Consider the following 115,343-nt stretch of genomic DNA (forward strand, 5'->3'; position numbering starts at 1 on the left):
GGAATCACAAACTCAACGGGTTTAGTAGGTTCCCACGCCAAAGCGGGGCTAGCAGCAAAGCCAGCCATGCCAACAACAATGGCAGTGGACAGTGCGGTGCGTTTAATCGAATGCTTCATGAATGCTCCTCCGGAAGAATGGTTTACCAATTGTGAATCTGGTTTTTTTATATGCAACAACACAGACAGGATTTTTAAACAATTCATCCGGGTAAGTCTTGATTACCATCAATAAATAAGAAAATCTCACTAAGGACTTACGCTATCTACTCGATAGCCTTCAGAAGTACTAGTAGAAACCCGTAGTGTTCGCGAACTATTGCGCTGCAATGTGGTGCCGGAAAGAGGAATCGAACCTCCGACCTTCGCATTACGAATGCGCTGCTCTACCAACTGAGCTATTCCGGCGAGATTCTTATTTTAAAGCATGCTTCTCGGGTGATGCATTGAAGGCAAAGTTGCTTATAAAAAACGATCCAATAGTTTGCGGCTTTGTTTATTTAATTGACTTGAATCGCGTACCAAATACTGCACGCCATTGGCATCCGATATCAGCAAGGTATTGCCAGCAACGCGGCGAATGTTTTCCTCACCATTGAGGCGCAGTCGCGTCTCACCGCGGTCCGTCTGCACTACCCAAATACTCGGAGTAGCGTAGCTTGATACGCTGCTAATTTGCTCTATTACAGGCATGAACTCACGAGCAGCCAGTTCCTCCAACAGCAGCGCACGATCTTCTTCGGGTATCGCTGCAAGGGATGCAAACCAAAACAGCTCTTTGCCAGCTGAATCCATCAGCGAGATACCGGCGTTCGGAGCGGTAATCGGGAAAGCGCGAACTGCATGAACATCGATATGCTCTATGCCGGCATCATCGATAAAGACAAGGCGTCCGAGCGAATCACGAATCAAGCTAGGCTTTTTCAAGTGTCTCTCCAATCGCGCCGCCCTCAACTAATTCGGTAGCGTGGCGAATTTGTGCCTGATACAACTGGTAATAGGCGCCTTGCGCCTCCATCAGATCATCGTGCGAACCAATCTCCACAATCTCGCCTTTATCTAATACCACCAAGCGATCCGCTTTACGTAAGGTAGAGAGGCGGTGGGCGATGGCAATCGTCGTGCGACCCTTGACCAAATTATCCAAAGCCCGCTGGATTTCTTTTTCGGTGGTGGTATCAACCGATGAGGTCGCCTCATCCAAAATCAGAATGCTGGGGTTAATCAATAGGGCACGTGCAATCGAAATGCGTTGGCGCTCGCCGCCCGAGAGGGACTGGCCGCGCTCACCCACGAGCGAGTCATAACCTAGGGGCAAACGCAAAATAAACTCATGAGCGTGCGCCGCCCTCGCCGCCTCAATGATTTCCTCACGCGATGCGTCGGGCTTGCCATAGGCAATGTTATCGGCGATGGTCCCAAAAAATAAGAAAGGCTCTTGCAGCACAAGGCCAATGCACTTGCGGTAATCGGCGATGCCAATGCTGCGAACATCACGCCCATCCAATGTAATGGAGCCTTCACTCACATCATAGAATCGGCAAATTAAATTAACTAAGGTACTTTTTCCGGAGCCACTATGCCCCACTAAGCCAATCATTTCGCCAGGCGCAATGTGCAAGTCAATGCCTTTGGTAACCGCGCGATTGCCGTAGCGAAAGCCAACGCCACGTAAATCAATTTTTCCTTGAATCGGGCCGAGTGGTGCCGGATTGACGGGCTCCGGTACGCTGGAGACGTGATCCAAGATATCAAAAATTCGCTTCGTACCAGCAGCCGCCTTTTGCGTATGAGAAACGATACGACTCATGGTATCGAGGCGAATGTAAAAGCGGCCGATATAGGCCAAAAAGGCAACCAATACACCGACCGAGACATTGTTATTGGCAACCTGCCAAATACCAAACGCCCATACCACCAATAGACCAACCTCGGTTAACAAGGTCACGGTGGGCGTAAACAAACTCCAGACGCGATTGACGCGGTCATTGATTTGTAAGTTATGGTGATTGGAATCCACAAAGCGTTTGAGTTCACGCTTTTCTTGGGCGAAGGCCTTCACTACCCGAATACCTGGAATGGTGTCGGTCAGCACATTGGTGACCTCTCCCCAAATGCGGTCGATCTTTTCAAAGCCGTAACGTAATTTATCGCGCACTACGTGAATCATCCACGCAATGAATGGTAGCGGCGCTAAGGTCACCAAGGCGAGCAGCGGATCAATTGACGCCAAAATAGCGGCAGTCATGATGATCATGATCAGATCGGTTATAAAATCAAGCAGGTAGAGCGACAGAAAAACACAAATCCGATCCGTTTCTGTGCCGATGCGTGCAATCAAATCGCCAGTTCGTTTACCGCCAAAATACTCCAGCGATAGTTTTAATAGATGCTCAAAAGTGGTATTGCGCAGATCCGCACCAATGCGCTCGCTCACCAAGGCCAGTAAGTACGTGCGCCACCAGCCCAAACCCCATGCCAGCAAAGCAGCTGCCAGCAGCGCGCCCAAGTACAAGCGCGCGAGATCAAAATCGATGGGCTGACCGCGCTCATACGGAATCAAGATGTTATCCATCAGCGGCATCGTCAGGTATGGGGGCACTAGGGTTGCGCCTGTTGACGCTAAGGTCAGAATTAATCCAAAAAACAACTCTTTTTTATATGGCTTCGCAAAACGCCACAACTTAAATAAGGTCCAGGTGGAAGGTGGCTTATCGTCTAAGAGATCGTCATCGCTAAGGAAGCCCACTGGCATTTGTGATGCGTGTTGCTCATTCTGAAAGGCAGCCTGCAAGCGAAGCACTTGGGGATTAACGGCGAGGGTGTAGTGCCATAGCGCAAGCAAGGTATCGCTCTGCTGTAAACGCAAGCAACCTACGCCAGCATGGTCTGAATGACTTAAATCCAGTCCGGCTTGAATGGGCCATGTTTGACACTGCGTGCCATTAACCCACACCAGAAAATCGCCATTAATTAGCAGGAGCGATTTATTAAAACGTAGGCCTGCATCCAGATCGAGCTCGATCCAGGCTCGGGGCGACAAGGGCTGTAATGCTGGGAGCGATTGGGCCGCCAAGCTATCTTGCCAATGCGCTGGAAGCGGCGGCGAAAGTGCGGAAAAATCGGGTTCCATGGGTAGTCAAAGTATAGTGGAGCGCAGATCTTTTCAATTTATTGAATTTGTCAACTTATGGAGCTGATGCGGCGTTTAAGCATGAATCTGTCATTCTTTTCACTTCTAACCCTTTTTCCTTTGGCCATCGCCCTGAATCAAGCCCCACTCTCTGCCCATCCGATGCTGCGAAGCGCAACCTAGCCCGAAGTGAAAATATCCCGTTTTTATGCCCCAATTACTCGATAAAACCATTGAGATCCTGAGCGTCAAGCATCTCCGTGGCCCCAATATGTGGACCTACCACCCGGTGATCGAGGTTTGGGTCGACATTGGCGATTTAGAAGACTACCCATCCAACCTCATCCCCGGGTTTTATGAGCGGCTAGTGGCGTGCATGCCCGCCTTAGTGGAGCACCGCTGTAGCTATGGCGAGCATGGTGGGTTTTTAAAACGGATTCAGGAAGGCACTTGGCCTGCCCACATCCTCGAGCACCTTACCCTGGAGCTGCAAAACATGGCCGGCATCCCTGGCGGCTTTGGTAAAGCCCGCGATGGTGATCGCCGTGGCGTCTATAAGGTGATTGTCAGCGCAATCAATGAAAAAGTAACCTTGACTGCCTTGGAGTACGCGCGCGACCTCTACTTAGCGCTAGCGCAAGATACGCAGGATGCTTCGATTCTTTTAAAGCAATTGGTTGAGCAGTTACGTGACGTCGGCGACGACCTCTTACTTGGCCCGAGCACAGCGAGCATTGTTTATGCCGCAGAGGAAAAAGGTGTTCCATGGATTCGTTTATCGAGCGGCAACCTGGTTCAGCTGGGTTACGGCGCAAAACAGCGCCGCATTTGGACAGCAGAAACTGATCGCACTAGCGCCATCGCAGAAAGTGTATCGCGCGATAAAGACCTCACCAAAAGTTTATTGAATAGCGCAGGATTACCTACACCCGAAGGGCGCATTGTCGCGACCGCACTAGACGCCTGGGATGCAGCAGAAGACATTGGCTTACCGGTGGTAGTCAAGCCGATTGATGGCAATCATGGCCGGGGCGTCTTCATTAATCTCTACACCCAAGAGGAAGTGGAAGCAGCCTACGCCGTTGCGGTGCAGGAAGGTAGCGCCGTATTAGTCGAGCGCCATATTTTGGGTGATGAGCATCGTCTTCTCGTAGTAGGCAATCAGGTCGTTGCTGCAGCCAAAGGGGAAACCGTTTGGATTGTGGGCGACGGCAAGCACACTGTCATTGAGCTAATCAACCTGCAGATCAATTCAGATCCACGGCGCGGTACTGCAGAAGAATGTCCATTAAATCCGGTACGCGTTGACTCTGCTGTTGAGCTTGAACTGACTCGGCAAAAACTCAGCGCAAAGGCGATTCCGGCGGAAGGCCAGCGGGTATTTATTCAGAGTAATGGCAACGTTGCTTTTGACGTCACCGATCAGGTACACCCCGAAGTGGCGCGGCAAGTTGCATTGGCAGCACGGGTAGTTGGGCTTGAAATTGCGGGTGTCGACTTAGTAGCGCAAGACATTAGTAAGCCGTTTGAGGAACAAGGGGCTGCCATTGTCGAAGTGAATGCCGGTCCTGGCCTCTTAATGCACTTAAAGCCAGCCAGCGGAACCCCTCAGCCGGTTGGCAAGGCGATTGCCGATCACCTCTTCCCAGCCAATGTCGATTTCAGAATTCCACTCGTTGGCATCGCCGGATCCAAAGGCAAAACCCTGGTCGCTGAAATGGTTGGCCACTTCCTCAGGCTGACAAACCAGTATGTTGGTGTGTCGTGTGGCACTCAACTCTATTTTGGCAACCGCATCATTAAAAAAGAGAAGCCATCGGATTGGGAGAACGCCCGTCGCACACTTCTCAATCGCGCGGTTGAGGCAGCGGTAATCGAAAATAATCATTTGTCGATGCTGATTGAAGGCCTCGCTTATGACCGCTGTCAGGTTGGCGTCGTTCTCAACATCGATTCGAGCACCCGCTTTCCAGAATATGCGATCTACGATGAAGATCAACTCTACAGCATCGTGCGCACCCAAGTGGATGTGGTGTTGCCCAATGGTGCCGCCGTTCTTAATGCAGATGATCCCTTAGTGGCCAAGATGGCTGAGTTATGTGATGGTGAAGTGATTTTCTTCTCCAGCAATGAGGCCAGCCCTTTAATCGAAGATCATTTGAAACAAGGCGGTCGTGCCGTGCTGGTGCGTGACCAAGAGATTGTTTTAAAAACGGCACGACGGGAAGAGCAAGTGCTACGCTTACCCAAAAATCCAAAGAGCACTCCCGATAGCGCGCAATGGAAGTCTATCAATCTCGCTGCGGCGATAGCTACAGCATGGGCCTTAGGCATTCCTTTTAACATTATTCTTGCTGGTACAGAAACGTTTTATTCTGCCAGCGCATCCCAGACAGAGGTGTAATTGAAAGTATCTCGGATTCGCATGTTGCGTGGGCCCAATTTGTGGAGCAGGCACACTGCCCTGGAGGCGATTGTTGATTGTGATCCCTCGGAGCGTGCCATTGATCAGCTACCCGCTTTTGAAGTCAAGCTGCGAGAGCGTTTTCCCCAACTTGGTTTTATGCGCTTTAGTGGCAAAACCGAGGTAGTCTCTCTGGCGCACGTGATTGAACATGCTGCACTAGACCTACAGGCGCAAGCAGGTTGTCCCGTCACGTTCAGTCGCACCATTCCAACATCCGATGCGGGTGTTTACCAGGTAGTGGTCGAGTACACCGAAGAAGCAGTTGGTCGAATGGCGTTTGACTTTGCTCTCGCCTTAATACAGGCCGCTCGGGATGAGGCGCCGTTTGATCTCGCAACCGCCTTGCATGAGTTAGCTTCCTTGTATGAAGAAGTTCGTTTGGGACCAAGCACTGGCTCAATCGTTGATGCCGCCATCGCGCACCAAATTCCATATCGGCGTATGACTGAAGGGAGTATGGTTCAGTTTGGTTGGGGCAGTAAACAAAAACGCATTCAAGCTGCTGAGACCAGCGATACCAGCGCGATTGCTGAATCCATTGCGCAAGACAAGGAGCTCACTAAAAACTTGCTGCATGCTGCCGGAGTGTCCGTTCCCCACGGCGAAGTAGTGACCAGTGCCGATGAGGCCTGGCGCGCAGCCCAAGCGATTGATGGGCCAGTCGTATTAAAGCCCAAAGACGGCAATCAAGGTAAAGGTGTGGTTGCCAACATTCGCAGCGAAGAGCAAGTGCGCGCTGCTTTTGAGGGAACCCAAGCGTATGGCAGCCAAACCATTGTTGAGCGCTACTTACCGGGCCAAGATTACCGCTTGCTGGTGGTAGGCAATCAGCTGGTTGCAGCGGCAAGGCGTGAGCCGGCCCAAGTGATTGGTGATGGCATTCATACGATTGAGCAATTGGTTGCCCTCGAAAACAAAAACCCCTTACGCGGGGATGGTCACGCTACTGCATTAACTAAGATTCGTTTAGATGCGATTGCAATTGCGACATTGGCTGCAGTGAATTTAGATATTGCCTACATACCTAAAATAGGTGAGCGCATTCTGTTACGCAATAACGCCAATTTAAGTACGGGCGGTACCGCAACCGATGTCACCGAAGATGTCCACCCCGATGTGGCAGCGAGCGCGGTCGCTGCGGCACAGATGATTGGACTCGATATTGCCGGCGTGGATATTCTGTGCGAGGCAATTTATAAGCCCTTAGAGGCTCAAGGTGGCGGCATTGTTGAAGTGAATGCAGCACCGGGCTTACGGATGCATTTGCAACCATCTTATGGCAAAGGTCGCCCCGTCGGCGAGCACATTATCAACATGATGTTCCCGGGCGGTGACAATGGTCGCATTCCAACGGTGGCAGTAACTGGCACCAACGGAAAAACCACTACGGTTCGTTTGATTGCCCACCTAATTCATGAGACTGGTCTGCGTATTGGCATGACCACCACCGATGGTGTTTATATCGAAGGCCGACGAATTGATACGGGTGATTGCAGCGGCCCCAAGAGCGCCCGCAATGTCTTAATGCATCCCGATGTCGACGCAGCTGTGCTTGAAACTGCGCGTGGCGGTATTTTGCGTGAAGGATTAGGGTTTGATCGTTGCGACGTAGCGGTAGTAACCAATATTGGTGAAGGCGATCACTTAGGAATGAATTTTATTCACAGTGTTGATGACTTAGCGACTGTGAAGCGAGTGATTGTGCAAAATGTTTCCGCTACCGGGGTTGCGGTTCTCAATGCAATGGACCCATATGTAGTGAAAATGCGGGAGAGCTGCCCGGGCGACATTACCTTCTTCTCCTATGACCCAACCCACCCCGTGATCGTGGCACACCGCGCTCAAGATAAACGCGTTGTATTTTTTGACGGGACCGACATTGTTGCCGCCAAAGGGACCGAGGAAATCCACCGTATTCCAGTCAAACGTATTCCAATGACTAATCATGGCTTACTCCCCTTCCAGATTGACAATGCCATGGCCTCAGTAGGCGCTGTCTGGGCCCTTGGATTGCCCTGGAGCGCCGTGAGTTCTGGACTGGCAACGTTTGATTCGAACGCAAATTCTGCACCAGGTCGTTTTAATCTATTTCAACACCGCGGCGCAACCGTGGTGGCCGACTATGGGCACAACCCGGATGCCATGCGCGCCTTAGTCGATGGCATTCATGCCATGAAACCTAAGCGCAGCCATGTCGTGATCAGTGGCGCAGGCGATCGCCGTGATGATGACATCCGCGCCTTGACCAAAATCCTAGGCAATGCGTTTGATCACGTTATCTTGTATCAAGACCAATGCCAGCGTGGCCGCGAAGATGGTGAAGTGCTAAAGCTCTTGCAAGAAGGCCTGATTGGCACTACCAAAGCAAAACACGTTCAAGAGATTCGGGGGGAGTTCTTAGCCATCGACACCGCACTCGAGCAACTTGAGCCCGGCGATGTATGCCTGATTTTGATTGACCAGGTTGAGGAGGCGTTAGCTTACCTCTCCAGCAAGGTCAAAGCCTAAACTGTTTTACTTTGCGGAGTGATACTGGCGCAGTAAATTCACTTCCTCTTTCGAGCCCAGCATTACGGATACGCGCTCGTGCAAGCCCTGCGGCTGTAAATCCAAGATGGTATCCACGCCATTAATCACGGCGCCGCCAGCCTGCTCTACTAAAAAACCCATTGGGTTGGCTTCGTACATCAAACGCAGCTTTCCTGGTTTCTTCGGATCACGCTGATCCCAGGGATACATAAACACCCCGCCGCGCGAGAGTACTCGATGCACATCAGCAACCATCGATGCAATCCAGCGCATATTAAAGTCTTTCTTGCGGGTGCCGCCACTGCCCTCCAAACATTCATCGACATAGCGTTTTACTGGGGCAGCCCAATGCCGCATATTCGACATATTGATGGCAAATTCACTAGTCGATTCCGAAATTCGCACACCCTGCTTAATCAATAAGAATTCACCCGAGACCGCATCCAGCGTGAATAAATCCACACCCTCACCCAAACTAATCGCTAGGGTTATTTGGGGGCCATAGACGACATAGCCGGCAGCCACTTGGGTTCGACCTGCCTGTAAAAAATCGGCGGTCGTCAGCGGCGCATTGGGATTGGGTTTTTTTAGAATCGAAAAAATAGTGCCGATCGATACGTTGACATCAATATTGGAGGAGCCATCCAAGGGATCAAAGAGCAATAGGTAGTCGCCTACCCCCTTGCCCACTGGCAACGGATCCTCAATTTCTTCCGAAGCAATGCCAGCTAGAGATTGGCAGGATTGCACGCCTTCGATCAATAAGTCATTGGCGATCACGTCTAATTTTTGCTGCACCTCGCCCTGGACATTGCCCGTTCCGGCAGAACCTAATATGCCAATGAGTGCACCTTGCGCAACCTCATCGCTTAATGTCCTGCACGTATTGGTCAGTGCCACCAATAAATCCTGCAGCCCCGGCGGAACTGATGTACCGCGCAATTGCAACTGGCTAAGGTACTGACGAAAAGGTGTCTTTAATGGAATGGGGGTGATCAATACATTCTCCAAATAGGGTCTTGCAATCCGAATGGCTTTATTTTGCCTGTTTCAAAATCAAGCACGGTTTTTTTACTTTGCGCGTCCTACGCTTCGGCACTACCTAAGGCCTTCACAATCACCTCGCGCACATCAGCCGATAGCGTCTTGGAAGCGGCAACCACCTCCAAGGCAGCATGCATTTGCTCCTGGTAAGGCTCTGCAAAAACAGTCCAGCGGTCGAGCGCCCGGGCAAGCCGCGCAGCAATTTGCGGATTAATCGCATCCAGCTTCTGCACCATCTCCGCCCAAAACTGATAACCGCGCCCATCCCGCATATGAAATCCGGCGGGGTTACCCATACAGTAGGAGTGAATCACGCTACGCACCCGATTGGGGTTCGTGAATGAAAACGCCGGGTGCGCGAGCAACGCAGTAACGCGCTCAAGACTTGCGGCAGGATTATCTGGTGTGGGTGGGCAGGTGGCTTGCAGTCCGAACCATTTATCAACGACCAATGGGTCATCGGCAAAGCGCTCATAAAAATCAGCTAAACAGGCGATGCTTTCCGGCACATTGTTTTGAACCAAATGAGCTAACGCGGCGTAGCGATCCGTCATATTGTTTGCCAGACTGTATTGCTGCTGGGCTGGGCCGGCCCACGCCTCTGGATTAGCAATCAAGAGCATTCCTAAGGCGAGGTTCTTTAAGCCGCGCTTACCTGCACTCACTGCATCTGGCTCAAACGTACCAGGCGTTTGCATTGCTGCATACAAGTGCTGCCATTGTGGCAGTAACTGCTGCGCAAGCGCCTCCCGATATGCCTTGCGATTAGCATAGATCATTTGTGGATCAACACTAGCGCACTGCTCATATAAATAGGTCTCGGCTGGCAGTGTCAGAGCCAATTCTTTAAATGCTGGATCTAACTTAGGATCTTGCAAAATCAACCGGTAGGTTTGGAGCAAGGCCTCGTCTGGAGTACGTCCAGCCAATATCACTTGCATGGCTAACTTCTGCCCCGCTTCCCAGCGATTGAAAGCATCGTCGTCGTTGGCAAAGAGAGTTAACAAGTCTGCTTCGCTTTGATCAAACTCCAGCACAATCGGCGCCGAGAATCCACGATTAATCGACAGTACGGGCTCGCTGGGTACGTGATCAAACACCCAAGTCTGGGTGACATCAGTTAGCTCCAATAAATGCTCAGTACGCAGTGACGAATCCACGGATTCGCTATTGGCAAAGACAAGCTGGGTTCGCAGTGGAATGTGAAACGGCTTTTTATCCTTCTGGCCTGGGGTATCTGGGCAGGACTGACTTAAGGTCAGCGTATATCGCTGGAGCTTGTCGTCGAAATGGGTTTGCACCCGAACCCGCGGTGTACCTGCCTGGCTATACCAATGCTGAAATTGACTCAGGTCTCTGCCATTGGCATCGGCCATCGCCATTCGAAAATCATCGCAGGTGACTGCCTGACCATCGTGGCGTGCAAAGTACAAATCCATCCCCTTGCGAAAGCCCTCGACTCCCAAAAGGGTTTGATACATGCGTACTACCTCAGCACCTTTTTCATAGACGGTGACGGTGTAAAAATTATTAATCTCTTGATAGGCATCGGGGCGAATCGGATGGGCCATCGGACCCGCATCTTCCGGAAACTGCAACTGGCGTAACAAACGCACGTCCTCAATCCGCTTCACTGCCCTGCCCGATTCACTGCCCATCTGATCGGCTGAAAATTCTTGATCCCGAAAAACCGTCAAGCCCTCTTTGAGCGAAAGCTGAAACCAATCGCGACACGTAACCCGATTACCGGTCCAATTGTGGAAGTACTCGTGTGCAACAACACTTTCGATATTGGCAAAATCAGTATCGGTTGCCGTCTCGGGCTGAGCGAGCACGTACTTGGTATTAAAGATATTGAGGCCCTTGTTCTCCATCGCCCCCATATTGAAATCACTCACGGCAACAATCATGAAGCGATCCAAATCGAGCTCCAAGCCATAGCGTGCCTCATCCCAGCGGATCGAATGAATCAAGGAATCCATGGCATGCCGGGTTTTGGGCAAGTCCCGTGGCTCGACCCATATCTGCAATAACTTCGAGGCTCCGCTACCCGTTGTAATGCTCTCCTCAATGCAGGCCAATTTCCCTGCAACCAAAGCAAACAAATACGATGGCTTCGGAAACGGATCTTCCCATACCGCGCTATGCCAGCCGTTGGGTAATTCTTCTGTAGCAACCAGGTTACCGTTCGCCAGCAATACAGGAAAGTCCACCTTGATCGCACGCAACGTAACGCGGTAACGCGCCATGACATCGGGGCGATCTAAAAAATAGGTGATCTTTCGAAAACCTTCTGCCTCGCATTGGGTAAAAAAATTGCCATTCGATACATACAAACCCATCAGGGAAGTATTTTTTTCGGGCACGCAGATCGAAATCACTTCCAGAATAAATGGCTCGGTCCCATCCCCAGGTAGCGAATGAATCGTCAGCGTCTCGGGCGTTAATTCAAAATGGCGGTGCGGCGTGCCATTGATGCGCAAACTCATGAACTCGAGATCAATTCCCTGCAAGATTAGGGAAGAGGCTTGCGCCAAGGGATTGGCGGGATTTGGTAAGACCTCAATGCGACTTTTCACAATCGTCTTGGCGGGATCAAGGGCGATGTCTAAATCCACCTGCCCAAATAAAAATGGGGGCGGGCAATACGCAAGGCGCTGAAAGGAATGGGCGAGGTCGGTTTTCATGTTCTGATTTTATGCCCTTGTGGCGCAGTGCATTAACCGTAGAGCAGCGTCAAAATGCCAATCGCGATAAAGACAACTGCAGCAACGGTATGCACCCATTTGATTGGAATGCGCTTGGTAAATTTAGTACCAATCCAGACGGCGGGGGCATTGGCAAGCATCATCCCCAGGGTGGTGCCAATAGTGACGGCAATGACGTCGTCGTAACGCGCACCAAGTGCAATGGTGGCAATTTGGGTCTTATCACCCATCTCCGCCATAAAAAATAAACTCGTAGTCAACAAAAAAACGGGCCAGGCTGCATTTTTAACCCGGGTACCCCCCGCATCATCCAGGCGATCCGGAATTATCAGCCAGAAGCCAATCGCCAAAAAGCCCACACCCAAAATCCAGCGCATAGCATCGGGGCTTAAAAAAGCGGCAATTAAATGCCCGAAATAAGCCGCGCAGGCATGATTGGCCAATGTGGCCGCGAGAATCCCAGCAATAATCGGCAAGGCTTGGCGGGGGTAGCGTGCCGCGAGCATTAAGGATAAAAGCTGGGTTTTATCCCCCATTTCAGCAAGTGCAACCACCCCGGTAGAGAGAAATACAGCAGAAAAGTCCATTCAGTCCAATTATTTAGTTAAATTCTATCGATAACCTTAATTAATACAATTTGGCTATTGAGCAACAAGCCCCTAAACTAAGGGTAATCCCAAATACCAGCGGTAAGCATAGCAACTTACCAGTAAGACCAATCAATATAAATGAGGAAGTAAATGAGTACACGCGAAGGTAGTTTAGAGGCCCCAACCCGGCACCCCTTGGACTGGAAAAATCCAGAGTTTTATGACCGCGAGAACCTCGAGGCCGAAATGGAGCGGGTATTCGATTTATGCCATGGCTGCCGTCGTTGCTTAAGCTTGTGCGGATCCTTCCCTACTCTCTTTGACCTGATCGACGCCACTGAAGATGGCGAAGTTGAGCAAGTGCAAAAGGCAGACTACCAGGCAGTTGTCGACCAATGTTATTTATGCGACGTCTGCTACATGACCAAGTGCCCCTACGTCCCACCACACCCTTGGAACTTGGATTTTCCACACATGATGTTGCGCGCCAAAGCCGTTGCCTTCAAAGAAGATAAAACCACCTTCCGCGATAAGCTCTTGTCATCCACGGACAAGCTGGGTCACTTTGCTGGCATTCCGATCGTCACGCAAGCCGTCAATGCCGTGAACCAAACCGGGGTTGCCCGTTTGGTGATGGAAGGTGCACTGGGTGTGGACAAGAAGGCATGGATTCCAGAATATGCACCAAAGACCTTCCCGCAACTGGCCGAGAAATCCACTGCATTCCCCGTCAAAGATGGCAACAAGACGCCAGGCAAAGTGGCAATTTATGCAACCTGCTATGTGAACTACAACGAGCCGGGCATTGGTCAAGACTTGATCAAAATTCTGCAACACAACCAAATTCCGTATGAGCTGGTCGATAAAGAAGCCTGCTGCGGTATGCCGAAATTGGAATTAGGTGACTTGGAGTCGGTTGAAGAAAACAAGAACAAGAACATTCCGAAGTTGGCTAAATTAGCAAAAGAAGGGTATGCCATCTTGACCCCAATTCCATCGTGCACCTTGATGTTCAAGCAAGAGTTGCCACTGATGTTCCCGGATGATGCGGATGTTCAGTTGGTCAAGCAAGCCATGTGGGATCCATTTGAGTATTTAGTTGCACGTAACTCCGATGGTTTACTCAAGACCGATTACAAAACTGAATTAGGTCATGTGAGCTACCACGTTGCCTGCCACTCGCGCGTACAAAACGTCGGGCAAAAGACCGCTGAAGCACTTAAGATGATTCCGGGCACCGAAGTGAATGTGGTCGAGCGTTGCTCAGGTCACTCGGGCACCTGGGGCGTGAAGAAAGAGTTCCATGCGATGGCCATGAAGATTGGCAAGCCTGTATTTAAGGGCATGGCCGAGAATGAGCCTGATTACATCAGCTCCGATTGCCAGCTCGCTGGTCACCACATTGCGCAAGGCATGGAGGAGCTAGGCCTGCCCAAGTCAGCGATGGCGCATCCCCTCACCTTAATGGCAAAAGCCTACGGTCTCTAAACCGATCGATTGAATACATACTGAATATAGGAATACAAGTACCATGGCAAAAATTACCCGCGATAGCCTCTTAAGTTTGGAGGCGTACCACAAGGATCGCCCAGAAATTCGGGAGAAGGCAATTCAAGAACGCCGTATTCGCACCGTCCATTTGGGCGAGCACCTCACCATGATTTTTGAAAACGAATTCTTAATGCGTTATCAGATTCAAGAGATGCTACGTGTTGAGAAAACCTTTGAAGAAGAAGGCATTCAAGATGAACTCGATGCCTACAATCCACTCGTACCGGATGGCACCAACTTCAAAGCCACCATGATGCTCGAGTACCCCAATGAAGGTGATCGCAAGGTTGCCTTAGCGAAGCTAGTTGGTATTGAAGACAAGATCTTTATCGAAGTTGAAGGTCAGCCGCGCGTTTACGCCTTAGCCGATGAGGATCTGGAGCGCTCGACTGCGGAAAAAACATCGGCAGTGCATTTCATGCGCTTTGAGCTTACGCCCGACATGATTAAAGCCCTCAAAGCAGGTGCGCAAATGATGGTGGGTTGCGATCACAAAGAGTACCCCATGCACGTTAAAACCTTGCCACACGAGACATTGGCTTCGCTTATTACTGACCTGAGCTAAGCCGCTGTCTTCGCGTTACTAATTACTCTGTATTACGCCGCTAATAACTCAACTGCTGGAACAAAATCCAGCTGTTGAGCACTGGCAACTGGCTCTGAAGCCAACTGGCCACGATGCACATTCAGGCCATTGCGCAAATGCACATCGTGGTTCAGTGCAGCGACTAACCCCCTGTTTGCTAAAGCCTCTACAAACGGATAAGTTGCATTGGTTAAACCAAAGGTCGACGTACGAGCTACCGCACCTGGCATATTGGCGACACAGTAATGAATTACGCCATCGACCAAATAACTCGGATCACTATGCGTCGTTGGTCGTGATGTTTCAAAGCAGCCGCCCTGATCAATTGCAACATCCACCACAACCGCTCCTGGCTTCATCTTGGCCACCATACTGGCACTGACCAATTTCGGCGCCGCACCGCCTGGTAGGAGTACTGCACCAATCACGACATCAGCTGCATACACCTCACGCTCGATCGACAACGGATCGGAATAGTAGGTGCGCACGCGATTGCCATAAGCAGCATCGATTTGACGCAAACGATCGAGGTCTTTATCGATGATGCAGACATCTGCGCCAATACCAACCGCCATCTGCAATGCGTTTCGACCCACTACCCCCGCGCCGAGAATAACTACCTTCGCTGCTGCCACCCCCGGAATGCCAGCTAGCAAGATGCCAGGTCCACCATGGCTCTTTTCCATCTGGGCAGCGGCTGCTTGAATCGACATCCGCCCCGCCACTTCGCTCATCGGCGCCAATAAAGGCAAGGTGCCAGCGCGCGAGGTGACGGTTTCATACGCAATACAACTAGAGCCGGAACTGAGTAGCGCTTTAGTTTGCAATGGATCCGGCGCAAGGTGAAGGTAGGTAAAGAGAATTTGATCTTCCCGCAGCATGGCGCATTCTTGTGGCTGCGGCTCTTTTACTTTTACAACCAATTGGGATTTTGCATACACTTCGGTTGCGCTCTCGACTAAAGAGGCGCCAGCAGAGCGATAGAGTTCATCCGTCAGACCAATCTGCTGACCTGCGCCACGCTGAATCAACACAGCATGACCCTGGGCCACTAAGCTACTGACATTGCCTGGGGTCAAGCCGACCCGAAATTCGTTGTCTTTTACTTCGGTTGGTACGCCAATAATCATGTGATGCTCCTTATTTCAGTTTGTTTTTACGATGCAGGCCTAAGACGTAATACATAGCGACATAGACCACCAATAAGCACGGACCCAAAATCAAGGCGGCGCGTGCATCCTCATGAAGCCCCATCAAGACAATGACGAGTGCAATGAAGGCTAGAGCAAACCAGGAGGAGTAAGGCCACCATGGCGTGCGATAACTAAGACTCTCAGCTTGCGCTGAAGTAAGCGATTTTCTGAAACGCATTTGGGTATACAGAATGGCAATCCAAACCATCAGTCCGATAAAGGTCACTGCTGCCATCACATACTGGAATGCCTTATCGGGTACAAAGTAGTTCAATACAACGCCAACCATCGGCACCATGACAGCGGCCATCACAGCACGGTGCGGCACGCCATTCTCGGAAAGATGGGCAAACTTTTCGGGGGCATAGCCATTGATGGACAGCGAATATAGCAAACGTCCGCCACTAAAAATGCCAGCATTGCATGAAGACAGCGCTGCCGTAATCACTACAAAGTTCACAATGCCAGCGGCTTCGCGCAAACCCAAGCGCTCAAACATCACCACAAATGGACTTCCCTGTTGGCCTACCTCATTCCACGGGAAGATCGCCAAAATAACCAAGATGGCGCCCATGTAAAAGATCAAGATTCGCCATGCGAGCGAGTCAATTGCCATCGGAATGGTTTTCTTGGGATTCTCTGCTTCGCCAGCGGAGAGGCCAATCATTTCAATCCCAACGTAGGCAAAGAGGACCATCTGCAAGGACATCAACAGACCGCCAATTCCATTCGGAAAGAAGCCGCCATGAATCCACAAGTTATCAAAACCCAGTGGCACCCAGTCATTGGTAAAACCAAAGAACACAACTGCGGCTCCCATCGCAATCAAGGCAATGATGGCGACGACTTTAATTAAAGAGAACCAAAACTCAAATTCCCCAAACAGCCGAACCGCAATCATGTTGATGAGTCCCATCAAAATAATCGATGAAAGCGCCCAGACCCATTGCGGCATATCCGGAAACCAAATACCCATGTAAATGCCGACGGCAGTCACCTCTGCAATACTCACCACAATCCAATAGGTCCAATAGCCCCAGCCCACCATGTATCCCGCAAGGGGTCCTACATAAGAATTTGCATAGGCAGCGAAGGAGCCAGCAACGGGCTCATGTACTGCCATCTCACCCAGGGTGCGCAGCACAATGAAGGCCACAATCCCGGCCAATAAATACCCCAAGAGAATCGAAGGGCCTGCGAGTTGAATCGCGCTAGCGGAGCCCAGAAAAAGTCCAACGCCAATGGTTGAACCCAATGCCATGAGGCGAATGTGCCGTACTTTCAGATGGCGTTTTAAGCCCGTTTGTTCTGTCTGCAAGAGAAACCTCCTTTTCGTTTTGATGTTGGTCATGTACCAACGCAACGAAGTCTAGGCAGGAGTTGGGCGCAGCACTAGCCCTTAAAAATTCATTAAATATGCAAAGCTAAAAAAATGTCAAAGGAATAAAAAGGGAGGGCCCTGAAATCAGGAGATGGATAGCAAAATAAATATTGCTTCCTACAACAAAATACGAAATTTCTTACAGGGCATTCCCTAGGCTTGTTTGCGCTCTTTGGGAATGAAATGAAATTGATTTAGCCGGAGACGCTATGCTGCATCCGAATCAAAGAGAGAACTTCAGCAGCAGCAACCAAACCGGCTGCTGCTGTAACGGTTACCGCAGAGCCATAGCCAGAGCACGCCAAACCCCCGGTAGCAGCACCGGCGCGGGGTTCTTTTGAATACACCGCCCGAATGCCCATCTTCTTTTTTAAATCCCGCGAGAAGCCATGATCGGTTCGCAGCCCAACACGCACCTTAGCAAGAAGTGCATCTTGCTCTGTTTTTGATAAATCAGCGCAGCGCAGTTGGGTCGGGTCTGCTTTACCGCCAGAGGCTCCGCACATCACGAGTAAACGTTGATTCGCCACACTCCACGCAGCAAGCGCAATTTTGACTGGCACTGAATCGGTTGCATCTAGCACGATGGCGCCCCTTGGTATCAATTCATCGAGCGTATCGGGCTCTAAAAAAGCATCGTGGCAGGTCAGTTGGATTTGGGGATTGATTTGGGTAATACGCTGCGCCATCGCATCCACTTTGGCCTTGCCATACTCACCATCAAGGGCGTGCAACTGGCGATTGGTATTACTTTCGGCGATGTGGTCAAAATCAATTAAGACTAAATGGCCAATTGCGGATCGTGCGAGGGCTTCAGCAGCCCAGGAACCAACGCCGCCCAAACCTGCAACCACAACCGTAGCCTGCTGGAACTGGGCCAAAGCAGCGTCACCATACAAACGGGCGACCCCACCAAAACGGCGATCTGGTGATCCCAGCTCCTGATCCGGCGGCGGTATTTGAAAGTTTTCCATCGTCATTGCATCTCTTTATACTTAAAACATGGAATCCATTGCTGAATTACGTAAAAACTACACCCGCGGCGAACTGTCTGAGCAAGACGTACCGCAGGAACCGTTCGGCCTTTTTCAGACTTGGTTCGAGCAAGCAGTCCAGGCACAATGCCCCGAGCCCAATGCAATGGCATTGGCAACCGCAAATCAAGCCGGCATTCCATCTGTCCGTATTGTCCTATTAAAAGCAGCCGACCACGGTAGTTTTACCTTCTTCACCAATTACGAAAGCCAAAAAGGCAAGGAGCTGGCTGCGCAGCCCCATGCATCCTTACTCTTTCATTGGCATGAGCTGGAGCGGCAGGTGCGCATTAACGGTACCGTTGAGCGCGTGAGCGCCGCTGAAAGCGATAGCTACTTTCATTCTAGGCCTCCAGCTTCACGCATTGGTGCATGGGCATCGCCGCAAAGCGCGGCCATTCCGAGTCGTGCGTTTCTAGAAGAGCAGGAGCGGCAATTTAAAGTGGAGCACGGTGATAACCCGCCTCGCCCACCGCATTGGGGCGGCTACCGCCTGACTCCAAATCAAATTGAATTTTGGCAAGGCAGGCCTTCGCGCTTACACGACCGCATTTGCTATAGCCGCAGCGATAGCGGCTGGTCGATTGCACGACTAGCACCTTAGTTAAAAGCAGGATTGATCAGGCTTTTTAAGGTAGCGCGGAACTTAGCGAGTTTTGGCGCAACAACCGCCATGCAATACCCTTGTCCCGGGTGCTGAACAAAATAATTCTGGTGGTAATCCTCGGCTGGATAAAAAATTGGGGCTGGGGCAATGATGGTGACAATCGGTCTTGGAAAGATTTTTTCATCGCCCAATTCTGCGACCATCGCTTGTGCCGTTGCCATTTGTGCATCGGATTGCGTGAAGATAACCGAGCGGTAACGCGCGCCCAAATCATGACCCTGGTAATTGAGGGTGGTGGGGTCGTGAATCACAAAAAAGATGGTGAGGATTTCCCGATAAGAAACGATCGCCGGATCAAACTGGATTTGCACAACTTCGGCATGGCCAGTAGTTTCCGAGCATACGGCTTCATAGTTTGGGTTTGTGTCGTGACCACCTGCATAGCCAGAAACAACCGAATGTACTCCGCGCACCTGCTGATAAACCGCCTCTAGGCACCAAAAGCAGCCGCCGCCCAGGGTTGCTGTCTCAAAAGTCATTTGTTTTTCGTTCATGGCTTTATCCTAATGCCTTATTGCTATATTTGCACAAACCCACTTAGACCCGTCAAACTGATATTGCCCTCTATGAATCGCCTGACCATCCAGCTTGATGAAATCCGCGCAGCCTATGCAGCGGAACCACACTCCACGATGGAGAAGCGCCTGGAGCGAATTGGCCGCGTAGAGGCAATGCTGCGCGCCAATGAAGAAAAGATTTGCAAAGCGGTTGCTGCTGACTTTGGTCACCGCCATCCGATGGAAACCCAACTGGCAGAACTCAGTCAAATTTATCAGGCCTGCCGCTATACCAAAAAACACCTCAAAGAATGGCTCAAACCCATTCATTTAGAGACGCCAGCCTACCTATCAAGCTCGACCGCTTGGATGCAAGCTCAGCCCAAGGGCATTGTGGGCATCATGAGTCCCTGGAACTACCCCATCTTGTTGGCGCTTGCGCCGGCCATTGCCGCATTGGCTGCAGGTAATCGGGTTTGGCTCAAACCATCGGAGCGCAGTAGCCGTACCTCGGGTTTTTTGGCGACCCTGATTCAGGAGTATTTTCATTTCACTGAATTTAATGTGACGACGGGTGATGCCAACACCGCAGCCGATTTTGCTGCCCTCCCCTTCGATCACCTGTTCTTTAGTGGCAGCACAGCCATCGGCAAAAAAGTGATGCGCGCCGCTGCCGACAATCTGGTGCCGGTGACTTTAGAGCTAGGTGGCAAGTCTCCTGCGCTCGTGGATACCTCAGCCAATTTACGTGATGCCGCGAGCAGTATTGTCTATGGCAAATTACTCAATAGCGGGCAGACCTGTATTGCACCAGACTATGTTTTAGTAGGAGAGAAACAACACGATGCGCTCCTTGCTGAAATCGTGAAGGCTGCACAAGCTCAATTTGGTAAACCCGAAATGCTCACGGGCCCAATTGATCCGGAGCAAACGGCGCGCTGGCATTTTTTAATCGACGATGCGATTGCCCATGGTGCAATAGCGACGCCTTTACTAGAAGCTAGTAGCGAGTCAGGGCGGGTTTTTGAACCGGTTGCACTGAGCAAGGTTTCTCCGGAATCTGCAGTGATGCAAGAAGAAATTTTCGGCCCCATTCTGCCGATCATCACAGTAAGTGATGGTGCGGCAAGCACAACGGCGATGATTGATTTCATCAACGCAGGAAGTTCACCTACGCCACTGGCACTCTACTGGTTTGGAAAAAATAAGGTGAATCTCAATCGCGTGATTGCCGATACCCGCTCTGGTGGTATCACCGTCAATGATGTGCTGTTGCATGCCGCATGCGATGGGATTCCCTTTGGTGGCATTGGGTCTAGCGGTATGGGCGCTTACCACGGCAAAGCCGGATTTGATGCCCTCAGTCACTACAAGCCAGTGCTTCAGGTGCGTGGTTTGTTTGGACTCAATTGGTTGCGCGGCACTAGCGCAGTCCATCCGCCCTATGGAAAAAAAGTAGCGCGTTTATTAAAGCAACTCAAGAAGTAAACGCAGACTAAAGGCAATAAAGAGTACTCCGGTTGCCAGCCATAGGCTGGCTGCAATCCGGGGATGCGCCTTTGCCAAGCCCAAGCAATGCTGACCCGCCGCAATCAGAGTGGCCAAATACGCCATGCTGATCAATTGGGTGACAACTGCAAGATAGAAAAAACCGAGCGCCGGCTGATGAAAGTCGGGATCAACGAATTGCGTAAAAAAAGAAATGAAAAAGAAAATGGCCTTGGGGTTCGTCAGCGCCAGAAGCAGTGCCGCTAAAAAAGGATGGAGGCGCAGGATTGCCTCGGCTTGTGGCAGGCTAGATGTGTTTGCAGTCGCTCCCTCAGCCTGCAAGCGTGCTAACCCGACTCGGATAATGCCAAGACCCAACCACGCTAAATAACCTGCGCCGAGGAGGCGAAGCATGGTGTAGATAAGGGGTGAGGATGCGAGTACGGTTGCTGCGCCCAAGGCAACACTGAGCATGATGATGGCATCGCCCACCACAATCCCAGCCGCTGCATAGATTCCTTTGCGCCACCCTTTTTCTGCGGATAAGGCTAAAACGTAGAGCGAATTGGGGCCTGGCAGCAAGATAATGAGGATCGCCCCCAGCAGATAACTGGGGAAGTGAATGATGCCGAAGTCTGATGAATGCAGTAAAAAGCCCATGAAACGATGATAATCAGATTAAACACCCTAGGGATTGCCCTTAGGGTGGAACCATGCCATAATGGAGGGCTTTTTGAAACATCGTCCCCAGCAATTTACATATTCAGCGAATCAGTTTAGTAGCAATAAACACACCGCTGCCGCTTGTCTGATGGTCGATGCCCTAGACCATCGCGCCCTTTAAAACACTGAGGCGCACAACCGGAGACATCCCCGATGGGGATGTGATTTGCATGACTTTTTTAAATGAAAACCACACTGGGTCAACTGACTCGCATTCCGATGTTCCTGCAGGCGAAAAAGTAACGGTATCTGTCGTTACTTCCAGCGCTAATGCATTTGCATCGTTTGGCTTAGCAGCCCCTCTCTTACAAAACGTTGCTGAATTGGGTTTTACCCAAGCCACTCCAGTACAAGCACAGGTTATTCCTGCAGCCTTGGCTGGCGGCGACCTCTTGGTCAGCAGCCAAACCGGTAGCGGCAAAACCGCTGCCTTTTTGCTTCCTTTATTGAATCAATTGCTGGCGAGCAACCCAAGCAATTCGCCTGTTCCTGGCCGCGCACAACCCAAAGTATTGGTACTGTGCCCAACCCGTGAACTAGCCCAACAAGTCGCTGCCGATGCCATTAACTTAGCCCGCGGCTTTAAAGGCATTCGGATTGCAACCGTGATGGGCGGTATGCCTTACGGCAAACAGATCCAAGCACTCAAAGGTGCATTGCTCGTCGTTGCAACCCCAGGTCGTTTACTCGACCTGAGCGACAGCCGTGCAATTCGCCTGGATGACGTCAAGCAACTCGTAATTGATGAAGCCGACCGCATGTTAGACATGGGTTTTGCAGATGACCTCGAGGCCATTGATGAGCGTTGCAAACAGCGCACTCAAACCCTGATGTTCTCAGCGACCTTTGCGCCTAAAGTGATGTCCTTGGCTACCCAATTGACCAATGATGCAAAGCGCATTGAACTGGCGCAAGCTGGTGATGTGCACTCCAACATTGAGCAAAAAATGCATTGGGCTGACAACATGGCGCACAAGCACCGCTTGTTAGAGCACCTCTTAACCGATCCTACTGTGGATCAAGCAGTGGTATTTGCAAGCACCCAAGTGGAAAGCGAAAAGATTGCTGACACCTTGCGTGCCAATGGTTACGAAGCAACTGCACTGCACGGCGCAATGCCACAAGCGGTTCGCATGCGTCGCCTCGAATCCCTGCGCAAAGGCCACACCAAGATTTTGGTTGCCACTGACGTTGCTGCGCGCGGCATTGATGTACCCCGCATCAGCCACGTGATTAACTTTGGCTTGCCAATGAAGCCAGAAGACTACACACACCGCATCGGTCGTACGGGTCGTGCTGGTCGTAACGGCATTGCTATTACCTTAGTTGAGCACCGTGATCGTGCCAAGATTCGGAACATCGAACGCTTTACCCAGCAAGACATTGTTGCTTCCGTGATTCCAGGTCTTGAGCCACAAGCCAAGCCTAGCTTTGGTGGTGGCGGTGGACGTCCTGGTAGCCGCTCGGGTGGCCGTCCTGGCGCACGCTCTGACTCGCGTCCTGGTAATCGCTCAGGTGGCCGTTTTGAATCCCGTTCGGGTGGCAGTCATTTTGAACAGCGCAGTGGCGGCGATTCCCGTCCAGCGCCACGCTTTGATTCCAAGCCAGCCGGTTTCTCAGGTGATTCCCGTCCAGCCAATCGTTTTGATTCCAAGCCAGCAGGTGCTCGCTCGGGCGATTCACGTCCTACCGATCGTTTTGATTCCAAGCCAGCAGGTGCTCGCTCCGGCGATTCACGCCCAACGGGTCCTCGCTTTGGCAAACCAAAAGCAGCGGGAAGCCAACGGAGATCCTTCGGCGGTAACTAAGCATGCTCCACCGCAATCGCCTCCGTTCTGTTTGGAATCGAGTCGGTTCCGGTGGAATTCACCTTGCCCCGCGACAGTGGCAAACGTGGCTTAGTGACACTGGTTCTTTAACGCGTAAACTCGAAGCGGCTTTTCAAAGTCGCATCGAGGTAAAAGTTTTAGCGGACTGTCTTCAAACCATCCATAGCGACGAAAGTCGCTTTTTTCATGGGCGCACCAAACGCTGTCGTGTACGGGAAGTGCTCTTACTCATCAATCAAGAGCCAGTTGTCATCGCCCGCAGCATCATCCCAATACTTACTGCAAGCGGTAGTAATCACGCCATCCTAAAGTTAGGTAAAAAGCCGCTGGGCGCTGTTTTATTTCAAGGCCGTAACCGCAATCGCAATCGACTTAGAACCCATCGTGAGATTACCCAATTGGATCGTCGCCATACCTTGTGGAAAGACTGTCAGCGTCGCTATTCGGAAATGCCGACCGGTTCATGGGCCAGAAGAACCCTTTACCACCTCAAGGGCCACCCCTTATTGGTTAATGAGGTTTTTTTGACTCTGCCTCCAGCCAAGTAATTGCAGCGCTAACTAAAGCAGCATCACCCGAGTGGCACTCTAGTACAACCCCAAAACCAATCTCGTGTGCGCTACGAGCGATGTTGTGATGCGGGCATAGTGCGCTTGCACTCGCTAAATAATCTTGACGGCACTGCTGTTTTAAAACTGCACCTAAATGCCGCACTGCTTCAGACGAAGTGAGGATCCAAAGCGCGCTATCCGTATCTGCATTGAGGACCTTCTCCCATTGGGGGCTAGATTCACTTAGCGGTATGCGCGAATACACCGCAATTGCCTCAACCTGCGCCCCAACCGATTGCAATTGGTCTGCTAGCCACTCGCGACCACCATCACCCCGAAATACCACGACCCGTCGGCCTGCCCAGCTCGGAAAGCGATTTTGAATCTCCTTCCATAGCCCTTCGGAATCCCACTGCGCGGGATTGCCTGGCATCCAGATGGGGGTGGGTAGATTGACTTCTCTGCCGATGCCATGACGCTCAAGTGCGTGGTAACTACTTTGGCCCACCACTCCAATCGGAATGGGGCGCTGTGCGATCGACTGCCAATCATCGCCCAACAATCGCATGGTGCACTCAATCGCATTCGGACTCACAAACACAGCCAAGTCGGCAGTCTGCATTGCAGTACGGATTGCAGCTGCAACATTCGGATCAGATTTGGGAACAATGGTTAAAAGCGGCAAGGCAAGAATCTGCGGCGCTTGCCAGCCCTGCTCAGGGTGTGAAGCCGCTATGCTTGCGATTGCTGTTTGGAGCGCCTCGGTTAGGGCGCTTGCTTGACCACTTGGCCGAGTGACAACCAGCGTAGTGGATTTCATGATGATTACGGCAGTAAGTCGCTCGCACCTTGGGCCATCAGGTCCTGCGCCACGGAGAGCCCCAGCGCTTCTGCATCGGCAACCGTTTTAATCGTGGCAGCAGCGCTAGCCAAACAAATCTGCGTGCCATCGACGCTCGCCACAAAGGAACGAATGCCTAACTGTGAGCCATTCCACTCGCCATGGGCTGCCAGAGGTACCTCGCATGAACCACCCAACTGGCGCGACACCATCCGCTCTGCCGAAACGGCAAGCAAAGTAGGCAGGTCATTCAGGGGGGCAAGCCAGGCCTGCATATCTGCCCGATTGCTGAGGGTTTCAATCCCGAGGGCGCCCTGACCTGCTGCGGGTGTGTAGGGATCAAGCGGCAAGAAGGCTTTAATACGACTCGCTAGGCCCAGGCGCTTTAAGCCAGCGGCAGCCAAAATAATCGCCTGATACTCACCACGGTCCAATTTACCCATGCGGGTGTCTAAGTTACCGCGCAAGGGTTGGATCTGCAGGTGGGGGAAATGCTTGCGCAGGATAGCCTCACGGCGCAGGCTGGAGGTACCGACAACGGCGCCATGTGGCAACTCATCCAGTGAAGCGTAATCGTTCGAAACAAAGGCATCGCGCGCATCTTCACGGCTCATCACGCACGTTAAAGCAAAGCCGTCCGGCATATCCATCGGCATGTCTTTGAGGGAATGGACCGCCAAATCGGCTCTTCCATCGGCTAAAGCAGTCTCAAGCTCTTTTACAAATAGGCCTTTACCGCCCACTTTAGAGAGCGCACGGTCCAAAATTTGGTCACCACGGGTGGTCATTCCTAAAATCTCGACCTGGCAGTCGGGATAAAGGCTTTTTAGGCAATCGCGCAGGTGCTCAGCCTGCCACATGGCTAGGCGACTCTCTCGGGAGGCAATCACTAAACGCGCTGGGGCGAGGGGGAAAGGGGCAGAATTCGGGTGTTGGGACATAACATTTAAAATAGAGATGACTGACACCAATATACTGCCTTTATGAGCTCCTCTAAAAATTCCCTGGCCAACAAGGCCCAAGCGTGGTCGGCGCGCTTTGCCGAACCGGTCGACGAACTGGTCCAGCGCTATACCGCCTCCATTGGGTTTGACCACCGCTTTGCCCTGGTCGATATCGAGGGCTCCTTGGCCCACGCCGAAATGCTGGCCACCCAAAAAATCATCAGCGCCGCCGATTTAGCGGACATTCAAAAGGGAATGGCCCAAATCAAAGGAGAAATCGAAGCCGGGCAGTTTGAGTGGCAGCTGGCCCTAGAGGATGTTCACCTCAATATCGAGGCCCGCCTGACCGCCCTCATTGGCGATGCGGGTAAGCGCCTGCATACCGGACGTTCACGTAATGACCAAGTGGCGACCGATTTGCGTTTATGGCTACGGAGCAACATCGATGAGATTCAGGTTTCCCTAACAGCATTACGTTCCGCTTTACTGAATCTGGCAGAGACGCATGCAGCCACCATCATGCCGGGCCACACCCATTTACAGGTTGCTCAGCCAATCACCTTTGGCCATCACCTCATGGCCTATTTTGAGATGTTTAGTCGCGATGCCAGCCGCCTAGCCGATTGCCGCAAGCGCATGAATCGCCTACCGCTGGGGGCAGCCGCCTTAGCCGGAACCAGCTACCCAATTGATCGTGAGTGGGTGGCACAGAAGCTGGGCTTTGATGGTATCTGCACCAACTCCTTGGATGCCGTATCGGATCGGGATTTTGCGATTGAGTTTTGCGCCTTTTCGGCAACGCTGATGATGCACGTCTCGCGCCTATCGGAAGAGCTCATCCTATGGCTCAGCCCACGCTTTGGTTTTATTGATTTGCCCGATCGGTTCTGTACGGGTAGCTCAATCATGCCGCAAAAGAAAAATCCCGACGTGCCTGAACTGGCCCGCGGCAAAACCGGTCGTGTGTATGGCGATTTGATTGCCTTGCTGACCCTCATGAAAAGCCAGCCCTTGGCTTACAACAAAGATAATCAAGAAGACAAAGAACCCTTGTTTGATGCGGTCGATACCGTGCAAGATACCTTGCGTATTTTTGCCGACATGATTCCGCACATCGTGGTTCAAAAGGCAGTGATGCAAGCAGCAGCAGAAGAAGGCTTTGCTACCGCCACTGATTTAGCCGACTATTTGGTCAAAAAGGGCTTAGCGTTTCGGGACGCGCATGAGGCTGTGGCTCATGCCGTTAAAGCCTGCGTTGGTCGCAAATGTAACCTAACGGACCTGAGCTTATCCGAGCTCCGCTTTGCCTGCGGCTTGGATACCAGAGCCGATCTGATTGGCGAGGATGTGTTCCCCTTATTGACCGTCACTGGATCAGTACAGTCGCGCCAGCATCCGGGTGGTACTGCGCCACAACAAGTCTTGGCGGCCGTTCAGCGTGGCCGCGCCGAACTCAAACTCTAGTTACCGCTTTTTTCAGTAACGGTGATGGCTTTTTGGCAGCGCATCTCCTCTAGCATCGATAGTGTCAATGCCTGGCTTGGGAAGGCTGCGAGTATCTTCATTTTGCTTTCCTGTGTGATTTCAGCAGGCAATGCAATCATGCGCTACGGCTTTGATCTCAGCGATAACTGGCCCTTGGAATTGCAATGGTATTTGTTTGCCGCAGCGGTGATGCTCGGTGCCTCCTATACCTTAAAGCGCAATGAGCATGTCCGTGTCGATTTGATTTACGCTCGCCTCTCAGATCGCGGCCGCATCTGGGTCGATCTATTTGGCCTGAGCTTCTTTTTAATGCCAGCCTGCATCTTGTTTACCTGGCTATCCTGGACCTCCTTGTTCTACCCCTCACTGTTATCTCTTGAGCATTCGATTAATTCGGGTGGGCTCTTGCGCTACCCGATTAAGTTTGTCGTGCCGATGGGGTTTTTCATGCTGTGCTTACAGGGCCTGTCTGAAATCATCAAGCGCATTGCTTTACTGCAAGGTAATACACTGGGCGCCCCTGCCCTTACTGCTTACGAGAAGCCAAAACAATGATCTCCGTAGAGTGGATGCCGCCCCTGATGTTTGCTGGCCTGATTGTCTTTATGTTGATCGGCTTTCCAGTGGCGTTTTCCTTGATGGCTGCCGGACTTTTCTTTGGTGTCATTGCGATCAGCCAAGGCTTTTTTGATCTCGTCTTTTTACAAGCCATACCGCAGCGTATTTTTGGTGGCGTACTAGCCAACGACTTATTGCTAGCGATCCCATTCTTCACCTTTATGGGGGCCATTCTGGAGCGCTGCGGCCTTGCAGAAGAAATGCTCGAGTCCATGAGTCAATTGTTTGGACGGATACGCGGCGGACTAGGATATTCGGTCATCATCGTGGGCTTTGTGCTGGGCGCAATCACGGGCACAGTCGCGGCCCAAGTCATTGCGATGGCCATGATCTCCTTGCCCATCATGATCCGCTATGGCTACAACATGCGCTATGCCACTGGCGTATTAGCAGCCTCTGGCACGATTACCCAATTGGTACCGCCATCCCTTGTATTGATTGTGCTCGCCGATCAACTCAAAACGCAAACCGGCAGTGCCGATGTCGGCAACATGTACTTGGGAGCCTGGGGTCCATCCTTGATTCAGATTGGGCTTTTCGCGCTCTACACCTTTGCGCTCACACGCCTTAAACCAGATTGGCTACCGGCAGCACCATTAAGTGATGTGCAAACCAACGGCTGGGTGCTGTGGAAAAAATGCCTGCTCGGCATTATTCCATCTGCCGTTTTAATCTTTTTAGTCTTAGGCACCATTTTGCTCGGTATCGCCACTCCCACGGAGTCCGGTGCAATGGGTGCAATGGGGGCTCTGTTACTCGCCTGGCTACGGCGCAGCAAAATTGCTAATCTCAAAAAACAAATTACCGAGTCCTATCAAAACACCATGCGCCTGACCTCGATGGTGATCTTTATTTTGATTGGATCCACCTGCTTCTCAGTGGTATTTCAGGGAGTGGATGGCGGCGTGTGGGTGGAGCACCTCTTTGCCAATATTCCCGGCGGCTGGATTGGATTTTTGATTGTGGTGAACATCCTGGTCTTTTTCTTGGCCTTCTTTTTAGACTTCTTTGAGATTGCCTTCATCATCGTCCCCTTGCTAGCGCCCGTCGCCGAAAAAATGCTTGCGCCGGTTTTACTCGGCGCCATGGATGGCAATCTGCAAGCTGCCGGCAATGCGGCCCTCGTGTGGTTTGGCGTCATGCTCTGCGTCAATATGCAGACATCCTTTATGCACCCGCCCTTTGGCTTTGCCCTATTTTATCTTCGTGGAGTTGCGCCTAAAGAGGTCAAAAGCAGTGACATCTACTGGGGCGCTCTACCGTGGGTTGGTTTGCAACTCATCATGGTTGGCCTCGTGATTGCATTTCCGGCACTGGTCACTACGTTCTTGGATAAACCGCCTCCCGTCGCAATCAATTCAGAGTTTGACTTTACGAGCGGGCAAAGTGGTGAGGGAGATAAGGCCTCCCCCAAAGCAGATGAGAATGCGCCAGTCCGCTTTGAGCTTGAAAAACCCAGCCGATAATCTTATTTTTCTAAACGCACGCAATCGACATAGTATTCGCTGCGACCATCCACCTCGGTTTTTACGAGACCATGGATATCGGTCTCAAAACCAGGAAACTGCGCATTAAAGTCGCGCGCAAAGTACAGATAGTCGACGATGCGTTTATTAAAGCGCTCGCCCGGAATCAGCAAGGGAATGCCAGGTGGATAGGGCGTAACCAACATCGCGGTAACGCGCCCTTCAAGCTGATCTAAAGGTACGCGATCGACTTTTTTGTGCGCCATTTGCGCCCATGCATCCGAGGGCATCATTGCCGGTACCATGTCGGAGGTATACATCTCGGTCGTCATGCGCGCAACATCACGGCCTTTATAGAAGGCATGAATTTGCTGGCAAATGTCATTTAGGCCAACCCGCTCATAGCGTGGGTGCTTAGCCACAAACTCCGGCAATACTTTCCAGAGTGGCGCATTTTTATCAAAGTGATCTTTAAATTGCTGTAGCTCGGTTACCAAGGTATTCCAGCGACCCTTGGTAATGCCAATGGTAAACATAATGAAGAAGGAATACAGCCCGCATTTCTCAACAATAATGCCGTGCTCAGCCAGATACTTGGTGACGATGCTCGCGGGTATACCAGTTGTGCCAAAGTTGCCTTCAATATCAAGGCCAGGGGTAACGATGGTAGCCTTGATGGGGTCCAGCATATTGAAGTCGTTCGCCAACTTACCAAAATCATGCCAGCTAGCGTTGGGCTCTAAAACCCAGTCACTGCGCTCACCAATCCCATCTTCGGCCAAATGATCAGGGCCCCAGACCTTAAACCACCAGTCAGCACCAAATTGCTCATCGACCTCCCGCATGGCTCTGCGGAAATCCATCGCCTCCGCAATCGATTCTTCCACTAAGGTGGTTCCGCCGGGGGCTTCCATCATCGCAGCCGACACATCGCACGAGGCAATGATGGCGTACTGTGGACTGGTGGAGGTGTGCATCAAATACGCTTCATTAAAGCAATCGCGATCCAATTTATGCTCATCCGCATCTTGCACCAAGACTTGCGATGCTTGCGATAAGCCAGCCAACAGTTTGTGGGTTGATTGGGTTGCGAACATCAAGCTTTTCTTAGTTCGCTTGCGGTCTGCGCCAATCGCATGCATGTCTTTATAGAATGGATGGAAGGCCGCATGCGGTAACCATGCCTCATCGAAATGCAAGGAATCCACCTTGCCGTCGAGCATCTCTTTAATCATCTCGACGTTATAAATAATGCCGTCATAGGTACTTTGCGTGAGGGTCATCACGCGGGGTATGGCGTTTTTGTCTTGAATAAAAGGGTTGGCATCGATTTTCTTTTTAATGTTCGCCCATTCAAACTCTTCCTTCGGAATCGGGCCAATGATGCCAAGATGGTTACGCGTTGGCATCAGGAAAATCGGAATCGCGCCCATCATCGTGATCGAATGAATCACCGATTTATGGCAATTGCGATCAACTAAAACAATGTCACCCGGGGCAACGGTCGAGTGCCAAACAATCTTGTTGGACGTGGACGTGCCATTGGTGACAAAAAACAAGTGATCGGCATTGAAAATTCGCGCGGCATTGTGTTCGCTGGCTAGAACTGGGCCGGTGTGGTCAAGCAACTGACCTAATTCTTCAACGGCATTACATACGTCGGCGCGCAGCATATTCTCACCAAAGAATTGATGAAACATGCGGCCCACTGGACTTTTAAGGAAAGCAACACCGCCCGAGTGGCCGGGGCAATGCCAGGAATACGAGCCTTCAGACGCGTAATGTGTCAGGGCACGGAAGAAGGGAGGCGCTAATGAGTCGAGGTAGACCTTCGCTTCGCGGATGATGTGGCGCGCCACAAATTCTGGCGTGTCTTCATTCATATGAATGAAGCCATGCAACTCACGCAAAATATCATTGGGCATGTGGCGTGAGGTACGGGTCTCGCCATACAAGAAAATTGGAATGTCTTCATTGCGCTTACGCACTTCGGCAACAAAGGCGCGCAGGTTATTCAAAGCGGGCAAATCATTGTCTTCGGTATCGCTGATGAACTCCTCATCATCAATCGATAAAACAAAACAGGAGGCGCGCGAGGCTTGCTGTGCGAATGACGTTAAGTCCCCATAACTCGTTAGGCCAATCACTTCGATGCCCTCGCCTTCGATGGCTAAAGCCAGGTCGCGAATACCGGAACCTGAAATATTTTCAGAGCGAAAGTCCTCATCAATAATGATGATTGGGAAACGAAATTTCATGTGTGCCTTTGGAAAATTGCCTAATGCAATTAGGTCTTCGGTAGCGTAACGCCCTGCTGCCCTTGGTACTTGCCGCCGCGGTCCTTGTACGAGGTCCCGCAAACTTCATCGCTTTCAAAAAAGAGGACTTGAGCACACCCCTCGCCCGCATAGATTTTTGCTGGCAGTGGCGTGGTGTTTGAAAACTCGAGGGTGACATACCCTTCCCACTCAGGCTCAAATGGAGTGACGTTCACAATAATGCCGCAGCGTGCATACGTGCTCTTACCAACGCAGATCGTCAGAACGCTGCGTGGGATTTTGAAGTATTCGACCGTACGGGCCAGAGCAAAGGAGTTGGGCGGAATAATGCACACATCTCCTTGAAAATCCACAAAGGATTTTTCATCGAAATGCTTTGGGTCCACAATCGTGCTGTTGATGTTGGTGAAGATCTTGAATTCATTTGCACAACGAATGTCGTAACCGTAGCTCGAGGTACCGTAGCTCACGATTTTTTGTCCAGCGGCGTCTTGGCGGATTTGGCCAGGCTCAAACGGGCTGATCATGCCCTCTTCGGCCATACGGCGAATCCAGTGGTCGGATTTAATAGTCATGGCGGAATTGTAAAACCAACCTGACCCCGAAGACCATCTATTTACTGCTTGGGCGGACTAAAAACAACCCGCTCAGGGGCGTTGTAAATCTCAAAATGGGTTCCAGAGCAACGTGACAGAAGCGTCAGGTGGGTCTTTCGGGCAAGCTCAAGGCCCATCTGGGTTACACCGGAACGCGTCAGTAGAAAGGGGATGCCCATCTGCGCACCCTTAATGACCATCTCCGAGGTTAAGCGCCCGGTCGTAAAAAACACCAAATCCCGACCCGCCTTGTCAGCCAGCCACATCAGCCCAGAAATCGAGTCCACTGCATTGTGGCGGCCCACGTCCTCAATAAAGTGGAGCAATTCCACCTGATCCTCGCCCTTGCGCTCAAATACAGCGCAGGCATGCACTGAGCCGGATTTCTTGTAGATGGTGTCATGCTGGCGAATTTGGTCGATGAGGTCCACAATCGCCGCCTGATTCAAGGTGGGGCCATCCGCCAGGCGGATTTGCTCCATTTCCTCGATTAAGCCGCCAAACATCGTGCCCTGTCCGCAGCCGGTGGTCACAATGCGCTTACTGGTCATTTGATCGATATCGACGGTGCTGCGCCGGGTTTTGACTGCGGCTGAATCCGTTTCCCAGTCAACCTGAATGCTTTCGATGTCATCCGGCGATTCCACCAAACGCTGGTTACGCAAATAGCCCAGCACCAAGGCCTCAGGGGCGCTACCGAGGGTCATGAGGGTGACAAGCTCACGCTTGTCCAAATAAATCGTTAGCGAGCGCTCACCCGGTACATGGACGGTTTTATGACGGCCGGCCTCATCGATGATCTGGACCTCATGGATGAGAGGGACAGAAGCATTGGACATCGCAATTCGGGGATTTACTGCCATACACGTCTTCCTTGATTCATTCTTGTCATTTTAAATGCGAGCTTTACTTTAACCGCAGTCTAAAATCCATGCTCTAGCAGCATAATTCACCCGATAAGCCTAATTTTGCCTTTTTACCCAAACCGTACCCCGCCTACAGTATGAGTCGTTCGCCACGCCGCCTTTTAGTTACCTCTGCCCTGCCTTATGCCAATGGGCAGATTCACATTGGCCATTTGGTGGAATACATTCAAACCGATATTTGGGTTCGCTATCAACGGATGCAGGGTCACGAAGTGCATTACATGGGAGCAGATGACACCCATGGCACCCCCATCATGCTGCGCGCCGAGAAAGAGGGACTGACCCCCAAAGAGTTAATTGCTAAGGTCTGGCAAGAACATAAGCGCGACTTTGATGCATTTTTAATCTCCTTCGATCACTACTACACCACCGATAGCCCAGAAAATGAAAAGTTGGCAGGAGATATTTACCTCAAGCTTCGTGACGCAGGTCTGATTGAAAAGCGCGCCATCGAGCAGGCCTACGATCCCGTAAAAGAAATGTTCCTCCCGGATCGCTTTATTAAAGGCAAGTGTCCTAAATGCAAAGCGCCCGATCAATATGGCGACTCCTGTGAAAAATGCGGCGCCACCTACGCGCCTACCGATTTAATTGATCCCTTCTCGGTCGTCAGTGGCGCGACACCGATTCGCAAAGTATCTGATCACTACTTCTTCAAGTTATCCGATCCCCGCTGTGAAACCTTCTTGCGCGACTGGACTCAGGTCCGCACACCACTGCAATCCGAAGCCCGCAACAAAATGAAAGAGTGGGTTGGGCAAGCTGGTGACAGTAAATTAGGTGATTGGGATATTTCGCGCGATGCCCCCTACTTTGGCTTTGAAATCCCCGATGCCCCTGGCAAGTATTTTTATGTCTGGCTCGATGCGCCCATTGGCTATTACGCCAGTTTCTTAAAATACTGCACTGACAAAGGTCTGGATTTTAATGAGTGGGTAAGAGCGGACAGCACAACTGAGCAGTACCACTTTATTGGCAAAGACATTTTGTATTTCCACACCTTGTTTTGGCCTGCTACCTTGCATTTCGCTGGCTACCGCACCCCCACCAACGTATTCGCGCACGGCTTTCTGACGGTCGACGGTGAAAAGATGAGTAAGTCACGTGGCACTCTGATCTCAGCCAACAGTGTCATTGAGTCGGGCTTTAATCCTGAGTGGTTCCGCTACTACTTTGCGACCAAGCTCAACGACAGCATGGAGGATCTTGACCTCAATCTGAGCGACTTCGTTGCACGGGTCAATAGTGACTTGATTGGCAAGTACATCAATATTGCGAGTCGCAGCGCTGGCTTTTTGGTGAAGCGTTTTGGTGGTGTGGTTGTGGACGATGCCATGCAACATCCCTTGCTGATGTCGATTCGATCAGCCAATACCAAGATTGCTGAACTGTATGAAGGACGCGAGTTTGCGAAAGCCGTTCGCGCCATTATGGAATTGGCAGATCAAGTCAACGCCTTTGTCGATGAAAACAAACCATGGGACATCGCCAAAGATCCCGAGCGCACAGCCGATCTTCAGGCAATTTGCAGCGTGACCTTGGAAGCATTTCGGTGTTTAAGTCTGTACCTCAAACCAGTATTGCCGCAGGTTGCTGCCGGTGTTGAACGTTTTTTATGTGTAGCGCCGATGGCCTGGAGCGACATCAATACACCCCTCTCTAGCCAGCAGCCCATCCTGCCCTATACCCATCTCATGAGCCGCGTTGAGCCGGCTCAAATTGACGCTCTATTAGCAGCCAATAGCTAAAAACGGGATGTCGACACAAATCTGACTTAGGCCATACAAAATCGTTAATAATGAGGGTTGCCCAGTTCCCTGGGATTTTATAAGTTATTGAATTTATTGAGAATTAAGTATCGATATGCGTAAATACCAATCTGACGTCACCGTATTTCTTGAAAAACTCAAAGCGGCTAAACCCACCTTGGAGCAAGAACAGCAAGCTGGGCGCGCCCTCCTTTGGGACAAAGAACCAGTCAGCCTTGATGAGCAGCGCCGCCTAAAGGCCGCCAAAGTGAAACAACGGGCCTACGTTTATTCCAATGAATGACCCCCTGGTTCAGCCGGTAGAGAGTTTGTTTGACAGCACGCCCTCGGTTACCGATGGCATGTCAGAGGCTTTTGCCAAGCTGTATGGCGAGCCCCTGTTTAAGCTCCCGACTGACCTGTATATTCCGCCCGATGCGCTCGAGGTTTTTCTAGAGGCGTTTGAAGGCCCACTCGATTTACTGCTCTACCTGATTCGCAAACAGAACTTCAATGTGCTGGACATTCCGATGGCACAGGTTACATCCCAGTACCTGACCTACATTGATCAAATTCGCCATACCAATTTAGAACTGGCTGCAGAGTATCTGCTGATGGCAGCCATGTTGATTGAAATCAAATCGCGCATGCTTCTGCCCATGAAAAAGGCTGATAGCGAAGAAGAGGTGGAAGATCCACGTGCCGAGTTGGTGCGCCGACTGCTTGAATACGAGCGTATGAAATTAGCGGCACAAGAGTTAGACCAGATTCCGCAGCAAGGGCGTGACTTCCAAATCGCCCACGGCTATGTCGATACAACGGTAGCAGTGACATGGCCCGAAGTTAATTTAGAAGACTTGCAAATGGCTTGGCGTGATGTATTGCACCGAGCAAAATTAAATCAGCACCACACCATCACCCGTGAAACCCTATCGGTGCGTGATTTTATGACGCGCATTTTGCGTCGCCTGCAAAGCACGCGCTTTGTTGAGTTCAGTGAATTGTTTGAAGATGCGATTGCATCTGGCAACGGCGTGCCTGTGGTGATTGTGAATTTCATTGCCATGCTCGAACTCTCACGGGAAGCCTTGGTAGAGATTACCCAAGCAGAGCCCTATGCACCCATTTACGTGCGCCTGGCCTACACCCCCAGCGCATGAAAATAATTAGCGATATCAATGAGTTACGTGATCATTTGCGGGGTCAAAATCGCGCCTCGTTTGTACCCACCATGGGCAATTTGCACGAAGGTCATTTATCGTTAATGCGCTTGGCGCGCCAACATGGCGATCCGGTAGTAGCGAGTATTTTTGTCAACCGCTTGCAATTTGGTCCGAACGAAGATTTTGATAGTTACCCTCGAACCATGCAGGCTGACATCGACAAGCTTGAAAAAGAAGGGGTCTACATTTTATTTGCCCCGACTGAAAAAGACCTCTATCCACAACCCCAAGAATACCGCGTCGATCCACCCCAACAACTTGGGGATATTCTTGAAGGTGAGTTCAGGCCCGGCTTTTTTAAGGGTGTCTGTACGGTTGTTTTAAAACTCTTTTCCTGTGTGCAGCCCCGAGTTGCGGTCTTTGGAAAAAAGGATTACCAGCAGCTGATGATCGTTCGGCAGATGGCGAGTCAATTTGCCTTACCGGTTGATATTGTCCCAGCTGAAACCGTTCGTGCTGAAGATGGATTAGCCCTGTCTTCGCGCAACATCTATCTTTCGGCAAGCGAGCGCGCCGAAGCCCCTGCACTGCAACGCCAGTTAAGTATGATGCGGGAACAAGTCCTTGGTCTCAAGGAAAAGACAGTAAGTGCGCTCATGGATATCGAGGCGAACGCCTTGACGCAAATGCAGGTGCGGGGATGGCAGCCGGACTACATGGCGATTCGCCAACAGCGGGATTTGGCCAAACCAACGCAAGCCGATTTGGATGGCGGTCAACCGCTCGTGATTGTGACCGCTGCTAAGCTTGGCAAAACCCGCCTGATTGATAACTTAGAAATCTAAGCCTAATACTCCGGGCCTATTTCGCTTTTCCTAGGCAGTAAAAAATTGCTCTACCGCTAAGCCAAGGCTTTTAGCTAACTCTGCACCGCTGACTTTACCAGCAGGTCCTTTGGCTTTTAATACCTCAATCTGACCACCATGGCAGGCCACAAAAAAGGATTCGGAACCAATCGCCGTGATTTGCCCAGGCTTACCTTTGACGGCGCCGTAGGTCGCCGTGACGTGTTTCTTGACGTCATAAATCTGTACTTTTTGTTCGCCAACCATGGTCCAAGCGCCAGGCGCCGGATTGCAGGCCCGAATCAAGTTATGGATCTGCGTAATGTGGTTTGACCAATGGATGCGAGCGGCCGCCTGATCGAACCAGCCTTCGTAATTAGCAAGGGCCTCGTCTTGCACAACCTCTTGGTGCTTGCCTGCAGCAACCAGATCAGCAGCCTCTAATAGCGCCTGCACCCCAAGCGGAAATAGGTGATCAAAGTAAACCGATCCCAAGGTATCGTTCGCGCCAATGGCGACCTCTTTTTGCAAAATCACTTCGCCCTCATCCAGACCATCGGATGGCCGGAAAATGGTAAGGCCTGTCTTGGTCTCGCCTAAAGCAATAGCCCAGTTAATGGCGCTGGGACCACGGTACTTTGGCAGCAATGAGGGATGGTATTGAATCGTGCCCAAGCGCGGTATCTTGGCGAGCTCTTGGGGGACAAATTGCAACACATAGGCCATCACGCAAATGTCTGCGCCGCTGTTGCGCATTGCCTCAGCCGCCTCTGGCCCCTTGAGCGAGGCAAATTGCAAGGGCACGAGGCCTTTCGCAAGAGTTGCCTCTTTCAAAATCTCAGGCTTGGTGGCTTTGGGATTGTCCGGAGGACAAAACACCGCAACCACCTCGTCACCACGCTCTAAAAAGGCCTCTAAAGCAGCCTTACCAAAATCTTGACTGCCGATTAGAGCAACTTTCATCTAGATCACTTTCCGATGGCGTAAATCGATCAGATCGTCGATGTTAAATCCGAGCTCTTGCAAGATCTCATCGGTATGTTCACCAAGCAATGGTGAACGCGTGACGTCAGTTTCGCTATCGGACAACTTGATGGGGTTGCCCACGGTTAAGTACTTGCCCCGAATCGGGTGATCGACTTCAACAATCGTGCCGGTAGCGCGCAAGGCTGGCTCTTCGGCGATTTCTTTCATCGACAGAATTGGGCCGCATGGCACATCATATTTATTCAATGTATCCATCACCTCAAACTTGGTTTTGGTCATGGTCCATTTTTCGATCTCACCAAAGATTTGCATGAGCCTTGGCAAGCGCGCCATGGGAGAAGAGAAGTCATGGTCAGTAATCCACTCTTCTTTGCCAATCACCTTACAAATCGCTTCCCATACGGCAGCCTGAACGACGACATAAATGTAGGAGTTGGGGTCGGTTTCCCAGCCTTTGCATTTCAGAATCCAGCCGGGCTGTCCACCACCAGACGCATTGCCGGCACGAGGCACTGCTTCACCGAAATGGCCATTCGGGAACTGCGGATACTCTTGCATGGTGCCATTGCGCTCGAGGCGCTGCTGGTCGCGCAACTTCACGCGGCACAAGTTCAATACGGCGTCTTGCATCGCAGCCTGCACACGTTGACCACGACCCGAGTGGGTGCGCTGATACAAAGCTGTAACGATACCTAAGGCCAAATGCAAACCGGTTCCACTATCGCCAATCTGCGCGCCCGTTACCATTGGCGGGCCATCATCAAAACCAGTAGTGGATGCTGAGCCGCCTGCGCACTGCGCTACGTTTTCGTATACCTTGCAGTCTTCATAAGGTCCTGGACCAAAGCCTTTGATCGATGCCATGATCATGCGTGGATTGAGATGCTGTATGTGCTCCCAAGTAAAGCCCATGCGATCCAAAGCACCTGGAGCAAAGTTTTCCACTAAGACATCGCACTCTTTAATCAAGCGCTCGAGAATATCCTTGCCCTCAGGAGTTTTGGTATTGACTGTAATCGAGCGTTTATTGTGATTCAGCATGGTGAAATACAAACTATCCGCATCGGGTATATCGCGTAATTGACCGCGGGTAGCATCACCCTCACCCGAGCGCTCCACCTTAATTACATCCGCGCCAAACCAAGCCAATAATTGGGTACAAGTTGGCCCCGATTGAACGTGCGTGAAATCGAGGATTTTCACCCCCTCAAGTGCTTTTGCCATAACAGTAGTCCTAATAAGAATTGAAATTTTGAATTAATCAAATTCTACCAGTCGGCACTACCCTGAATTCCAGGTGCGCCACAGGCCCTGTATCCCCTAGTTATCAAGCCCTGAAACTGGATTTCGCATTGTGCGATTTAGCCTGATTCTGGGTAAATTAAGCAATAAAAAAGGCGCCCACATGGAGCGCCTTAAAGGATCAAACTAATTTATTGTTATTAAACTGCTTTTGCCGCGTGCAGCTTGGCAATATCGTCTTTTCCGTAGCCAAGGTCAGCCAAAACCTCATCGGTGTGCTCGCCTAAAACTGGGGATGGCTTCACTTCGATCTTCAAATCAGAGAACTTGATTGGGCTACCAATCGTCAGATACTTACCGCGTACCTTGTGATCGACTTCCACAATCGAACCACTTGCACGCAAGTCTGGTGATGCGGCTAGTTCTTTCATCGATAGTACAGGGGCGCATGGAATATCAAACTTACGCAAGATATCGACTGCTTCGTACTTGGTCTTATCTTTGAGCCAATCTTCAATGGTTGCGAAGATGTCAAAAATCTTGTCTTGACGCGCTTCTGCAGTCATGTAAGCAGGGTCGGTTGCCCACTCTGGACGACCTAAAGCCTTGGTAATTGGCTCCCAAGCGTGACCTTGAATGGTGAAATAAATGTAGGCGTTAGGATCAGTTTCCCAGCCCTTACACTTTAAAACCCAACCTGGCTGACCGCCGCCGCCAGCATTACCGCCGCGGGGTACAACGTCGGAGAATGTGCCATGGGGATACTGTGGGTACTCTTCCAAGTAACCAACGCGATCCAAACGCTGCTGATCGCGCAACTTCACGCGGCACAGGTTTAATACTGCGTCTTGCATCGAGCAAGCAACCTTCTGTCCACGGCCAGTCTTCTCACGGTGCATCAGCGCGGTCAAAATACCAATCGCCAAGTGCATACCAGTGTTGCTATCGCCCAAAGCAGCAGCAGATACGGTAGGAGGACCATCCCAGAAACCGGTGGTGGAGGCTGCGCCGCCAGCACACTGAGCTACGTTCTCATACACTTTTAAATCTTCGTATGAGTGGCCATCGCTGAAGCCCTTTACCGACGCCATAATCATGCGTGGGTTCAGTTCCATGATGCGTTCCCAAGAGAAGCCCATGCGATCTAAGGCGCCTGGACCAAAGTTCTCGACCATGACGTCAGAAACCTTAATCAACTTCTCCAATACTTCCTTACCTTCTGCGGTCTTGGTATCCAATGTCAACGAACGCTTGTTACCGTTGAGCATGGTGAAATACAAGGCGTCAGCATCTGGAATATCGCGTAATTGGCTACGGGTTACGTCGCCAGATCCAGGACGCTCTACTTTGATTACGTCCGCGCCATACCATGCCAACAACTGGGTACATGCAGGGCCTGCTTGTACGTGTGTGAAATCGATGATGCGGATTCCGTCTAATGGCTTGCTCATATTAAATCTCCTTAGGGTTGCGTATGACTTAGCTCGTCAATTACTTCTTTGTAGCAGTACTTGCTGGGTTGAGATTCGTCAGGCGGCCACTTTCGGTGCCTGCTGTTTCATCAATGACAGCATTGATTAGTGCTGGCTTGCCTGCGGCTATTGCCTCAGTCAATGCCTTCTCTAATTCCTGCGGGGTGGTGACGTTGTAACCGATCCCACCAAACGCTTCCATCATCTTGTCATAGCGTGCGTTTTTCACGAATACGGTTGGGGCAACATCAGCGCCGCCGGTTGGGTTTACATCGGTACCACGGTAAACACCATTGTTATTGAAAATCACAGTGGTGATTGGTAAGTTGTAACGGCAGATGGTCTCGAGTTCCATGCCGCTGAAACCAAAGGCGCTATCACCTTCCACTGCGATAACAGGCAAGCCACTGGTAACTGCTGCACCAATCGCATAGCCCATACCAATACCCATAATGCCCCATGTACCGGAGTCAAAGCGCTTACGTGGCTTGTACATATCGACAATCGAACGGCAATAGTCGAGGGTATTCGCACCTTCGTTAACGAGGTTGACATCGGGGTTTTTCTTCACAACATCACGAATCACACGCAATGCACCATGGAAGTTCATTGGCGATGCTTCTTTGGCAAGTGTTTCTGCCATCTTCGCCATGTTCTTGTCTTTCTTCTCATTAATTGCGCTAATCCACTCTGCGCTTGGCTTAGGTACCGATGCGATACCTTTCAAGAGTTCGCCTACGCATGAGCCAATATCACCAATCAATGGAGCGTCGATTTGAACGTTGCTATCGACTTCGTTTGCCTGAATATCAATTTGGATAAATTGCTTACGCTCTTTACCCCAAGTCTTGCCTTTGCCGTGAGCAAGCAACCAGTTCAAGCGGGCGCCAACTAACAACACTGCATCGGCCTCGGCCAAAACGTATGAGCGGGCTGCAGAAGCAGATTGGGGATGGTTATCAGGCAACAAGCCTTTGGCCATCGACATTGGCAAGTAAGGGATGCCGGATTTTTCGATCAAGGCCTTGATGTCTGCGTCAGCCTGTGCATATGCAGCGCCTTTGCCCAGGAGAATCAATGGACGCTTTGCGCCCTTCAATATGTTTAATGCGCGCGCTACTGCATCAGGCGCTGGAATCTGACGAGGCACTGGATCGATTACCTTGAAGATCGATTTCTTGGCTTCAGCAACCGACAAGGTCTGCGATAAGAGTTGTGCCGGCAAGTCCAAGTAAACGCCGCCTGGACGACCCGATACCGCAGCACGAATCGCACGTGCAATACCAATGCCGATATCTTCTGCGTGATTAATACGGTAAGCAGCTTTGGCATATGGCTTGGCTGCATTGAGCTGATCCATTTCTTCGTAATCGCCCTGCTGCAAGTCAACGATCTCGCGTTCGCTTGAGCCGCTAATCAGAATCATTGGGAAGCAGTTCACAGTTGCGTTGGCTAAGGCAGTTAAACCATTCAAAAAACCAGGCGCAGAAACGGTCATGCAGATACCAGGCTTCTGTGTCATATAGCCGGCAATGGCTGCGGCATTTCCTGCGTGCTGCTCATGGCGGAAACCAATAAAGCGCAAGCCTTCAGCTTGAGCTAAGCGGCACAAGTCAGTAATAGGAATGCCCACCAATCCATAAATGGTGTCAATGTCATTTGCCTTAAGGGCGTCGATAACGAGATGGAATCCGTCAGTGAGTTCTTGGTTTTGATTGTCGTTTGTCATAAAAGTTGTATTGGTTAGATTGCTTCACTCCGTTGGCAAGGCAATTTAGCTTCTGTCTTGTGTCTCCGATTAAAAATGCACCTAAACCCAGGGAATTAACAAACTGCATTTAGGTGGATGCATCTTAGGCTTGGGGGTGTAGATCAGCATTGACTTGCGTCAATTTCCTTTTAATTCCAATAAAAACAAGGCTTAGAGCCTGCTGGAGGCAAAGCCAAATCCATATAAAAACTAGACAAATAGATCTTTGTGCTTTGTTTTTAGGCGACTTAGGGTCTCGGGGGACAAATTCAAATAGGCTGCAAGCTCTTTTTTGGGTAAAAGTCCAAAAAGGCTCTCGTACTTACGCAGAAAGCGCTCCACGCGGCCTGGTGCATCGAGCATATGCAAGGTAATGGTGTGGGCCATGATTTCACTCATCAGGCGCATTACCTCAAACTCAAAACTCTCTTTGAGGGGAACATGATTCTCTAGGAACTCAGTCCACTTTTTCATGGGCATGCGCGCAACCCTAGCCTTGGTAACGCAAGCAATACTGTAAGGGGCAGACTTCTTGAGGCGCCATGCGGCATAGCTGGTTTCGATGTCTTTTTCGATCGAAAAACGCAAGATCATTTCTTTTGCATCCGAACTTGAAACGATGCGCTTCAAAATACCATCCAAAATAAAGTACTGCTCCATTTGATGGTCGCCCTGGTGCAACAAAATCTCTGATTTTTTTAGGTCAGAAATCACCAGATGGCGCTCTAGTTCGGCCATGCTTGCTGGATCCAGATGCTGCAAGACGATGTTTTGACTCAGCTGCAAGCGAATCAGGTTTTTTTCGAGGTGTTTGTCTAGTACTGTCATGTTTATTATTGTTTTTACTATGCCATTGTAGGCTCAGTTAGTAAAAACCCCAATATTTGGAGGTCTTAAATGCAGTAGAATTGAAATGTTATGGTGCTTTATTGCATTGCAATAAAGTTAAACGGGAAACACTACTCAAACGTGTGCTGCCCCCGCAACGGTAAGCAAATGTGCCTTGTAGCGAGGTACGGAGAACTTGGATATAGCCACTGTGCGCGTCAATCGCATGGGAAGGTCAAGTTCTTAAATTTGCCAGCCCGGATACCGGCCAAAACAGGTGGAATTTTGCGGACGGGGATCCTTCGCGCGCCGATAGAAGCGTTCGTACGGATTCCGTGCGCCGCACATATTGACGTTCTGGACTCACGCCCATGAAGTTCTGTTCGACTCGGCTAACGGGGAAGTTGGCCTGGTGATTCGACGGCAGAAGGTTCATCATGAAACAGCAGTTCAGAAATACCCAGTGCAGATTTGCGCTGTTAGCAACGCTTTTATCGAGTGCTATTCCATTTCAAAACGCAGCAGCACAAGCATCATCGGTATCGGTATCCAATTCAGCAGACCCGCTCAATCCAATTGTTGTCACGGCAACACGAACACCCACTAAGGCAAGTGATGTTCTTGCAGACAATATCTACATTGGCCCAGAGGAAATTGCACAGGCAGGACAAACTAGCCTAGTGGAATTACTTCAGAGGCAACGGGGCGTCGAGATTACTGGTGGCACGGGTAGCGGGGGTAGCGGCACGAGCGTTTTCTTAAGGGGTACCAGCAACCAACAAACCTTACTCTTGATTGACGGCGTTCGCGTTGAGGCAGGCTTTTTGGGTGGGCCATCATGGTCCGCCATTCCCCTTGCAATCATTGACCACATTGAAATTGTTTTTGGGCCACAAAGCAGTCTTTATGGTTCAGATGCCATCGGCGGCGTCATTCAAATCTTTACAAAAACAGGGGATGGGCCCTTTCAGGCAAGCGCATCGACTGGATACGGCACCTATGGAACAACCATCTCAGAGGCTGGGCTATATGGCCGCGGGGGTGAAGATGGAAAGATAAAGTATTCCATCAGCGCTACTCAAGAAGTTTCATCGGGCTTTAATCTAATTGCAAAAAATAATCCATTTCGCTCAAGCTCCAACACTAGCCAAAATATGGGCTATACAAGGGATGGCGGCACAGGAAAAATTAGTTACGAGCTTGGCAAAGGCCAGGAAGTCGGATTGCAATTTTTTGCCAGCCGACTGAAATCCCAGGCTTCAGCAGATCCAACCACGCTTGCAGAGTCGATAGGTAGTGTCAGTAGTTTTTCAGTTTTCTCTAGAAATCAGATTACAGATATTTGGAAGAGTTATCTACAGGCATCTCAGTCATATGACTCTGGCCAAAATTTGTTTTATAACTCCCTTTACAACACCAAGCAAAATATTTACACATGGCAAAACGATATTCAAATTGGGAAAGATATTCTTCAGCTATTAGCTGAGCGAAGAACGCAAAATGTTTTCTCTGATGATGTCAATTACAACACCTCCTTCCAGCAGGAGCAGTTTTCGCAAACACGAAATACCAATTCGCTCGCCGGCCTATATCAACTAAATCGAGGGCCGCATTTAGCGAATCTTTCGTTTAGGAATGATGGCATTACAGGCTATGGCTCTCAAAATACCGGCGGAGTTTCTTATGGATACTTCTTTACGAAACAGCTGAGAATAAATGTCAATTATGGAACCGGCTTTCGAGCCCCAACATTCAACGACCTCTACTACCCAGGGTACGGCAACACCAATATTCAAGCAGAAAAAAGTAAAAATACCGAGGCGGGTATTCACTATGAGTCCCGTACATATGATGCCCGAATCGTTGCCTATAACAACACGATTACCAATTTAATTCAATCGTCTGGTAGCAATACCAGCGCCTGCGCCCCAGGTGTTTATGGCACCTCTGGATGCGCGACCAATGTTGGGGCTGCCAAAATTACAGGCCTCTCGATTGGCGGGGCTTTAAGAACAGGAAATTTCAGTCTCAGAGGCTCATTCGATCAACAAAACCCAATTAATGAAACATCGGGCGAGGTATTAGCAAGGCGAGCAAAGCAATTTGGAAATGCGGGAATTGACTACCAAAAAGGCTTGATCAAAGCTGGAGTGGAAGGAAGCTTTGTAGGAACACGCTATGACAGCTATCCTGCCGGCGCAGCAATGGGAGGGTATGCAGTATTTAATCTCTATGGAGATTATCAATTAATGCGGGATTTATCTCTTTTTGCTCGCTGGAATAATGTATTCAACAAAGACTATCAATTGAGTTATGGATATAACACGCCAGGTTCAAATATCTTCGTTGGCCTACGTTATGCGATGAAGTAATTTTTGCACATGAATATCACACGACAAAAGCGGAGCAAGAATTTACTGCTTAGTATTGCAGTGTGCTTTTTATTTGTCAGCACTTACACATCAGCAAGCATTGCTATCAATGATGATCGGGGAAGTGAGATTCGTCTGGCGAGCCCCGCCCAGCGCGTAGTCAGCATGCTGCCCTCTCTGACTGAGTCTGTTTGCTCTCTGGGTAAGTGTTCGGTTTTGGTTGGAGTCGATCGATTCTCCAATTGGCCCAAGTCCGTTGATGCTTTGCCACGCTTGGGCGGTATTGCCGATGCAAACATTGAGGGGATTGTTCGCCTAAAGCCAGACTTAGTCTTGGTTGAAAAATCATCCCCTCTGATTGCGCGCTTGCAGTCTTTGGGTGTTTCAGTAATGGCATTTGATGTCCAGTCGATGGCCGATGTGCAGCGCACCTTACGGAAGTTGGATGTGGTTTTAGGCTCTACTGAATCAGGCGCTGTATGGGAACGCATCCAACTGGATATTGCTCGGGCGAGTCGCGCCTTATCGCCTTCGCAAAAAGCTGCGCGCGTTTATTTTGAAGTAAACCCGGCGCCATTTGCCGCCGGCAAAACGTCCTTCATTGGCGAATTACTCGATCGACTGGGTATGCAAAACATTGCTACGGAAAAGATGGGGGCGTTTCCGAAGATCAATCCAGAGTTTGTAGTTCAGTCCAGGCCCGATTTGATTATGACGACTGAAGCTTCGGCGAAACAATTGGCACAGCGGCCCGGCTGGAAATCCATTCCAGCGATTCAGAGCAATCGGATCTGCTTCTTTTCGGCAGCACAAAGTGACGTACTGGTTCGCCCTGGCCCGCGCATGGGTGAAGCGGCAAGCCTTATCGCGGATTGCGCGATGAAGTCACTGCCCAAGTGATAGTCTGCGGTATGCGCCCTACTTTATTGCCCCGTGTTCTGGCCTTGCTGGTGATCAGCATTGCATTGCTATGCTTGGGTGCATTACTGGGTAGTGGTGGATTTGCCTGGAGTACTGACGCTGCAATTGTTTTTGACATCCGTGTGCCGCGCTCAGCCGGGGCATGGCTGGCAGGTGCACTACTAGGCTTAGCCGGTGCGATTGCGCAAGGTGTATTTCGTAATCCCTTGGCTGATCCGTATTTGCTTGGTAGTGCGTCTGGAGCCTTAATGGGGGTTGCGCTTGTTTTAGGTTTTTCTCAGGCGATGACGGATTCTGGGATTGATTTGATTGGACTGAACAGCGGTGCTTTTATTGGTGCACTCGTGGGCGTTGTTGCGGCGCTGATTCTGGCTGGTGGTTATCGCAGTTCCTTGCGACTTTTACTATCGGGTGTCGTAATTAGCGTCATCCTTGGCGCCGGCAATGCACTCTTTACCTTTGTTCGCCCCGACCTCTATCAGCGCTTTCAGGCATTCATGCTCGGCAACACTAGTCTGCTGGATTGGTATGGCGTCTTGCTCATGCTCTTGGTTTGGCTTGCGTGTATCGCAATCGCATTACTCTTGAGTGCGGCATTAAATGCCCTGAGTCTTGGAGAAAGTACTGCTAAAACGCTTGGCCTTCCGATTGATCAAATGCGCCTGGGTTTAATTGCTGTTCTTGCGCTGGCTACAGGTGCGGCCGTTGCGCAAACTGGGCTGATTGCATTCATCGGCCTTGCAGCACCCCACTTGGTTCGGCGCTTTGCCAATGGCTCGCAGCGCATGCATCTGCTGATGTCTAGCTTGGCAGGTGGCATCCTATTGCTGGCCTCCGATTTACTAGCGCGTACGGTCTTAGCCCCCCTGGAACTTCCCGTTGGAATAGTTACTGCAGTACTGGGAGGCTCTTATTTGCTGTTATTACTTCGGCGTCAGACTTTAGGGATGAGCACATGAGCCAAATAGAGCTACGCAATGTGTCTTTATCCCGAAATAACACCGTTATTTTGCAAAACATGAATTTGATCATCCCCGGGGGTGAGTGGACTAGCATTGTTGGTCCAAATGGAGCAGGCAAATCCACCCTCGCTCAGGCCCTTGCTGGACTCTTGCAATATGAGGGCTCGATTCAGATTGGGGGAGCAGAGCTGCATTCGATTACAAACAAGGCACGCGCGCAACAGATTGCATGGCTTGAGCAAGCAATGGCAACACCGGATAGCCTTGATTTTGGTCTGCGGGTATACGACATTCCGATGCTAGGTCGGTTACCCCATCAAAACTGGCTTTCTATTCCAAGTGCTGAAGATCACCTTGTGGTGGAAGAAGTGATGCGTCAAACGGCCGTGTGGGATTTGCGCGAGCGCTTTTTTAGTCAGCTCTCGGGGGGCGAGCGCCAGCGTGTTTTACTAGCTAGGCTCTTTGCTACTCAAGCCAGCATTCTCCTGATGGATGAGCCGATTGCCAACCTAGATCCGCCGCATCAAGCCGATTGGCTGCAATGGCAAACTACGCTCTCCGGTCAGGGCAAAACCAGCATCACCGTTTTGCATGAAATTCAGTTTGCCTTACAGGCCGAAAACCTGATTCTTGTGGGCAATAAAGGGGTCTATCACCAAGGCAAAAGTGATGATCCACTAACCCATCAGGCTTTAATTGACCTATTTGACGGCCGCATTGAGCTAAGTAAGCTAGGCAATCGCTGGGTTGCCCTGGCTCGCTAGTCAAGCTGGCATTTGAGCAATGCTCATGGCCAAATTCAGGGGCTACAATGGAGTTATGAGCGATGCATTCCAGTCCGCCGAGTCCTCCTTGGGTAATTTAAACCAAGCGATAGCTCGCCTAAAAGACAAACTTACTTTGGCTACAAAAGCCATAGAAGAGGCACGCCAAGATCGCGCGCGACTCGAAACCAAGATAGCCGATGCGCAAAATCGCATTCAACACATTTTGAGCCGACTGCCCGAGCAAAACGATACGCGGCAACTGAACTTGCTAGCAACGGACGAACCTAACCCCACCATTTCAGGCGATGATCATGAGCCAACAACGCATTGAAGTCACGCTCGCCGGTCAAAAAATCACGCTTGCCACTACCACTGAGCATGAGCCCCTATTGCGCGAGGCCTGCACCTTGGTTGACGAACAAATTCAGCTAGCGATTACAGGTGGTAACCGCAGCATCGAGCGTGCCACCATGATGGCTGCCCTGAAGCTTGCCGGTGATCTGATTTCAAGTAAACGTCTGGCCGCAGATACTGCTGCGCAGCTATCAATGCAATCCGCTGCAATCCATCCAGATGAGGTAGCTCGGCTCGAAGCGGAAATCAAAGGCCTCGAGTTACAAGTGGATGCATTGCTGCAAACCCTTTCCCTGCCTGGCTCGCCAAGGCCAATAGATCTTTGAACCGATGCGCAAGCATACGGAGCGATCTTTGCAATGTGGGCGTGAGCGTTTCGCAACCGTACAGTGGCAGCCTCGAGCTGTTCACTCCCTGCGCTGCTTAGTGCACCCGAAGCATGGCGGCCGCTCCACCTTGAACCCGAGGGTTCAGGATAAGGGCCTAGCGGCTAAGGCGGGGAATTCAGTTTGGAATTAATCGACATTCTTATTTTGCTTGCATGTGGCGCAGTGTCTGGCGTATTGGCTGGCATGCTCGGCATTGGTGGGGGGATGATTCTTGTACCCTTCATGATTATTGTCTTTAATCACCAGCAATTTGATCAGAGCATTATTGTTCATATGGCCATTGCTACTGGCATGGCAACCATTCTCTTCACATCGCTTTCCGCGATTCGGGCACACCACAAACATGGCACCATCGATTGGAAACTGGTGACCGCTTTGGCACCCGGCATTATTGCGGGCGGCCTCATTGGCGGCAGTGAATTGTTTGATGCTTTTCCAACCAGCTGGCTCTCCTTGTTTTTCGCGCTCTTTATTGTCTACACCTCAATCCAGATGTTTATCAATAAAAAACCAAAACCAGGGCGTCAACTGCCGGGAAAGCTTGGTCTCTTTTCGTTTGGCGCTTTTACGGGAGCATTGTCCAGTCTTTTAGGCGCGGGTGGCGCATTTGTCACAGTGCCCTTCATGATTTGGTGCAACGTGAGTACGCATACAGCGATGGCATCCGCTTCGGGCCTAGGCTTTCCAATCGCAGTCGCAGCTACCATTGGTTACGTGGTGGGCAGCTGGAACCACCCGGGGTTACCGGCAGGCTCTATCGGCTACATCTACTTGCCTGCTGTTGCCTGCATTGTTGCAGCAAGTATTTTTACCGCACCGCTTGGCGCCAAAATGGCGCGGAGCATGAATACCGTAAACCTCAAGCGGGTGTTTGGCGTCATGCTGTTTTTCCTTGCGGCCTTCATGTTTAATGAAAGTCGCAAGGCCTTTGGCATGTAATTGACTTACGTGGTGTATTGCTGACGCAGAATATTTTTTTGTACTTTGCCCATCGCATTGCGCGGCAGATCTGAAACGATTTCAATGCGCTTGGGCACTTTGAAGTTGGCAATTTGCCCCTTTAGTGCATCAATCATGGCTTTCGAATCCAGCTTAGCGCCTGGCTTAGCAACTACGATGGCCATAACTGCCTCACCAAAATCCGGATGCGGCACACCAATCACCGCACTCTCATCGACGCCATCCATGTCATCAATAAAACTTTCAATTTCTTTTGGATAGACGTTGTAGCCGCCTGAAATGATTAAGTCCTTGCTACGACCGACGATGCACAAATAATTGTCTGGCACTTTGGCGCCGTTGGCTATGCCGCCGAAACGACCAACGTCGCCGGTTTTAAACCAGCCATCGGCAGTAAATTCTTCGGCTGTTTTTTCTGGCATGCGCCAGTAGCCCTTAAATACATTCGGTCCTTTAACCTGAATGCTGCCAATCTCGTTGACTGCACATGGCTTATTGTTTTCATTCACCACACGGACTTTCACGCCTGTGAGGGGCAAACCTACCGAGCCGCCAACGCGCGCGCCTTTGTATGGATTCGAAACCAACATAACGGTTTCACTCATGCCATAACGCTCAAGAATGGTTTCACCGGTCAACTCTTTAAAGGTATTGAACGTCTCGGTGAGGAGCGGCGCTGATCCAGAGACAAAGAGGCGCATATTACGGCATACCGCCTTGGTAAAGTTTTTGTCGGCCAAGAGGCGAACATAGAAGGTGGGCACGCCCATCATCACGGTCGAGCGCGGCATGTTCTGAATCAATGCCGCGGTATCGAGGCGAGGGAGCCAAATCATTTTGCTGCCGTTGATTAAGGCACCATGGGCTGCAACAAACAATCCATGCACATGAAAGATCGGTAAGGCATGCAACAACACGTCGCCTTTTTTCCAGCCCCAAAACTTCTGCAAGACGAGGGCATTGCTGCTCAAGTTCTTGTGCGTGAGCATAGCGCCTTTACTGCGGCCAGTCGTGCCGGAGGTATACAGAATCGCAGCCAGATCATCGTCACCACAGGCGACGGTTTTAAAACGATCGCTTTGTACGGCAGCCCGGTCTAACAGGGTTCCGGTGCGGTTGTCATCGAGCGTAAAGACGTGGTGGGTGCCTGACTTAAAGGCAATCTTCGATACCCACGAAAAATTCTTGCTGCTGCAAACCATCACTGCGGGCTCGGCATTTTGTATAAAGTATTCGATCTCGGCAGCTTGGTAGGCGGTGTTCAGGGGCAGGTAAACATAGCCGGCTTTGATAGTGGCCAAATATAAAAATAGGGCCTCAGGTGATTTTTCAACCTGAACCGCAACGCGCGAGCCCTTCGGTATGCCCAGTCCCTGGAGTAAGTTGGCCATCATCGCGGTGGCACGCTCCAGATCGCTCCAGGAGTAATACAAACCATCGTGCGTCTCTAAGGCGCAGGCCTGACGATCTTTTGGAAACCCTTTTTCTAATACCGAATACAAATTCATGACTACCCCACAGCAAACAATTGATTGGCACAACGCCAGAACCCAGGGAGTTCTGGGTGACTAAAGTTCCATTTTACGGTCTAGCAGGTATGGATGGGCTAAACGCTCATGAGCTTGGCTACCGCCCTGGAATACATGATTTCGCCGTTCACAAAGCGCTCATGGTTATCTTCCACGCTCGAGAGGTCATATAGGTAATTGACCATAATGCCGGCAGATTGACGCAAGCCCTTGCGTGATAAATCACCAGCCCAATTAATCAGATGTAACTTAGCGCCATTACCTAAATGAAACTTCGCCACCGGATTACCCTCGCGCCCAGTAGAGGCAAGTCCCAAGTAAATAGCCGTAAGGCAGAGCAATGCCTCCTTCTCCTTTGCTGAGGCATTGTCAGGATGCCAGCCACTGCTTAAACGCTCGGCCCAGGATTGTGCATTCAGGCCCAAGGCCTGCAAAGCACTGTCTCGCTTGCTCTTTAAGGCAGGCTTGAGGCGATCAGGCGGTACACCATCACCTAAGTGAGCACCCGCAGCAATCCATTCGATTAAACCAGGCACGGGTGAGAGCGTAATAAAGGTTTTTAAGCTTGGGAACTCCTGGTGCAGCTGCTCAGCAACCCGCTTAATTAAAAAGTTACCCATCGAGACGCCGCGCAAACCAGGCTCACAGTTGCTGATGGAATAAAACACCGCCACCTTGTACTGCTGCGCCTGAGTTACTGTCTCGGCTTTTTTATCCACCAAGGGCGCAATCGCCAGTGGCACCTCCGGCAGCAAAGCAACCTCCACAAAGATCAATGGCTCATTAGGTAGCTGGGGATGAAAGAATGCAAAGCAGCGCCGGTCGGGCTGTAAACGGCGACGCAAATCATCCCAGCCATCAATGGCATGCACCGCCTCATGTTGGATTAGCTTTTCCAAAACCTCGGCAGGCGACTTCCAATCAACCCGGTGCATTTTTAAAAAACCGGGATTAAACCAAGAGGACAGTAGATGGCGCATATCAAAATCCACGGCAGCCAGTTCCGGTTTTTTGTCCAAGAGTTGCAATAAATCGCGGCGCATTTCGACAACGGCAGCCGTGCCATTAAGACCCCGGTTCAAACGACGCATAAATTCTTGGCGGGGTGACTCCGATACTTTTTGCAAACGAATGTAATTGCGGGCATTGGCTTCTGCTGCAAAGGCTTGCGATGCTGCCATCACTTCCGCTGGATTGGGGCTGAGTTTATCAATCAGGGCAGTAAAAAATTTAACGTGCTGGTCTTTGGTGAGCTTGCGGTAGTTCTCAATCACGTCGTTGGCCATGCTCACCGCATTGGATTCTCCGCGCTCAGAAGTTAAACGCTGCACCGCACTCAGTGCTTTGGATAAATGGCGGGTTTTGGTAATTAACTCCAACATAAAGCATCCTTAGGTTGCACAAGGTCAAAAAAATGGATTTTTCGGGTCAATTCACTTCAATAGAAGGTATTTAAGTAAAATAAGCGACTTTCTGTGATCTTAGCAACAAATGATCTAAAAAAAGATATTTTTAGATGCAGTTAATGAAAATTATCGACTTATTTGCGTTTCAGCAAGTAAATACCGAATAAAATCATAGGGATAGATAGCCATTGGCCCATTGAAAGACCTAGTCCGAGTAGGCCTAAGAAGGCATCGGGCTCGCGCGCAAACTCAACCAAGAAGCGGCAAATGCCGTAACCCAGTAAAAATAGGCCCGAAACCTGACCCAGGCGACGCGGCTTTCGCGCATAGATCCACAAGACCAAACCAAGCAGGAGGCCTTCGAAGAGCAATTGATAAATTTGCGATGGATGACGCGGTATGGCATCGACTAATGGAAAAACCATGGCCCAAGGCAAATCGGTTGGCCTTCCCCACAATTCGCCATTGATAAAGTTGCCAAGGCGCCCAAAAGCCAAACCAAATGGCACCAAAGGGGCGACCAAATCACTGACGGTCCAAAAAGAAGTCTTCTTGCGACGTGCAAACCAAACCATCGCCAAAATCACCCCTAGCAGACCGCCATGAAAGGACATACCGCCTTCCCATACTTTCAAGATGCTGAGCGGATTGGCCAAATAGAATTCGGGCATGTAAAACAGGGAATAGCCAATCCGTCCACCCAGCACCACGCCGAGTACGCCCGCAAAGAGCAGATCCTCTAAATCTTTAGCGGTCCACCCCAAGGCAACATAAAAAGGTCGCTTAATGCAGAGACGGCCCAAAATAACAAATTGGGCAAAGGCCAGCAAATACATTAGCCCATACCAGTGGATTCCAAAGGATCCAATCTGAATAGCTACTGGATCGATTTGTGGATGAATCAGCATGGCGGTTTAGCTTTTTGCTTGGTCAAAATTATGGAGCTCATGACCTAGGTCGCGGTAGGCTTTGTAACGCTCCCGTCCTGCAAGGCGCTCCGCCTCATTCACCGTAACCACCTCAACAATTCGCGGAAATCGGCCTACCAAGGCTGGGACATCGCTTGGCATCCGCATACCCAAATGAATCAGCACATCGGCATGCGGCAAGTTTGCCAAAGCTGGAGCAGCAGTATCGTCGAGGAGAACAATCGGGGTTTCAAACGCCGCTTCATGGTCGCCATAGCAGTGGGGCAAAAAATCGGTCTTACTAAAAGTCCACAGCAATTCATCAAGGCGCTTGAGGTCGGCTTTTTCCGCCACCATCACAATGTTGCGCACAGGCTCACCTTCAGTAGTTGTACTCCAAATCTTGCGCGTTAGCCTGCAGGCATATTCCAGCTTGTCACTCACGTTACTGTGAAAGTCGATGCGTGCCATGCCAACTTAGGACTGCGCAAGCAAGTAGTTCACCAAGAGGGGAACTGGTCTACCAGTAGAACCCTTTGCTGCACCACCCTTCCATGCCGTACCGGCAATATCCAAATGTGCCCAAGGATACTTTTCAGTAAAGCGCTTTAAGAAGCAGGCGGCTGTCACGCTACCAGCAGGGCGCCCGCCGATATTGGCCATATCAGCAAAGTTTGATTTGAGCTGCTCTTGATAGGCAGCATCGAGCGGCATGCGCCACACTGTATCAAGGGAGTCATGACCGGCTTGGGTTAAATCCGCCAGCAAGTGACTATCGTCCGAGAACATACCGCTATGAACCGCACCGAGCGCAATCACGCAGGCGCCCGTTAAGGTCGCAATATCAATCACCGCCTTAGGCTTGAAGCGCTCTACATAGGTGAGTGCATCACACAGAATCAGGCGGCCTTCGGCATCGGTATTTAAGATCTCAATGGTCTGGCCTGACATGCTTTTCACAATGTCACCTGGTCGGGTTGCTTTGCCTGAGGGCATGTTTTCGCAGGTCGGAATGACTCCGATCACATTCTGCTTCAGACCTAGCAATGCCGTTGAGAGCATCGTGCCGACAACAGATGCAGCGCCGCACATGTCGTACTTCATCTCATCCATTGCCTCGCCGGGCTTCAGGGAGATACCGCCAGTATCAAAGGTGATGCCCTTGCCTACCAATACTGTTGGAGCTTCGCTCGCTTTGCCACCGTTGTGACGCATGATGATGAATTGCGGTGGAGTCTCTGAGCCCTGTGCCACAGAAAGAAAAGAGCCCATGCCCAATGCTTCCATTTGCTTTTTGGTCAGCAATTCAACCTTGAGCTTGGTTTTCTTCATTAAGCCCTGTGCTGTTTTTGCAAGGTAGGTTGGAGTGCAGACATTGGGCGGCAAATTACCCAAGTCTTTGGCCAGGTTCATGCCTTCGACTAAGGCTTCGCCCTGATGCACTGCTACTTGAACCGCCTTAGCACCATCCTTGCAAACCACAAAACGAAGTTCTTGAAACGGATCAACATACTCCACTGCCTTGAACTTCATGGCAGGCTGACGAACACCAAATCGATAGGTTTGCTCACCCGCCAGTTGTGCCGTTAAGCGAACTTGCTTTAGGACTGTATCGGCATCCGCACTAGACCCAAAGCTCGGCACAAACCACACTGCTGACTCAATGGCGCCACCACTTAATGTCTTGAGGGTGGCCTTAGCTAACTTGGCATAGGACTGCAAGGACAAACTCTCTTTTGCGCTCAGATCACCTAAGCCAACCAGTAAGACCCGCTTGGCCTTTACGCCCGCCTTTGACCAGCTCACCTCCGCCCTTAATAGACACTGACTGGCCTCTTTTCCGCTCAGATCGCCGGCAAGCTTTGCCCGAGCAACCGAGCCACCCAAGACGGCATCCAACTCAAGCAAAAGGCTGCCAGGCGTTTTTTTGTTTAAATCGGCTTTGCTGTAGCCCAAAATAAGGCAATCGGTGGCGAGGGCCACAAGACTAGCAATCGCCGGCTTTACCTGCTTTGCAGAATCAAAGTCGGCTTGGGGCAATGTTTTCGTGCTAAATTGAATTTGCATAGGGAAGTCATTTGTAGTGGTTTTTTCCATTATCCTCCGAGCTGTAGGTTTCCCTCCGATTCGTGCCGCATTTCCCTACTAAACTAGACTTTTCTGCCAACGCCCTTGCATAGAACGCATGATTTTTGACCAAGCCCTCCGCCGCGAACTGAGCTTAACCACTGGGGGGGTATTTTTGGTGTTGGTGACCATCATGGTCACCACCTTAGTCATCCGAATTTTGGGCTTTGCCGCGAATGGCGTCGTCAATCCAGAGGACGCGCTGGTATTGATCGCCTTGGCAACAATCGGCTACTTGGCTGTCCTGCTGACGGTTTCTCTTTTTATTGCGGTTCTGATCGTCTTGGTGCGCTGGTACAAAGACTCGGAAATGATTGTATGGTTTGCCAGCGGTCTGAGCATCATGAGTTTAATTCGGCCTATTCTGCGGTTTGCTATTCCACTCATCATCATCATTGCCCTGCTTGCCCTGTTTGCTTGGCCTTGGGCCAATCGCGAATCCGCCCTGATCAGCCAACGTTTTCAGCAACGCGATGATGTGTCGATGGTCACAGCCGGTCAGTTTCGAGAGTCAGCCAAAGCCGAACGGGTTTTCTTTATTGAGGAACTGAATGTCGATAATCGCGAAGTCAAAAATATCTTCGTTGCCGATTCCAGAAATCAACGGCTGAGCATTGCGGTAGCAGCAACTGGATTTATTGAAAATACCCCGACGGGCGAAAAGAACATCATTCTCAAAGACGGTCGGCGCTACGAGGGTCTGCCTACCCAGCCCGACTTTCGCATTCTGGAGTTTGATGAGTACGAAACCAAATTGCGTAATAAAGAGCTAACCGAGCCACCACCACGCGACCGCGAACGCAGTGTTCAGGAACTTCTAAAAGACCCCTCACCCTCCAACCGCGGCGAGCTGCTCTGGCGTATAGGCTTGCCACTGATGGCTTTAGGCTTAGTCTTTATTGCGATTCCATTGGCCTACGTTAATCCGCGCCTAGGCAATTACACCGCTATGTTTTATGCCGTACTGATCTATTTGATTTACAGCAACCTGCTTAATTTGGCACAAAATTTTGTTTCGCAAAATCGCTTTGATTTTTTTGTGGCCATCTGGCCAATTCATCTGCTTGCTTTACTCATAGCCGCAGTGTTGATTCGCAACCGGATTAATCCATCCCTTAAATGGTGGAAGCGGCAGTTGCCCGCTTTTCTGACGCGCCCATGAATTTTCTCTTTCCTTACATCTATGAGCGCTACCTAGCAAAGCAAATCTATGCTGCGTTTGGCTTTATTCTTTTCGCGCTCGTTGCCCTCTTTTTATTTTTTGATGTTTTGGCCGAGCTGGGCTCGGTCAATCAGCAATACACCCTCTTGCTTGCCCTAGGCCATGTTCTACTGAAGGCGCCGAGTCGCATTGTTGAAATTATTCCGATTGCCGGATTAATTAGCAGTATTTATGTATTTGCAATGCTGGCTAGCCAATCGGAATTCACCATCCTGCGTATTGCTGGCCTCGATATCCGCCGCGGTCTTCTGATGCTGGGGAAAATCTCCTTGCCCATTGTGGCAGTCACTCTACTGATGAGTGAGTGGCTAGGCCCAATGGCGGAGTCCTTCTCTGAGCGCATGAAATTGAAAGCCATGGGCTCGAGCTTTTCATCGCAATTTCGTACAGGGGTATGGGTCAAAGACCAGCTTCGCGATGAGGAGGGCGTTGGATCCGTTCGCCCGGGTGTGCGCTATATCAATATTGGAAAGATTGAACCAGACAAGCAAGTGAGGCAGGTTCGCATGTATGAGTTCGATGATGCCTACCGCTTGCTATCGATCCGTAATGCCGAGTCAGGTCGCTTTAATGAGGCCGGCTCATGGGAACTGAATAATGTGACCGAGACTCGCTTCAAGGAGGCGCAAACCAAGAGTGCCTTAGATCCCGTGTACTCAGCCAACACCTCCATCAAGCCATCGATGACCTTGGCATCCAAAGTCACCCCAGAAATTCTGGGCGTGTTACTCGTCAACCCGGAGCGCATGTCGATCTTTAGTCTGGGGCAATTCATTGCCCACCTAAACGAGAACAAACAGGATGTACAGCGCCACGCGATTGCATTCTGGAAAAAGCTCATCTATCCCTTCATCGTCTTTGTCATGCTGGCGCTTGCCTTGCCGTTTGCGTATCTAAAGGCACGCGCAGGTGGTATTGGCATTAAGATTTTTGGCGGCATCATGCTCGGCATGAGCTTTCAGTTATTCAACGCTCTTTTTTCCAACGTTGGCCTGCTGGGGGCATGGCCCGCCTACCTCACCGCCCTAACCCCGCCCCTGGCGTATTTTCTACTTGCCCTGATTGGCCTGAAATGGGTATCGCGGTCTTAAATACCTAAAGATAATTTAGAATCGAGTTCCTATATCGATCAAGATATATAAGGAAGGCTTTTCATGAATTTGCATCAATTTCGCTTTGTCCGCGAGGCGGTTCGCCAGCAATTTAACCTAACCTCCGCTGCAAAAGCCTTATTCACATCCCAGCCTGGGGTTTCTAAGGCGATTATCGAACTGGAAGATGAGTTGGGTGTTGAGATCTTTCGTCGCCACGGTAAACGCATCCGCTCTCTCACTGAGCCTGGCAAACGCATCCTGCTCTCGATTGAGCGCATCCTGGATGAAGTCGAAACCTTAAAACGGGTTGGCCAGGATTTTGCAACGCAGGATCAAGGCAACTTTGTAATTGCGACCACCCACACGCAAGCCCGCTATGCCCTACCCAAAGTCTTGACGGAATTTACCAAACGCTTCCCGAAAGTCCGCGTCAGCATTGCCCAAGGCAGCCCTTCACAAATCGCCGATATGCTTTTGCACGATTCAGCGGATATTGCAATTGCAACCGAAGGTATTGCCAATTGTGAAGGCGTTATCGCACTCCCTGGTTATCAATGGCAGCATCTCTTGATTGTGCCGGTTAATCACCCCTTACTCAGTTCACGCTCGATTACGATCGAGGACCTTGGCAAGTACCCATTGATTACCTATGACAAAGCATTTGCAGGGCGCAACAAAATTGATGCCGCGTTTGCGCAGCGCAATGTGCAAGCAGACATCATTCTGGAGGCGATTGATGCCGACGTCATTAAGACTTATGTCGAAGTTGGTATGGGCATTGGTATTGTTGCAGGGGTTGCATTTGATGCAGAGCGTGATCGCAATCTGCGCGCCATCCCCGTGGGGCATTTGTTTGGCAATAACGTCACCCACTTGGGAGTGAAACAAGGCGCTTACTTACGCTCGTTTGTCTTTACCTTCATTGAATTATTCTCGCCCACCTTGACGAAAAAGATCGTTGAGCAGGCAATGTCAAATACGCCAGAGAATTATCAGATCTAAGTTCAAATTTCTGGATTTGATAATCACTTATTCATTTGCTTACTGACACCATTACTTTGGAGAATACGTGATGATGCAGTTCACTCCTTACTTTATTAAGCTACTTTTCCTTGCAATCGTGTTGCAAACTTATCCAGCTAGCGCCCAAGATGGCGCAACTCAGACTGTGAGCCTAAATGAGGAAATAGTATCGGTTGATTTAAGTGGCGATAGAAAACAAGTCGGGGTTTATACAACCAGCTCTAGTTCCAAAAACCCAACGCGGTTAGCGGTTTTACTTCCAGGGTATCCCTCCGTAGTGCGGCCCGTTGTTGAGAACGGCGTGATGACTAACTCCAGATTGTCAGGTAATTTTTTAATCCGATCGCGGCAGTTCTTAGTGGATGAGATGATTGCTAGTCTTATTGTGGACTGCCAATCGGATAGTGGCGACCTTTGTTCGAGCACTTATCAAGCATCTCAGCAAAGGCAGGAAGATGTAGATAAATTAATTGCCGAAGTCAAAAGACGGACACCATCCATTTCTGAAGTGTGGCTCATAGGTACCAGCATGGGGACGATTTCATCCTCATTTATGCCGATCCATAATCCCAGCGGGTATGCCGGCGCTATTCATACGGCCTCTATCACCGAGCCCTATGCCAGAAATTCGTACCGTGAGTTAGGTGGCTTTGACTATAAAAAAACAACGGTCCCACAGTACTTTGTTCATCACGCTGCGGATCCCTGTTTTTTAACTACCTATGCTGGCGCTAAGTCGATAACCGATAAATACAAAATTCCGTTGATTACAGTTACAGGTGGCAGTGACTTTAAAGGGGATGCATGCAAAGCATTTACCGAGCATGGATTTCGCGGCAAGGAAAAAGACGTGATGCGCAATATTGGAGTGATTATCAAGACTGGTAGAGCTGACCAGCTTGTTATCAATTAAATCACAGCGCGCAGACCAGCTTGAATCAATACGTTCATAACGCATGCGCTTAAACATACACATCGATTTCAAACGATGGTGCCTCGGGTCGGACTCGAACCGACACGCCTTGCGGCACCGGATTTTGAGTCCGGCACGTCTACCAATTCCATCACCGAGGCAGGTGAACTCAGCAGCATAGAACCGCTGAGAGGTGAGAGTGTAACAAATACTGCGCTGCTATCCGATTATGGCAACAGAATGGTCGATCCCGTGGTTTTACGGCCTTCCAGGTCACGATGGGCCTCTACTGCATCTTTCAGGGCATAGCGCTGCTTGATCTCAATCTTGACCTTGCCCGAACTGACTTTATCGAATAAATCCGCTGCCATTGGCTCGAGCAGGCTGCGATTAAGTACATAGGTGGCTACTGTAGGTCTGGTGACCTTGAGCGAGCCCTTGCTGGCAAGAATGCCGAGATCGAGCAAGGGAGGCGAGCCTGAAGCGCCGCCAAAGGAAACCGCCATACCGCGCGGTGAGACGCAATCTAAGGTTTGCATGAAGGTGTCTTTGCCTACCGCGTCATAGGCCACGGGGACGCCTTTACCGTTGGTAATTTCCTTGACGCGTTTTACAAAGTCTTCCTCGCGGTACAAGATCACGTGGTCGCAACCATACGCTTTGGCAATCTCGGCTTTTTCGGGGCTGCCAACCGTACCAATCACGGTGGCACCAATCGCTTTGAGCCACTGGCACGCAATCAGACCAACGCCGCCGGCAATCGCATGAAACAACACGGTGTCGCCCTTTTGCACCTTGTAGCTATCGTTCAACAGATATTGAACGGTCAGGCCTTGCAACATCATGGCCGCGCCCTGCTCAAAGGAGATCGAATCGGGTAACTTAACCAAGATATCGGCAGGCATGATGCGGGCTTCTGCATAAGCGCCAGTAGGGCGACCTGCATACGCCACCCGATCGCCCACCTTAACGTGGGTAACATCAGGTCCGACTTTTTCAATCACGCCAGCGCCTTCCATGCCAATCCCACCGGGCAAGGGCTGGGCATAGTAACCCGAGCGAAAGTACACATCGATGTAGTTCAGGCCACATGCATGGTGACGGATCAATACCTCGCCGGGGCCGGGCTCGCCAAGCTCCACGTCGACCCATTTCATGACCTCGGGGGCGCCTGTTTCGGTAATGCGGATTGCTTTGACGATTTCCTTGCTCATATTGATTCCTAATGTTGTGTGTTGTCTTGGTGGTCCAATGCCCCATTGTGTGGGGTCGTTTTTTTCGTTCTAAAGCGCGCTACCGGGCTTGCAAGTACTAAATCCATAAAATTAATTGTACTTTTTGGCTTTAGACCCCGTATTTTGCCTAAAATTAGGGTCTGTAGGCAAAATTACTCAAAAAGGATCAATCCGCATGGCCGGTCACTCAAAATGGGCCAATATTCAGCATCGCAAGGGTCGTCAGGACGAAAAGCGCGGCAAGATTTGGACCAAACTCATCAAAGAAATTACCGTCGCCGCTAAATTGGGTGGCGGAGACCTGGCCACGAATCCCCGCTTGCGTTTAGCAATTGATAAAGCCAAAGACTCCAATATGCCCAATGACAACGTGCAACGCGCTATCCAGCGCGGTACTGGCTCGCTTGAAGGGGTGAACTACGAGGAGATTCGTTATGAGGGCTACGGCATCAATGGCGCTGCAGTCATCGTCGATTGCATGACCGATAACCGCACCCGTACGGTTGCGGAAGTGCGCCACGCCTTTACTAAGCACGGCGGCAATATGGGCACCGAAGGATCGGTGGCTTTTTTGTTTCAGCACTGCGGTCAGTTGCTGTTTGCCCCCGGCACCAATGAAGATCAATTAATGGAATGCGCGCTCGATGCGGGAGCGAATGACGTGATCACCCATGACGATGGCGCGATTGAAGTATTAACGTCGGTACCTGATTTTTCTAAGGTACAAGACGCCTTGCGCGCAGCAGGCTTTCAGGCAGAACTGGCCACGGTCACGATGCGGCCTGAGACTGATATTAGTCTCGAGGGTGATCAAGCCGAGAGCATGCAAAAGTTACTCGACGTTTTAGAAAATCTTGACGACGTTCAGGAAGTATTTACGAATGCTTCCATCCAATAAACATACCCACTCCATTTAAAAAAATAATCCCATGAAGATTCTCCTTATTGGCTCCGGTGGCCGCGAACATGCCCTGGCATGGAAGTTAGCTCAATCTCCGCAGGTTCAAAAAGTCTATGTCGCGCCCGGTAATGGCGGCACCGCTAGCGCAAAGCAAACCGATGCCGGTATTGAAAATCTTCCGATCGGCGATTTGCAAGGGCTTGCTGATTTTGCCAAGCGCGAACAGATTCATTTGACAGTAGTGGGTCCAGAGGCGCCGCTGGCTGCAGGCATCGTCGATGTCTTTCGCAATGCCGGCTTACGCATTTTTGGACCAACCCAATTAGCCGCGCAACTCGAATCATCCAAAGACTTTTCAAAAGCCTTCATGAAGCGCCACGGCATTCCGACTGCGGATTACCAAACCTTTTCCAATGCCCAAGAGGCACACGCTTACATTGATCTCAAGGGTGCGCCGATTGTGATCAAAGCCGATGGCCTCGCAGCTGGCAAAGGAGTTGTTGTTGCAATGGCCTTAGATGAGGCCCACGCTGCCGTCGACATGATGCTGGCCGACAATAAATTGGGTAATGCCGGTGCGCGCGTTGTGATTGAAGAATTTTTGACCGGCGAAGAAGCGAGTTTCATTGTCTTGGTGGACGGTAAAAATGCTTTAGCGCTCGCCACCAGCCAAGACCACAAACGTTTACTCGATGGGGATCAAGGTCCCAATACCGGCGGTATGGGCGCCTACTCCCCAGCGCCCGTAGTTACCCCTGAAATCCATGCCAAAGCCATGCGTGAAGTCATCATGCCGACCATTCAGGGCATGAAAGCCGATGGCATCCCCTACACTGGCTTTTTGTATGCCGGCCTCATGATTAGCCCCGAGGGTCAAATCAAAACCCTGGAGTTCAACTGCCGCATGGGCGACCCCGAGACGCAGCCGATTATGGCGCGCCTGCGCAGCGACTTGGTTCACGCTTTGGATAAAGCGGTAGATGGCAAGCTCAATGAAGTGGAGTTGGAATGGGATCGCCGTACCGCCCTAGGGGTTGTACTAGCAGCACACCTATATCCAGATACTCCTCGCAAAGGTGATGCTATTACTGGCATTCCCGAAGATACTGCTAGCGCTATTACCTTCCACGCCGGCACCACCTTGGCAGACGGTGTGTTGCGCACCAACGGCGGCCGAGTACTCTGCGTTGTTGGCCTTGCCGATACCGTGCGGGGAGCCCAAAAAGAGGCTTACCAGGTAATTGAGCAAATCCATTTTGATGGCATGCAATATCGGCAGGATATTGGCCATCGCGCTCTAAAATAAGTTTGGCATTCATTTCCCCACCAGTGAGCTCCATTTTGCAAATCGACACACAAGCACTTAAAGACTACTTCCTTGGCCTGCAGGACCGCATTGTTTCCGCTACTAGCGCATTGGATGGCAAGGCATTTGTTGCGGATCACTGGCAAAAACCAGAGGACAGTCCGTTACGTGGATCAGGGCGAACCTGCATATTGGAAAATGGCAACATCCTTGAAAAAGGCGGCGTTGGCTTTTCGCATGTACGTGGCGACAAAATGCCAAGCACTGCCACCCAAAATCGTCCCGAGATGGCAGGCCGTAGTTTTGAGGCCATGGGTGTTTCATTAGTGTTTCATCCGCGTAACCCAAAAGCACCCACCGCCCATATGAATGTGCGCTGTTTTATTGCACAGGCCCCAGATAAAGATCCGGTATGGTGGTTTGGTGGCGGCTTTGATCTCACTCCCTACTATGGCGTTGATGAGGACTGCAAACACTTTCACCAAACGGCGAAGAATGCGCTTGACCCCTTTGGCAGCGATCTGCATCCTAGATTTAAAAAATGGTGTGATGAGTATTTTTATTTAAAGCACCGCGATGAGCCACGGGGCATTGGCGGCGTCTTTTTTGATGACTTTAATGAGCTTGGGTTTGAGCGTAGTTTTGCCATGACCCAGGCCGTGGGCAATGCATTCATCGAAGCCTATTTGCCGATTTTAGAACGTCGCTACCAAGAGCCATACACTCAGGCTGAGCGGGATTTTCAGGAATACCGTCGTGGCCGTTATGTTGAATACAATCTTATTTTTGACCGTGGCACGATTTTTGGCCTGCAGTCAGGCGGTCGCTCGGAATCAATTCTGATGTCAATGCCGCCCGTGGTAACGTGGCGCTACAACTGGACGCCCGAACCCAACACACCCGAAGCAAAACTCTACGATTACTACTTAAAGCCCCGCGACTGGTTGGCCTAATTGACTGCACCAGAAAAAATTGGCATCTTAGGCGGCACCTTTGATCCACCCCATTGGGCGCACTTGCGGGTTGCGGCGCACTTTGCAACCTTGTTTCAATTGGATCGCTTGCTATTGATCCCGAGTGGCAATCCATGGCAAAAATCCGCTTTTATTACCCCACCAGAAACACGCTATCAGTTAACGCAAGCGGCTGCCATTGCACTGCACCGATTATTGGGTGAGGCGGGTATGCAGATCCCGATCGAAGTGGATCGCATTGAGCTCGATCGCCAAGGACCAAGCTACACCATCGATACAGCGATTGCCCTGCGTCAGCGTTACAGCAGTAACACGTGCCTCATTTGGCTGATGGGCGCCGACAGCTTGATGCAAATCGATACCTGGCAAGATTGGCAGCATTTACTAAAAGAAGTCCATTTGGCCGTGGCGCGGCGCCCTGAATTCACCCTCAGCATTGACCCCGCTTCTGAGCTGGGTGGCTTTATCGCGGAGCATCAAACCAGCGATGCGCATGCACTTGAGCTATCGCCCTGCGGCTCGATTTACTTAGACCAAAAGCTAGACATGTACCTCTCATCGATTGCCATCCGCAAACAACTGGCTGCAGGCAGTATTAACCCAAATACGCCTTTGGCAGAACAAATTCCCGACGAAGTATTGGATCTAATTAAGAAGTTAGGCCTTTATTCCCAATCACGATAAGATCATCCCCTATTCTTTAAAAGACACTATGGACCTACGTAAATTACAACGCACCATTATTGATGCCCTGGAAGATGTCAAGGCACAGGACATTCGTGTCTATGACACCACCAAACTGAGTGAATTATTCGACCGCGTCATTATTGCAACGGGCTCCAGCAATCGCCAAACCCGCTCGCTGGCGATGTCGGTAAAAGAAGAAGTCAATAGCAAAGGTGGTGAGGTGATTTCCATTGAAGGCCTTGAAACAGGTGAATGGGTCTTGGTCGATTGTGGCGATATCGTGGTGCATATTTTGCAGCCCATGCTGCGCTCCTACTACCAGCTGGAAGGCATGTGGGGTGCTAAACCGGTCCGCGTTAAATTAGCGGGCGCTAAAGGCCTTGCCAAGGCCAGTGAGTTTTCCGATGAGGATGAGGACTAAGTCAGCCTGCCTGGCTACATCGTCGTCCTCTAGTCACGCATGCGGCTCATCATCATTGCGGTAGGCCATAAGATGCCCGACTGGGTATCGAGCGCTTGCAACGACTACCTCAAGCGCATGCCATCCGATTGCAGCATCGAACTTAAAGAAATCAAACCCGACCTCTCCCCCGCCAAAGAGGCCATCAAGATCACTGCGGCCATACCCAAAGGAGTACGTCTGATTGCACTCGATGAGCGGGGTAAGGACCTGAGCACGCAAGGTGTTGCTGAGCAATTAGCCCAATGGCGCCAAGATGGGGGTGATGTGGCTTTTCTGATTGGCGGTGCCGATGGCTTAGACGCCAGCATCAAACAAAAGGCGGATGCCATTTGGCGTTTATCCAGCCTCACCTTGCCGCATGCAATGGCGCGGGTCTTATTGACTGAACAACTCTACCGGGCATGGACGATTTTGCAAGGCCACCCCTACCACCGTGAATAAGTAACTTCTTTTAGCAATGCATTCTTTTCTCTACCTCGCATCCCAAAGCCCCCGCCGCCAGGAATTACTGACGCAACTGGGTGTGCGTTTTGAATTGCTTTTACCCGATAGCAATGAGAATGCCGAGGCAATCGAAGTGCCACTCGCCAATGAAAATGCCAGAGCCTATGTTGAGCGCGTGACGCTCGCGAAATGTGCTGCTGCGGCACAGCGCTGGGCAAAGCGAGACCTACCTTGGGCGCCGATTTTATGTGCCGACACCACCGTGAGCCTTCCCAATAGTGATATCGCCCAGATCCTCGGTAAGCCTTCGGATGCGGCCGATGCCGAGCGCATCTTACGCTTGCTCAGCGGCCAAACCCATCAAGTACTAACGGCGATTGCACTACTTCCCCAGCAATCGACAAAACCCATTAGCTTGGTACAGGTATCGGAAGTGGAATTTATGCCGCTCAGCGATACGCTGATTAAGGCCTATATTGACAGCCAAGAACCCTATGGCAAAGCTGGCGCCTACGGCATTCAAGGCCTGGGAAGTGCCTTTATCCGCAGAATTGTGGGGAGTTACAGCGGCATCATGGGGCTACCCCTATTTGAAATGGCTACCCTACTGCAACAGGCTGGCGTATCCTTTACGCTCACGCCAGAAATTGCAAACCAAGCCTAATATGAACGAAGAAATTCTGATCAACATTACCCCCCAAGAAACACGGGTGGCATTGATTCAACAAGCAGCGGTACAAGAGCTGCAAATTGAGCGCACCCGCCAGCGGGGAATTGTGGGCAATATTTACCTAGCTAAAGTAGTTCGGGTTCTGCCTGGTATGCAATCGGCTTTTATTGAAATGGGTCTCGAGCGCACAGCATTCATGCATGTCGCTGATATTGCGCAACAGAACCAGCAGACTCAAATTGAAAAAGTCCTCTACGAAGGCCAAACCTTAATTGTGCAAGTCTTAAAAGACCCGCTTGGCACGAAAGGTGCACGCCTTACAACCCAGATCAGTATTGCAGGTCGCAACCTAGTCTATTTGCCACAATCACAAAAAGAATCTGGCAATGAGCCCTACATCGGCATCTCACAACGCATCGAAAATCCAGATGAGCGCGAAGCTATCAAGGCCCGCATCACTGGACTACTACCTAGCAATCAAACGGGCGGCATTATTGTGCGCACGATTGCACAAGATGCTACAGACGCCGAACTAACGCTCGATCTCCTCTACCTCAAAACAACCTGGGAAACCATTTTGGCTTCGGTGAATCAGAAATCGGCGCCCGCTCTTCTTTTTCAGGATTTGAGTTTGGCAGAGCGGGTATTGCGGGATCTGGCTAGTGATAAGACCATGCAAATCCGAGTCGACTCGGCAGAAAACTTTGAGCGCTTAAATCGCTTTGCGGAGATCTATACGCCCAACCTCGTTGGCAAATTAACCCTGCATCGCGGCGAGCGCGCCCTGTTTGATTTATTTGATGTCGATGCCGAAATCAATAAGGCCTTGGGCCGGCGCGTCGACCTCAAATCGGGCGGGTACCTGATGATCGATCAGACCGAGTCGATGACTACCATTGATGTCAATACCGGCAGTTATGTTGGCGCGCGTAATTTGGATGACACGGTCTTTAAGACCAATCTAGAAGCTGCGCAGGCCATCGCACGGCAGCTGCGTTTGCGCAATTTGGGCGGCATCATCATTATCGATTTCATTGATATGCTCAACCGCGAACACCAAGACGCTGTATTGAGTGAACTCAAACGTAACCTAGAGCGGGATCATGCCCGCAGCACGGTCAGCCAGTTCTCAGCCCTTGGTCTCGTAGAGATGACCCGAAAGCGCACACGCGAGTCCTTAGCGCATATTTTGTGTGAGCCATGCGCAACCTGTAGCGGTAAAGGTGAAATCAAAACAGCCCAAACCATTTGCTATGAAATCCTGCGGGAAATCGTCCGCGAACATCGCCAGTTCAATCCGAGGGAGTTCCGTATTGTGGCGGCACCCGACGTCATTGATCTCTTCTTGGAGGAAGAGAATCAGTTCTTAGCCATGCTAGGGGATTTTGTTGCCAAGCCCATTCGTTTGCAGGCAGAGGGCTCCTTCAGACAAGAGCAATACGATATTGTCTTGAATTAAGCCTTGAAATAAGGCTCTATCTTGTACTTATGCATTGGCAAACTGCAGCCGATGCAGATTGCTATACAAACCGCCTTTAGCAATTAACTCGGCGTGCGAGCCATTCTCCACCACCTGCCCATGCTCTAAGACCACAATGCGGCTGGCATGCTCAATCGTCGATAGGCGGTGCGCAATCACCAAAGTGGTACGACCGGCCATCAGGCGATCTAATGCTTCTTGCACTTGACGCTCGGATTCTGAATCGAGGGCTGATGTGGCCTCATCCAAGATTAAGATCGGTGCATCTTTATAAATGGCCCTGGCAATCGCCAAGCGCTGCCGTTGCCCACCAGAGAGTCGGTTGCCGTTATCGCCAATCAAGGTGTCGATTCCTTGCGGTAGCTCACTTAGTAGATTGGTGAGATTAGCCGCCTCCAGCGCCTCAATCACACGTCCCCGATCGATTCCGTTAACCGCATCGGTACCGTAAGCGACGTTTGCAGCGATTGAGTCGTTAAACAGGATGACGTCTTGGCTAACAAATGCAATTTGGCGTCGCAAATCGGATAAAGAGAGTTCCTCTAGATTGATGCCATCAAGCTCAATCGCGCCCAAAGTGGGCCTAAAAAAGCGTGGCAACAGACTCACTAGTGTCGACTTACCGCCGCCCGACGGCCCCACAAAGGCAACCACCTCGCCTGCCTGAATCGACAAACTGACGTGCTTCAGAGCATCTTGCCGATCGGCATCTTGTTGATACGAAAAAGATACGTCTTTAAAAGTGATGGCGCCCTTTGCTTTTTCTATTCGCTGTACGCCCGCTTTACGCGAATCGTCTTCCTCGATCGGCTGATCCATCAAACCAAAAATCATTTCGGCTGCAGTGAGACCACGCTGCAATGGCTGATTGATATCAGCCAGATGCTTAATCGGCGAAATGATCAACATCATGGCCGTGATAAACGCAGCGAAGCCGCCCACAGTAGTTCCTTCGGTGGAAGACTGTAAGAGCGCAATCACGAGCACAACGGAGAGCGCCATGGAGGCAATGAGTTGGGTAATCGGTTGATTTAAGCCGCCCACTACCGCCGTCTTGAGCGCAAAGCGTCTCAAGCGATCCGCCTTTTCGATAAAGCGGCTCATCTCATAGGCTTCACCGCCATGGACCTTAACAATCTTATGCCCCGAGACGGATTCTTCAACGATGTAAGCAAGCTCGCTAGTCATAGCCTGTTGCTCGCGATTGAGACCACGCAAGCGGCGATTAATCAGACTCATGATGTAGGCAATGATCGGGAAAATAATCAAGACAACCAGGGTCAATTTCCAGTTGAGGTAAATCAGGTAGCCCAATAAACCCAGCACCGTTAACGAGTCGCGCACCAAACTAATCAGCATCGTACCCATGATGCTCAGGACATTATTGACCTCAAACACAACCGCATTAATGAGGCTCGATGCAGAACTCTTTTGATAAAACTCGGTCTTGGCATGCAATAAGGTTTGGAACATCTGTTCACGCAGTCTTAGCAGCACTGCATTGATGACCCTCGATAACAAATAATTCGACAGAAATTGAGCGCCGCCGCGGATAAATGCAAGCCCAACCAAAAAGATCGGAACGAGCCATAACCTGCCATCGAGCTCACCGGTAAAACCACGGTCCAATAGCGGCTTCATTAAGGCCGGTATCGATGTTTCTGCCCCAGCCACCAGTGCCATAGCCAAAATCGACCCAATAATCGTCTTGGTATGGGGTTTTAAATACTGGATTAGGCGGTTTAGGGCAATTCTGTCGTCGGCATTCATATAATGAATTATGCCCACCTTATCCGTCATACTCATCACTCGCAATGAAGAGGCCAATCTTCGGGACTGCCTTGCCTCCCTAGAAGGGCTTGCCCAGCAGGTGGTCGTGGTCGATACGGCCAGTACCGACGGAACCATTGCGATCGCCCAGGAGTTTGGCGCCACCATCGCCCAGCCAGCCGATTGGCCTGGTTTTGGCCCTCAAAAGAACCGGGCGCTGGACCTTGCCACGGGCGATTGGGTCCTCTCCCTGGATGCCGACGAGCGACTGACCCCAGAGCTTCGGTCGGAGATTTGTGCAGTACTAGCCAATCCGGGTCATACCACCTGTTTTGCCATTCCCAGGCTATCTTGGTATTGCGGGCGCTTCATCCGCCACTCAGGCTGGAATCCCGACTACGTAGACCGCTTATTTCAGCGCAGTACCGCTCGGTTTTCGAATGACCTCGTGCATGAGCGGCTTATTCCAAGCGGTTCTGTTGTGAAGCTGAAAAACCACATGCTGCACTACAGCTTTATGAACTACTCACAGGTACTGCAAAAAATTGATCGCTACTCCAGCGCCTCAGCCGAGCAAGCCTTTGCCAAAGGCAAGCGAAGCAGTCCGCTAGCAGCGATTGGCCATGGGGCTTGGTCTTTTTTTAGAACCTACTTTATTCGCTTGGGTTTTCTGGATGGGCCTCAAGGCTTTTCACTGGCACTCGCCAATGCCCAAGGATCGTATTACCGTTATATGAAAATCTGCGAACTAGCTAGAGCATCTCGCATGGAGCAAAAACCATGAGCATGATTTCGGTGATTGTGGCAACGTACAACTGGCCGCAAGCCTTGCGACTATCGCTTGAGTCCTTAAAGACGCAAACCGATCGCAATTTTGAGGTCATCATCGCTGATGATGGCTCACGCCCCGATACCCGTGAGTTGATTGATGGGATGCGTGCTGATTTTCCTGTGCCCATGGAGCACGTTTGGATTGAAGACGATGGTTGCCGCAAGACCGTGGTTGGCAACTTAGCGATTGCAGCATCAAAAGGCAATTACCTTATTTTTATAGACGGTGACTGCATTGTGCAGCCCGATTTTATTGCCCAGCATCGAAAGCTAGCAGAGCCTGGCCACATGGTAACGGGCAGTCGTATTCTGTCAAACAAAGCGCTCGCCCAAGAAATGCTGTCATGGCCGCATTGGAGTTTTGAGCGCTTCAAGCAGCATGCCCTTCGCTATCGCTTACGCGGCGGCCTCAATAAATTACTGCCCTTGTTAATCAAGTTTGGTGATCACTCACGCAGGCTGTACAGCACGTTTGTTTGGCGGCGCATTAAGGGTTGCAATATGGCCTGCTGGCGTAGCGACGCCCTCGCGATTGGCGGGTTTGATGAAACGCTGCTTGGCTGGGGACATGAAGATGCCGACTTTGTATTTAGACTACAAGCCCATGGTGTGATTCGTAAATCCGGCGCCTGGGCAACCGAAGTCATTCATATTTTTCATAAAGTGCGCGATCAATCAAATGACAAAAGCAGCAGAGAGCGCCTTAATGAAAAAATTCGTGCGCATGCGGCCTTAAAAGCAGCGCAATAAATCCAGTATTTTTTACGCGTACTGCACCGTCACCGGATCTGCCTGTGTTGTTGCAAGCAATTGATGCAGGCTATGCAGACAAGCATCATCCGGATAGAGCCGTAACTCATCCGGAAACTGCACTAAGCAAGCACTGCCACTCGTAGTGACTACCGCAGTCAGCGGCAATCCCTTAAAGCCATCTAATGGGCTAGGTGCCATATTTGAGGGCATACCTGGCTTTGCCTGTTGCTGGCGATTGCTGATTAAGTAAGGGTTGATTTGACTGCGGAAGAGTTTCAGATCAACCCCGGAATCCATCCGCACATGCACATTACGGCCAAAGCGCAAACGCGCACCCGCGATATCCATCACAGCCTCTGCCACGATCCGAGTGCCACCGGAAAACTTATCAGGCGTGACATTCACTTTTGCGATAACCAGCTCATCTTCTTTTAACCAGGATCGATTGGGTTCGTACACCTCGCTATAGAGCATGACTTCGATTGCCGCTGTACCGTCGTCAATCGTGGCAACCATCATTCGCCCACGTTGCCCAGTCAGCATGCGTGCTGACGTAATAATGCCGGCCAGCAATTGGTCTTTTCCTTCGGCTACCTTGACCAAAGGTTGCCGTACAAAATGCGCTACCTCATTGCGGTATGCATCAAACAAATGGCCGGTAAGGCATAAGCCAAGCGCGGTTTTTTCTTCTTGCAGTCGTTTCTTTTCAGGCCAAGGCGGCTCACTCACGAGCTCAGGCAAGTGGCGATCGGATTCACCTGCAGTCTCAAACAAACTCACCTGATGAATCGATGCCTCGGCCTGCTCTGCTGCCTCAATCGCCCGCGCCAATGAAGCGAGTAAGGTAGAGCGAATATCGTAGGGCTTGCCTTTTTGATTGGGTCCTGCGGCATACAAACTATCAAAGGCGCCAGCGCGCATCAATGCCTCAATTGCACGGCGATTGACTTGGCGGCGATCGACACGCGCACAGAAATCAAACAGATCAGTAAAGGGGCCGCCGGTTTCGCGCGCTTTAACAATTGCCTCAATCGCTGCTTCGCCGGTGCCGCGTACCGCACCTAAGCCGTAGCGTATATCGGTCAAGGACTGCTCTAATGGCGCCCCTTGCGTGCGCAGGGGAGTAAATTCATAGGTGCCGGTATTGATATCCGGCGGCAATACCCGTAAGCGATTTTGCAGGCAATCGTCGTACAGAATTTTGACCTTATCGGTGTCGTCCATGGCGAGCGATAAGTTGCCCGCCATAAATTCAGCAGGGTAATGGGCCTTGAGCCATGCGGTTTGATAAGCGAGTAAGGCATATGCAGCAGCATGGGATTTATTAAATCCATAACCCGCAAAGCGCTCCATCAGGTCATAAATCTCATTGGCTTTGGCTTCAGTAATGCCGCCTTTTTTGGCGCCCTCACTAAAGATCTTGCGGTGCTGCGCCATCTCTTCTGGCTTTTTCTTGCCCATCGCCCGGCGTAATAAATCAGCGCCGCCCAACGAGTAGCCCCCAATCATTTGGGCCATCTGCATCACCTGCTCTTGATAAACCATGATGCCGTAGGTTTCGCGCAGAACCGGCTCAATACGGGGATCGGGGTATTCAACCTGTTGGCGGCCGTGTTTACGCGCAATAAAGTCCGGAATCAGATCCATTGGGCCAGGACGATAAAGCGCTACGAGAGCGATGATGTCTTCAAAGCGATCGGGCTTGGCATCGCGCAGCATGCCCTGCATGCCGCGGCTTTCCAGCTGGAAGACTGCAACGGTATTAGCGGATTTCAGAACTTCAAATGCAGCAGGATCTTCCAAGGTGATGTCGCCGATAGTCCAGTCTTTGCGATCGGCATGCAATGCTTTAATCCATCTCTCTGCTGCAGCCAAGATGGTCAGCGTGGTTAAGCCCAAGAAGTCGAACTTGACGAGGCCAATCGCCTCTACGTCATCTTTATCGTACTGACTGATGACCGAGCTGCTGTCTTGGTCTTTGGAGTCTTGCGTATACAGCGGACAAAAATCCGTTAGCTTTCCCGGGGCAATGAGTACGCCGCCGGCATGCATGCCCACGTTACGGGTCATGCCCTCGAGTTGCTGTGCAAGCGCCAAGAGTTGCCGCACTTCATCCTCATTACGCTCCCGCTCAGCCAATTGCTTTTCTTCTTTTTTGGCCATCTCAATCGTGACCAGTTGACCGGGCTTAAATGGCACGAGCTTTGCGATGCTATCGACAAAGCCATAGCCCTGCTCCAAGACCCGGCCCACATCCCGAATAGCTGCTTTCGCTGCCATGGTGCCAAAGGTGGCAATTTGACTCACGGCATCTTTGCCGTATTTGTCTTTGACATACTGAATTACACGATCGCGCCCGTGCTGGCAAAAGTCGATATCAAAGTCGGGCATCGATACCCGCTCTGGATTTAAAAATCGCTCAAACAGCAGGTTGTATTTAAGGGGATCCAGATCCGTAATCCCAAGTGAATAAGCTACTAAGGAGCCGGCACCCGAGCCGCGGCCAGGACCCACGGGTACGCCATTGTTCTTTGCCCAGTTAATAAAGTCGGCAACGATTAAAAAGTAACCCGGGAATCCCATTTGCTCAATAGTCTTCACTTCAAACGTCAAACGCTCGCGATAACGGGGCTCTTCTGCAGCGCGCTGCTCTGGATCGGGAAAGTTACGTGCCATATGCCGAACCAACCCGACCTCGGCCTGCTTAAATAAATAATCGCCGAGCGAGATGCCGGCCGGAATCGGAAACTCCGGCAAACGAGGCTGACCCAATACCAAGGAGAGGTTGCAGCGTTTGGCAATCTCAACCGAGTTAGCGAGCGCGCTTGGTAAATCAGCAAAGCGCTTTTCCATCTCGGCTTGGCTTAAAAAGTATTGCTCGGGATTGAATTTTTTCTGGCGACGTGGATTGCCGAGTAACTCGCCCTCTGCGATACACACCCGCGCTTCATGGGCATTGAAATCATCCCGATGCATAAACTGGACGGCATGGGTCGCAACTACCGGTATAGCAAGGGTGCTCGCAAGCTGGCAAGCTAGCTGCAGGTGTTGTTCATCTTGCGGATGCCCGGCACGCTGCACTTCAATAAAGTAAGCGCCCGGAAAAAGGGTTTTCCAGCGCTCGGCAGCGGCTCTCGCCTGCTCTTCCTGGCCCGCCAATAGCGCGGTACCCACATCACCCAAATGCGCGCCCGATAAGGCAATCAATCCATAGGACAGAGTTCGGCCAACCGCCTGATCTTCTTTTTTTGCAGCCGGCTCACTAAACCACCGAGGATCTACTTCTGCGCGCCCCCGCGATTGGTTATCCAGCGATGCCCGGCTGAGCAGCTGGCATAAATTGAGGTAGCCGGAGTGGTTTTGCACCAGCAGAAGCATCCGGTAGGGCTGATCAGGATCTTGTAGATTCGAGAGCCACACATCGGCGCCGGCAATCGGCTTGACTCCGCCTTCACGGGCAGCCATGTAAAACTTCACTAGACCAAATAGGTTGCTGAGGTCGGTAATGGCCAAGGCACCCATGCCATCACTGCTTGCTGCAGCAACCGCATCATCAATGCGCACGACTCCATCCGTAATTGAAAACTCGGAATGAACGCGCAGATGAACAAAACGGGGTACGGCCATGAGATGATTTTAGCTGTGTCTAGCTTAAAACCACCCCATCCACGCTACCGTGGGCGCTTTGCGCCCTCACCGACCGGGCCTTTGCATGCCGGCTCCCTAGCCAGCGCCCTGGGAAGCTGGCTGGATGCCCGCTCCAATCAAGGCGCTTGGCTCGTCCGCATCGAGGATTTGGATGCGCCGCGCTGCATTGCCGGAATGGACCAGCGCATTTTGGCTCAGCTACAGGCCTGTGGGCTTACCTGGGACGAGGAAGTGCTCTGGCAATCCCAGCAACTCAAGACTTACCAAAACGTCTTAGAAACGCTTTACAGCGATCGGCAGATCTACCCCTGTACTTGCTCGCGCCAGCAGATTACTAGCGCCCTGAGCAGCCAAGGCAAGCTACGCGCCCGCAATCAAGAACAGATCTATCCGGGCACCTGCCGTCATGGCTATGTTTGGCAAGCACAGCTTCCTGAAGCGATGCCGCCTTCTGCATGGCGCCTTGCCCTCAAACCCGAGCAAGTGATTCGCTTTAGCGATGCGGAGCTTGGGTCACAAGAGCAAAACCTCAATACTGATGTGGGGGATTTTGTACTGCTTAGGGCCGATGGAATTGTTGCGTATCAACTCGCCGTGGTGGTTGATGATGCACGACAAGGCATCACGCACATTGTGCGGGGCGCCGATTTACTCAGCAACACTGCGCGGCAAATTTATTTGCAAGGGATTTTGGATTACCCAACCCCACAATACCGCCACTTGCCACTCGTCTTAGATCCGCATGGGGAGAAGTTAAGTAAGCAGACTCAGGCTACTGAAATCAATACCGCAAGTGAGGCGGCTGCTTTACAAGCGCTACAGGCAGCTGCACTGCATCTGGGTTTAAGGAATCTCAGTGATGGACAAGACCAAACGATTGCAGAGTGGCTACTGCAGGCCACGCATGCTTGGGCTGATCGGACTAAGCAAATCAGCCGCACTCAAAACTAACCGGTCTTTTTTTTCATGCCGCCGAGTAAAGCACCAACCGGTGATTTAGCGGGTGTGATGCCTGCTTTTTTAATGGGGTTGGCGATCGGCTGATCAGGGTTGCGATCATCAAGACTCGCCTTTGGCGCTGCTTGTGCGGCACCGGCTGGAGCTGCGCCGGCTTGATAGGGCTTATAGAAAAATGGATCTGCCGTTTTGCCGCCCTTTAATTCTGGGAGTGGCATCACTTGCAATTTGCGCTTCATCAATTTTTCGATGTCGTCTAACAAGCGCTTTTCACCATCGTCGACTAAGGCAATTGCATCGCCGGTGCTACCTGCCCGTCCTGTACGGCCAATGCGGTGAATGAAGTCCTCGGCGTTGTAAGGCAACTCGTGATTAATCACGCAAGGCATCGCTGGAATATCCAGACCACGCGCTGCCACATCGGTTGCCACCAAAGCCTCAATAGCGCCCGACTTAAATGCATCCAAAGTCAGTGTACGTTCACCCTGACTCTTATCGCCATGAATCGATCCCGCCTTAATACCATCGCGCTCAAGTGCCCGCGAGAGTTTGGCGCAGCCTAAACGGCTATTGGTAAAGATGATGCACTGACGCGATAAACCCTGGCGGGTACGCGCCTCCAAGATGGTGGTAATCGCACGCTGCTTATCGGCCGCAGAGACCAAGTGCACCACCTGCCTGACGGTATCGGCAGCGGCATTTTGGCGTGCCACTTCAACCGTAACGGGGTTGCGCAAATAACTCTGTGCTAATTTTTTAATCTCAGGAGAGAAGGTGGCTGAGAACAATAAGGTTTGGCGCTGTGCTGGGATTAAATTAATGATGCGCTGCAGATCAGGCAAAAAGCCCATATCGAGCATGCGATCAGCTTCATCCAAGACCAAGATCTCGACTTGCGATAAGTTCGCGGTTTTAGAGCCAAGGTGATCGAGTAAACGTCCAGGCGTAGCAATCAGTATTTCGATACCACTGCGTAGCTGAGCCACTTGGGGCTGCATGTCCACACCACCAAAAACGACGGTTGAGCGCAGATCCGTATGCCGAGAATAGTTAGCCGCATTATCGGCAACCTGCACTGCCAGTTCGCGGGTTGGCGTTAAGACCAGTGCGCGAATGGGATGGCGCGCTGGCGATGCGCTACTACTTGAACCCGGAAGCAACTTTTGAATGATGGGCAACACAAAGGCGGCAGTTTTGCCAGTACCCGTTTGCGCGGCACCCATTAAATCTTTGCCCGCTAGCACATGAGGAATCGCTTGCGCTTGAATGGGGGTTGGGGTGTTATAGCCCTGTTCGCCGATTGCCTTTTGAACGCGTGGGTCAAGGCCAAAATCGGCGAAGGTAATGCTAACTGGAGAGTCGGCAGACTCTGCGGGGGTGTTTGTATCTACAGTGGTATTGGTCAAGGTAACTTAAATAATGGCCGCGATCCCAGCCTTAGCAGTGCTGGCATCTTCGGAAGACTTCACGCCGGAAACGCCGACTGCGCCGATGGTAAATCCATTTACATCGATATTGACGCCACCCTCTAGCATCCCTTGAATGTGGGGTGCGGACAAAAAGGAGGTGCGGCCGTTGTTAATAATCTCTTCGTATACGCGAGTCTCGCGCTTACCCATAGCCGCCGTACGGGCTTTCTCTTGGGCAATGTAAGCGGATACAGGAGCGCAGCCATCGCGGCGAATCATGCCGAGTACGTGGCCGCCATCATCACAAACCGCAATCGTCACTGCCCAGTTGTTTGCAGCAGCGTGCGCATTGGCGGCGTCCAGAATGGCTTGAACGTTTGCTTGGGTCAGGTAAGGTTTGTTTGCCAACATGATGGTCTCCTAATGGTGTTTTGGTCTGAATTCGGTGGAATACCGCAACGGTCGCTGTTGTAGCTCAAAATCCCTTGTTCAATCCGACGCGGGTCAATTTTAAGAAAACCAATTGCCACGTAAAATCAAAAATCTGTAAAAAAACAGGGGATCAAGCTGAAATAGTCGGTCTTTTGTAGAATTTCACTCGATTCTGAATGTATTTGCCATTTTCCCATACCTTGAGCCATGCCAACAAAAACCGCCCTGCCCCCTGAAATCAGCTCCCAATTGCAAAAGCACATCCGTGGGCAGGTGCTAACCGACACCCCAAGCCGGGGTCGCTACGCTACGGATGCATCGATTTATCAGCAATTTCCGGTTGGGGTTGTGATCCCCGAAGATGCAGCTGATATCGAAACGGCTTTAGCAGTAGCGCGGGAGCATTCGATCCCAGTATTGCCCCGTGGCGGCGGCACGAGCCAATGCGGCCAAACCACTGGGGTTGCGCTGGTCATTGATAACAGCAAGGCCTTTCGCAAGATCCTCCACGTCGATCCCGAAAAAGCCACTGCTGAAGTGGAGCCCGGTTTAGTTCTGGATCACCTCAATGCCAATCTAAAAAAACATGGCTTGTGGTACCCCGTTGACGTTTCTACCGGAGCGCAAGCAACGATTGGCGGCATGGCCGGAAACAATTCCTGCGGCAGTCGCTCGCTTGCATACGGCAATATGGTGCACAACGTCTTGGGCATCGATGCATGGCTGGCCGATGGTCAACTGGCGCAATTCGGTAACTATGCTCAGAGCACGGGAAGCGCAAAACAGCTGGGTGATTTTGTCAAAGGCTTAGCCAATCGCTTGCAACCCGAAATTGAAGCGATGTTTCCGAAAGTCATGCGCCGTGTCGCTGGCTATAACTTGGATGTATTTCATCCGCAAAGCGAAAAACCGTACACCACTGATGGCAGCGTTAACTTGGCCCACTTGTTAGTCGGCAGTGAAGGGACGCTGGCGTATTTCAAATCACTGCAACTGAAATTGGCTCCATTACCGCAGCACAAGGTGCTCGGCATTGTGAATTTCTCCAGCTTCTATCGCGCCATGGATAGCGCGCAGCACATTGTCAAACTAGGTCCTACCGCGGTGGAATTAGTCGACCGCACCATGATTGATTTAGCGCGGCACAACCCCAGCTTTAAAAAGACCATTGAAAGCGCACTGATTGATGCAGCTGGCCCAACACCCGAAGCGATCTTACTCGTGGAGTTTTCGGGTGAAGCGCATGCCCCACTGTTAGAACGCGTTGCAGCACTCAAGGAATTGATGAGTGACTTGGGTTTACCGAATACTGTGGTGTCAATGCCCGATGCAGGTCTCCAAAAAAATCTGTGGGAAGTTCGTAAAGCGGGCCTGAACATCATGATGAGTCTCAAAGGCGATGGCAAGCCGGTGAGCTTTATTGAGGACTGTGCCGTACCACTCGAGAACCTAGCTGACTACACCAGTGCACTCACCGACGTCTTTTCAAAATACGGCTCACGCGGTACCTGGTATGCCCACGCATCCGTGGGCACTTTGCATGTTCGGCCGATCTTGGATATGCGCCGTGATGGCGCGCAGAAGATGCGGGCCATGGCAGAAGAGGCGTCTGAACTAGTACGTCGCTATAAAGGCGCGTACAGCGGCGAGCACGGCGATGGCCTGTGCCGCGGTGAATGGATTAGCTGGCAATTTGGTCCGAAGATTACCGATGCCTTGCGTGAGATCAAACATGCATTTGATCCGGATAATTTATTTAATCCCGGAAAAATCATTGATCCACCGAAGATGGATGATTCGAGTTATTTCCGCTTTCCGCCGGAATACAAAATCATTCCCCTCAAGACCAATTTAGATTGGTCGGCATGGAATGTGCAAAACAATCCCGTTACCGAAGAGACGAGCGCGCCGGGTAGTGGCGGCGATCCAGCGCATGGCTTTTCCAAAGCAGTCGAGATGTGCAATAACAATGGCCATTGCCGTAAGTTTGATGCAGGTACCATGTGCCCCAGCTACCGCGTTACCCGCGATGAAAAACACCTCACCCGCGGCCGTGCCAATACCTTACGCCTTGCCGTATCGGGTCAACTCGATGCTGCGCCCGGTGAAGATCCGCTGACTACTGCAGCCGTCAAAGATGCCATGGATTTATGCGTCAGCTGCAAAGCCTGTCGCCGCGAGTGCCCTACGGGTGTCGATATGGCGAAGATGAAAGTGGAATACTTAAGCCACTACAAAAAACGCCATGGCCATACGCTGCGTGATCGCCTAGTAGCGCACTTGCCGCACTATGCGCCGATGGTGAGCCGTATTCCAGGCCTACCCGCTTTACTGAATATTCGTAACCGCATCCCCGCCATTGCCAAGATACAAGAGTGGCTCACTGGCATTTCAGCCGAGCGCACCCTACCCGTCTGGCGTAGCGATACTTTTTGGAATGCACCAATCGATTCCGCGGCAAGTGCAGCGCAATACCGTTTCACACCAGAGCAACTGCAAGCCGAGAGTAAGGCAGTCGTCCTTTTAGTCGATACCTTTAATGCCTACTTTGAGAACGAGAACGTGCATGCAGCAATTGCCGTGCTGCGCTCCGCTGGGTATCAAATTCATATTCCGCAAATGGATACAGCGAATAGCGCTTCTGCCACAGAACAGAAATGCTCAAAGCAGTTTTGTTGTGGTCGTACCTACCTTGCTGCTGGCATGGTGGATGAGGCCAAAGCCCGCTTGGGCGCCTTGGTAGACCACTTGGCACCCTATGCCGAGCGCGGTATTGCCATCGTTGGATTGGAACCCTCTTGCCTCTTCACCTTAAAGGACGAAGCCTTAGTGATGGGCTTTGGACAAAAGGCAGTGAGTGTCAGCCAAAAAGCGCAGCTATTAGAAGAATTCTTAGTCGATCAATCCAAGGCCGGCAAACTCAATCTCAATCTCAAACCAGCCGATCGCGCAGTGCTGTTTCATGGCCATTGCCATCAAAAAGCATTTGCTGCCGTGACGCCAGCACTCGAACTGCTGCAACTGATTCCGAATGCAAAGCCCACTCTGATTGAATCGTCTTGCTGCGGTATGGCTGGAAGTTTTGGTTATGAAGTCGAGCACATTAGCGTGTCAAAGCAAATGGCAGAACTGAGTTTATTGCCAGCCATTCGGCAAGCGCCGGATAGCTGGGTGGTTGCCGATGGTACGAGTTGCCGTCATCAGATTCATGATGGTACGCAGCGCGATGCGGTGCATATTGCTCGCATCTTGGCAGCCCACCTGCAATAAAGTATTGCTCTAAACGAATCCTTTTTGAAATCCTCTTACGGTCTTAGCGCATCAGGCCGTAAGAGACCATCAGCAGCGTACCAATCAGTAAGGCCGGAACAAAGCGCTGCTGGGGTTTTGACAGCATGATGCCAATGCTAAGCAAGCAAATCAAAATACGGATCCACAGCGGTACGGTATCGAGTAAACCAATCGGCAAAACAATCAAGCGGATGGTTAAGGCTGCAACCATGGCATAGGTGACTGCCGATAACCAGCGAAAGATCTCGCTTTCTTGGTTAATTTTTCCGGCAAGCATCACGCCGATGGCGCGACACAAGTAGGTGCCAATGCAGGCGCTTGCGAGGGCAATCCACAGCCCCCATCCTTGTAAGTGAGCGGCCATCACAACATGCCTCCATCCGATGCAGCTCTGCGCTTGCGCAAATATTGACGGTCAATCCAATAGGCTAAGGTGCCTGCCACAATGCCGGTAGTCAAAAGACTCGTATCGCGATCCAGCAAATAGAAGAAAGGGCCCATCACACAACCCAGGGCAATCGCAATCCGATTAATCCATGGCTTGACCTCAGCAAAAGTCAGCAAGAAAAATAAGGGGTTAATAAAAATCAAGCCGAGCGTAATAAAGACCGGCACTACACCTGCCAGCAAATAACCCAAGATCGTCCCCGGTACTGAAATCATCCAGCATAGTAAACCGAGGCCGGCAAAGTAACTTAAACGGTGCTGCGGCTCAATCCGCTGAAATTCCCGCATCGACACAGCCCATGCCGTCATCGCGAGCAAATGAACGGACGCATATAAACGTTTATTTTGATCGCGCCGATCCAGTTGCGGAAACAAGGTGATGGTCATGGTGATAAAGCGGGTAGATGTCAAGGTTACGGCTAGGGCAATCGCTAACAGCGACGCGCCATCGACCATCATCTCCATTAATACAACTTGACCGGGTAGCGCAAACATCAGGAGGCTACTCAAGGCAGTAAAGCTGAGATCAAACCCGCTGGTTTTGCCCATCGCCCCAAAACCCACCATGCCGGCAAAGAGGACCATGGCAGGAGCACCGCTCGCATCTTTGAGACCATTACGAAACGCATCCTTGCGACTAGTAAAGCGATGCAACTCAGCCCCTTGGGCAGGCTCTAGAACGGGGTCACGATCGGATTGCATATTGGGATTGTATGAGTCCGAAGGAATGAGCAGATTTTTATGCCGAGAATGGGGCCTCTAGGGCCCAATCAATGTGCTCCTGCACCAAAGCATCAGCTGCTGCTTGGTCTGCTTGCAAGGCCCTGCGAAGGGCTGATTTCAGCTCAGGCGCACTCTTGTCTGAACGCAGGGCATTGCCCATCGCCACCGCGAGATTGCGGCGCCAGCGGCTATAGCCAATCCGGCGAATGGCGCTCCCCTCATGGCGGCGCTCAAAATCGCTTGCAGTCCAAGACCATAACTCCAATAAAGAACTTCCGCCCATGCTATTCCGCTCAGCAAAATCCGGCAAGGCTGTTGCTTGGGCAAACTTATTCCACGGGCAAGCCAATTGGCAATCATCGCAGCCGTACACGCGATTGCCCATCGCGATACGAAACTCTAAGGGAATGGGTCCCGGGTTTTCAATCGTGAGGTAAGAGATACATCGGCGCGCATCAACTACATACGGCGCGGTAATCGCCGCTGTTGGGCATACGTCGATGCAAGCGCTGCACGTGCCGCAGTGGGGCTCTACTGGCGGATCCACTGGCAAAGGCAAATCGAGCAATATCTCCCCTAAAAAGAAAACCGAGCCCGCTTCACGATTGAGTAGGAGGGTGTGTTTACCGCGCCACCCCAATCCCGCTTTTTGTGCCAACTCGACTTCCATTAGCGGCGCTGAATCCGTGAAGACGCGGTAGCCAAACGGACCGATGCGCTCTTCAATACGACTTGCTAAATCCTGGAGGCGCTGGCGCAATACTTTGTGGTAATCCCGGCCGCGGGCATAAACCGATATCACTGCCTCACCGGGGCTAGCAATTCGATTCCACTCCGCGTCAATATCAAGATCGGGGGCGTAATTCATGGAGACGCAGACAACGCGCAAGGTGCCGGGCTGAAGCAGCTCTGGGCTGGAGCGTAAGGCAGCATGTCGCTCCATAAAGCCCATCTCACCATGGTAGCCAGCCGCTAACCAGGCGCGTAAGCGCTCTGGGGCAAGCCCTAAATCGGTATCGGCAATCCGCAGGCGATCAAATCTCAATGCCAATGCCTCGCCATCGAGCCAAGCCCGAAAGTCAGGGCCTGTGATGGCGTCCGGCGCAACGGAATGATCGGCAGCAGGAATCGTTTTAGGCGGGATCGGCATTTACTGAATAAACTACGCTACACGTTAGACACACAAACAGATTCCCATTTGAAATCGATTAAAAGACATTGTAGGCAAGAAAGTGAAACGGCTGACCTCGCCAAGGCGCTTGGCGGCGTGCTGGCGCATTTTTTCGCAGACGCTCATTTACCAGAACAGCATGTCAATATCGCCCTAGAAGGCAATTTAGGCGCAGGCAAGACGGCCTTTACGCGCTATCTGATTCAAGGCATGGGCTACGCTGGTAGGGTCAAAAGCCCAACCTACTCGCTGTGTGAGTCTTATCCGATTGTGTGCAGTAAACAAATTGCTCAGGCCTTTCATTTTGATTTGTACCGCATGCGCACACCCCTTGAGTGGCAAGAAGCTGGTTTGGCAGAGCATTTTGATGCGCCCGGCATGTGCCTGATTGAGTGGCCAGAAAAAGCAGCAGGCACCCTTCCCCAGCTTGATCTGCAAATTGCGATTACGACAGGCGAACAAGAGACCGAACGGCAATTTGAGCTCAAAGCCCTGAGCGATTTGGGCTTAAGACTGCTCACCCAATTGCAACGCGATCTCCCCTAAAATCAGGGCCAATGGCAGATCACATTAACCCCAATCGGCGCAAACACCTTAAAGGCTCGGCTACAACGCTAGGCTTAATACTGCTATTAGGTAAAGCTGACATCGCGTGGGGAGCGACGATTTTGGGTGTGCGCGTTTGGCCATCCGAAGACTACACCCGCATCACCCTCGAATCCGATAACGCGCTTAAAGTCAGTCACCAAATTCTGACGGGGCCAGATCGCTTGGTTGTTGATGTAACTGGCTTGCAACTCAATCCAACCCTGCGGGATCTGGTTGCTAAAGTGAAGCCCAACGATCCCTATGTGTCGCAAATTCGGGTGGGGCAATTTCAGCCCAATGTAGTGCGCTTGGTGTTTGATCTGAAAGAGCCGATTAAGCCGCAACTCTTCACCCTGGAGCCCGTTGCTGAATACAAATTCCGCTCTGTGTTTGATCTTTACCCCACAACCCCGCCCGATCCACTCATGCAACTGGTTCGCAGCAGCGCAAAAAAAGAGCAGGCGCTGGAGAAAAAGAATGAGGAAGATCTGATCGCGCAATTTGCCCATCGCCAAGACGCGCCGGTTGCGCAAGCCATTCCAGCCCCCAAAGACACCGCTACCAGCCCCCGCTTTAAACGACTGATCACGATTGCCCTAGACCCAGGGCACGGCGGCGAAGACCCGGGAGCCATTGGCGCTAGGGGTAGTTATGAGAAAAACATTGTGCTGTCGATTGCCAAACGCCTCAACACCAAGATTGAAAACGAGCCTAATATGCGGGCCTTTATGACGCGCGATGGCGATTACTTTGTGCCGCTCCATACTCGGGTTCGCAAAGCCCGCCAAGTGGGTGCTGATTTATTTGTCTCGATTCATGCGGATGCATTTATTCAGCCGCATGCCCGGGGCGCCTCTGTTTTTGCCCTATCGCAACAAGGCGCAACCAGCACCACCGCGCGATGGATGGCCAATAAAGAAAACGCATCGGACCTCATTGGCGGCATCAATATCAAGACCACCGATACCCAAGTAGCGCACCTGCTTCTCGATATGTCGACCACCGCGCAAATCAAGGATTCGGTTCAGGTCGGAAGCGCAGTATTGCAGCGCATTGGCGGATTTGCAGCCCTGCATAAGCCCAAAGTAGAGCAAGCTGGCTTTGCGGTACTCAGGGCCCCAGATATTCCATCCATCCTGGTAGAAACGGCCTTTATTAGCAACCCAAAAGAAGAGGCAAAGCTCAATGATGAGGGCTATCAAGAGCAGATTGCAGAGGCAATTTTGCAGGGAATCAAGGACTACTTTGCCAAGAATCCCCCCGTAGCAAGGCGCTCTGCGGCTTAAGAATAGGTGCCCGGCAATTTCAAGGCCAAAACAAAATAATTGCTATAATTTCAGTCTTTACTGGGTCGGTAGCTCAGTCGGTAGAGCAGCGGACTTTTAATCCGTTGGTCGCGAGTTCGAATCTCGCCCGACCCACCAGTTATACAAAGGGATCACAGCAATGTGGTCCCTTTTCTTTTGGTGATGCGGAATGTTGCTGTGACTGTTTGCAACAATAGATGATCTATTGGACCGTCTTGGGTGGGGATGTCAGGCGCTGGGACGAGACTGAGCTTCTCATAGGCGTCCTGTTTCGGGACGCTTAATATTGATTTGTCGGGTTAGCCGACAAATCAATATTGGGTCTATACCACTCTAAAAATACTCCACTAGACTCCATAAGCGCATGCTATAGACAATACTTAGTTAATAAGAACTGCTGGCGAAGGAGGGATGGAGCCAGGCACTTTACTGAGTGTAAGAATTTCAGAGAGCAAAATAAGCACTTCACGCGATCTACTTGCTCGGTCAGCGGGAATTGAATATGTATTACCACGATAGTTGACAACGGAAATTGGTCGAGTGGAATTATTATTTTTTAACACTTCAAATAATGGCACCGAAGAAGCATCATCATTTAAATCCTGAACTGTACTTGGGTTAGCTGCAAAATAGTCTGAATTTTTGATTTTGATTACTTTAGGGTTTGATTGAAGCTGCAGCGAAGCAATACTACCTAAGAAGGAATATATATTTCTGGGGGAGCGTAGCTTAATGGCAAGAGTATGCTTTCCATCGTGAGTAGCGCCGGGATTGGAAAGGTCACCAATAATATTCTGGGGGCGATCAGCATTTGCATAATGTGGATTACAAAATGCAGAATCAGTAAATTGTTTCTGCAAGTTTTCCTCTTTTTGGTTTTTTATCAAACACATTCTAGTAATGGGTGTAAAGCGGACAAACTCATACATGCGCGACTTATTCTTACCATCGGCAGGAACTAGCATGACATTAGGCATTTCGTAGAAAGGGGCAACCTTATCCAGGTTTTGCGATATGAAATCAAGATTCATGGGGCCAGATAAGACCTCCCTTCGAGTCACTACCTCAGTTCTGAGGCCGCTATCGATCAGACGATAGAGAGTGCGTTGAAACTCAGCATATTGAGGGCTCGTCGGATCATTATTCCAGCTCTGTATTACATTTCCATTACGATCACGAATCTGGACGTTTTCGATGACTAGAGAATACAAGATAGACTTTGGACCCGCATTGTTATTGGTAAGGTTGTTAATATCCTCCGGCTTTAGATCGCTTAAAAAAGACTGCATAAAAGACTGATTATCGAGCGATGATTGCGTAAAGTTAAAACTATTATTGACCCCCAAGCTGGCGTTTGGAGCATAGTATGTCCCTGCGTTCGCTGCAGAGGATGAGAAAAAACCTGAAACACTGGCAGGATTTGTACTCATGATGTTGGTCCCAATGCCTACCGATGCGCTAACTGAACCCGTTCCAATCACAGAAGGCATATCCAAAAAGCTCATTGGCAACTGCTCGGATGCTCTGATGACATTAATCAAAATATTATCGTTAGCATAGCTTTCTAATACCTCACGATATGAATTGGACATAGCCTGAAATGAAACTGACCCCGTCCCCGTCATGCCGCAACCAGTTACCAATACAGGTAGAGCTAACGCCAAACAAAATGACTTAATTGAGTAATTATTTCGTTGGATAGAATTCATAAAAACTCCTGAAATTTAATCTGATACATCCTTACAGCACACAAAAAAATAGTAGGCAATTAGAAATTGCGGCTACTTATAACCTTCCGCTTGTATGTCAAACATTTCTTTATACAAACCACCTCGCTGCATTAGCTCTGCATGGCTTCCAAAATCAATGATTGCTCCCTCGTCCAGAACGATAATGATGTCTGCCGTCCGAACCGTACTAAATCTATGGCTCACGATGACTGTTGCCTTGCCTCGGTGCCCATCGAAAACATTGTTAAAAAATTCCATCTCTCCTTTTGCATCAATCGCAGAAGTTGGCTCATCGAGAATTAGGAGATCGGATTGCCTGACAAGCGCTCTAGCAAGAGAGATGCGTTGCGACTCTCCGCCAGATAACTCAGAGCCATCTTCATACACATTGAGCATTCTCTGGTCGTATCCATGACGCAATTTATTAATGAAATTGTCAGCTCCAGCTTTTTTGGATGCCTCGCGTATGTCATCTATAGACAAAGCTTTATTGGTACCGAGACGGATATTTTCAGCAATACTTAAGTGCTCAATAAGGCTGAAATTCTGCATTAAGGTGCTAATGCGATCATAAAAAGAGTTGATCTCTAACGTTTTAATATCGCGACCATTTATTAAAATCTGACCACTGGTTGGTAAATACTGGCGCAGTAGGAGCTTCAAAATAGTAGACTTTCCGGCGCCATTTTTACCAACTAGAGCAATTCTGCTATCGCTCTTGATATCAAAGCTCACATTATTTAATAATGCTTTTTTTTCGTTCGGGTAATGAAAACATACATTTTTAAATTGAATATGCAAACTCTCTGATGATGGCAACTCAACAGTTCCATCCAAGATTAATGGTTTTGATTCTAGAATTACCCTTAAATTTTTAACCTCGATAAAGTTTTTATGGACACTTTGAATAGTGGAAGCTAGCGTATTTCCTGAGGATGTGCTTTGTTGCAACAGTCCACGCAAGAAAAGAAAGGCTTCTAAGCTTAGGGCCCCACTAATCGCCATACCCAAAAACCAGATATTAGAAAATAATTCGCCCGCAAGGCTTACAGACTCAGCTAGCGACAAACTAACGACGGAAACTTTAGTGGTCTGCAGTTCCTTGTTAAAAATTCTCTCTTTGTGATACTTCCAGATTTCAATGAGCTTAGTGTAGGAGCCTAGTAATCTAATTTCTGGCATGCGAGTTGGGTCAGTCAAAACCCAGCCTGTTCTTGACATAATGCGCCAGTCTTTATCATTTTGTGTTTCGTCATTATCTCGACGATGATTGATTTTTATCTGAACAATCAACAATGGCAAAAGCGCCACTATCATCACAAAACCAACAATGGGCGCTTTGACCGTTATTGTGATGATTGATATGAAAAAACCAAATGAAGAGGAAATAATATCTAAAAACTTACGCAGGATATCAATCACAGAGTCCTTGCCCATCATTGCCTTAGAAAGCTTTTGATTAAAAAGCTCTTCGTCAAACTGTGGTTGGCTAAGGGCATACACTTTTTCAGTCAGGCTTTGTTCGACAAATAACTGAAGAAGAAATTCGTACTTTGAGTTAACCAGCGCATTCAAACGACGAAAAATGATAGAAAAAATCGTGAGGGCCGCCATCAGTCCCAACCAGAAAAAAGCGGATGACTCTACGCCCCCTTCTTTAGAGATCAGCTTTGCCAATTCAGAGATAAAGTTGGCGGCTAAAAAAACTTGGGCAATAGGTTCGATACCCCTTATAACTGCGTCAAATACTTGCCAGACAATGAATCGTCGACCAGGTACAAGAGCTGTTCTAAAAGCCCATATATAAAAATCCAGTTTTTGTGACCCCAACACTTGAACCGTCGTCATATTACTTACTGCAATTACAGACATGAATATTGGGGAAATGGTTAAAACTTAACGCCCATTTCACATGAGAAAGAATCTTCACCATAAGTTTTCGAATCCAGTCAAAACCCAGTTACACCCCACATCTTTTGTTGCGGCAACAGCAGATTCACTTAATATCTTTTCATTTGAAGTATCAGATCTAACTTTCGCACGAGGCCCTTTCTGTTCACCAATCCAAGAAACTGCTGCTACGGCCGTATACCGTCCACTTTCTTTTCTTATCATGGATAAATTGAGGCTGCCCTCTACAACTGCAAGCAAATGTCGATGTACGCGTATCCAGTTTTTCACTTCTTCTAAATTTCTATAGCCCGGATCAAAAAGCATAAGCGCTCTTTCGGGATCATCTGACTTAAGTAGATTTGTAAAATCTATGAAGATGTTGGTAACAATCTCAAGTTCCGCGACGAGAGACTGATCTTCTGAATCGCCCCGGAGACTGCTTTGACGACTAATATCCCACTCCCTAATGACAGATGACTCTCCACTAGGGCGCCCCGCAAGATTTTGCCGGGCAAAGGATTGCTCTATTAAAAAGATATCTTCAATTTCATCCGTTACAGGACCCCAATGATGATTTGGAGCCCAGGATCTCAATAAATCCGCCATATGTTCCGCCGGCAAAATAGGAGGAATATGCGAGGATCGATTTTTATATTTACTGACAAGGCCATCACGCTGAGCGCGCACAGTCGTCATGTGATGCATGATCACTTGATCATCTAATCGATGTGGATTATTTGTCGGTAATTTTCGCGTGGTATCTGCAATACAATAGTAATGTTCGTGATGCTTTTCGGCGGTAAAAGCAATATTGGGGCAAATTTTATAGATTAATGGAACATATAGATAATCGCCCCACGCCTGAGCCAACCCCCTTACTTGATACCGTGGTGAAATCCAATAATCGATCAGCTTACACGCCGTTGCATCATAGTCATGCTCAATTACTTGCTGCTTAGCATAGGCCATTGCATCGGGAAGAATGAACTCATCTGCATCCATAGTAATGAAGTGAGTCGCACCGAATTTTCGAGCTAGCTCCAATCCACGAGTACGCTTATCCGCCTCAAAAACCTGTGGGTTTGCGAAAGGATCCGGCTCAAATTCGTATTCCAATACCTCATCTACCAACCCTTCTTGCAATAAGTAGTCAAGCGTCCCTAATAGCAAAGGTGAACAAGGATTGCCGGCATATGAGCGTTTCTGATAGACGATTGAAATGTGATCAATCTGACATCGCAAAGCTCGAAGCTTTGCATCAAGCAACTCCTCGCCATCAAATAAGTTAATTGAAGCGGATAGAATCATATGACATGCGGCTCCGAAAGCTCCCAAAGTCGCTCGACATAAACACCCTCCTTTTCGGATAGCTTCTCGGCATATTCCAAAACATCCCATGCGATATCAGCGGCAATATATTGAGAGCGATATATAGAAATCCCGGTTGCTTTTTGGGTGGGATCTATTGTGATAATTATGGGCTTGAGATTGTCAAAGTCTTCTAACCGATCGACTAATGCTGCTTGATCGTATTGACAGTAAGGCAAGTCTTCATAAAACATTACACGCGTTGCAGGGGCTTTTTTTAGCAAATCCGGCAAGATAGACTGAAGAGCTTGATAGGTAGCCGCGTGATCACTGTGCGCCCCGACCGCTAGTGGCGCCAGTATCACATCTGGAGTATGGCTTTCAAAGTGCGCTTTTAACCCAGATATATACTGATTCAGTCGAAAGTCGTCAGGCTTATCCATGATGCGCTCCGACCAACGTGATCCGCTTGCATCAATATACATTTCTACATCATGAATATTTGCGCACTCTACTTTAGCCGCGATAAACTCACCATATAGATCATCCTCAGCCATGCGAATTTTTGTGACGACTTCAACGTCACCATAAAGTGGCGCACAGGTACCGGCACAGCGTGAAGGTCCGATCATGGTCAATATGGATATCTCGACCGAGCCTTTTAACTGAGCTAGGGTGCCCCCTATCGAAAGTGCCGCATCGTCTGAGTGTGGGCTAATTACGGACCACCTTTCAGTTGGAGATGTCAATTCACGATTGGCAATCCGACCGGGCGCTAATATAAGGATGTCTTGCTCAATTAGCTGATTGACTATGCGCATATCCACCCCAAGGGCAGCGAGGTCGCTTAAACTTTTAGTACCATCGATTAATGATGCAATCGCAGGCATTTCATCAGTTAGCTTTCCCTTAATTATATTGGGCTTCCACTCGAGACATTGCCAGCCAATTGAGCGAAACAGAGGTAGAAGATGTGGCGTTTGATTTAAGCTCACTGCAAACCAGCTCCATCAAATTGATGCGAAGCGATATATCTAGAGTAGCGGTTAAGGTTGGAATTTTTCCAACCCATGGATGCAGTTCTCAATGCTCGAGTCTGCAAGTCAGATAGAGGCTCATCTTCCCCAAGAACCTTGACAACCCCCTTAAGAGATTCAATATGGCTCATTGAGTATTCGGTGAAAATTTTGGCCAACTTATGGTTATGTCTAAATAAGGATTGCGTTAGATGCAATATGCTTTCCAAACAATCATGCACGGCCCTACAAGAATTCCCGCGCTCCAATGACATCTCAAGTGAAGCTGTGATTTCGGCTATTTCACACAATATAGCCACTGTGACAGCATCAGAGACGGGACGCAGCAGTAGCATTGCCAATTCTCCTGCCAGCAAACCTTCATCAGTAATCTGAAGATTAAGGACAGTCTCTTGAGGGACGCGCCAGCTATCACCAGAAGATCCAAAGAACACAGTCACGCAATTGACTTTACTGATCGTATTTATATGAGCCGTAAATGTGTCGAGGCCCAAAATAATATCGTGGCTTAACGCTGTTTTGATGATTTCATCTAGTCCAGACTTCGGAAGCACCGCTACTTGAATATTTGAACTGTCAAGCAAGTCCGCAATAGCGCATGAAAATTGTTGATTAGCCTCATTGAGGCCGGCAACAATAGTGATTTCAATAGGATGCTCAAAACTCAGATGATGAACGGCATCGGCCCACCACTGTGCAGTTACCGCACTTTTTTCCTTGGATGAATGAGGATTCAGAAACACACGAAAACCTGTTTTTTTATCCTCAACTCTGTGGGGCTTGATTAATGAGCCTAGCTTTGGCGTATCCATACCAATAGAGCTGAGTAGATCCTTAAGTGCGTCATAAATTGTCAAACCATCATCGCTGCTTTCATATTCGGTAATGCAACCCTCAGCCTGATTGACCATGCGGACCAACCTTGAGCCTATGTCTAAATAGAAAAATCGTTCAAAACCAGGGACGGTTTCAAGCTCTCTATATATCTTGTCTGATGCGAAATCACAAAATGCAATTAATGCATTAGGCTCTTCTTTTAGCAATTCTTGCGCACGTACAAAAGGTACTAAGGCATCCGTATCTATGTGATAAGCGGTGATCTTCGGGTTCCATCTCCAAAGATCTTTTGAATGAGACCAGACCTCAACGCTGATACCTGGGAACTTTCTCATAAAAGCCTCGACCGCAAGAAATAGAATCATTTCATCGCCGATACCAATATGGGGTCCAAAGGCAAAATATAATTTACTAGGCGCTGGCCACTCTTGCAAAAATGTTTTTTGGACTGGGCGCAGGCTTGACCATGAGCGATCATAGCGCTTGAAGTGGTAGTGACTCAATGTTTCAATGGCATCTGCAATATTTCCAGATCTACCTTTTAAACTCTGAGCAACAACAGCAGTGATTTTAGTAATACCCTGCTCGACGGTCGGCTCAGCAATTTCCCAACCAGGCTCGGACAAGCGCTTTAGGAGACGATCCGCAAATCGGGCTCGACTAAAAAACCATGACTCGTACTCACGATTAATCGGCCGAACCGCTGAGGACCAAAGAATCACAAGTAAAAAATTCAGGATGAAATGTCGTGCCTCAACACTCTTCCAAGTGTCATGACTAGTCAAAGCATCTTCATTAAGCAGGGTCTGCTTGACTCCATCAAAATCTTTTTCAACCGCAGTTATGAACATAATGAGAAATGAGTATTAATTACTGATTAAAATTCAATTTTTCTAGAAAGCTTCAATAGAAAACAGTTTTTGAAAGCCTCAAAATATTCTCAATGCAGATGTTTTAATATTTTTGTACTCTGTACTCATAACGACCCCATCTACGAAGAGAATAATTTGAATGCTTTCTTATTAAGCAAATTAAATTGCTACATCACAGACTCTACTTAAATTTGATCTAAATGTTTGTAAGGTTTTGTAATGCGGGTCAGCGAAAGACATGGTCAGAGCTTGTTCTCTGTTAGGATGACTCTATGTCAATAAATCCGACTCCCGTCATACCTCGCATTTTGGTAGTAGATGACGATACCCGCTTACGCGACCTTCTTATTTCCTTCTTAGGAAAAAATGGGATGATTGTTTTGGGTGCAAATGATGGCGACGAAATGGGGGCCATATTAAAAAACGATATCTTTTCCCTGTATATCTTGGATATTAATTTGCCTGGTAAAAATGGTTGGGAGCTTTGTCGGTCTTTGCGTAATAGCGGCAATAACACGCCCATCATCATGCTAACAGCGCGCAGCGAAGATCATGATCGAATACATGGCCTTGAATTAGGTGCCGATGACTACCTACCTAAACCATTTAATACGCGCGAATTATTAGCTCGCATACGCGCAGTTCTACGCAGGTTTAGCCCAGACTCCATCAACTTATCCATTGATGCGCCCGTTGAATTTGATAATTTTTCGCTCGATATGTCTCGCAACCAACTGCTTCGTCACGGAAAGCCCGTTTCACAAACCGCAACGGAGCTGGCTTTACTCAAGCTACTATTTAAGTATCGTGGCCATGCGATTTCGAGAGACTTTATCTGCTTTCAATTACATGGGAGAAACTATCAATCTGATGATCGCTCCATAGATGTCTTGATATCAAGATTGCGTAAACAACTTGGACAACGTCCAGATGGAATGGGCTACATACAAACCATTCGTGGTCAAGGCTACATATTTTTACCCTAAGATTAATGATACCTATGAGGGCACTTCAATTTACGCAACATCGTATTTTTAGCAGTTTTTGGCTGTGGTTCGTTGCAATTCTAGTTATCAATCAACTACTGCTAATTATCGCAATTCGCTTTTTTCTCTTAAAGCCGCCGGCAGAAATTTTTGCCGATTCGATATTGATGATGAATGATGCTATACACCAAATTCGCATAGATCAGGGTGACAGAGCAATAGAAAAATTATCACTTAAAGCGAAAATGTACAGCAGCACGGTTGAATTAGTTGATAGAGTTCCTGAAAAAATTACAAGTACCCGTTGGTATCCAGGCATATCAATAATCCAAGATTTCATCGCTAAGAAATCAAATGGGAAATTATCTATTGATTTTGAGCCCATACCGGATCTCTCGATCTGGCTTACCAATAGCGACTATCCAGGTCTAATATTAAAATTTAGCTACAAGGGGCAGCCTTTTACTAGGAACTATCTTGGTTGGGCATTTTTATTAACAATGGTATTGAGCTTGCTCGCCGCTTGGTGGATTGCGCGGAGAATAACCAGACCCTTATATCAACTGTCTGACCAAGCTCAAAATCTTGTTATTAGCAAAGAATTTAATGCTATCAAAATAGATCCTAACGCTTCCCCGGAAATCAAAATTTTAACCAGAGCAATCAATGATATGCGCTCCGAACTGGATCGAACTATTAATGACAGGGAAAACTTACTAGCCACAGTAACCCACGATTTACGGACCCCGCTAAGTCGGCTACAAATCGCCCTTGAGATGTTGGAGCCAACACAGCCCGATGCCATTAAATCAACCCTTGAAGATGTATCTGAAATACGGATGATCTTGGAGCAATTTGTCGAACTATCAAAGTTAAATGTGGAGACAAATGAGTCATGGTCTTTGGAGGATTTAAATTCTTTTGTCGCAAAATTACGAGACCAATATCGTCGTGTAGGAGTTAATTTGCGGGCCATTCTAGAGGATAGCCCGGCCCCCATCTTGTGCAAACCAATAGCTCTTACTCGCCTGCTATATAACCTTATTGATAATGCATATCGTCATGGAGCCGGCAGCATTGAAGTTTCGGTAATTCGTGATGATCAGGATTTTCTGTTACGAGTGAGCAATCATTTTGATAGCATGCATCAGGAAACTGGACTCACGCATGCATTCGCCGAAAATACTGGCAAGATGCCTGTCACAGGCTTAGGGTTGCGAATTATCCATCAATTCGCCAAGGTACATCAAGCTGAGCTCGAAGAATCTCAACAGAATGGTATGAAAATATTTACTCTGCGTTTCAAGCCATCACTTGCAGAAGACTTGCCAGCAACTAAGAATGATATCGCTGAATGATTGCCTGCACCTCAAAATGATAATTTTATAAGGATCAGATAATCATTTTTCCGCCAGCTATTTCAATGGATATTTAGAAAATGAAGGCTCACGACTTTTAATCCGTTGGTCGCGAGTTCGAATCTCGCCCGACCCACCAGTATCAAGAAACCCCTACTAGCAATAGTGGGGGTTTTGTCTTCGTAGGTTGGTCAAATGTGGTGACTGTTCGGAACAATGCGGAGCTTTATGAACGTTTCGAGTGGGGATAGCCCACGCTAGATGACCGTTTGAACTATGAGCGTCTCAAGAGGTTACTTAGCGATCTTATGATCGCACTTGTTTACATCACCTGCGGCCAGAGAAAAACACCTAATTGTATCTTTGGCATCAATCATTAATTTCTCTGCCGCTATTAATAGCTCATGCGAAGAAATCTTCTTCAAACCTTGAGATTCAGCATTAATTCTGTGAAATATTCGTTCAGTCAACTGAAGATTGGATAGCTTGCTCATTAGATAACTCCCTTATTCCCAGTAAAGAAAATTCTAACTTCATGCGCAACTCAAAAGATCTAAGCAATTCAATATAGCTAGCCTTAAATCTTGTTTTGAAATAATGAGGTTGATCAGAATAGATTGAAATTACAAATATTACAGAATTAAATTTTTCATAAAAAATTGGGTAGCAAATAAGAGATCCATCCTCATCTTTTCTTGTTGGATTCGGGGAAAACCTTGGTGAATCTTTATCCAGTTCCCGCTTAATGCTCTCAATAATAAGAATGGACTTTGTATTTGCCGCATGCCTAATAGATGAATTAGGCTTATTCAATATATGAATCGGGGTTTTAACGCTGTGATTATTAGGGTAATGAAACGGGATGTCATTTATGTAGCCATCTTGCATTTGCGCAAAATTAACCTTAAGAGTAAATTTTTCGCCTGGATTCTCAAGCTGCAAAAGCGCCAGCATAGATGAATGCAATCCTTGAACTAATTCGTTTAACTGGCTTGCAGGCTGGGTTATGGAGTTGAAAGTTTGCCCAATGTTTATAGGGCTATCCGAATTTTGAAGATCTATCAAAAAACGACTAAATCTTTGCTCTTTAGTTCCAACAATATTGTCGATTGAGCGGAGAAGAAGTGTAGGCATTTCTGTCCACCCATTTGGGTTCTCCTGATAAATGCTTTTTAGGAATTTATAGAAGGCAATTATAAAAAATGCCCACACACAACTAGCGAAGACTCCTATAACCATATATCGATCAAGAAATTCTCCGGCATCGGGTAAATACTCCTTAATTTTTAATGCGAATCTATCTATCTGATAGTACTGCTGCAAAAAATAAGGTGGGAATGTTAAAACAAAAGTTCCAAACAGCGAAAATAATATGGCGTGATTCTTTGAAAATCTTCTTGCATACGTTGCTAAGCCCACCAATATATTCGAATCTTTCCACTTTTCGAAAATGGATTTTTTGATGGGCGCAGACTTGACTACAATTTTGCGAGATCGCCTGTTCTTTTCACGGCTTTGGGTCATTAACTTAAATTCATAAATATCAATTCAACACTACACTACCATAAAGCACGCTCAGCAAATGATTGGTTCAGGGTGGCAATTGACCGCTAGCTTGTCGTGTTTCCCGACAAACTAGGCTTCCCCAGCCCTATCCCTACGGATTCTGTGCTCAAGCTCCACAGACTCGCCCACTGTCCGCTTACGCCCAAGAATAATCACTCCGAAGGGGGGATATCAGCTGAAACAGGAGCCTCCGATGATTTGACTTGAGCTGCAGAGTTTTTCGCTTTCTTTGAGATGGCTTTGGCTATTTTTTTGGATGCCTCCTTAGCCTTATCACCCTCCTGAACTTCCCTCTTAATCACCTCATTCAATAAAACTGACTTAATGTCATCAGTATCAATTTTGACGTCTGGAGAAACGCGACGAAGCTCTCTACGGATCACATCTAGCACTGGATCAGTTTGTAGCATGGCGCCAATAAAGAATCTGGAAAGGGCCTGTCGCTGGGTGTGATAGTCACCCAAAGCAGATTTGATCCATCCCTCCTTACATAGCAGATACAAAGATTCAACATCATCCTTAGATCTACTATTGATGGAAGTCATATCCAATGCCACAACTAACTCTTTATCGATTGGCTTCTCAAAAATTACCTTGTAAACAAACCAAGTAATTCCGTTCGTAAGTACTACCCAGTCAAGGCCTTGATTGGCAGCATAGTCAATTGCCTGCTTGATATGCTGCTCTTTTAACTCGATCCCAATTGCTTTAGCCTCGATTAATATGGCCAGCCGATTATCGAGTTTGATTGCCAAATCACAATAGGTACCTCTAATTGCAAACTCCGAAGTAACCTCAGAATATTTGTCATACCCAAAGATATCTGAGAGCATGTCCTTAATCAGGGTAACGGTATCCGCCTCGCCAACATCTCTAGATCTTGCGGCAACCAGAAGAGGTTGATATTTTTTTATACCAGATACAACTCTTTCGGTTATCTTTTTTGGAATGGTGGCCATACTTAATCCTTCATAAAATTGTTTAGGTGGGCATTTGATTATGTTTTTAACTAATAAATAGTACTCCACCTCAAATCATTTTGGGTTGATGCAAAGCTGTATTTAAAAAAGGCTATTCCAGAGTATTCATTCATAGAAATTTGCAAGTCCCAAAAGCAATTCCACCACGACCATTGTTCTCAACAAACTTCATATCTGGGAAGAGCTGGATATCGTACTGACTTCTAAATAGGTAGAATTTCTTGTATCCCACATGCTTGTCTACTTCCACCCTGTCAATATCGTAGGAATCACAAGTGACTTTATTGTCATTAGGCTTAATACTGCATCTATCGACTTTGGGTTTATCTGAATCGTGAATTCTGGCGGAAAACTTGTATTTTTCCATTTGAGCTGGCTGATAGACATTCTCAAAATCTAGCTTCCTTGTAACAGCACAGTCATAACTGGCGGCACTTACTAAACTGGATGCTACAAGCGAACAAACAAATACTAAGAATTTCATAAAGACCCCAAAAATAACTATTTTCAGTTTAGTTATGGTGCATATAACTGTCTAGCTCTGATTTAAGGGATTTTATAACCGGCAAGTGTCGCGTTTCGAGACACTTAAGGGTCTCTAGATACTTAATACAAGGGTAAATATCTAGTTCATGAAGTATATGATTAAGCTCTAATTACTCAATCCAATACCGACGAGGAGTTAGTATGCGCAGATTTAAAGATATTAATGAGGCATGGCAACAAGGCTATACCGACGGATGGATGTCAATTCAACCAACGAAACCGCCTATGCCAGAACGTCCAGGTACGGTACCAGATGGAGAGGGAGATCAAATCCAGCGCTATTACGATGCCGGCTATTATCAAGGTCAATTAGATGCGACAAAAAGCAGTGGTGGAATAACCTAATAACAACTTCAGATATCCCCAGGAAAAAACTTTTTTAAGAGAAGTAGATCCCAGCCCGATTAAACAAATTGCATTTAACCCTTCTTTTTTATACATGAAACCAAAAATTAATCTAAATAGTTATTTGACCATATCAAAAGAGATATAAAATCCACGACATGTCTTGGCCACAATACTTTCCTCCTGAATGCCCACCAGCCGACTCACAAGATCTAGAGGTTACAGTTTTCAGGCTTGTAAGATCGCTCCCTCCAACTATCGAAGATTTTAAGCCAGCGCTCGTTGAATATCCACACAGAAATTTTTCGCCCGATAAGTTGTGTATGGCCTGTGGAGTTTCGGTTTTTTCTAAATTAAATGAGATTATCGATAAAAGAGATGCGTTCAAAGCATTGAGAAATAGAAAAATTGCCAAGGGGTTAATCAGTCAAGGTGACGGTCCATTGTTACTATCCAACAAGGATTCACACATTACTTGGTGGTCAAAAATTCAGGCGCCACACATAAATTTTGCAGAAGCCGTAAATGAATAGCTCTGAATTTTTTAAGAAAATCATCGCTAACCTTACCCCATTAGAAATTTTCATTTTTCATGATGGTCCGAGATTCTATAGTTGTCGAGACTTAACTGGTCAACAGTATTTAGTTTATTGGGTAGATGAAACAGATCAAGGGGATGAATGGCTCTATGAAAGAGTGAGTCCAGAAAGACTTAATAGCTTGAAATCTGGACAAATCTCTATACATCAAGCTCTAAAGAATCCAGAGGATTATTGTGCATACATAGTAAAACCTTTTCATAACTCGCTTTCAGTTAATGAAATCTCCTGCGATCAAATTGAGGAAGATTGGCTTCCACCAGAATCATACTTTCTAAGTGTTGAAACAAAAACTTTGCCAGATAAATTAATATCAACTGACGCATTGGCGCTTAGCTCAAAAAGAGAAGTTTTAGATATTGCTTTTGTAAAAAAATCAAATGCATATGAACTTTCATGCGGAAAGCTTGGATTAATTTTGAATGCAATTCAATCAACAGTCAATTCATTGATGCTGCCAAGCGAATCAAACGTTCGGAAAATTCCAGAGCACTTAAAATATCAGTCTGAACTAAACATCACAGGAATATATGCGAGCTCTTTCGGAATTAGACTTCAGTCAAGAGGGAGCGAACTTTTGCCAGGAGGAGCCCTCTCTAGTGCGCTAGAGACTCTTAGTAGACTACTTTCAGAAACAGATTCGCCCGAGTTAATGGTTAAAAATATAAAAGCCGTTAATGTTTTGAGTCGTAGTAGATTTAAGAATCTATTAACTACTCTTGTTGATTCAACGGTTGCCATAAAACTTGAGTGGGCATCCCCTGAGGGTCGTCAACTTTCAACAAACTGCTCTTACGAAAAATTAAGCCAATCACTTACAAAACTTGAGCAATCAGAAGAGGCAAACAAAGAAGATATCGATGTAAGCGGAAAACTAGTTGGAGTCGATGTAGAGAATGACTTTTTTGCAATAATTGCTGATGATAAAACCCTGATTAAAGGCAAACTATCAAAAGACCTCACTAATAGCAACTTTGTAGTGCCAAGCAGAATTCAAGCAATCATAGAGGCTACATGCGTGACCGATCCAGTTACAGATCGTGATAAGTGGTCTAACACTCTCATAAGTTATAAAAAATTGGAATAATGTTGGGCGGATAACTCCGCCTGCCCAGCCTTAATCTTCTGCCTAGCCCGCTCAGCTTTAATAGCTTGCTGATCACGCTTTACACGATCCTTCATTGATTTAAGTCTAGCTTGCTCTGGGCTTAATGGCTTTTGTGGGGCAATTTCATCAAATCTCATAGTTAACCAATCTGCAGGGGTTGATGTGGCACGTTATTGGCACCAAAGATAGCTTGAAACAACCGATATGCCTGAGCCTGGTTTTGGGCGTACAAAATGGTCTCCACCCACATCCCTGCTGCATTTACTGTTGCCTTATATCTTTTCATATAGATATTTAGCAAACCCGGTAGTCAACCACGCTTAACTTGATAATCCTCAATTTTAGGATCCCATATGTAGCTTAAGGATTCGGCATAGTCTTTGCCCACAAAAAGAAGAGTTTTCCGAATTTCATCAATTGAGACTCTATAAAGAACATTCTTTGCCTGACGGTCCGAGCAAAGCATAATTTCAGACCAATTTCGAGTTTTATCTCGTATTGCGAAAATTGCCCTGGAATGAATAAATTGATTGGCTAAATGCTTCACGGATATCTTGTCATCAAATTCGCGATCAAAAGAATAGAGCCTCTCAATATCAAAATAATTTAACTTAGTGAGAGACCTTCTATTCCATGGCACACAGCGCACTGAAACTCTGTAATCATCAGATTTTTTTGATGTCTTATCCCTCTCAAGTAAGGTTCGGACGATATAAAAAGAAATCATGAGTTCTTTTTCAAAAATGACCAAAGCACGGTCGCTCCAGCGCTTTGGATTTTTTACAGGCCTAAGTCTTCGAGCATGATCCAGAAGGTCTTCTCGCCAATAATAAGATTCAATCATTCAAAATAACCCCCAGAAGTGCTGATTAAGATCTTAATAGGATGTATTAATAATCATAAATTGGATCAAAATTGCTCTGCTTAGCAATATGCTGATATGCGCGGTCTACAGCCTGGGTTAAATCTACAAATAACGCCTTTAATTTTGCATCAAAAAGATTGATGTTTATTTCTCCAGTATGTACAAGCTGATTTCGATCGTTAACAATATTCTCTATAAGATCAAATAGACTTTCTTTTCTACCTCTATACGGCTTACGTAAAATTGCGGCAATATCAATTTTAGAATCGACATATCCAAAATTTTTTGCAATTATGCTTGGACGTTGGAATGAAAAAGATTCCGCTATTAATCTTTCCGCTTGTAGGCTGCCCGCAATCAATTGCTCAAATTCAACATGGCCAAGCTTTGCTTGCTTTAGTGCGGACTCTCTTTTCCGAGAGTAGCGCAAACAAGCAGTAAAAGTTGCTCGGAAATATTCTTCCCATGCCGCTATTAAATAGGGAACCAACATATTATTTGATAATAAGCGTGGATTTAATTCATCTATAAAAGGAAGTCCCGAAGGCACATCTTTTGCTAAGTCACCACCTAGGTTACGATGCTGCAGATAAAGCTCAGCTCGCTGAAGATTGTTGTGAAACCTCCAACGAGCAAGATAACAACCGGAGGACAACGGTGAAGGTGCTGCTCCATTTGGACGCCAATAGCGATTTTTGCCTGCATCACTTTCAAAATGACCGCCAAATAGATCCCTCAATAACTTCAAAGTTCTATTTTGCTGCAAAAGATCCCAATAACTTCTCGAAACTCTTGATCTTGTGAAAATCTTAATTGGACCTTTTCTTGTTTTATATACCTCCAACTCAACACCCGTCCAAGAGCGATAATCCTTTTCATCAAACCAGTAATAGCTTGCGATTTGATTGGGCGCTTTGAAAGCATTTTTAACTTTTTTATACCCAAGTAATTCAGTAATGTCTCTAACTTGAGGAAGGGTTGCTGATAATTTAAGAATGCTAATAGAGGTATAGCTCATAGATCAGTACAAGGTAATCATTGGTTGCGCTATAGCAAGCATACAACCAACTCATGCTTTAGATTTGAATCATCAAAATCTTTCTGTTAACGCCTAAATCCACTACGCAATCCAGCACTAGCTGTCTCAATCTGCTCATCGAGCTCTCCCGCCTCTACAGCTGCTTTAATAGATTCCAGGGCTTTGATTAAAGCCTCTCCACTAGCTACTTCAACACTGGGCTTGCCTTTGGCTAGCTCAAGCGTCCAGCTGCCATATTTCACGGCGACACAGACTTTCCCTTCTTCACTTTGAAACCACCAGGGTTTAATCCGCTTAGGCACTTCAACCTGCTTGCGTATCCCTGTTTCACGATCTTTAACAGTTTTGTATTTCATGACTACAAATGGTGTTCCATTTAGCTGACTTTTTGCTAGCTGGATCTGCTCCCACAGCTTGGATCCCAGCTTATTCCTACGTATAACAATTACTGGCATATTACGAGGCTTTTTGACTGCGACTAGTTTGAGATGACTTAATTGGCTCATTTAATTCTCCTATGTAGTTAATGGGCTCATTAAGTGTGTTTTCGGTATGGAGTTTTGGTCGACCTCTTTTTTCCTAATTAGAAAATCGGCTCATTTTGGACATAAAAAATACGGTTTTTATTAACAAGGGCTAAATATTTACGAGTCGCGTAATGAGTTGCATTGAGATGCGACTAAGAAATAAGTTGCAGTTGCAAATAGGAGTTGCTTTAGTTGCTGTATTTGGGACAAATGAGTAGCTCTGAACAGCAACTCAAGCAACAGCAACTATCTTTTGTCTCTGCTACTCCCTGCATCTCAAGCAACACCGCGACTCCTTTCAACATTCAAGGAGATTAAAAATGAAAGAAATCACAGCCCGCTTATGGGAAAACAAAATGTATGGAACAACCTTCGGCAAAGGTCAATATCGCAAAGCCATCTACAACGGCACATTAGAAATCCCCAGTCCCTATGCCAAGTATTTAGTAGATTTTGAGGAAGTTGAAGCATGGTTCCACTTTCCAAAGAGTCCAGTGCATGTGGAAATGGCCAATCGCCTCAAGAACATCCCCACAAATGAAGACGGAGTATTAATGAGCTGGATATATCGCTATGAAGCTGGGATCAAAAGCGCAGTTGAAGGCTATGCGTCTTTGGATATGAACTACAGCAGAATTTATATTGAAATTAAAGATTCAGGGCACGGAATAAAGGATTACTGGGAATTGCCTATCCGCAGCTGTATTGCCAGAATTCCCGGCAAACCCACTCCAGCACTAATAGCTACTACACAGTCTGAGCTAAATTCACCTCAAAAACCGTCTACAAATGGCGTGTTTGCCGGGGGATATAAGCAAGCACTTGAGAACCTACAAAAATACGCTGTCCAGTGATTTGAGGTGTTAGCTAGCTTCGTGGGGTTTTGTCGTCTAAATCCCACGATATTTAGAAGATTTAGCTAAATACTTATAGAAAGAATCAGGCTAAGAATATTCACATATTCTTAGCCCAGTCTTGTAAGTCATTGATTCTTGGAAGGTCTTTTTGTCTTGTTACACGACACTTAGTAAACAAACTGAGGTCGACCTTTTCCCGTTAAGGAAACATACTTAAAACGCACATTTTATTTATGACAGGAAAACCAAATGGCACAAGCAAAAACCTTATCTCAAGCCGAACTTGATCAAGTTCTAGACTACGTCAGCACCAAAAAATATGCTTTGCGTGATCGCGCAATCATTCTTACCAGTTTTCTCGCAGGCCTTCGCGTTGCGGAGATCGCATCTTTAACCATGGGAGACGTAGTGAACCCCGATGGCACCATTAAAAACGAGATTCGACTATCGGCAGCGCAGACCAAAGGCAAATACCCCAGAACCGTATTTGTTTCTCAGCGACTACAAACAGAGTTGGCCAACTACTTAACAACAAGACACGCCAAAGGCGCTGATATTCCCTTCTTTCATACCGATCATCGCTTACGCTTTAGCCCCAATGGCTTATGCGTATGGTTTCATCAGCTGTACAAGAATGTGGGAATTAGCGGCGGTAGTAGCCACTCGGGAAGAAAATTTTTCATCACAACTTTGGCTAATAAAGGCATCGGCGTGCGAATCTTAGCCAGTCTTGCTGGTCACAGATCGATTGCCGTAACGCAAAGATATATCGATGTGAATGATGAACAAAAGAGAAATGCTGTGGAGCTTATCTAATATAAAGTAAGGCATTACTCTAAATTGAGTGATGTCTTATCTTCGGCAACACGTTGCTTAACCGATTTTTCTTCGAAATCATCCAAGAAAGCGGTTTGACGTAAGCGATATTCAATGGTGGGCATTGAAAGTAAATCAGCTTTTAAGCCCTCTTTAATCCAAATGCGATCCCTAATTTCACCCCGGGCATATTTGGAGATTGCAGCGTCATTTAACTCAAGAAATAACGCCCGCACATTGCCAAAGTCGTGAACCACAAAGCGGTCCTCCCAGCTATCAGGCAGCGTTGGTAAGTCTGGACTGGCTGCATCTACGTAATAACCGAATTCATCTTCAAACGCACTACCTTGACCAATAATCGCAGCAATCTCACCTGCGCGAGCTGGATCATCTTTTGGATACATATCGACATCAATAGATCTAACCATCTCATCTGGAGGAGGAACTTCAAGACCCAGGGCGGTCAGGCTACCAATAATGACGTAGTCAGTGTGATTGGTAATCTTTTTAGCTTCAGTTAATACGTGATGAATATGATTCAGATTCAACGAACTTCTTTCATCAGAAAGCTAAATGGGGAATTTTGTGCAAGCGCATGTGCCTGAGGAGCGTCACCACAAACCTCTTGCTCCATTTCGGACGGGTCGGCATTTATCAATCTTCTCCAGGAGTCAATGTAAAAACGACTACATAACTCTTTTTCCTCCCACATCCGAATACGAACTTCAGCTTGATGTACTACATCATTACGACGATCAGATCGAAGTAATATCAGAGCGTGACGATGCAACCTACCAAGTTTTTCGTACTTCTCAGCATCAGCTTTGCGTGCTAAAACACGCATGGAGAGGGAAAGATTAGGTTTAACGCTTTGCATGGCTTAAGTATATATAGGAGCTAAAAGAAGAGCAAGATCGGCTAAAAGACCTAAAAATCTGCTTGTTTTAGCAAAAATCAAGTTATTTCCGCCAAGTAAAAACTAGTTCACATCCCTATCGTCGATCTTATAAAGCAATGCCTTATGAGTTCTTAATCGATATTCAAAAAGCCATAATCTCCTAGTAAAAATATCTCTATAAACCGGCCGGATTTTCGAGCTAATTTGTTGCTGTCTTCTTAGTCAAATTTCAATATCATTTTTATTAAATTTCTTCAAACAGAGTTTTTTGATGATTTTTTCTCAAAATTAAAATTGCCCTACAAGCCCCTGTTCATGAGGCTTTGATTTTTCGGAATTTTCTGTCAAGGAAATAAAACAACGCGGTGATTTGTTCGAAAAATCCCAAAAATATACAGTGACTCCATCAACACAAAAAGTTTCATCAGCACTTTCGCTAAAACGTGTTGGTAATTTTATAACTTGAAGGAGCAACACCATGAGAATCACAGCAAATCAGAAGCATGAAATCGCTAGCGCGACATTGGTAAAACTCGATGCACTAGCAAACCGTCGTCAAGTCTGGCAACGGGACTTTTACGACAAATCCAATAAGGGTCTTTATGCCCTTCTCTCAGAGTGTCTTGGTATGTATTACGAGATCAAGGGTAGCCCTGCTGAGAAGGTTGTATTAGAAGGCATTAAAGCCAACCTAGAAGGTCGTGGCATCAAAGTACAAGCCAGCACTCCAGTACTAACCTTGATCGTCAAGTACGTGTTTAATGCCGAGCGTCGCAGAGCAAGCGCCTATTCACGTGCATTACGAGTGGCAGCCAAAGAAGCGGTATCTGTTGGCAATTTTGCCGAATGGGTAACCAAAGTAGGCGGCGTTGAGGAAGTGGCCAGCACCAAGGGCATTACTGATGAAACTATCAAAAAACGTAGTCAGCTTGATAACAAGGTGTCAGAGGTTAAGCAATTGCTTGTTAGCCAGCTGCAACACCCCTTAGCGTTGGTGCCAAAAACTGCCTTAGCCCACCCAGCCGACTCTGCTGAGTACACCTTGTTAATTGGCAAGATGCTAGCTAGCGGTCAAACGCAGGTCTTAAGCGTTGTTCCGGGTTCGTCTGGCGCCATGATTGAGCAGGCGATTCGCAAGATCGCGCAAGAATTGCTCAACAAGGTCGAGGAGCATGTCAAAGCCCAGGCAGAACTCGCAGCGCAAGCGGCGATTACTGAAGCAGCCAATCAAGCCTTCTTTAAAGAAATGGCTTAAGCCTTTGCAAGCCTTGACAGGGGTGTAGCACTTACTGGCTCACCCCTGCTTTTACCCAATCAGAAAGGAATTACCATGAGCTTCGCACTCAAATACGCCCCAACTCGTCTCGATGATGTAGTTATAGGCAGCCAAACCCTTAAAAATAGGCTATCTGACTACATCAACGATCGCGACTTAAAGCCCCTCATCCTTCACGGCGGGGTTGGAACTGGGAAAACTACCATTGCCAATTTATTGCCTGATGCCATCGAAAGTAAAAAGGCAGAAGTTACCCGTCTTAAAGCGGTGGAATTTAATTCCATCAATGATGTCATACAGGCGTTTGGTGATCAAACTATGTTTTATCAGGTGTTTACGATCAATGATCAAAAACGCAACTACATCATTTCTAATGAAATTAACTTCACCCCCAAAGCAGCAATAGCTTTTAGAGATGTAATCGATGACATGATCGGTCATACCCAGTTCATCTTTACAACGAACTACATCGATCAAGTCGACATTGCCTTACGTGATCGCAGCAACTGCTTGGCTGTGCCTCCAGTAACAGCAAAAGACTGGCTTTCCCGAGCACAGTGGATCTTGCAGCAAGAAGGTATTGCCCTACCAGATGATCAGCTACTCAAAGTCCTATCAGCGCAATTACAAATAAGCTCTAGCAATCGTAAATTATTGGAGCGTCTTGAAGACTTTGTTAGATCGGTACGAAATCCTCCAAGCAATCCTGGCGGAATTATTGAGCTGGCACCTATCCCAGAGCCGATTAACCCCTTGATGGCTGCTTGACCACACCAGTACTAGCCCTAGTGGCTAGTACTTATAAGGAATTAATATGCGCTACCCAAGAACAGTCTTTGTTTTTGACACTCCAAACCATGGCATAGATCAAGAATACTTTCAGATGATTAGCTCATCTTCACAGAAGATCTATATACGCGGGCATTCAAAACCAATTGGGACAATTGATTCTGAGCTTGATGCCATCAAAATTTTGGATGGGTATCTCAACTTTACCGGCCCAAATCGATCCTATATGGTCATCGGCAATCTAAAGCATGTCGAATTTATTGCCACTAGCCTGGCTGATAAAGATTGCTCCATCTATTGGCTCATGAATAAGAATTCAGCTTTATGCATTCGCGCAGCTTTAAGTGCCTTACTTGATCTTCATGAAATGGAAGCCTTATTTAACGAGGCGCTTTACTACTACACTAAATCCAGAGATCGGTATCAAGCATTATCCGATTCCAGGCACATATCAAACGATGATTTTCCCCAGCTTATTGCGGACATCATCAATGGAGGAAAACAGGTTGAGCTACGGGCAGATATTGAAAGTTTTTTATGCGAAGAATTGCATATCGGGAAGTTTGAGATCTAAGCCAACTTAGCGGCTGCCATCATTGGGGTCAGTTTTGAGTAATGACGCTCAATCATTAATGTCGAGGTACCCATTTGCCTAGCTAGGGTGTGTATATCAATACCTTCAGCTAGTGCAAATGTGGCATAGGTATGGCGTAGGCTATACAGGCTACGATTACGCCCCGCTACATCTTTGAGTAAATTACATTCTTTTAAGAGATTCTCAAACTGAGGATTAAAGTTATAGGGCTGAACCCCTCTTGGGAAAGTAAATATCAGACGATCTAACCTGGCCTCAATGACTTCATTAAGGTCTTTATATGGCAATTGATGCCAAGCAATTAATCTTTCCAAGCAATCCACTACCAAATTTTTAGCAATTAAATATCGAGGTCCTGTTTTACCGGAAAGCCAAACCTTAAGATACCGCTGATCGCCAATCCAATGCCATTGCAAATGCTTCCAGCGCATGGGCTTTAGCTCGGTTCCGGGCCTAGCTCCTGTGTAAAGCAAGAATTCGACATAGGAGCGACATAGTTGCCTCATCTCCTTGGTGCGAGATGATCTGCCAACCTTTTCCCAGCTAGGCATATAGCCCAATAATTGAGCGATCTCTTCCTTACTAAAGGCGGGTCTTGCTTGACTGGGAGAGCCATGGGGATCCAATAAAGGCACCCGATAACTATCGGCAATGAGGTTTTGCTCTCTTGCTAGAGCAACTACCCGGTTATAGGTCGTAGCATGGGTGCGTTTTGTACTTGCCTGGGGATCTCTACCCATCTGTGATGAGCGCCAAGATTCAAAATCCTTAACCAGCTCTGGGGTGATTTCCTTTAGCTGGAATTTTCCAAAAAATGGAATGAGGTATTTATTGAGGACAAATTTGTAATCCTTAAAGATGGCTTTGCCATTACCTTCTTTATTGGCAACGTCCATCACCACGAGATCTTCTTCAGCTAACTGCTTAAATGACTTGGATTTGAGGCTCAATTCCTGACTAATCTTAGCCATGGTCTGCTCATAAAGCGCTATAGAGGCATGCTTGGCCTCTTCAAGATCCGCCTGGCCAGTGCTCATGGAGTGCCACTGACAATTGGGCAACCTAAAGCGGCATTGCCATTGATTGCTGCCTGATCGCTTAAAGAGACTTACTAAACCTCGGTGGAGGTGAATTACATCAGCAGACTGGGATGCACTAGATTTGAAGAAAAGCTGGTTTAGATTTTGCACTCAAGTGTCGTGTTTCGAGACACTTGTAGCTTAACTTCAGATTTCAGGAAGGTCGATCGGAAAATTTGTCGAGTAAACCGACATTTCATGTGTGGATATCTGGTAGGCAGACTCCGACCCAAAGCAGACCATCAATTCAATAATCTGAGTACGCTAACTCTCACCCAAAACTGAGCGACCTGCTTAACGTAAGGCTTTATTTAACTGATCCACAATCTCGGCCCAATCAGCATCTAAAAGCAACTCATCACGAAGAAGCCTTGCTTGAGATGGTGTCCACAATGGTGCATCCGCTAATTCAATCGCTTCATCTAAAGGAGCATGCCGATCAATGAATGCCTTAATACTATTACCATCAGAAGGTAGTCCTAATTGAAGGAATAACTCAGAGAATGGATGAAATGACTTTTCCATGATTAATTTCTCCTTAAACGTAACGCATTTGTAATGACCGAGGCTGAGCTCAAGCTCATGGCAAGTGCAGCAATTAATGGTGAGAGTAACCATCCAGTGAAAGGATATAAGAGACCAGCAGCAATAGGAATGCCCAGTGCGTTATAAAGAAACGCAAACACTAGGTTTTGCTTCATATTGCCTACCGTATCGTCTGAAAGCGACTTAGCAATCGCAATACCTCTGAGATCACCTTTAACTAAAGTAATTTGGGCGCTATTCATAGCAACGTCAGTACCGGTGCCCATAGCAATACCAACATTGGCTTTTGCTAAAGCTGGAGCATCATTGATGCCATCACCTGCCATTGCAACAATCCGACCTTCATTTTGTAGTCGAGTTACCAATTCGAGCTTATCTGCTGGCTTAACCTCTCCATAGACCTCTTCAATCCCAAGGCGCTTGCCAACAGATTTAGCAGTTGTTAATCCATCTCCAGTTGCCATCACAATTCGCAATCCCGCCTCTCTTAAGGTTTGCAAAGCCTCTGGCGTAGTAGCCTTAATAGGATCAGAGACAGCTAAAAGTCCAGCAAGCTTTCCGTTGATAGCTAAATGCATCACGCTAGCGCCTTCAGAGCGGAGCTCCTCTGCTTGGGCTTTCAAAATATCAACAGAAACTCCCAGCTTATCCATCAATGCAGTATTACCCAACGCCAAATGAAACAAGCCAACGCTACCTTGAACTCCAATTCCTGAACTAGATTCAAAGTTTTCAGGTTTCTCCAGGGGCAAATTACCATCTCTTGCAGCACGAACAATCGCATCGGCAAGAGGATGCTCACTGCCCTGATCAAGACTTGCTGCAAGCTTTAAGACCTCATTACCATCAAAGCTGGGCGCAGGAATAACTCTATCAAAAATTGGCTTACCCTCTGTTAAGGTGCCTGTTTTATCAATAATGAGGGTGTTCACCTTACGAAGATTTTCAATGGCCGCAGCGTCGCGGAACAAAATTCCCTTTGTCGCCCCTTTACCAGTAGCAACCATAATCGACATTGGCGTGGCAAGACCTAGGGCACAAGGGCAAGCAATGATTAATACCGAAACCGCATTGATTAAACCAAAGACCCAACTTGGTTCGGGGCCAAAGATCCCCCAAATGAAAAAAGTCAGTAAAGCTATCGCTACAACCGTTACTACAAAATATCCCGCAACAATATCTGCCATTCGCTGCATTGGTGCTCTGGAGCGTTGGGCTTGAGCTACCATTTGCACAATTTGAGCCAGCATGGTTGATGAACCAACACGCTCGGCTTTAATAATCAATGCGCCATTGGTATTCATCGTTGCTCCAATCACACGATCACCGATACGCTTAGTAACTGGCAATGGCTCCCCGGTAAGCATGGATTCATCAAGCGCACTAGAGCCTTCAACAATGACGCCATCAACAGGCACTTTTTCACCTGGGCGCACCCTCAATAAGTCTTCAATATGAACATTTGATAAAGGAATATCTTCCTCAGATCCATCGCCCTTAATTCTTCTAGCTGTTTTAGGAGCTAAGCCCAGCAAGGATTTAATTGCCGCAGAAGTTTGTGAACGTGCCTTTAGTTCCAACACCTGACCAAGCAGAGTCAATGAAATAATGACGGCGGCTGCCTCAAAATACACACCAATCCTGCCCATAGACATAAAGGAAGCAGGAAATACTTGTGGAGCTACCGTAGCAACAACGCTATACAAAAATGCAGCACCTGTTCCCAATCCAATCAAAGTCCACATATTTGGACTGCGATTGGCTATGGATTGCCAGCCACGATAAAAGAATGGCCATCCTGCCCATAAAACAATTGGTAAGGATAGGAATAATTCAACCCAGGTTTGGGTTTGAGACTCAAGTAGATTAAGTTTATGGCCAAACATCGCAAGGACAGTCACCACTGTCGTCAAAGGCAGCGTCCACCAAAATCGTCTTTGAAAATCAACTAATTCTGGATTTTCTTCTTCCTCTAATTCAGGCAACAGAGGCTCTAAACTCATTCCACAAATTGGGCAATTACCTGGTTGATTCTGCCGAATTTGCGGATGCATGGGGCAGGTATAAATTGTGCCGGCCACCGAAGCAGGCGACTCTGAGTCCTTTAGTCCCCCATCTAGATACTTGCTGGGCGCTCCAATAAATTTTTCTTTACAACCATTGCTGCAAAAGTAATACGCAATATTCTTAAGCGAGTAACTATGCTTAGACTGAGAAGTGACCGTCATCCCACAAACAGGATCCTTCAAGGAATTTTCATCTGAAGAATGTTCGTGATGGGAGTGATCGTGTCCATGCTCATGATGATTGTTCTCATTGTGCTTACTCATTGCAAATCCTTGTTTACCTAATTCATTAAAACTGGCGTATCTGGGATTTCATTATCTGAAGATGATTTACCTGGGAATTGACTTTGCAATAGTTGACTCACCATTTCAATTCCAGACAAAATGCCAGCCTGATATTCATTGAGCGCAAATTTGGATTCGATCTCATGACAAATAACATCCCACGCACTGGCATCCGCATTTGAATGAATGCCTCTATCGGCAATTATCTCTACAGCATGATCGGCTAATAAAATATAAATGAGCACCCCATTATTGTGCTCGGTATCCCAAACTCTGAGATTGGTAAAGACTTCAATTGCACGATCTCTAGGGCTTAAGTCTTTTAACAAGGCAAGCGTATCCAGGGCACCTTCCACGGCAAAACAGATTTGACCCGAATGTTGAGCCTCACTATCTCGAATCGCATTTGTTATTGCGGCAAGATCTTCCTTGGAAAAGCATTTCTCTACCTTGCGACTATGAGACCAGAGATGTTTTATTAATCGATTCATATTCATGCTTACCATCTCCCCGAGGAGCCACCGCCACCAAAGCCGCCACCGCCACCACTAAATCCACCACCTCCACCATGGCCTCCACTGCTATAGCCACCAAAGCCATGTCTACCCAACCCCATTCCGGATAGAGCAACGACCAATGCCACAACACCGGCAATTAAGGCCATAGAAAACGCACCGAACATAAACCAGGCGATAAGAGCTACAAATCCTCCAGTAACTAGGGATCCAGGTAACCTGCCGAGCATCGATCGTAAGATTCCACCAAGCACTAAAGCCACAATAAAAATGATTGGTAAAAACGAACGAATATCCCCGGGGTCACGCATTTCTGTATTAGTTGGGTTTGGCGCTGGTAACGCCTCACCATCAACCACGCTAATCACAGCGTTTAGGCCATCCGTAATGCCGCCATAAAAATCCTGCTGTTTGAAACGGGGCACAATGATTTGGTCGATGATTCGCTTGCTAGTTGCATCAGTTAATACACCTTCAAGGCCGTAACCCACCTCAATCCGAAGTGCTCTATCAGCCTTAGCAATAATCAGAATCGCACCATCATCGACTTTTTTGCGCCCAATCTTCCATTGCTCCGCTACGCGAATTGCATATTGCTCAATTGACTCAGGAGCGGTAGATTGCAGCATCAAGACGACAATCTGACTACCCTTTTGAGCCTCAAAGTTACTTAAGGTTTGATCTAGAGAGCTGACCTGAGCCGGTGTAAGAGTGCCCGTTTGATCAATTACTCGCCCCGATAAAGCCGGTACCGCCTGCTGCGCCACAGAAAACTGAGGCAAGCAAAGCAGCGCCAAAACCGATAGTAAAGCTAAGAGACGTTTGGGGAACTGGAAAAAACGGGTCACGGAAGATACTCCAATTATTTCGCTGCTGGCGTATCAAATGAAACACTAGGAGGAGAAGCCAGCTCTTTCTCATTCTCAACAGTAAAGTTAGCCTTAGCCTTATAGCCAAACATCATTGCTGTTAAGTTAGATGGGAATGAGCGAATCGTGACGTTGTAATCCTGTACAGATTTAATGTAACGATTACGAGCAACTGTAATGCGATTTTCAGTGCCCTCTAGTTGCGCTTGCAAATCTCTAAACCCTTGATTTGCTCGTAAGCTCGGGTAATTTTCTGAAACGACTAATAGTCTGGATAAAGCCGAAGTGAGCTGTCCTTGCGCTTGCTGGAATTTCTGAAAAGCTTCTGGGTTGTTTACCAAATCAGGAGTAGCTTGAATTGAGGTCGCTTTAGATCTAGCCTCTACAACCTTAGTTAGAGTATCTTGCTCAAACTTAGCTTCGCCTTTGACCGTGCTTACTAGATTAGGAATCAGGTCGGCTCTACGCTGATATTGATTCAATACCTCAGACCAGCTAGAAGTTACCTGCTCATCTTGGGACTGAATTTGGTTATACCCACAACCTGATAACAATACCGCTGCTATTGCCAACAGACCGATAAGATATTTACGCATTTGTTACTCCTTTACTTAATTGAAGTTTGAGTCTTTAAGAACAGTCACCTTTTTAGATGTCTAAAAAATTGGGAATTAAAGAGAGTGTTAACCACAACAGCAACCACCAGATTTTTTCTGTGGCGCCTGAACGCCGCCATCAAGATCTAAAGAAGATGGATAACCACCCTCATTAAGCGCATAAATCAAATCATCACTCATCCAGCTCGTCCTATCTAAATGCACTTTGCCGTTTTGCAAGTCAACATGGATATTTGAAACGCCATCTAAAGATTCAAGCGCCTTGGTAACGTGTTTGACACAAGAGCCACAGGTCATGCCGGCCACATTTAAATGAATTTGACTCATATTCAGTCTCCTTTTTTTAATTCGATGACATACAGCTTTCCACCTTCGCTTGATGCTACGAATTCCACTTGGTCTCCAGACTTAAGACCATTTAAAAGAGTTTTGTTTTTCACGTTAAAAATCATGGTCATTGGGGGCATATCTAAATTCTTGATTTCCTCGTGACGAATGGTGACTTTGCCTTGCTCCAAATCAACTTTGCGTACCTGACCAGCCGTATATGCACCAGTAGATTGGGCGCTTGCTACATGAGTCAAGATTACTCCTGATAGTAGAAAAATAACACTCAAATATTTTTTTAGATTGTTCATTATTAAATTCCTATCGATAAGATTGATAAATTTGGGATTGACCATTTTTGGAGATCAATAAAACGTCATAAGGATCTTTTCTAGATCCATACTCAGGACCATCCATTCCTGGAGAGCCTATGGGCATCGCTGGTACAGCAATCCCCACAGCATTGGGCTTCTCGGCCAATAAACGCTTAATTTCCCTCGCCGGGACATGGCCTTCGATTGCATAACCATCAATGACTGCGGTATGGCAAGACCCAAACTGAATGGGCATGCCCATCTTCTTTCTAATCTGGTCATTACCATCGCTGATCACTTTAGT

104 protein-coding genes, 3 tRNA genes, 1 other RNA gene, 2 pseudogenes and 1 riboswitch (1 of these 111 running past the window's edge) are annotated in these 115,343 nt (G+C 48.7%); of the genes and pseudogenes, 52 read left to right on the forward strand and 58 right to left on the reverse strand.

Annotated features, from left to right (window positions below):
• Positions 1–331: 331 nt before the first annotated feature.
• The 3 genes from Q8M75_RS00945 to Q8M75_RS00955 form a co-directional block, all read right to left on the reverse strand.
• Positions 332–407, reverse strand: a tRNA-Thr gene (locus tag Q8M75_RS00945).
• Positions 408–461: 54 nt separating this feature from the next.
• The gene (locus Q8M75_RS00950; RefSeq protein ID WP_305485230.1) at positions 462–926 is read right to left on the reverse strand and encodes a DUF1854 domain-containing protein; all 465 of its coding nucleotides are present in this window, start codon (positions 924–926) and stop codon (positions 462–464) included.
• A complete protein-coding gene (locus tag Q8M75_RS00955; RefSeq protein WP_305485232.1) occupies positions 913–3,132 on the reverse strand; it encodes an ABC transporter ATP-binding protein in 2,220 nt (739 codons plus the stop codon). Before Q8M75_RS00955 ends, Q8M75_RS00950 begins: the two co-directional genes overlap by 14 nt.
• Before the next feature lie 208 nt (positions 3,133–3,340).
• Here Q8M75_RS00955 and cphA (Q8M75_RS00960) point away from each other — a divergent pair, with 208 nt between their 5' ends.
• Both cphA (Q8M75_RS00960) and cphA (Q8M75_RS00965) read left to right on the forward strand, forming a co-directional pair.
• Positions 3,341–5,536, forward strand: a complete 2,196-nt coding sequence (gene cphA, locus Q8M75_RS00960; protein ID WP_305485235.1) for a cyanophycin synthetase — start codon at positions 3,341–3,343, stop codon at positions 5,534–5,536.
• Positions 5,537–8,107 carry a cyanophycin synthetase gene (cphA, locus tag Q8M75_RS00965; protein ID WP_305485237.1) on the forward strand — a complete coding sequence of 857 codons (2,571 nt, stop codon included), beginning with the start codon at positions 5,537–5,539 and terminating at the stop codon, positions 8,105–8,107. It begins immediately after the preceding gene.
• A 6-nt stretch (positions 8,108–8,113) separates the two neighbouring features.
• Here cphA (Q8M75_RS00965) and Q8M75_RS00970 read toward each other — a convergent pair whose 3' ends face one another.
• From Q8M75_RS00970 to Q8M75_RS00980, 3 genes are all read right to left on the reverse strand, one after another.
• Complete coding sequence (locus Q8M75_RS00970; protein ID WP_305485501.1) at positions 8,114–9,115, reverse strand: class 1 fructose-bisphosphatase; 1,002 nt, start codon at positions 9,113–9,115, stop codon at positions 8,114–8,116.
• 98 nt (positions 9,116–9,213) lie between these two features.
• The gene (gene pepN, locus Q8M75_RS00975; protein WP_305485240.1) at positions 9,214–11,859 is read right to left on the reverse strand and encodes an aminopeptidase N; all 2,646 of its coding nucleotides are present in this window, start codon (positions 11,857–11,859) and stop codon (positions 9,214–9,216) included.
• Positions 11,860–11,891: 32 nt separating this feature from the next.
• A complete protein-coding gene (locus tag Q8M75_RS00980; protein ID WP_305485242.1) occupies positions 11,892–12,467 on the reverse strand; it encodes a TMEM165/GDT1 family protein in 576 nt (191 codons plus the stop codon).
• Positions 12,468–12,620: 153 nt separating this feature from the next.
• Between Q8M75_RS00980 and Q8M75_RS00985 the strand changes: the two genes are divergently transcribed.
• Together Q8M75_RS00985 and Q8M75_RS00990 are read left to right on the forward strand one after the other, a co-directional pair.
• The gene (locus Q8M75_RS00985) at positions 12,621–13,958 is read left to right on the forward strand and encodes a heterodisulfide reductase-related iron-sulfur binding cluster (RefSeq protein WP_305485245.1); all 1,338 of its coding nucleotides are present in this window, start codon (positions 12,621–12,623) and stop codon (positions 13,956–13,958) included.
• A 43-nt stretch (positions 13,959–14,001) separates the two neighbouring features.
• Positions 14,002–14,586 (forward strand): DUF3501 family protein, encoded by a 585-nt coding sequence (locus Q8M75_RS00990; protein ID WP_305485246.1) that lies wholly within the window; start codon positions 14,002–14,004, stop codon positions 14,584–14,586.
• Between the two features lie 32 nt (positions 14,587–14,618).
• On the opposite strand, the gene ald is transcribed toward Q8M75_RS00990, so the two are convergent.
• The 3 genes from ald to Q8M75_RS01005 form a co-directional block, all read right to left on the reverse strand.
• Positions 14,619–15,737 (reverse strand): alanine dehydrogenase, encoded by a 1,119-nt coding sequence (gene ald, locus Q8M75_RS00995; RefSeq protein ID WP_305485248.1) that lies wholly within the window; start codon positions 15,735–15,737, stop codon positions 14,619–14,621.
• A gap of 10 nt (positions 15,738–15,747) precedes the next feature.
• A complete protein-coding gene (locus Q8M75_RS01000) occupies positions 15,748–17,061 on the reverse strand; it encodes an amino acid permease (protein ID WP_305485502.1) in 1,314 nt (437 codons plus the stop codon).
• Positions 17,062–17,375: 314 nt separating this feature from the next.
• On the reverse strand, positions 17,376–18,161 hold the full coding sequence (locus Q8M75_RS01005) for a tRNA threonylcarbamoyladenosine dehydratase (RefSeq protein ID WP_305485251.1): 786 nt from the start codon (positions 18,159–18,161) through the stop codon (positions 17,376–17,378).
• Positions 18,162–18,183: 22 nt separating this feature from the next.
• Here Q8M75_RS01005 and pdxH point away from each other — a divergent pair, with 22 nt between their 5' ends.
• Positions 18,184–18,819 carry a pyridoxamine 5'-phosphate oxidase gene (pdxH, locus tag Q8M75_RS01010; RefSeq protein ID WP_305485253.1) on the forward strand — a complete coding sequence of 212 codons (636 nt, stop codon included), beginning with the start codon at positions 18,184–18,186 and terminating at the stop codon, positions 18,817–18,819.
• On the opposite strand, the gene msrA is transcribed toward pdxH, so the two are convergent.
• Positions 18,816–19,376: a peptide-methionine (S)-S-oxide reductase MsrA gene (msrA, locus tag Q8M75_RS01015; protein ID WP_305485255.1), complete on the reverse strand. Its 561-nt coding sequence runs from the start codon at positions 19,374–19,376 to the stop codon at positions 18,816–18,818. The two genes, pdxH and msrA, sit on opposite strands and share 4 nt — an antisense overlap.
• 72 nt (positions 19,377–19,448) lie before the next feature.
• Here msrA and Q8M75_RS01020 point away from each other — a divergent pair, with 72 nt between their 5' ends.
• Positions 19,449–20,867 carry an aldehyde dehydrogenase family protein gene (locus Q8M75_RS01020; RefSeq protein WP_305485258.1) on the forward strand — a complete coding sequence of 473 codons (1,419 nt, stop codon included), beginning with the start codon at positions 19,449–19,451 and terminating at the stop codon, positions 20,865–20,867.
• Here Q8M75_RS01020 and leuE read toward each other — a convergent pair.
• Positions 20,847–21,527: a leucine efflux protein LeuE gene (gene leuE / locus Q8M75_RS01025; RefSeq protein ID WP_305485260.1), complete on the reverse strand. Its 681-nt coding sequence runs from the start codon at positions 21,525–21,527 to the stop codon at positions 20,847–20,849. The genes Q8M75_RS01020 and leuE overlap by 21 nt on opposite strands.
• A gap of 233 nt (positions 21,528–21,760) precedes the next feature.
• Between leuE and Q8M75_RS01030 the strand changes: the two genes are divergently transcribed.
• Together Q8M75_RS01030 and Q8M75_RS01035 are read left to right on the forward strand one after the other, a co-directional pair.
• Positions 21,761–23,398: a DEAD/DEAH box helicase gene (locus Q8M75_RS01030; protein ID WP_305485263.1), complete on the forward strand. Its 1,638-nt coding sequence runs from the start codon at positions 21,761–21,763 to the stop codon at positions 23,396–23,398.
• A gap of 2 nt (positions 23,399–23,400) precedes the next feature.
• A complete protein-coding gene (locus Q8M75_RS01035) occupies positions 23,401–23,967 on the forward strand; it encodes a chorismate lyase (protein ID WP_305485265.1) in 567 nt (188 codons plus the stop codon).
• Here Q8M75_RS01035 and Q8M75_RS01040 read toward each other — a convergent pair.
• Both Q8M75_RS01040 and hemC read right to left on the reverse strand, forming a co-directional pair.
• Entirely contained in the window at positions 23,930–24,790 is an 861-nt protein-coding gene (locus Q8M75_RS01040) for a uroporphyrinogen-III synthase (protein WP_305485266.1), read from the reverse strand. The genes Q8M75_RS01035 and Q8M75_RS01040 overlap by 38 nt on opposite strands.
• Before the next feature lie 5 nt (positions 24,791–24,795).
• A complete protein-coding gene (hemC, locus tag Q8M75_RS01045) occupies positions 24,796–25,752 on the reverse strand; it encodes a hydroxymethylbilane synthase (RefSeq protein ID WP_305485269.1) in 957 nt (318 codons plus the stop codon).
• Between the two features lie 42 nt (positions 25,753–25,794).
• Here hemC and argH point away from each other — a divergent pair, with 42 nt between their 5' ends.
• From argH to Q8M75_RS01060, 3 genes are read left to right on the forward strand one after another with little or no spacing between them, the layout of a single operon-like run.
• Positions 25,795–27,219 (forward strand): argininosuccinate lyase, encoded by a 1,425-nt coding sequence (gene argH, locus Q8M75_RS01050; protein ID WP_305485271.1) that lies wholly within the window; start codon positions 25,795–25,797, stop codon positions 27,217–27,219.
• Between the two features lie 24 nt (positions 27,220–27,243).
• Positions 27,244–27,795: a TRAP transporter small permease subunit gene (locus Q8M75_RS01055; RefSeq protein WP_305485273.1), complete on the forward strand. Its 552-nt coding sequence runs from the start codon at positions 27,244–27,246 to the stop codon at positions 27,793–27,795.
• Positions 27,792–29,324, forward strand: coding sequence for a TRAP transporter large permease subunit (locus Q8M75_RS01060; protein WP_305485276.1), 1,533 nt, complete (start codon positions 27,792–27,794; stop codon positions 29,322–29,324). Before Q8M75_RS01055 ends, Q8M75_RS01060 begins: the two co-directional genes overlap by 4 nt.
• Before the next feature lie 2 nt (positions 29,325–29,326).
• Here Q8M75_RS01060 and Q8M75_RS01065 read toward each other — a convergent pair whose 3' ends face one another.
• Genes Q8M75_RS01065 through Q8M75_RS01075 form a run of 3 tightly spaced genes read right to left on the reverse strand, consistent with a single transcriptional unit; the run spans position 29,327 to position 33,062 of the window.
• Complete coding sequence (locus Q8M75_RS01065) at positions 29,327–31,582, reverse strand: arginine/lysine/ornithine decarboxylase (protein ID WP_305485278.1); 2,256 nt, start codon at positions 31,580–31,582, stop codon at positions 29,327–29,329.
• A 29-nt stretch (positions 31,583–31,611) separates the two neighbouring features.
• Entirely contained in the window at positions 31,612–32,178 is a 567-nt protein-coding gene (dcd, locus tag Q8M75_RS01070; protein ID WP_108468686.1) for a dCTP deaminase, read from the reverse strand.
• 41 nt (positions 32,179–32,219) lie between these two features.
• Complete coding sequence (locus tag Q8M75_RS01075) at positions 32,220–33,062, reverse strand: formate dehydrogenase accessory sulfurtransferase FdhD (protein WP_305485282.1); 843 nt, start codon at positions 33,060–33,062, stop codon at positions 32,220–32,222.
• Positions 33,063–33,202: 140 nt separating this feature from the next.
• Between Q8M75_RS01075 and metG the strand changes: the two genes are divergently transcribed.
• The 4 genes from metG (at position 33,203) to panC (ending at position 36,881) form a co-directional block, all read left to right on the forward strand.
• On the forward strand, positions 33,203–34,873 hold the full coding sequence (gene metG / locus Q8M75_RS01080; RefSeq protein WP_371131724.1) for a methionine--tRNA ligase: 1,671 nt from the start codon (positions 33,203–33,205) through the stop codon (positions 34,871–34,873).
• Positions 34,874–34,988: 115 nt separating this feature from the next.
• Entirely contained in the window at positions 34,989–35,177 is a 189-nt protein-coding gene (locus Q8M75_RS01085) for a DUF3460 family protein (protein ID WP_305485284.1), read from the forward strand.
• Positions 35,170–36,033, forward strand: coding sequence for a ScpA family protein (locus Q8M75_RS01090; RefSeq protein WP_305485285.1), 864 nt, complete (start codon positions 35,170–35,172; stop codon positions 36,031–36,033). Before Q8M75_RS01085 ends, Q8M75_RS01090 begins: the two co-directional genes overlap by 8 nt.
• On the forward strand, positions 36,030–36,881 hold the full coding sequence (panC, locus tag Q8M75_RS01095; RefSeq protein WP_305485287.1) for a pantoate--beta-alanine ligase: 852 nt from the start codon (positions 36,030–36,032) through the stop codon (positions 36,879–36,881). Before Q8M75_RS01090 ends, panC begins: the two co-directional genes overlap by 4 nt.
• A 30-nt stretch (positions 36,882–36,911) precedes the next feature.
• Here the strand turns inward: panC and Q8M75_RS01100 are convergent, their stop codons facing one another.
• The 5 genes from Q8M75_RS01100 to Q8M75_RS01120 form a co-directional block, all read right to left on the reverse strand.
• Positions 36,912–37,844, reverse strand: coding sequence for a methionyl-tRNA formyltransferase (locus Q8M75_RS01100; protein WP_305485288.1), 933 nt, complete (start codon positions 37,842–37,844; stop codon positions 36,912–36,914).
• Positions 37,845–39,092 (reverse strand): formyl-CoA transferase, encoded by a 1,248-nt coding sequence (gene frc, locus Q8M75_RS01105; protein WP_305485290.1) that lies wholly within the window; start codon positions 39,090–39,092, stop codon positions 37,845–37,847.
• 218 nt (positions 39,093–39,310) lie between these two features.
• Positions 39,311–40,561 (reverse strand): formyl-CoA transferase, encoded by a 1,251-nt coding sequence (frc, locus tag Q8M75_RS01110; protein WP_305485292.1) that lies wholly within the window; start codon positions 40,559–40,561, stop codon positions 39,311–39,313.
• Positions 40,562–40,601: 40 nt separating this feature from the next.
• Positions 40,602–42,311 carry an oxalyl-CoA decarboxylase gene (oxc, locus tag Q8M75_RS01115; RefSeq protein WP_305485294.1) on the reverse strand — a complete coding sequence of 570 codons (1,710 nt, stop codon included), beginning with the start codon at positions 42,309–42,311 and terminating at the stop codon, positions 40,602–40,604.
• Positions 42,312–42,542: 231 nt separating this feature from the next.
• Complete coding sequence (locus Q8M75_RS01120; protein WP_305485297.1) at positions 42,543–43,160, reverse strand: Crp/Fnr family transcriptional regulator; 618 nt, start codon at positions 43,158–43,160, stop codon at positions 42,543–42,545.
• Positions 43,161–43,234: 74 nt separating this feature from the next.
• Positions 43,235–43,448, forward strand: a riboswitch (cobalamin riboswitch).
• A 149-nt stretch (positions 43,449–43,597) separates the two neighbouring features.
• On the opposite strand from Q8M75_RS01120, the gene Q8M75_RS01125 reads away from it, so the two are divergent.
• The 8 genes and pseudogenes from Q8M75_RS01125 (at position 43,598) to Q8M75_RS01155 (ending at position 49,864) form a co-directional block, all read left to right on the forward strand.
• On the forward strand, positions 43,598–45,532 hold the full coding sequence (locus Q8M75_RS01125; protein WP_305485299.1) for a TonB-dependent receptor domain-containing protein: 1,935 nt from the start codon (positions 43,598–43,600) through the stop codon (positions 45,530–45,532).
• Positions 45,533–45,541: 9 nt separating this feature from the next.
• Complete coding sequence (locus Q8M75_RS01130) at positions 45,542–46,432, forward strand: ABC transporter substrate-binding protein (protein ID WP_305485301.1); 891 nt, start codon at positions 45,542–45,544, stop codon at positions 46,430–46,432.
• 11 nt (positions 46,433–46,443) lie between these two features.
• On the forward strand, positions 46,444–47,412 hold the full coding sequence (locus Q8M75_RS01135; protein ID WP_305485303.1) for an iron ABC transporter permease: 969 nt from the start codon (positions 46,444–46,446) through the stop codon (positions 47,410–47,412).
• The gene (locus Q8M75_RS01140; RefSeq protein ID WP_305485305.1) at positions 47,409–48,179 is read left to right on the forward strand and encodes an ABC transporter ATP-binding protein; all 771 of its coding nucleotides are present in this window, start codon (positions 47,409–47,411) and stop codon (positions 48,177–48,179) included. The genes Q8M75_RS01135 and Q8M75_RS01140 overlap by 4 nt, the downstream gene beginning before the upstream one ends.
• A gap of 55 nt (positions 48,180–48,234) precedes the next feature.
• Positions 48,235–48,513: a hypothetical protein gene (locus tag Q8M75_RS01145; RefSeq protein WP_305485307.1), complete on the forward strand. Its 279-nt coding sequence runs from the start codon at positions 48,235–48,237 to the stop codon at positions 48,511–48,513.
• Positions 48,494–48,721, forward strand: a pseudogene (locus Q8M75_RS10100) (cell division protein ZapA); the annotation flags it as partial. The gene Q8M75_RS01145 and the pseudogene Q8M75_RS10100, both read left to right, overlap by 20 nt.
• 102 nt (positions 48,722–48,823) lie before the next feature.
• A non-coding RNA gene (gene ssrS / locus Q8M75_RS01150) (6S RNA) lies at positions 48,824–49,042 on the forward strand.
• Positions 49,043–49,045: 3 nt separating this feature from the next.
• Positions 49,046–49,864, forward strand: coding sequence for a sulfite exporter TauE/SafE family protein (locus Q8M75_RS01155; RefSeq protein ID WP_305485309.1), 819 nt, complete (start codon positions 49,046–49,048; stop codon positions 49,862–49,864).
• Positions 49,865–49,869: 5 nt separating this feature from the next.
• Here the strand turns inward: Q8M75_RS01155 and Q8M75_RS01160 are convergent, their stop codons facing one another.
• From Q8M75_RS01160 to Q8M75_RS01180, 5 genes are all read right to left on the reverse strand, one after another.
• Complete coding sequence (locus Q8M75_RS01160) at positions 49,870–51,393, reverse strand: malonyl-CoA synthase (protein ID WP_305485311.1); 1,524 nt, start codon at positions 51,391–51,393, stop codon at positions 49,870–49,872.
• Between the two features lie 98 nt (positions 51,394–51,491).
• A complete protein-coding gene (locus Q8M75_RS01165; protein WP_305485313.1) occupies positions 51,492–52,796 on the reverse strand; it encodes a malonyl-CoA decarboxylase in 1,305 nt (434 codons plus the stop codon).
• A gap of 158 nt (positions 52,797–52,954) precedes the next feature.
• Positions 52,955–53,728: a prolipoprotein diacylglyceryl transferase gene (gene lgt, locus Q8M75_RS01170; protein ID WP_305485315.1), complete on the reverse strand. Its 774-nt coding sequence runs from the start codon at positions 53,726–53,728 to the stop codon at positions 52,955–52,957.
• Positions 53,729–53,734: 6 nt separating this feature from the next.
• On the reverse strand, positions 53,735–54,199 hold the full coding sequence (locus tag Q8M75_RS01175) for a DNA polymerase III subunit chi (RefSeq protein WP_305485316.1): 465 nt from the start codon (positions 54,197–54,199) through the stop codon (positions 53,735–53,737).
• A 6-nt stretch (positions 54,200–54,205) separates the two neighbouring features.
• Positions 54,206–55,789: a leucyl aminopeptidase gene (locus tag Q8M75_RS01180; RefSeq protein ID WP_371131726.1), complete on the reverse strand. Its 1,584-nt coding sequence runs from the start codon at positions 55,787–55,789 to the stop codon at positions 54,206–54,208.
• 124 nt (positions 55,790–55,913) lie between these two features.
• Between Q8M75_RS01180 and lptF the strand changes: the two genes are divergently transcribed.
• The 4 genes from lptF to Q8M75_RS01200 all read left to right on the forward strand — a co-directional run bounded on the left by lptF (position 55,914) and on the right by Q8M75_RS01200 (position 60,107).
• Entirely contained in the window at positions 55,914–57,017 is a 1,104-nt protein-coding gene (gene lptF / locus Q8M75_RS01185) for an LPS export ABC transporter permease LptF (RefSeq protein WP_305485321.1), read from the forward strand.
• Positions 57,014–58,168, forward strand: coding sequence for an LPS export ABC transporter permease LptG (gene lptG / locus Q8M75_RS01190; RefSeq protein WP_305485323.1), 1,155 nt, complete (start codon positions 57,014–57,016; stop codon positions 58,166–58,168). The genes lptF and lptG overlap by 4 nt, the downstream gene beginning before the upstream one ends.
• A gap of 63 nt (positions 58,169–58,231) precedes the next feature.
• Positions 58,232–59,173: a CysB family HTH-type transcriptional regulator gene (locus tag Q8M75_RS01195; protein ID WP_305485324.1), complete on the forward strand. Its 942-nt coding sequence runs from the start codon at positions 58,232–58,234 to the stop codon at positions 59,171–59,173.
• A gap of 67 nt (positions 59,174–59,240) precedes the next feature.
• Positions 59,241–60,107 (forward strand): hypothetical protein, encoded by an 867-nt coding sequence (locus Q8M75_RS01200; RefSeq protein ID WP_305485326.1) that lies wholly within the window; start codon positions 59,241–59,243, stop codon positions 60,105–60,107.
• A 76-nt stretch (positions 60,108–60,183) separates the two neighbouring features.
• Here the strand turns inward: Q8M75_RS01200 and Q8M75_RS01205 are convergent.
• A tRNA-Leu gene (locus Q8M75_RS01205) sits at positions 60,184–60,268 on the reverse strand.
• 66 nt (positions 60,269–60,334) lie between these two features.
• A complete protein-coding gene (locus Q8M75_RS01210) occupies positions 60,335–61,309 on the reverse strand; it encodes a quinone oxidoreductase (RefSeq protein ID WP_305485503.1) in 975 nt (324 codons plus the stop codon).
• Positions 61,310–61,517: 208 nt separating this feature from the next.
• Here Q8M75_RS01210 and Q8M75_RS01215 point away from each other — a divergent pair, with 208 nt between their 5' ends.
• The 8 genes and pseudogenes from Q8M75_RS01215 (at position 61,518) to rng (ending at position 68,246) form a co-directional block, all read left to right on the forward strand.
• Positions 61,518–62,240, forward strand: a complete 723-nt coding sequence (locus Q8M75_RS01215; protein WP_305485328.1) for a YebC/PmpR family DNA-binding transcriptional regulator — start codon at positions 61,518–61,520, stop codon at positions 62,238–62,240.
• Between the two features lie 31 nt (positions 62,241–62,271).
• A complete protein-coding gene (gene purD, locus Q8M75_RS01220; protein ID WP_305485329.1) occupies positions 62,272–63,549 on the forward strand; it encodes a phosphoribosylamine--glycine ligase in 1,278 nt (425 codons plus the stop codon).
• A 41-nt stretch (positions 63,550–63,590) separates the two neighbouring features.
• A complete protein-coding gene (hemF, locus tag Q8M75_RS01225) occupies positions 63,591–64,502 on the forward strand; it encodes an oxygen-dependent coproporphyrinogen oxidase (protein WP_305485505.1) in 912 nt (303 codons plus the stop codon).
• Entirely contained in the window at positions 64,503–65,207 is a 705-nt protein-coding gene (nadD, locus tag Q8M75_RS01230; RefSeq protein WP_305485331.1) for a nicotinate (nicotinamide) nucleotide adenylyltransferase, read from the forward strand. It abuts the gene before it with no gap.
• A gap of 28 nt (positions 65,208–65,235) precedes the next feature.
• Positions 65,236–65,628: pseudogene (gene rsfS, locus Q8M75_RS01235) on the forward strand (ribosome silencing factor); the annotation flags it as partial.
• 42 nt (positions 65,629–65,670) lie between these two features.
• Positions 65,671–66,114, forward strand: coding sequence for a 23S rRNA (pseudouridine(1915)-N(3))-methyltransferase RlmH (rlmH, locus tag Q8M75_RS01240; RefSeq protein WP_305485333.1), 444 nt, complete (start codon positions 65,671–65,673; stop codon positions 66,112–66,114).
• 16 nt (positions 66,115–66,130) lie between these two features.
• Positions 66,131–66,781 carry a nucleoside triphosphate pyrophosphatase gene (locus tag Q8M75_RS01245; protein ID WP_305485335.1) on the forward strand — a complete coding sequence of 217 codons (651 nt, stop codon included), beginning with the start codon at positions 66,131–66,133 and terminating at the stop codon, positions 66,779–66,781.
• Between the two features lies 1 nt (position 66,782).
• Complete coding sequence (rng, locus tag Q8M75_RS01250) at positions 66,783–68,246, forward strand: ribonuclease G (RefSeq protein WP_305485337.1); 1,464 nt, start codon at positions 66,783–66,785, stop codon at positions 68,244–68,246.
• A gap of 27 nt (positions 68,247–68,273) precedes the next feature.
• Here the strand turns inward: rng and msbA are convergent, their stop codons facing one another.
• Positions 68,274–70,037: a lipid A export permease/ATP-binding protein MsbA gene (msbA, locus tag Q8M75_RS01255; protein WP_305485339.1), complete on the reverse strand. Its 1,764-nt coding sequence runs from the start codon at positions 70,035–70,037 to the stop codon at positions 68,274–68,276.
• Between the two features lie 10 nt (positions 70,038–70,047).
• Between msbA and Q8M75_RS01260 the strand changes: the two genes are divergently transcribed.
• Positions 70,048–70,821: a glycosyltransferase family 2 protein gene (locus tag Q8M75_RS01260; protein ID WP_305485341.1), complete on the forward strand. Its 774-nt coding sequence runs from the start codon at positions 70,048–70,050 to the stop codon at positions 70,819–70,821.
• On the forward strand, positions 70,818–71,618 hold the full coding sequence (locus Q8M75_RS01265) for a glycosyltransferase family 2 protein (protein WP_305485342.1): 801 nt from the start codon (positions 70,818–70,820) through the stop codon (positions 71,616–71,618). The genes Q8M75_RS01260 and Q8M75_RS01265 overlap by 4 nt, the downstream gene beginning before the upstream one ends.
• Positions 71,619–71,630: 12 nt before the next feature.
• Here Q8M75_RS01265 and dnaE read toward each other — a convergent pair whose 3' ends face one another.
• Positions 71,631–75,248, reverse strand: coding sequence for a DNA polymerase III subunit alpha (gene dnaE / locus Q8M75_RS01270; protein WP_305485345.1), 3,618 nt, complete (start codon positions 75,246–75,248; stop codon positions 71,631–71,633).
• Between dnaE and gluQRS the strand changes: the two genes are divergently transcribed.
• Positions 75,225–76,220, forward strand: coding sequence for a tRNA glutamyl-Q(34) synthetase GluQRS (gluQRS, locus tag Q8M75_RS01275; protein WP_305485348.1), 996 nt, complete (start codon positions 75,225–75,227; stop codon positions 76,218–76,220). The two genes, dnaE and gluQRS, sit on opposite strands and share 24 nt — an antisense overlap.
• Here gluQRS and Q8M75_RS01280 read toward each other — a convergent pair.
• The gene (locus Q8M75_RS01280) at positions 76,217–77,632 is read right to left on the reverse strand and encodes a DEAD/DEAH box helicase (protein WP_305485350.1); all 1,416 of its coding nucleotides are present in this window, start codon (positions 77,630–77,632) and stop codon (positions 76,217–76,219) included. The genes gluQRS and Q8M75_RS01280 overlap by 4 nt on opposite strands.
• A 6-nt stretch (positions 77,633–77,638) precedes the next feature.
• The gene (locus tag Q8M75_RS01285) at positions 77,639–78,043 is read right to left on the reverse strand and encodes a heme-binding protein (RefSeq protein ID WP_371131727.1); all 405 of its coding nucleotides are present in this window, start codon (positions 78,041–78,043) and stop codon (positions 77,639–77,641) included.
• Between the two features lie 231 nt (positions 78,044–78,274).
• Here Q8M75_RS01285 and Q8M75_RS01290 point away from each other — a divergent pair, with 231 nt between their 5' ends.
• A complete protein-coding gene (locus tag Q8M75_RS01290; RefSeq protein ID WP_305485354.1) occupies positions 78,275–81,337 on the forward strand; it encodes an FAD-binding and (Fe-S)-binding domain-containing protein in 3,063 nt (1,020 codons plus the stop codon).
• Between the two features lie 43 nt (positions 81,338–81,380).
• Here Q8M75_RS01290 and Q8M75_RS01295 read toward each other — a convergent pair whose 3' ends face one another.
• The 3 genes from Q8M75_RS01295 to queG are packed head-to-tail and all read right to left on the reverse strand — an operon-like array spanning position 81,381 to position 83,678.
• Complete coding sequence (locus tag Q8M75_RS01295; RefSeq protein ID WP_305485355.1) at positions 81,381–81,722, reverse strand: AzlD domain-containing protein; 342 nt, start codon at positions 81,720–81,722, stop codon at positions 81,381–81,383.
• Positions 81,722–82,507 carry an AzlC family ABC transporter permease gene (locus Q8M75_RS01300; protein WP_305485357.1) on the reverse strand — a complete coding sequence of 262 codons (786 nt, stop codon included), beginning with the start codon at positions 82,505–82,507 and terminating at the stop codon, positions 81,722–81,724. Before Q8M75_RS01300 ends, Q8M75_RS01295 begins: the two co-directional genes overlap by 1 nt.
• A 37-nt stretch (positions 82,508–82,544) precedes the next feature.
• Complete coding sequence (gene queG, locus Q8M75_RS01305; protein ID WP_305485359.1) at positions 82,545–83,678, reverse strand: tRNA epoxyqueuosine(34) reductase QueG; 1,134 nt, start codon at positions 83,676–83,678, stop codon at positions 82,545–82,547.
• 48 nt (positions 83,679–83,726) lie between these two features.
• Between queG and tsaE the strand changes: the two genes are divergently transcribed.
• The 3 genes from tsaE (at position 83,727) to Q8M75_RS01320 (ending at position 85,711) form a co-directional block, all read left to right on the forward strand.
• Positions 83,727–84,245: a tRNA (adenosine(37)-N6)-threonylcarbamoyltransferase complex ATPase subunit type 1 TsaE gene (gene tsaE, locus Q8M75_RS01310; RefSeq protein WP_305485361.1), complete on the forward strand. Its 519-nt coding sequence runs from the start codon at positions 83,727–83,729 to the stop codon at positions 84,243–84,245.
• 11 nt (positions 84,246–84,256) lie between these two features.
• Complete coding sequence (locus Q8M75_RS01315; protein WP_305485363.1) at positions 84,257–85,573, forward strand: N-acetylmuramoyl-L-alanine amidase; 1,317 nt, start codon at positions 84,257–84,259, stop codon at positions 85,571–85,573.
• Positions 85,574–85,635: 62 nt separating this feature from the next.
• A tRNA-Lys gene (locus Q8M75_RS01320) sits at positions 85,636–85,711 on the forward strand.
• A 263-nt stretch (positions 85,712–85,974) separates the two neighbouring features.
• Here Q8M75_RS01320 and Q8M75_RS01325 read toward each other — a convergent pair.
• From Q8M75_RS01325 to Q8M75_RS01345, 5 genes are all read right to left on the reverse strand, one after another.
• Entirely contained in the window at positions 85,975–87,303 is a 1,329-nt protein-coding gene (locus tag Q8M75_RS01325; RefSeq protein ID WP_305485365.1) for a hypothetical protein, read from the reverse strand.
• A gap of 72 nt (positions 87,304–87,375) precedes the next feature.
• The gene (locus tag Q8M75_RS01330) at positions 87,376–89,172 is read right to left on the reverse strand and encodes an ABC transporter ATP-binding protein (protein ID WP_305485366.1); all 1,797 of its coding nucleotides are present in this window, start codon (positions 89,170–89,172) and stop codon (positions 87,376–87,378) included.
• 78 nt (positions 89,173–89,250) lie between these two features.
• Complete coding sequence (locus tag Q8M75_RS01335) at positions 89,251–90,525, reverse strand: hypothetical protein (RefSeq protein ID WP_305485368.1); 1,275 nt, start codon at positions 90,523–90,525, stop codon at positions 89,251–89,253.
• Positions 90,522–91,520: a PIG-L deacetylase family protein gene (locus Q8M75_RS01340; protein WP_305485369.1), complete on the reverse strand. Its 999-nt coding sequence runs from the start codon at positions 91,518–91,520 to the stop codon at positions 90,522–90,524. Before Q8M75_RS01340 ends, Q8M75_RS01335 begins: the two co-directional genes overlap by 4 nt.
• Positions 91,517–93,250, reverse strand: a complete 1,734-nt coding sequence (locus Q8M75_RS01345) for a hypothetical protein (protein ID WP_305485372.1) — start codon at positions 93,248–93,250, stop codon at positions 91,517–91,519. Before Q8M75_RS01345 ends, Q8M75_RS01340 begins: the two co-directional genes overlap by 4 nt.
• Before the next feature lie 293 nt (positions 93,251–93,543).
• Here Q8M75_RS01345 and Q8M75_RS01350 point away from each other — a divergent pair, with 293 nt between their 5' ends.
• The gene (locus Q8M75_RS01350) at positions 93,544–94,257 is read left to right on the forward strand and encodes a response regulator (protein WP_305485374.1); all 714 of its coding nucleotides are present in this window, start codon (positions 93,544–93,546) and stop codon (positions 94,255–94,257) included.
• A 14-nt stretch (positions 94,258–94,271) separates the two neighbouring features.
• Complete coding sequence (locus Q8M75_RS01355; RefSeq protein ID WP_305485377.1) at positions 94,272–95,615, forward strand: histidine kinase dimerization/phospho-acceptor domain-containing protein; 1,344 nt, start codon at positions 94,272–94,274, stop codon at positions 95,613–95,615.
• A 293-nt stretch (positions 95,616–95,908) separates the two neighbouring features.
• On the opposite strand, the gene Q8M75_RS01360 is transcribed toward Q8M75_RS01355, so the two are convergent.
• The 4 genes from Q8M75_RS01360 to Q8M75_RS01375 all read right to left on the reverse strand — a co-directional run bounded on the left by Q8M75_RS01360 (position 95,909) and on the right by Q8M75_RS01375 (position 98,645).
• The gene (locus Q8M75_RS01360) at positions 95,909–96,109 is read right to left on the reverse strand and encodes a hypothetical protein (protein WP_305485380.1); all 201 of its coding nucleotides are present in this window, start codon (positions 96,107–96,109) and stop codon (positions 95,909–95,911) included.
• Positions 96,078–97,139: a hypothetical protein gene (locus tag Q8M75_RS01365; RefSeq protein ID WP_288048591.1), complete on the reverse strand. Its 1,062-nt coding sequence runs from the start codon at positions 97,137–97,139 to the stop codon at positions 96,078–96,080. Before Q8M75_RS01365 ends, Q8M75_RS01360 begins: the two co-directional genes overlap by 32 nt.
• 194 nt (positions 97,140–97,333) lie before the next feature.
• Complete coding sequence (locus tag Q8M75_RS01370; protein WP_216230595.1) at positions 97,334–98,140, reverse strand: type I restriction enzyme HsdR N-terminal domain-containing protein; 807 nt, start codon at positions 98,138–98,140, stop codon at positions 97,334–97,336.
• A 130-nt stretch (positions 98,141–98,270) separates the two neighbouring features.
• Positions 98,271–98,645, reverse strand: coding sequence for a hypothetical protein (locus tag Q8M75_RS01375; protein WP_305485394.1), 375 nt, complete (start codon positions 98,643–98,645; stop codon positions 98,271–98,273).
• Positions 98,646–98,848: 203 nt separating this feature from the next.
• Here Q8M75_RS01375 and Q8M75_RS01380 point away from each other — a divergent pair, with 203 nt between their 5' ends.
• The 3 genes from Q8M75_RS01380 to Q8M75_RS01390 all read left to right on the forward strand — a co-directional run bounded on the left by Q8M75_RS01380 (position 98,849) and on the right by Q8M75_RS01390 (position 100,738).
• Positions 98,849–99,052, forward strand: a complete 204-nt coding sequence (locus Q8M75_RS01380) for a hypothetical protein (RefSeq protein ID WP_305485397.1) — start codon at positions 98,849–98,851, stop codon at positions 99,050–99,052.
• A gap of 158 nt (positions 99,053–99,210) precedes the next feature.
• Positions 99,211–99,585, forward strand: a complete 375-nt coding sequence (locus Q8M75_RS01385) for a hypothetical protein (protein ID WP_305485399.1) — start codon at positions 99,211–99,213, stop codon at positions 99,583–99,585.
• Entirely contained in the window at positions 99,578–100,738 is a 1,161-nt protein-coding gene (locus tag Q8M75_RS01390) for a DUF6575 domain-containing protein (protein WP_305485401.1), read from the forward strand. The genes Q8M75_RS01385 and Q8M75_RS01390 overlap by 8 nt, the downstream gene beginning before the upstream one ends.
• Positions 100,739–101,069: 331 nt before the next feature.
• Here the strand turns inward: Q8M75_RS01390 and Q8M75_RS01395 are convergent, their stop codons facing one another.
• From Q8M75_RS01395 to Q8M75_RS01405, 3 genes are all read right to left on the reverse strand, one after another.
• Complete coding sequence (locus tag Q8M75_RS01395) at positions 101,070–101,603, reverse strand: hypothetical protein (protein WP_108507855.1); 534 nt, start codon at positions 101,601–101,603, stop codon at positions 101,070–101,072.
• Positions 101,604–101,649: 46 nt separating this feature from the next.
• Positions 101,650–102,642, reverse strand: coding sequence for a hypothetical protein (locus Q8M75_RS01400; RefSeq protein ID WP_305485406.1), 993 nt, complete (start codon positions 102,640–102,642; stop codon positions 101,650–101,652).
• An 86-nt stretch (positions 102,643–102,728) separates the two neighbouring features.
• Positions 102,729–103,169 (reverse strand): DUF6641 family protein, encoded by a 441-nt coding sequence (locus tag Q8M75_RS01405; RefSeq protein WP_305485408.1) that lies wholly within the window; start codon positions 103,167–103,169, stop codon positions 102,729–102,731.
• A 341-nt stretch (positions 103,170–103,510) separates the two neighbouring features.
• On the opposite strand from Q8M75_RS01405, the gene Q8M75_RS01410 reads away from it, so the two are divergent.
• On the forward strand, positions 103,511–104,044 hold the full coding sequence (locus Q8M75_RS01410) for a hypothetical protein (RefSeq protein WP_305485410.1): 534 nt from the start codon (positions 103,511–103,513) through the stop codon (positions 104,042–104,044).
• Positions 104,045–104,296: 252 nt separating this feature from the next.
• Positions 104,297–104,863, forward strand: coding sequence for a site-specific integrase (locus Q8M75_RS01415; RefSeq protein ID WP_288048548.1), 567 nt, complete (start codon positions 104,297–104,299; stop codon positions 104,861–104,863).
• Between the two features lie 14 nt (positions 104,864–104,877).
• Here the strand turns inward: Q8M75_RS01415 and Q8M75_RS01420 are convergent, their stop codons facing one another.
• Entirely contained in the window at positions 104,878–105,411 is a 534-nt protein-coding gene (locus Q8M75_RS01420) for a DUF6036 family nucleotidyltransferase (RefSeq protein ID WP_305485413.1), read from the reverse strand.
• Positions 105,408–105,740: a hypothetical protein gene (locus Q8M75_RS01425; RefSeq protein WP_288048544.1), complete on the reverse strand. Its 333-nt coding sequence runs from the start codon at positions 105,738–105,740 to the stop codon at positions 105,408–105,410. The genes Q8M75_RS01420 and Q8M75_RS01425 overlap by 4 nt, the downstream gene beginning before the upstream one ends.
• Before the next feature lie 499 nt (positions 105,741–106,239).
• Here Q8M75_RS01425 and Q8M75_RS01430 point away from each other — a divergent pair, with 499 nt between their 5' ends.
• The 3 genes from Q8M75_RS01430 to Q8M75_RS01440 all read left to right on the forward strand — a co-directional run bounded on the left by Q8M75_RS01430 (position 106,240) and on the right by Q8M75_RS01440 (position 108,400).
• Positions 106,240–107,016, forward strand: a complete 777-nt coding sequence (locus Q8M75_RS01430; RefSeq protein WP_288048542.1) for a hypothetical protein — start codon at positions 106,240–106,242, stop codon at positions 107,014–107,016.
• Positions 107,017–107,091: 75 nt separating this feature from the next.
• On the forward strand, positions 107,092–107,805 hold the full coding sequence (locus Q8M75_RS01435) for an ATP-binding protein (protein WP_305485416.1): 714 nt from the start codon (positions 107,092–107,094) through the stop codon (positions 107,803–107,805).
• A 46-nt stretch (positions 107,806–107,851) separates the two neighbouring features.
• Complete coding sequence (locus Q8M75_RS01440) at positions 107,852–108,400, forward strand: hypothetical protein (RefSeq protein WP_305485418.1); 549 nt, start codon at positions 107,852–107,854, stop codon at positions 108,398–108,400.
• Here the strand turns inward: Q8M75_RS01440 and Q8M75_RS01445 are convergent.
• From Q8M75_RS01445 to Q8M75_RS01485, 9 genes are all read right to left on the reverse strand, one after another.
• On the reverse strand, positions 108,397–109,458 hold the full coding sequence (locus Q8M75_RS01445) for an integrase (protein ID WP_305485420.1): 1,062 nt from the start codon (positions 109,456–109,458) through the stop codon (positions 108,397–108,399). The two genes, Q8M75_RS01440 and Q8M75_RS01445, sit on opposite strands and share 4 nt — an antisense overlap.
• A gap of 336 nt (positions 109,459–109,794) precedes the next feature.
• Positions 109,795–110,025 carry a DUF2789 family protein gene (locus Q8M75_RS01450; RefSeq protein WP_015421810.1) on the reverse strand — a complete coding sequence of 77 codons (231 nt, stop codon included), beginning with the start codon at positions 110,023–110,025 and terminating at the stop codon, positions 109,795–109,797.
• 2 nt (positions 110,026–110,027) lie between these two features.
• Complete coding sequence (locus Q8M75_RS01455; protein ID WP_216230612.1) at positions 110,028–112,376, reverse strand: heavy metal translocating P-type ATPase; 2,349 nt, start codon at positions 112,374–112,376, stop codon at positions 110,028–110,030.
• A gap of 17 nt (positions 112,377–112,393) precedes the next feature.
• Positions 112,394–112,894: a TPM domain-containing protein gene (locus tag Q8M75_RS01460; RefSeq protein WP_015421812.1), complete on the reverse strand. Its 501-nt coding sequence runs from the start codon at positions 112,892–112,894 to the stop codon at positions 112,394–112,396.
• Between the two features lie 2 nt (positions 112,895–112,896).
• A complete protein-coding gene (locus Q8M75_RS01465; RefSeq protein ID WP_370624743.1) occupies positions 112,897–113,760 on the reverse strand; it encodes a YgcG family protein in 864 nt (287 codons plus the stop codon).
• A 14-nt stretch (positions 113,761–113,774) separates the two neighbouring features.
• Positions 113,775–114,377: a LemA family protein gene (locus tag Q8M75_RS01470; RefSeq protein WP_215386697.1), complete on the reverse strand. Its 603-nt coding sequence runs from the start codon at positions 114,375–114,377 to the stop codon at positions 113,775–113,777.
• Between the two features lie 87 nt (positions 114,378–114,464).
• Positions 114,465–114,725: a heavy-metal-associated domain-containing protein gene (locus Q8M75_RS01475; RefSeq protein ID WP_216230613.1), complete on the reverse strand. Its 261-nt coding sequence runs from the start codon at positions 114,723–114,725 to the stop codon at positions 114,465–114,467.
• Positions 114,726–114,727: 2 nt separating this feature from the next.
• A complete protein-coding gene (locus tag Q8M75_RS01480) occupies positions 114,728–115,036 on the reverse strand; it encodes a copper-binding protein (protein WP_015421816.1) in 309 nt (102 codons plus the stop codon).
• Positions 115,037–115,046: 10 nt separating this feature from the next.
• Positions 115,047–115,343: the 3' portion of a DUF411 domain-containing protein gene (locus tag Q8M75_RS01485; protein ID WP_082784133.1), read on the reverse strand. 171 nt of this gene lie beyond the right edge of the window; the window shows 297 of its 468 coding nt (coding positions 172–468); its start codon lies off the right edge, out of view; its stop codon occupies positions 115,047–115,049.

Origin of the sequence: Polynucleobacter sp. (genome assembly GCF_030693775.1) — a bacterium.
Taxonomy (GTDB): domain Bacteria; phylum Pseudomonadota; class Gammaproteobacteria; order Burkholderiales; family Burkholderiaceae; genus Polynucleobacter.

Excerpts from the sequence above, each read along its gene's own strand:
- Q8M75_RS00955 (WP_305485232.1), bottom strand. The coding sequence starts at position 3,132 with ATGGAACCCGATTTTTCCGCACTTTCGCCGCCGCTTCCAGCGCATTGG.
- cphA (WP_305485235.1), top strand. The coding sequence starts at position 3,341 with ATGCCCCAATTACTCGATAAAACCATTGAGATCCTGAGCGTCAAGCAT.
- pepN (WP_305485240.1), bottom strand. The coding sequence starts at position 11,859 with ATGAAAACCGACCTCGCCCATTCCTTTCAGCGCCTTGCGTATTGCCCG.
- Q8M75_RS00980 (WP_305485242.1), bottom strand. The coding sequence starts at position 12,467 with ATGGACTTTTCTGCTGTATTTCTCTCTACCGGGGTGGTTGCACTTGCT.
- Q8M75_RS00985 (WP_305485245.1), top strand. The coding sequence starts at position 12,621 with ATGAGTACACGCGAAGGTAGTTTAGAGGCCCCAACCCGGCACCCCTTG.
- Q8M75_RS00990 (WP_305485246.1), top strand. The coding sequence starts at position 14,002 with ATGGCAAAAATTACCCGCGATAGCCTCTTAAGTTTGGAGGCGTACCAC.
- ald (WP_305485248.1), bottom strand. The coding sequence starts at position 15,737 with ATGATTATTGGCGTACCAACCGAAGTAAAAGACAACGAATTTCGGGTC.
- Q8M75_RS01000 (WP_305485502.1), bottom strand. The coding sequence starts at position 17,061 with ATGGCATTGGGTTCAACCATTGGCGTTGGACTTTTTCTGGGCTCCGCT.
- Q8M75_RS01005 (WP_305485251.1), bottom strand. The coding sequence starts at position 18,161 with ATGACGATGGAAAACTTTCAAATACCGCCGCCGGATCAGGAGCTGGGA.
- pdxH (WP_305485253.1), top strand. The coding sequence starts at position 18,184 with ATGGAATCCATTGCTGAATTACGTAAAAACTACACCCGCGGCGAACTG.
- msrA (WP_305485255.1), bottom strand. The coding sequence starts at position 19,376 with ATGAACGAAAAACAAATGACTTTTGAGACAGCAACCCTGGGCGGCGGC.
- Q8M75_RS01020 (WP_305485258.1), top strand. The coding sequence starts at position 19,449 with ATGAATCGCCTGACCATCCAGCTTGATGAAATCCGCGCAGCCTATGCA.
- leuE (WP_305485260.1), bottom strand. The coding sequence starts at position 21,527 with ATGGGCTTTTTACTGCATTCATCAGACTTCGGCATCATTCACTTCCCC.
- Q8M75_RS01030 (WP_305485263.1), top strand. The coding sequence starts at position 21,761 with ATGACTTTTTTAAATGAAAACCACACTGGGTCAACTGACTCGCATTCC.
- Q8M75_RS01035 (WP_305485265.1), top strand. The coding sequence starts at position 23,401 with ATGCTCCACCGCAATCGCCTCCGTTCTGTTTGGAATCGAGTCGGTTCC.
- Q8M75_RS01040 (WP_305485266.1), bottom strand. The coding sequence starts at position 24,790 with ATGAAATCCACTACGCTGGTTGTCACTCGGCCAAGTGGTCAAGCAAGC.
- hemC (WP_305485269.1), bottom strand. The coding sequence starts at position 25,752 with ATGTCCCAACACCCGAATTCTGCCCCTTTCCCCCTCGCCCCAGCGCGT.
- argH (WP_305485271.1), top strand. The coding sequence starts at position 25,795 with ATGAGCTCCTCTAAAAATTCCCTGGCCAACAAGGCCCAAGCGTGGTCG.
- Q8M75_RS01055 (WP_305485273.1), top strand. The coding sequence starts at position 27,244 with ATGGCTTTTTGGCAGCGCATCTCCTCTAGCATCGATAGTGTCAATGCC.
- Q8M75_RS01060 (WP_305485276.1), top strand. The coding sequence starts at position 27,792 with ATGATCTCCGTAGAGTGGATGCCGCCCCTGATGTTTGCTGGCCTGATT.
- Q8M75_RS01065 (WP_305485278.1), bottom strand. The coding sequence starts at position 31,582 with ATGAAATTTCGTTTCCCAATCATCATTATTGATGAGGACTTTCGCTCT.
- dcd (WP_108468686.1), bottom strand. The coding sequence starts at position 32,178 with ATGACTATTAAATCCGACCACTGGATTCGCCGTATGGCCGAAGAGGGC.
- Q8M75_RS01075 (WP_305485282.1), bottom strand. The coding sequence starts at position 33,062 with ATGGCAGTAAATCCCCGAATTGCGATGTCCAATGCTTCTGTCCCTCTC.
- metG (WP_371131724.1), top strand. The coding sequence starts at position 33,203 with ATGAGTCGTTCGCCACGCCGCCTTTTAGTTACCTCTGCCCTGCCTTAT.
- Q8M75_RS01085 (WP_305485284.1), top strand. The coding sequence starts at position 34,989 with ATGCGTAAATACCAATCTGACGTCACCGTATTTCTTGAAAAACTCAAA.
- Q8M75_RS01090 (WP_305485285.1), top strand. The coding sequence starts at position 35,170 with ATGAATGACCCCCTGGTTCAGCCGGTAGAGAGTTTGTTTGACAGCACG.
- panC (WP_305485287.1), top strand. The coding sequence starts at position 36,030 with ATGAAAATAATTAGCGATATCAATGAGTTACGTGATCATTTGCGGGGT.
- Q8M75_RS01100 (WP_305485288.1), bottom strand. The coding sequence starts at position 37,844 with ATGAAAGTTGCTCTAATCGGCAGTCAAGATTTTGGTAAGGCTGCTTTA.
- frc (WP_305485290.1), bottom strand. The coding sequence starts at position 39,092 with ATGGCAAAAGCACTTGAGGGGGTGAAAATCCTCGATTTCACGCACGTT.
- frc (WP_305485292.1), bottom strand. The coding sequence starts at position 40,561 with ATGAGCAAGCCATTAGACGGAATCCGCATCATCGATTTCACACACGTA.
- oxc (WP_305485294.1), bottom strand. The coding sequence starts at position 42,311 with ATGACAAACGACAATCAAAACCAAGAACTCACTGACGGATTCCATCTC.
- Q8M75_RS01120 (WP_305485297.1), bottom strand. The coding sequence starts at position 43,160 with ATGACAGTACTAGACAAACACCTCGAAAAAAACCTGATTCGCTTGCAG.
- Q8M75_RS01125 (WP_305485299.1), top strand. The coding sequence starts at position 43,598 with ATGAAACAGCAGTTCAGAAATACCCAGTGCAGATTTGCGCTGTTAGCA.
- Q8M75_RS01130 (WP_305485301.1), top strand. The coding sequence starts at position 45,542 with ATGAATATCACACGACAAAAGCGGAGCAAGAATTTACTGCTTAGTATT.
- Q8M75_RS01135 (WP_305485303.1), top strand. The coding sequence starts at position 46,444 with ATGCGCCCTACTTTATTGCCCCGTGTTCTGGCCTTGCTGGTGATCAGC.
- Q8M75_RS01140 (WP_305485305.1), top strand. The coding sequence starts at position 47,409 with ATGAGCCAAATAGAGCTACGCAATGTGTCTTTATCCCGAAATAACACC.
- Q8M75_RS01145 (WP_305485307.1), top strand. The coding sequence starts at position 48,235 with ATGAGCGATGCATTCCAGTCCGCCGAGTCCTCCTTGGGTAATTTAAAC.
- Q8M75_RS01160 (WP_305485311.1), bottom strand. The coding sequence starts at position 51,393 with ATGAATTTGTATTCGGTATTAGAAAAAGGGTTTCCAAAAGATCGTCAG.
- Q8M75_RS01165 (WP_305485313.1), bottom strand. The coding sequence starts at position 52,796 with ATGTTGGAGTTAATTACCAAAACCCGCCATTTATCCAAAGCACTGAGT.
- lgt (WP_305485315.1), bottom strand. The coding sequence starts at position 53,728 with ATGCTGATTCATCCACAAATCGATCCAGTAGCTATTCAGATTGGATCC.
- Q8M75_RS01175 (WP_305485316.1), bottom strand. The coding sequence starts at position 54,199 with ATGGCACGCATCGACTTTCACAGTAACGTGAGTGACAAGCTGGAATAT.
- lptF (WP_305485321.1), top strand. The coding sequence starts at position 55,914 with ATGATTTTTGACCAAGCCCTCCGCCGCGAACTGAGCTTAACCACTGGG.
- lptG (WP_305485323.1), top strand. The coding sequence starts at position 57,014 with ATGAATTTTCTCTTTCCTTACATCTATGAGCGCTACCTAGCAAAGCAA.
- Q8M75_RS01195 (WP_305485324.1), top strand. The coding sequence starts at position 58,232 with ATGAATTTGCATCAATTTCGCTTTGTCCGCGAGGCGGTTCGCCAGCAA.
- Q8M75_RS01215 (WP_305485328.1), top strand. The coding sequence starts at position 61,518 with ATGGCCGGTCACTCAAAATGGGCCAATATTCAGCATCGCAAGGGTCGT.
- purD (WP_305485329.1), top strand. The coding sequence starts at position 62,272 with ATGAAGATTCTCCTTATTGGCTCCGGTGGCCGCGAACATGCCCTGGCA.
- rlmH (WP_305485333.1), top strand. The coding sequence starts at position 65,671 with ATGCGGCTCATCATCATTGCGGTAGGCCATAAGATGCCCGACTGGGTA.
- Q8M75_RS01245 (WP_305485335.1), top strand. The coding sequence starts at position 66,131 with ATGCATTCTTTTCTCTACCTCGCATCCCAAAGCCCCCGCCGCCAGGAA.
- rng (WP_305485337.1), top strand. The coding sequence starts at position 66,783 with ATGAACGAAGAAATTCTGATCAACATTACCCCCCAAGAAACACGGGTG.
- msbA (WP_305485339.1), bottom strand. The coding sequence starts at position 70,037 with ATGAATGCCGACGACAGAATTGCCCTAAACCGCCTAATCCAGTATTTA.
- Q8M75_RS01260 (WP_305485341.1), top strand. The coding sequence starts at position 70,048 with ATGCCCACCTTATCCGTCATACTCATCACTCGCAATGAAGAGGCCAAT.
- Q8M75_RS01265 (WP_305485342.1), top strand. The coding sequence starts at position 70,818 with ATGAGCATGATTTCGGTGATTGTGGCAACGTACAACTGGCCGCAAGCC.
- gluQRS (WP_305485348.1), top strand. The coding sequence starts at position 75,225 with ATGAACAAAACGGGGTACGGCCATGAGATGATTTTAGCTGTGTCTAGC.
- dnaE (WP_305485345.1), bottom strand. The coding sequence starts at position 75,248 with ATGGCCGTACCCCGTTTTGTTCATCTGCGCGTTCATTCCGAGTTTTCA.
- Q8M75_RS01290 (WP_305485354.1), top strand. The coding sequence starts at position 78,275 with ATGCCAACAAAAACCGCCCTGCCCCCTGAAATCAGCTCCCAATTGCAA.
- Q8M75_RS01295 (WP_305485355.1), bottom strand. The coding sequence starts at position 81,722 with ATGGCCGCTCACTTACAAGGATGGGGGCTGTGGATTGCCCTCGCAAGC.
- Q8M75_RS01300 (WP_305485357.1), bottom strand. The coding sequence starts at position 82,507 with ATGCAATCCGATCGTGACCCCGTTCTAGAGCCTGCCCAAGGGGCTGAG.
- queG (WP_305485359.1), bottom strand. The coding sequence starts at position 83,678 with ATGCCGATCCCGCCTAAAACGATTCCTGCTGCCGATCATTCCGTTGCG.
- Q8M75_RS01315 (WP_305485363.1), top strand. The coding sequence starts at position 84,257 with ATGGCAGATCACATTAACCCCAATCGGCGCAAACACCTTAAAGGCTCG.
- Q8M75_RS01325 (WP_305485365.1), bottom strand. The coding sequence starts at position 87,303 with ATGAATTCTATCCAACGAAATAATTACTCAATTAAGTCATTTTGTTTG.
- Q8M75_RS01330 (WP_305485366.1), bottom strand. The coding sequence starts at position 89,172 with ATGACGACGGTTCAAGTGTTGGGGTCACAAAAACTGGATTTTTATATA.
- Q8M75_RS01335 (WP_305485368.1), bottom strand. The coding sequence starts at position 90,525 with ATGATTCTATCCGCTTCAATTAACTTATTTGATGGCGAGGAGTTGCTT.
- Q8M75_RS01345 (WP_305485372.1), bottom strand. The coding sequence starts at position 93,250 with ATGTTCATAACTGCGGTTGAAAAAGATTTTGATGGAGTCAAGCAGACC.
- Q8M75_RS01350 (WP_305485374.1), top strand. The coding sequence starts at position 93,544 with ATGTCAATAAATCCGACTCCCGTCATACCTCGCATTTTGGTAGTAGAT.
- Q8M75_RS01355 (WP_305485377.1), top strand. The coding sequence starts at position 94,272 with ATGAGGGCACTTCAATTTACGCAACATCGTATTTTTAGCAGTTTTTGG.
- Q8M75_RS01360 (WP_305485380.1), bottom strand. The coding sequence starts at position 96,109 with ATGAGCAAGCTATCCAATCTTCAGTTGACTGAACGAATATTTCACAGA.
- Q8M75_RS01365 (WP_288048591.1), bottom strand. The coding sequence starts at position 97,139 with ATGACCCAAAGCCGTGAAAAGAACAGGCGATCTCGCAAAATTGTAGTC.
- Q8M75_RS01370 (WP_216230595.1), bottom strand. The coding sequence starts at position 98,140 with ATGGCCACCATTCCAAAAAAGATAACCGAAAGAGTTGTATCTGGTATA.
- Q8M75_RS01375 (WP_305485394.1), bottom strand. The coding sequence starts at position 98,645 with ATGAAATTCTTAGTATTTGTTTGTTCGCTTGTAGCATCCAGTTTAGTA.
- Q8M75_RS01380 (WP_305485397.1), top strand. The coding sequence starts at position 98,849 with ATGCGCAGATTTAAAGATATTAATGAGGCATGGCAACAAGGCTATACC.
- Q8M75_RS01385 (WP_305485399.1), top strand. The coding sequence starts at position 99,211 with ATGTCTTGGCCACAATACTTTCCTCCTGAATGCCCACCAGCCGACTCA.
- Q8M75_RS01390 (WP_305485401.1), top strand. The coding sequence starts at position 99,578 with ATGAATAGCTCTGAATTTTTTAAGAAAATCATCGCTAACCTTACCCCA.
- Q8M75_RS01395 (WP_108507855.1), bottom strand. The coding sequence starts at position 101,603 with ATGATTGAATCTTATTATTGGCGAGAAGACCTTCTGGATCATGCTCGA.
- Q8M75_RS01400 (WP_305485406.1), bottom strand. The coding sequence starts at position 102,642 with ATGAGCTATACCTCTATTAGCATTCTTAAATTATCAGCAACCCTTCCT.
- Q8M75_RS01405 (WP_305485408.1), bottom strand. The coding sequence starts at position 103,169 with ATGAGCCAATTAAGTCATCTCAAACTAGTCGCAGTCAAAAAGCCTCGT.
- Q8M75_RS01410 (WP_305485410.1), top strand. The coding sequence starts at position 103,511 with ATGAAAGAAATCACAGCCCGCTTATGGGAAAACAAAATGTATGGAACA.
- Q8M75_RS01415 (WP_288048548.1), top strand. The coding sequence starts at position 104,297 with ATGGCACAAGCAAAAACCTTATCTCAAGCCGAACTTGATCAAGTTCTA.
- Q8M75_RS01425 (WP_288048544.1), bottom strand. The coding sequence starts at position 105,740 with ATGCAAAGCGTTAAACCTAATCTTTCCCTCTCCATGCGTGTTTTAGCA.
- Q8M75_RS01430 (WP_288048542.1), top strand. The coding sequence starts at position 106,240 with ATGAGAATCACAGCAAATCAGAAGCATGAAATCGCTAGCGCGACATTG.
- Q8M75_RS01435 (WP_305485416.1), top strand. The coding sequence starts at position 107,092 with ATGAGCTTCGCACTCAAATACGCCCCAACTCGTCTCGATGATGTAGTT.
- Q8M75_RS01440 (WP_305485418.1), top strand. The coding sequence starts at position 107,852 with ATGCGCTACCCAAGAACAGTCTTTGTTTTTGACACTCCAAACCATGGC.
- Q8M75_RS01445 (WP_305485420.1), bottom strand. The coding sequence starts at position 109,458 with ATGAGCACTGGCCAGGCGGATCTTGAAGAGGCCAAGCATGCCTCTATA.
- Q8M75_RS01450 (WP_015421810.1), bottom strand. The coding sequence starts at position 110,025 with ATGGAAAAGTCATTTCATCCATTCTCTGAGTTATTCCTTCAATTAGGA.
- Q8M75_RS01455 (WP_216230612.1), bottom strand. The coding sequence starts at position 112,376 with ATGAGTAAGCACAATGAGAACAATCATCATGAGCATGGACACGATCAC.
- Q8M75_RS01460 (WP_015421812.1), bottom strand. The coding sequence starts at position 112,894 with ATGAATATGAATCGATTAATAAAACATCTCTGGTCTCATAGTCGCAAG.
- Q8M75_RS01470 (WP_215386697.1), bottom strand. The coding sequence starts at position 114,377 with ATGCGTAAATATCTTATCGGTCTGTTGGCAATAGCAGCGGTATTGTTA.
- Q8M75_RS01475 (WP_216230613.1), bottom strand. The coding sequence starts at position 114,725 with ATGAGTCAAATTCATTTAAATGTGGCCGGCATGACCTGTGGCTCTTGT.
- Q8M75_RS01480 (WP_015421816.1), bottom strand. The coding sequence starts at position 115,036 with ATGAACAATCTAAAAAAATATTTGAGTGTTATTTTTCTACTATCAGGA.